Below are 114,848 nucleotides of genomic sequence, written 5' to 3' on the forward strand. Positions count from 1 at the left end.
GCACGAAGGCCCCGATCAGCCCGGGCGACAGGATGCCGGACAGCGATTCGATACGACCGATCTGGGTGCCTGCATTCACGAACACGATGGTGCCGGCCAGCATGCCGAGCTGGCTCACCCAGTAGAAGGTGCGTGCCGGCAGCGCGGTCAGTGCCATCGCCAGATTGACCGCGAAGAACGGGAACGCGGGCACCAGACGCAGCGTGAACAGATAGAAGGCACCGTCCTTCTCGACGCCGCGGTTGATCGACTCGAGCGCCGTGCCGAAGCGCGCCTGCACCCAGTCGCGCAACAGGAAGCGCGCGATCAGGAAGGCGAGCAGGGCGCCCAGACTGGATGCGAAGGACACGATGACCAGTGCCTTGGCGAAACCGAACAGGGCGCCGCCGGCCAGCGTCATGATCGCCGCACCTGGCAGCGACAGCGCCGTCACGACGACGTAGATCGCGAAGAACACCGCGGCCGCCCCCCAGGGCGCCGCATCGACCTGGTCGGTCAGCATGCGCTGCTGCGCCTTGAACCAGGCCAGATCGAAGAAGCGGCCGAGATCGAGGATGAAGAAGGCGGCGACCAGCGCCACGACCACCCCGAGCAGGGCGAGCTTGCGTGCGTTCATGGTGCCGCCTCTTCAGGTGTCCAGTCAGGGCCGTGATCAATGCGATCGCGGTAGTTCAGTGCGGCCGCCGAGCCGTCGGGCCACTGCGCGGTGAATTCGGCTCGCCAGGCCGCCGGATCGTAGTCGAGCGCGAGCGCATCGACATGCAGCGCGCCGACGCGCGTGCCGTACAGCACCGGATGCGGCGACGGCGTCAGTGCGATGCGGCTGATGACGCCGCACAGACGGCCGCGGAAATTGGGCATGCCTGCAGCGCCGTTGTTGATGACCGCATGACCGTCGAATCGCCTCAGCGCCGGCAGGCAGGTATGGCTGCTGGCGAACACGTCGCAGCGTGCGCGGGCAAACAGCTCCGCGTAGCGGGCGCCGTACGCCGGCTGTCGCAACGCTCGCGCGTCAAAGGACCAGCCAGCCAGCGAATCGGCGTCGCCATGGACCACGCCGACGCGGGCGTCGCCGATGCGTACGCCGCGCCAGAAATCGAGCGCCGCCAGTTCGCCGCGCCAGTGCGGGCCGTGACAGGCGGTGCGCGACAGCTGTGAGTGGATGAGGTTGGAGCGGTCGACCAGCGCCTGGGGCACGTCGTCCGGGTAGCTGCAGCCGCAACCGGCATCCCCGGATCCATCGGCCAGTTCGGCTTCGACGTTGCCGGCGATCACGTCATGCGCGAGCACACGCCGCTGCACGTCGCCAAAGCGGGCCGGGTCGATGTCGAACCAGTGGAAGTCACCGTTGAAGAGCAGGCGTGCGTCGCCGTACTCACCGTTGAACAGGTGCTCTACCGCATCAAGCGCCGGCCGGTTGCCGTACAGGCCGCCGACGACATACAGCGTATCCGTCACCAGGTCGGCGCGGGTGTCTGCCAGCGCGGCCGCACCGTAGCGGTAATGCAGCGGACAACTGCGGCCGGGGTCGGCGAGACCGTCGTCGGCCGTGCTGTCGACGAGATCGGAGTTCATCGCATCCGCCCTGCAATCAGCGGCGGCAGCAGATAGCCTGCGGTGCATAGCAGCAGTCCGTAAAGGTTCACGCCGAGCAGTTTGGCGTACTTGCCGGTGCCTATGGCCCAGCTTTCCGGAATCAGCCCGGCCGCCAGCAGCACACCCAGCGCGAGCCCGGTCCAGAACGCCAGATGGAAGGACCACATCGCGGCTCGCGTGCCCGGCTGCGTGAAGCCGGCGAGCAGGAAGATGGGCGCCAAGCCGATCACCATGGTGCCACTGATGGTCGTCGCCTTCAGGATATCGGTGCCGGCAATCATCGGCAGATTGCCGATGATCGAGAACAGCGCCATGGCGCCCATGCCGAGGGCGATGGCGCGCTTCGGCTCCGGGCGCCCGGCCAGTTGCGGCAGTTCCTGCGCCACATGCCGGGCCAGGGACGAGAAAGTCGAATCGAGCGTGGAACCTGCGGCGGCCACCATGACGATGGTCATCAGGAACAGCGCCGCCGGACCCATGCTTCGGGCGAGTGCTGCCGGCACGTTGTCGCCGCCGGCAAGACCTTCCAGCCGGGCATGCACACCAACCAGCGAAAACAGCAGGATGCACACGAAGCCAAGCGCGCCGGCCCAGACGAAGGCGCGCAGCATGCGCTTTTCTTCGGTGATGAAGCCGCGGTCGGTCAGCACCGGATCGTGGAAGGGGTAGGACAGCACCTGCAGTGCAGCGACCAGCAGCAGGTCGACACCGGCATCGAGCCGGAAATCGCCGGTGCTCGCGAGCGCCACCGGTCCGTGCGTCGGCAGTACCAGCAGCAGCACGACGGCGAAGAACAGCACGAACAGGCCGGTCTGCAGCACGTCGGTGTAGATCGACGAGCGCAGGCCACCTTTCAGGCTGTAGAACAACGTGGCGGCGGTGAACAGCAGCGCGGCACCGATGAATTCGGTCGAACCGGCCGGGCCGTAGTAGCCGCCGACGACCGCCGTATTGCTCCACACCTCGTTGAACAGGCGCACCAGGATAGCGATCGAGAAGGCCAGCGCCGCCAGCCTGCCGTGGCGGCCGGTCAGGAAGGACATCAGGCTGGTGGCGCCGTAGCGCCTGCGCAGTCTCAGGATGGCCCAGCCAGCCAGCGGAATCGACAACCAGTAGGTCGCATACGCCAGACCGCCGACGATGCCATAGGTCGCGCCAAGATTGGCCGCGTTGGTGATCGACTTGGCGAAGATCCACGAAATGAAGATGCTGGCGCCGAGCGCCCAGGTGCCGGCCGGGCGACCCGCTTCGTCGTGGCCGTCGAAGAAGCCGGCCCGCCCGACGGCACGCGGCGAAAGCGCATACATGCCGACGCCGTACAGCACCAGAAAGCCCCAGAAGGCGACACCGAACACCACCGGATCATTCATGCTGGACCCTTCAGACGAGCGCGCCGGCGCAGGACGAGCCCTGTCCCGCGGTGCAGCCGTAGCAGTGATCCATGACGACGATGGGCGTGCCTGACACGTCGCGGCCGATCAGTTCGGAGAGGTGCACACGCGGCCGGCCATCGATGCGCAGCGACAGACCCAGCATCTGGTTGAAGTCACAGTCGTAGACATGGCCTTCCCAATCGACGCTCAGCAGATTGCGGCACATCACGCTGTCCAGGTTATCGTCGCGGTGGGCGGTGCGCAGCGTCTGCATGTAGCTGTTGAACTGCCCCTTCGATACCAGCGTCGACCCGAAACGCTGGATCGGCATGTTGGCCAGTGTGTAAAGGCGGGTGAACACGATGCCGAATGCGCTGCCGAGGTGATCGCGATACGACTGCTCCAGTGCTGCCTGTGGCGGTGGCAGCGACGGCCCCTGCGGGTTGAACACCAGATTCAGTTCGAGCCCGGAACCGGGCTGTCCATAGCCGAGCGCGTTGAGTTGCTGCAGTGCAGCGATGCTGCGCGCGAACACGCCATCGCCGCGCTGGCGGTCGACGTTGTCCTCGAGATAGCAGGGCAGCGACGCGGTGACCTGCACCTGATGGTCGGCCAGAAACCGCGCCATGTCCTCGTAGCCGGGTTCGGACAGGATGGTCAGGTTGCAGCGGTCGATCACGGCGACGTCCAGCTTCCGCGCCTCGCCGACCAGCCAGCGGAAGTGCCGATTCATTTCCGGCGCGCCACCGGTCAGATCGATCAGGCGCACGTCGGAGGCGCGGATGAAGTCGAGTACGACCTGCAGAGTCGCCAGACTCATCTGTTCGGTGCGGCCGGGCCCCGCGTTGACATGGCAGTGCAGGCAGCTCTGGTTGCAGGTGTAGCCCAGATTCAGCTGCAGGATTTCTGTGTGGCGGCGGGCAAGCGGCGGGAAGTCGGTCGTTCGCAGGAGCGGAAGTGTGGCGTGCATGCGTGATTGAGCCCTGTGGCGATGCGATGGAGAATGTGAGTGGAAGACCGTTGTCGCCGCCGCAACCTTACTGCTTTGCGGGCCAGCAAGTATCCTGCGCGCTGCAGACCGTCAATGACCGGAGGAAACCGAAGATGTTCAAGGCCATATTGCTGGAGCAGGGCGCAGACGGCAAGACGATCGCCCGCCTGAGCGATGTCGAGGACGCGGCACTGCCCGAAGCCGATGTGCGCGTTGCCGTGCAGTGGTCCAGCCTCAATTACAAGGATGCGCTGGCGATCACCGGGCGCAGCCCCATCGTGCGCAAGTGGCCGATGGTGCCGGGCATCGATTTCGCAGGCGTGATCGAGCACAGCGACCATCCGTGCTGGAAGGTCGGCGACAAGGTCGTGCTGACCGGCTTCGGCGTGGGCGAGGGCCACTGGGGCGGTCTTGCACAACGTGCTTCGATCAAGGGTGACTGGCTGGTTGCGCTGCCGACCGGCTTCGATGCGAAGCATGCGATGGCCGTCGGCACCGCCGGCTTCACGGCCATGCTCTGCCTGCTGGCGCTGGAACGTCACGGCCTGAAGCCGGGCGACGGCGAAGTACTGGTGACCGGCGCCAGCGGCGGCGTGGGTTCGGTGGCCGTGGCACTGCTGGCCAGTCTGGGCTATCGCGTGGTGGCGAGCACCGGCCGTCTCGACGAAACCGACTACCTGAAGTCGCTCGGCGCCGAATCGGTCATCGATCGCGCGACGCTTTCGGCACCGGGCAAGCCGCTGGCGCGCGAGCGCTGGGCCGGTGTCGTGGACAGCGTCGGCTCGCACACACTGGCAAACGCCTGCGCCGCCACGCGCGAGAACGGCGCAGTCGCCGCCTGCGGGCTGGCCCAGGGCATGGATTTTCCGGCCACCGTCGCGCCGTTCATCCTGCGTGGCGTGACGCTGTACGGCATCAACAGCGTCACCGTGGCGCACGGACCGCGCGAACAAGCCTGGGCGCGCATCGTGCGCGACATGCCGATGGCCAAGCTCGACGCCATGACGCAGGTGGTAAGGCTCGATGAAGTGCTCGACGTCGCGCCTCGTTTCCTCGAAGGGAAAGTACGCGGTCGCCTGGTGGTCGATACGGCGGCAGCCTGAATCTGCATGCCGCGCAGCACGCAGCGGTTTTGACGGTCACCCCGTCCTTCGCTACACTGCGCGGCGATTTTCCGAAATAAGTTCAACCTTCAAAAAGAGATCATCGATGAGCGCCAGAACCGTTCTCGCTGTCGCAGCCCTCTGTGTCAGCCCGCTTGCCTTCGCCGTCGAAGGCAATGCAGAAGCCGCCAAGGACAAGGTCGCCATGTGCATCGGCTGCCACGGCATTCCGGGTTACCAGACCGTGTTTCCGAAAACCTACAAGGTGCCGCTGATCGGTGGCCAGTACCCCGAATACATCGTCGCCGCGCTGCAGGCCTACAAGAGCGGTGACCGCAATCACCCGTCGATGAAGGGCATTGCCGCCAGCCTGACCGAACAGGACATGGCCGACATCGCGGCGTACTACTCCGCGCAGAAATGAGGAAGGTCGTGATGATCAAGAAAACGATGGTGGTTGCAGCCGCTGTGCTGCTGGGCAGCAGCTTCGCGTTCGCAGGTGACGTGGCGCGCGGCAAGGAAAAATCGGCTGCATGCGCGGCCTGTCACGGTGCCGACGGCAACAGCCCGGCGCCGGCTTTCCCGCGCATCGGCGGGCAGCACGAGGACTATCTGTTGCAGTCGCTGCTGTCGTACAAGAGCGGTGCGCGCAAGAATGCCATCATGGCCGCCCAGGTCGGTGCGCTGAGCAAGCAGGACATGGCGGATCTGGCGGCGTACTTCGCATCGCAAGCCGGACCGCTGGTGTCGCGTCGCTGAACATCCGCTTCGGCAATGGAAAAAGCCGGCATTGCCGGCTTTTTTTGTGCGTCCCGAGGTCTGAAGCAGGCGCGCTCGTTCAGATCACCAGGCGGCCCCCCGCGCAATAACCAGCCTGTTCGATCCGGCTCAGGCTGGGTGCCAGATTCAACCCGGTATCGGCACGCAGACGCTGCGCCCGGGCGCGCAGCACGTCCATCGACAAGCCAGTTCCATGGTCGGTCGACGCGATGCAGATCGCGTTGCCCTCGTTGAGCGAGGGCAGTACCAGCGCGCGCCCATCGTAGGCATCCATCACCCGCTGTGCGCTGGCGCGAAAACCGCGCGTGCGACCGAACAGGTTCAGACAGACCCGTCCGCCGGGCGCGAGCCTGGCCCGACAGGCGCGATGGAAGGCTTCGGTATCCAGTGAGTTGGCCCGCGCACGGTGATCGTAGCCATCGACCAGGATCAGGTCCCATTGCTGCTCGCTGGCCGCGACGAATGTCGCGCCGTCGTCGATCACGATGCGCAGTCTTCCGTCTTCCGGCGGCAGGCGGAAGTAACTGGCGGCCGCCGCCGGCATGCGCGGATCGATCTCGACCACGGTCAAAGCCGACTGCGCGCAGTTTCGGTACAGGAATTTGGTGACCGATGCGGCACCCAGGCCGATGATCAGCACCTGCGCAGGCCAGCTCTCGTCTGCCGCCAGCAGCAGCGGCAACATCATTTCACGCGTGTATTCCAGTTCCAGCGCAAACGGGCGCGCGACGCGCATCGCACCCTGTATCCACTCCGAACCGAAGTGCAGGTAACGCACGCCGGCCCCCTCGGACACGTCGATCGAATGACGCGGCGCGCGCGGTACGGTGAGGTTCAATTGCGCTGATCGGGCAGCACGATGTTGACTTCAAGCACCTCGTAGTTGTCCTGCTTTTCGAGCTGTACCTTGATGTCTTCCGGATTAACGCGCACGTATTTCGAGATGACCGCCACCAGTTCCTGCTGCAGCGCCGGCAGGAAGTCGGCCGACGAATTCGCGCCGCGTTCGCGGGCAATGATCAGTTGCAGCCTTTCCTTCGCGATCGATGCAGTTTTCGGCTTCTGGCCGAAAATCAGTGACAGCAGCGACATGTCACTTCCCTCCGAACAGGCGCTTGAGCAGGCCGGGCTTTTCGTAATCGACGAAGCGCAGCGGGCGCTCTTCGCCGAGGAAACGGGCCACCACGTCGGCGTAGGCCTGCGCGACATCGCTGCCTTCCATGTGAATCGCCGGCGTACCCTGATTCGACGCCTGCAGCACGATTTCAGACTCCGGGATGACGCCCAGAACCGGAATGCGCAGGATTTCCTGCACGTCGCCGTAGCTGAGCATTTCGCCGTCGTTGGCGCGCTTGGGCGAATAGCGGGTGATGACCAGATGCTCCTTCACCGGCTCGCGGCTTTCCTTGGCACGACGCGATTTCGACTGCAGGATGCCGAGGATGCGGTCCGAGTCGCGCACCGAACTGACTTCCGGATTGGTGACGATGATGGCTTCATCGGCAAAGGTGAGTGCCATGACCGCGCCGTGTTCGATGCCTGCCGGCGAGTCGCACACGATGTAGTCGAAGCCCATGCCGACCAGATCGTTCAGGATCTTCTCGACGCCGTCCTCGGTCAGCGCATCCTTGTCGCGGGTCTGCGACGCCGGCAGCACGAACAGGTTGTCGCAATGCTTGTCCTTGATCAGCGCCTGCGTAAGGTTGGCTTCGCCGTGCAGCACATTCACGAAGTCATACACGACCCTCCGCTCGCAGCCCATGATCAGGTCGAGGTTGCGCAGGCCGACGTCGAAGTCGATGACGGCTGTCTTCTTGCCGCTCATGGCGAGGCCGGACGAAAAGGCGGCGCTGGTGGTGGTCTTGCCCACGCCGCCCTTGCCGGATGTGACGACTACGATACGGGTCACTCTTGTTCTCCCTCTGGTGTTTCAGGTGGTCGCCAGTGCAGCGACATCAAGTACCTGTTTATCTTCATGTTCCTGCAGCCGCACATGCGCCGGCTTGCGCAGCAGCTCGCTGTGCGCGGTATGTTCGAAGGTGCGGTAAACGCCGGCGATCGAGACCAGTTCGGCTTCGAAGCAGGTGGTGAAGATGCGCGCCTGCACGTCGCCCGACGCACCCGCCAGCGCACGCCCGCGCAGCGGCGCGTAGATATGGATGTTGCCGTCGGCGATCACCTCGGCGCCTGCGCTGACCATGGCCAGTACGATCAGGTCGCAGCCGCGGGCATACACGCGCTGACCGGAACGCAGCGGCTTGTCGATGATTTCGGCACGCCGGGCCGCTGCTGGCGGTGCGACCACCGGCTCGGGCGCCTCGGCGATGACGGTCTCGACTTCTAAGACCGGCTCGACGACCGGTTCGGACACGGGCGCCCGGTCGGGCTGCGCATCGCCGGCCACGACCGCAAAGCCCAGTGCGCGTGCGGCCTCGGCAGCAGCGTCATCGGCCCCCTGAACCGCGACGGCGGTCAGTGCGTGGCGGGCCAACGCGTTCCGGATGCCTGCCCAGTCGGGCGCAGCATCCGGCGGCAGCGCGCTTGCGTCGATGACCACGGGTTCGCCCGAGAAAAAACCCGGGGTTGCACCCAGCCGCGCGTCCAGCGCTGCCGCGACCGATGACGCATCTGCCGCGTGCAGCAGCGCACGCATGGCTTCGAGCGTGGCGCTTTTGAGTTCTACGGCCGGGGGAGCGGGCTTGCGCGCCATGAGGTGTCCGCGGGAAATTTCGAAAGTCTACATAGTGACCGGAGCACCGGCAACTGCCGGAGGGGGGCATGCGGCGGCTGCATCAATGCACGGCGGGCGGAGCTTCACCGAACAGCAGCTGGATGTCGAGCGCGCTGAAGCGGTAGTCGTGGTTGCACATGTCGTCGTGGATATGCACTTCTCCCTGTTCGCGCAGGATGGATTCGACCTCTTCGCGACCGAGCGACAGCACCAGCCGGCGCAACTTCTGTTCGTCGCGCGGGCAGTGATGGTGCGGAATCGCCGGTGCGAACAGGCGAATGCCGTCGCGCGCCGCCTCTTCGGCAAACAGGCGGCCGAGCAGTGCCTCGGGCGCCAGCGTCTTCAGTTCGTCCGACGTCACGGTCGCGGCGAGGTGGCACAGGCGGTTCCAGCCATCGGCATCCTTGCGGTCGGCATCCGGCAGCTTCTGCAGGAACAGGCCGGTCGCGCATTCGGCATCGGCGTGCAGCCACAGCGCCGCCGGTTGCTGCTCCGACAGCGCAAGGTAGTGCTCGAACACCGCCGCCACCGAGTCGCCTTCCAGCGGTACCAGGCTCTGATAGGGCGTTTCCGCCTCATCCGTCTGCAAGGTCATCACCAGATGTCCTTCACCGAGCAGTGTCGGGACCGGTGCATCGGCCAGGTCCGGCGGAGCACTGGCCATGCCGCGCAGGCGCAGCTGCTGGTCGCAATCCACGACCAGGGTCTCGACCGGGCCGCGGCCGCGTACCTGAACCGTCAGGCGGGCCGGCTGCTTGAGCTGTCCGCCGATCAGCAGCGTGACCACGGTGACCTCACCGAGCAGTCGTGTAGCGACGGCGCCATAGCCGCGTCCCTGCTGCATCGCCTGCCAGCCCTGGTCGAAGCGGACCAGCGCGCCACGAATGTCCAGCGCTTCGAACAGGAAGCGCTGCATGAAGTCGCGCTCACTCATCGGACTTGCGCTTGAGGATTTCGCTCCAGTGCGCCGGATCGAAGCCGATAAGCAAGTGTCCGCCATGCTCGATGATGGGCCGACGGATGGCTGACGGATGTTCTGTCAGCAGAGACTGCGCGCTCGCATCGTCCAGTTCGGCGGTCAGTTCGGGTGGCAGTTTGCGAAAGGTCGTGCCTTTCGTATTGACGATCGCCCGCCAGCCGGCACGTTCGATCCAGCCGGCAAGCCGGTCCGCCGGCACACCGTCCTTCTTGTAGTCGTGCAGATGGAATTCGAGCTGGTGTTCGTTCAGCCAGGCCATGGCGCGGGACATCGTGTCACAGCGCCGGATACCGAAAACGCGAAGCATGTGCGGAGTACGGAAAGGGAATCGCCGCCATTGTAAGTCGTGCCGACATGCTTCGGCGGTACTGGCGCTGCGCGGCTGCAATGGTTAATATTGGAAAAATCATCCTAAACAATAAATTGGCTCACAACGTTGATCGAAGTTTTCAGATCGTTCCGCGCTGCGAGCACCTTCGGGAGACGTGCATGATCGGTAAAACGCTGGGCGCAATTGCCCTGTCTGCCCTGTTTGGATTTTCGCTGTTCGGTACGATGGACGACGCCTACGCGGCGCGGACTGTGGCGAGCAGCCAGCAAGTCAAGAAAAAGATCCGCCCTGCGGTCAATGTTGCCGCAAAGAAGCGCATATCGGTGACGGCCACGTCGCCCCGACGCACTGTGGCAGTTGCCGCCGCTGCTCCGGTGTTCCGTCCGCCGAAGGCGCCGGCTCAGCGGCACTACGCGGTGGATGGCAGTACGTTTTACGCTGATGGCGTGCGTGTGAGGGCAGCAGGCCTTGAAGCGCTCGAAACCACGACCGCGTCGAGCATCGGCAAACAGAAATTGCAGCAACTGCTGGATTCGGGCCGGGTGAGCATCGAACCGCTCGATATGGACGACGGTGACGTGACGCTTGCGCGGGTAAAGATCGACGGCAAGGATCTGAGCGATCTGGCTGCGGTGCGCTAAATCCGCGACCCGGTCGCACGCGCGACCGGAACGGGAATCACCCCGCCGTGAGTGCGGGGTTTTTTTCGCCCGAGGGTGTCGCGCTGCTGCTGTCCGGCTTCTTCTTTTCGTTGGATGCCTTATCGGCGCTGGCCTTGTCGGTGTCTTCAGGCGAATCTGCGGGTGGCGTCCCGGAGTGTGCAGTTTCACTCACCATGCGGGTGCCTCGCGGCGGCAGGGTGGGCATCACGACTTCGAGCTTGTTTTCCGTCATGTAGTCGTTCATTTCGCGCCAACCGGCAAAGACGGCGGCCTTCGATGCCTTCGGATTGAGCCGGTAGCAGTCCTCCAACGCCCGGCCGGCATGACGACAGGCTCCGCCGACAGCCTTGCTGTCGAGCTCCTTTTTCATCGCTGCGCGATTCGGATCCGGAATGGGCAACTTGTCGCACGCCATGAGGGTGGCGGCGAGCGACACGAGCAGGATGGACTGGGCGACCTTCACCTTGACGTTTGTCCGGATGGATTGAACACATCCGGTTTACGGCAATTCCCGCCAGCGCTTGAGTCGGTTCGCCGGCCGGCGGCGCATTACTTGCCGCCGCGCGAATACTCGGCCAGCAGGGTCTCCTGCGCACAGTGGCGTGCAGCGCGAGACACCCGCCTGCGGTACCGGCCATCGGGCTCCATCTCCCACGACTGGCTGTTATCGAGCAGGTAAGGGCGCAATCCCTCCTTCATCACGCGCCGCTTGAGTTTCGGATCGAGTATCGGAAATGCCACCTCGATGCGGCGGAAGAAATTGCGTTCCATCCAGTCCGCGCTGGCCAGATAGAGCTTTTCCTCACCGTCGGCGTGGAAGTGATAGATGCGCGAATGTTCGAGGAAGCGGCCGACGATGGAGCGCACTGTGATCTTGTCGGACAGGCCCGGCACACCGGGGCGCAAGGCGCATACGCCGCGCACGATCAGATCGATGTCGACACCCGCCTGGCTGGCGTGGTAAAGCGCTTCGATCGTTTCGTCTTCGACCAGAGAATTCATCTTCGCGATGATGCGCGCCTTTCGGCCCGCGCGTGCGTTGTCCGCTTCGCGGTTGATCGCGGCGATGACATTGCTGTGCAGCGTGAACGGCGCCTGCCACAAGTGGGTCAGCGTGCCAGCGTGGCCGAGCCCGGTCAGCTGCTTGAACACCTCGTTCACGTCTTCGCCAATCAGCTCATCTGCCGTCATCAGACCAAAATCGGTGTAGAAGCGTGCCGTACTGGGGTGGTAATTGCCGGTTCCCAGATGAACGAAGCGCCGGAAGCTGCGCACACCGTCGATCTCCTCGCGCCGTACAACCATCAGCAGCTTGGCGTGCGTCTTGTAGCCGAACACGCCATACACCACGTGGGCGCCGGCATCTTCCAGCCGCGATGCCCAGTTAATGTTGGCTTCCTCGTCGAAACGCGCCATCAGCTCAACCACGACGGTCACTTCCTTGCCTTTGTGCGCCGCGCGCACCAGTGCCTCCATCAGCACCGAATCGATGCCGGTGCGATACACGGTCATCTTGATCGCGACCACTTCCGGGTCATCCACCGCCTGCTGCACCAGGTCGATCACCGGCGTGAAGGCCTCCCACGGGTGATGCAGCAGGATGTCCTGTCGGCGCAACATCGAGAAGATGTCATAGCGCTTCTCCATGGCACGCGGCAGCGTCGGCGTGAACGGCGGGTACTTCAGGTCCGGCCGGTCCACCCAGTTCGGTACCTGCATGAGCCGAACCAGATTGACGATGCCGGGCGCGCGGTAGAGGTCGTCGCGGGTCAGATTGAATTGCTGCAGAAGAAAGTCCGCCATGTGCTCGGAGCAGTTGTCGGCCACCTCAAGGCGCACCGCATCACCGTAGTGGCGCTGCGGCAGTTCGCCCTGCAGCGCCAGACGCAGGTTCTTCACTTCTTCCTCGTCGAGGAAGAGGTCGGAATTGCGGGTCACGCGGAACTGATAGCACCCGAGCACATTCATGCCTTCGAACAGATCGCCGACATTCATGTGCATCGCTGACGACAGGAATACGAAGCCGTGGTCGACGCCGGTCAGGTCCTTCGGCAGCTTGATGACGCGCGGCAGCGCGCGCGGCGCCTGCACGATGGCGAACCGCGAACTGCGGCCGAACGCGTCGCGGCCGTCCAGTTCCACTGCGAAGTTCAGGCTCTTGTTGAGCACGCGCGGGAACGGGTGTGAAGGGTCCAGCCCGATCGGGGTCAGCACCGGCATCAGTTCGCGCATGAAGAAGTCGCGTATCCATTTTTGCTGTTCTTCAGTCCAAGCGCCTCGGCGCAGGAAAACGATGCCTTCGGTTTCCAGCGCGGGCAGGATGACGTCGTTCAGCAGTGAGTACTGCTCGGCGATCAGCTGATGGCATTCGTTCGCGATCAGGCGCAAGGCCTCCTGCGCGGAACGCCCGTCCGACGTGACACTGCGCGCGCCAAGCTTGATCTGCTCGCGCAGGCCGCCGATCCGCACCTCGAAAAACTCATCCAGATTGCTCGATACGATGCACAGGAACTTCAGCCGTTCGAGCAACGGCACACGCTCGTCGGCAGCCTGCGCGAGCACGCGTCGGTTGAAGGCGATCAGCGACAGTTCGCGGTTGATGAAGTGGTCAGGCGCGAAACGTGGCACCAGAAGCGTTGGGTTCATGAGCAAAAGTCCGGATTCGACATCAGTAGGCAACTCGCTATTGTGTGACATGAAACATGTTCGATTATTACAGCCGTGTGACGCAAACGCGCTGAAGGCACGTGTGCACCCGGCTGTTAAACTCCGTCGCTGATCACTTTCAGTCACGGATGCATGAGCTACGAACTACTTGCTGCGGTTGACCTGGGCTCGAACAGCTTCCGTCTCCAGGTTGCCCGGGTTGTCGACGATCAGATCTACCCGCTGGACGGCCTGAAGGAAACTGTCCGGCTGGCTGCGGGACTTGGACAGGGCAAGTTGCTTGACGGCCCTTCGCAGCTTCGGGCCGTGGAAGCCCTGTCGCGATTCAATGAGCGTCTGCGCGGCTTCGCACCGGACCAGGTGCGCGCAGTGGCCACCAACACCCTGCGCGTGGCCAAGAATGCACCGCAACTTCTGCCACAGGCCGAGGCGGCGCTGGGTTTTCCGATCGAGGTGATCGCCGGGCGCGAAGAGGCCCGGCTGATCTATGTCGGCGTCGCGCATACGCTTCCCAACCCGTCGAGCCAGCAACTGGTGGTCGACATCGGCGGTGGCTCGACCGAATTCATCATCGGTCGCAGCTTCGAGCCGCTGGCGCTGGAATCGCTGTACATCGGCTGCGTGGCGTTCAGCTTGCGCTACTTTCCGGATGGCCGGATGGACAAGCGCTCGCTGCGCGAAGCCGAACTGGCGGCGCGGCGCGAGCTGGAAACCATCGAATACGGCTACCGCTCGCTTGGTTGGGACGAAGCCGTCGGGTCGAGCGGTACGGCAAGGGCGCTGCTCGACATCATGGAACTGAACGGCTGGTCGCAGGGTGCGCTGACCCGCGAGGCCATGGAAAAGCTGCGCGCGCTGCTGCTGCGCGTCGGCGACGTAAACCGGCTCGGCATCGCCGGCCTGCGTCCCGACCGCCTGCCGGTACTGGCGGGCGGATTCGCCATCATGTCGGCGGTGTTCGATGCGTTCGGGCTGGAACGCATGAATTTCTCGGAAGGGGCGCTGAGGCTGGGCGTGCTGTACGACCTCCTCGGCCGCTATCACCACCAGGATCTGCGCGATGCGACGGTACTGCAGTTCATGCGGCGCTATCAGGTCGACCAGAAGCAGGCCGAGCGCGTGCGAGGTACGGCGGAGCGACTTTTCCGCGCGCTCAATCCGGCGGCAACGGGTGAGCACCCCGATGATCACCCCGACCTGCAGATGCTGAGCTGGGCAGCCTCCCTGCATGAACTGGGTATCTCGGTCGCGCACGCCGGCTATCACAAGCACAGCGCCTACATCGTCGGCAACGCCGACATGCCGGGTTTTTCGCGCATGGACCAATCGCGTCTGGCGCGTATCGTGCTGGCGCATCGCGGCAAGCTTGAAAAGGTGAACTCGGCTTCCGCCGACGCGCGCGACTGGTCGCTGATCCTCTGCCTGCGTCTGGCGGTGCTGCTGCATCGCAGCCGCGAAGATTTCAACGAATTGCCGCTGACCATCGAGCGCACCGGCAGTGGCTATCAACTTGGCGCGCGGGCGGAATGGCTGTCGGCTTCGCCACTGACCAATGCCAGCCTGCATGACGAGCTGAGGCTGTGGAGCGTGATCGGAATCGAACTGAAGCTGCGCACTGCTCGCCTTGCAGCCGGCGTGACGCGCTGACATCTGCATGAGCGCGCCGACCGTATCGTTCGATCGGGAGGGCGCTGCGCCGGTCGCGTCGCTGCAGGGCGACTGGACGCTGCAAGAGCTGGAAGGCCGTATCGATGCATTGCGCGCTGCGCTCGACACGAGTGAGGCACGGGCAGCCGCACATTGGGATCTGACCGGTATCGCACGCATCGACAGCCTCGGCGCCTGCCTGCTCTGGCGCATCTGGGGCGACCGTCTGCCGTCAACGCTTGACGCCGGCGAGCACACGCTTGCGATGCTGGGATCCGCTTCGGTGCTCGGCGCGCGCAGCCGTGTGGCGCCACCGCGGGCGTCGCCGTTCGACTCCCTGGCTGCACTGGGCCTTGCCGGCCTGTCGTTCGCACGGCGGATCGGCGATCTGGTCGCACTGATCGGTCAGTTGCTGCTCGACCTGCTGCACATCGCGCGCCGGCCGCAGGAATCGCCGCTGCGCGAGATTTCCGCCAATCTTTACAAGACCGGCGTCAGTGCGCTGCCGATCACCGCGCTGGTCGGCTTCCTGATCGGCGTCGTGCTGTCATATCTGTCGGCGCTGCAACTGAAGACCTTCGGCGCAGACGTATTCATCATCAACATCCTGGGCATCGGCATCGTGCGCGAACTCGGGCCGGTGCTGGTCGCCGTGCTGGTGGCAGGACGTTCCGGCTCGGCGATGACGGCGCAGCTCGGCGTGATGCGGGTGACCGAAGAGATCGATGCGCTGGCGACAATGGGCGTGCCGCGCAGCCTGCGCCTTGTATTGCCCAAGGTGCTGGCGCTGGTGACGGCGCTGCCATTGCTGGTGCTCTGGACATCGTCGGCCGCTCTGTTCGGCGGCATGGTGGCCGCATCGATACAGCTCGACATGAGCTACGGCTTCTTTCTCGACACGCTGCCGCGCGTGGTGCCGATCGCCAATCTGTACATCGGGCTTGCGAAAGGCGTTGCATTCGGGCTGGTGATTGCGCTGGTGGCCTGCCATTTCGGGCTGTCGGTGAAACCCAACACCGAAAGCCTGTCGACGAACACGACCAAATCGGTGGTCAGCGCGATCACCTGCGTCATCCTGGTCGACGCGCTGTTTGCCATTGCCACGCGTCACATCGGGCTGCCCGGCGGATGAGCGCGCCGGTCATCGACATTCGCGGGCTGGTGACGCGCTTCGGCACGAACGTGGTGCATCAGGACATCGACCTGTCCGTCGCGGCTGGCGAAGTGGTGGCGCTGGTCGGCGGCTCGGGCAGCGGCAAGACGACCTTGCTGCGCCAGGTGATCGGCTTGCTGCAGCCTGACGCCGGGCAGATACGCGTCTTCGGCCAGCCGCTGTTCTCCGGCGACGCGCTGGCCGAGCGCCGGCTGCGCCAGCGCTTCGGCGTGCTGTTCCAGCAAGGTGCGCTGTTCTCGGCGCTCAATGTGTTCGAAAACATTGCCTTCCCGCTGCGCGAGCTGCGCTGGCTGGATCGCGCCACCATCCGCGATCTGGTCATGATGAAACTGGCCATGGTCGAACTCGAACCCCGGCATGCCTGGCTGATGCCGTCCGAACTGTCCGGCGGCATGATCAAGCGGGTGGCGCTGGCGCGGGCGCTGTCACTCGAACCCGAACTTCTGCTGCTCGACGAACCCACCGCCGGCCTCGATCCGGACCGCTCGGCCGCATTCGTCAGCCTGATCCGCACGCTGCGCGGGCAACTCGGCCTCACCGTCGTTCTGGTCACCCATGACATCGATACGCTGACAGCGCTGGCAACACAGGTCGCCGTGCTGGGCGAGCGACGTATACTGGCTTACGGCCCGCTTGATCACGTCATGAACGTCGACCATCCATTCATCCAGAACTTCTTCGCCTCCGGTCGCCTGCAGCGCACGCCGGACGCCACGGTGCGCTGAAGATGGAAAATCGCGCCCACGCCCTTGCCGCAGGGTTGTTCCTTCTGCTGATGAGCGCAGGCGTCGCGCTCGCAACCTGGTACCTGTCCAGCGACAGCGAGGTGGGGCGCGAATATCTGTTGGTGACGACGTCGAATGTCAGCGGACTCAGTCCGCAGGCGCAGGTCCGCTACCGCGGCATCCGGGTGGGCAAGGTGAAGGAGATTTCGATCAATCCCGACGTACCGCGTGAAATCCATGTCCGCATCGACATTCCGGAGCGTTTTCCAGTCACCGCTGCCACGCGCGCGCGCTTGTCCTATCTTGGCGTGACCGGACTCGCGCTGATCGATCTTGACGATGACGGCTCCGATCCGGCGCCCCTGCCGGCCAGCGAAACGGGCCCTGCGCGCATACCGCTCGGTGGATCGCAGTTCGACGCGCTCGGTTCGCAGGCAACGGACACCATGGCCGTTCTGCGGCAGGTGCTGCTGCGCGTGAATGTGCTGTTCGACGATGGCAACATCGAGCGGATTTCCAGCGTACTCGCCAATATGAAGTCTGCCACCGCGCATCTGGATGCGTCGCTGGCCGGGCTGCCAGTCGTGCTCGCCGAGGCCCGAAAGACTTTCGAACGTACGCAGGCCGTCCTGTCACCGCAGAATGTCGAACGCTTGAGCGCAATTCTGGCCAGCATCGAACAGACCAGCGGCGAAGGTCGCCGCGCCGCGGAAGATCTGCGTGCCCTGCTGGGTTCGATGAAACAGCTTGCGGATCGCGTCGATACGCTGGCCGCGGTCGCCGGACAGCAGGTCACCGACGACACCTTGCCCCGGCTGCAATCCTTGATCGACGAAGTGCAACGCAATTCGCGCCAGCTCAACCGGGTCCTGGGCGAGCTTGAATCATCGCCGCAGACGCTGCTGCTGGGGCGCGAAACGTCGCGTGCCGGACCGGGGGAACCCGGTTTCGCGCCAGCCACCGAAGGAGCGACTCGATGAAGGCTGGATCAAGGCGGTGGGTACGGACGGCCGTACTGTCGCTCATGCTGGCGGGTTGCGGACCGCTGGTCAGTCGTCCGCCGGCAGCGGCACTGCACGATCTGGGCGGCGCACGCGCCGCTTTGCAGCGTATCCCGGGGCTGCGCTCCATAGAGGTCCGGTCGGCGAGCTGGCTTGACGGCAGCGCGATGCACTATCGCCTCGCCTACGAAAGTGCAACGCGACGCGACGTCTATGCATTCAGCCGCTGGGCCGCGTCGCCGCCTGAAATGCTGACCGTCGCATTGCGCCAGATGCTGCAGACCGACGACGCCGGCACCAGCCCCGGTTGCCGGCTGCGGATCGACATCGATGAATTCATCCAGCATTACGTCCGGCCGGACAGTGTGCAAGCCTTGCTGTCCGGTCGAGCCGCATTGACCGACATGCGCGGCCAGCGAGTACTGGCCAGCATGCCGTTCGCGATCAGCGAACCGGCGATCGGTGCCGATGCGGCCGCCGGTGTGGCGGCATCGGCGCGTGCCGTTGATGCGCTGGGGGTCCGGATTGCGGAGTGGATCACATCCACGACGATGAACGGCACGCGCGATGGCTGCTGAGAAGCCGAAATCGTCGCCGTTGCCTGATGCCGGCCGCGGTCTGTTGCAGGCGGCACTCGATCAGGTGATCGATGCCGTTTGGTCGGGCGTGCAATGCGCGAGGGCGTCCATCATGCTGGCCGACGGCGAGGGTGAGCAGGCGCTGCTCGGGCTAGCGGCGTGGCGCGGCGAATTGGCCGACGACGCCGTGCAGGCAAGGGTCGGGGTCGGCATGTCGACCTCCGGCAGCGTGCTGCTGAGCGGTATCGCGCAACGTATCGATGACGTCGATGCCGCCGCGCCCGATGTCCGGGTGCGGGGCGAGGGCGGCAGTTTCATCTGCCAGCCGCTTTCGCTCGATGGCCGCGTGCTGGGCGTGATCAATGTGCGCCGACCACGTGGCGAAGCACCGTTCACCGTGATCGACCAGCAGTTGCTCGCAGCGCTGGCGCTGTACGCGGGCAAGGCGATCCAGGTCGCTCAGCTGGCTTACCTGTTGAATTCGGGTTTTGCGCAGCGCGCGCTGGAAAGCGATGGCAAGGTGCCGTTGCCTGCCATGGATGCCTTCACGCAAGGTGCGGCGCAGCCGGCCCAGATGGCCAAGCTGCTGGCCAAGTCCTTCTATCGGGAAATGAAGTCGGCCGGTTTCGGACCGAACCAGATCGTTGCTGCGGCCGGCGAAATCATCGACCAGCTGTCAGGCAGCCTGCGCAAGCACGGCAAGCGCATCGGCCGCGGCAAATCGTAGGCAGGCTGCGGCCGGGTGATCAGGCGATGGAAGCGGTATAGCGGGCGGCGTCCATCAGCACATCGAGTTCGCCGGCGTCATCCGGCTTGATGACGAACATCCAGGCCCCGTATGGATCCTTGTTGACCTGTTCGGGTGCATCCGCGACCGGCGGATTGACTGCGGTCACCGTGCCCGACACCGGTGCATGGATATCCGAAGCCGACTTGACCGATTCGATGACGGCCATCGAGTCGCTGCGCGCAACCTGCTGGCCGATCTCGGGCAATTGAAGGAAAACCACGTCGCCGAGCGCGTCCTGGGCGTGGTCCGTGATGCCGACCGTCACGCTGCCATCCTGTTCGATCCTGACCCATTCATGCGTGTCTGTGTAGCGAAGAGTGTCCGGGTGATTCATTGCAGTTCCAGGTTGAAATGACCAGTACGAATTGTAGCTGCGCCGGGCGGGAGACGATGGCCTGATAGAATCGGGCGGATATGAACGCTGACCTGCATTGCCACTCCTGCCACTCCGACGGCGTACTTGCGCCTTCGGCACTGGCCGCCCGCGCAGCGGCAAACGGCGTCGAGCTCTGGTCGCTGACCGATCACGACACGCTGAACGGGCTCGACGAAGCACGCAACGCTGCGATGCAGTGCGGCCTGTCCTTCATCGATGGCGTCGAAGTATCGGTGAGTTGGGGTGGCATCACGGTACATGTCGTCGGGCTGGGCATCGATCCTTCGAATACGGATCTGGCCGCCGGACTGACCCGGGTGCGCAGCGGGCGCGACGCGCGCGCCCTGCGCATTGCGGACGAACTGTCACTGCTGGGCGTGGTTGAGCCGTACGAAAATGCAATGCGCCACGCCGGCAATCCGACACTCGTCGGGCGCTCGCACTTTGCGCGCGTGCTGGTGGAGCAGGGTTATGCCGGTGATATCCATGCGGTGTTCCGCAACTTTCTGGTGCCCGGGCGGCCGGGCTATGTCGATCACCGGTGGACCACACTGTCGCAGGCATTGGCCTGGATACATGGCGCCGGCGGCGTCGCGGTCATTGCCCATCCGGGGCGTTACCGCATTTCGGGCGAACGGATCGAACAGCTGTTCGAAGAATTCCATACGCTTGGCGGCCGCGGCATCGAGGTGATATCCGGCTCGCACGGCGATGCTGAAGTGCGAACCTTTGCCCGCCTCGCACGCCGATTCGGCTTCTACGCATCGCGCGCTTCGGATTTTCACGCGCCGGACGAAAGCGCCGTGGATCTGGGGTGCAGCGCACCACTTCCTGATGATCTGAAGCCGATTTGGCTGGCACCGGAACTGAACGAACGCGTGATCTGCATGACCTGAGCCTGCGCATGGCGGCCCGAAACTGCCTGCGACAGGCGACGTGCCCGAAACGACTTGCACTGACGATCTGATACAGATTTTCCTCCCCGATTTTCCCTTCGATCCCAATTGGCCCAACTTTTCAATCTTCACCCCGACAATCCGCAACCCAGACTGATACGCCAGGCGGCCGACATCCTGCGATCCGGCGGGTTGGCGGCCATTCCGACCGACTGCGCCTATTCGCTGGTCGGCCACATGGGGGATGCGCAGGTGCTGGAACGCATCCGGCGCATCCGCGGCGTCGACGCACAGCATCACTTCACGTTGATGTGCCGCGACCTGTCGGAAATCGCCAGCCTTGCGCGAGTCGACAACACACAGTTCAGGCTGTTGAAGAGCGCCACGCCCGGCGCTTACACCTTCATCCTGGAAGCGACGCGCGAACTGCCCCGCCGCATGCTGCATCCGAAGCGCAAGACCATCGGGCTGCGCGTGCCCGACCATCCCGTCGTGTCCAGCCTGCTGGCCGAACTGGGCGAGCCGCTGCTCGGCTCGACGCTGCTGCTGCCCGGAGAAGAACTGCCGCTGACCGATGCAGACGACATCCGGGAGCGCCTGCAGCACGAACTGGATCTGGTGATCGAAGCCGGTTCGTGCGGCACCCGGCCGACTTCGGTGATCGATCTGTCGTCGGGCGAGCCGGTGCTGATACGCGCCGGCGCCGGTGACGTGTCGCGTTTCGGTCTCGAAGAATCGTGAGCGCAGCCTGCAGCAGGGAGCGCACATGGATGACATGATCGCGCGACTGGCCATCATCATCATCCCGGTGGTGCTGGCGATCACCCTGCATGAAGCCGCACACGGCTACGCCGCGCTGCTCAAGGGAGATCCGACTGCACATCTGGCCGGGCGCATCACGGCCAACCCGCTGAAGCACATCGATCCGGTCGGCACGGTACTGGTGCCGCTGATCATGTATTTCGGTGCCGCGATGCTCGGCCAGCCCGGCCTGCTGTTCGGCTGGGCCAAGCCGGTACCGGTCAACTTCTCCCTGTTACGCCGCCCCAAGCAAGACATGCTGTGGGTGGCCGCCGCCGGGCCAGGTGCCAATCTGGTCATGGCCGTCGCCTGGGGACTGGTCTACAAATTTGCATTGGACGCCTCTCCCCAGTATTTTGGCGAGCCGCTGACGCTCATGGCGGAGGCGGGCATCCTGATCAACCTGCTGCTGATGGTGCTCAACCTGCTGCCGGTTCCGCCGCTGGACGGCGGCCGCATCATGGTGAGTCTGCTGCCGCGCGGACCGTCGATGGCCTTTGCCCGGCTTGAGCCCTACGGCCTGTTCCTGCTGCTTGCACTTTTGCTGACCGGCGTGCTGGACAGTATCCTGCGCCCGCTGCTGACGCTGGCCAGACTGGCCTTGATTGCGCTGCTTTTCTGAACTGGATGATTCCACACCATGTACGCTGAACGTGTTCTTTCCGGCATGCGCCCGACCGGGCGCCTGCACCTCGGCCATTACCACGGGGTGCTGAAGAACTGGGTGCGTCTGCAACACGAGTACCCCTGTCTGTTCTTCGTCGCCGACTGGCACGCGCTGACCACCAACTATGAAGACACGCAGGTCATCGAACGCAGCGTGTGGGACATGCTGGTCGACTGGCTGGCGGCTGGCGTCGATCCGTCGCAGGCGACGCTGTTCATCCAGTCGAGGGTACCCGAGCATGCCGAACTGCACCTGCTGCTGTCGATGATGTGCCCGCTCGGCTGGCTGGAGCGCGTGCCGACCTACAAGGATCAGCAGGACAAGCTCTCCGACAGGGATCTGGCGACCTACGGCTTTCTCGGCTATCCGCTGCTGCAGTCGGCCGACATCCTGATCTACCGCGCCAATCTGGTGCCGGTGGGTGAGGATCAGGTGCCGCACGTCGAACTTACCCGTGAAGTCGCACGCCGCTTCAACCACCTGTACGGCCGCGAACCGGGGTTCGAGGAAAAGGCGCGCGAAGCGGTGAAGAAGCTTGGCGGCAAGCGCGGCAAGCTCTACGAGGAACTGCGCACGCTGTATCAGCAGGAAGGTCGCGACGAGGCACTGGAACAGGCGCATGCGCTGCTCGACGAGGCGCAGAGCCTGAGTCTGGGTGACCGCGAGCGGCTGTACGGCTACCTGGAAGGCGGCGGCAAGATGATTCTGGCCGAGCCCGGCGCGCTGCTGACTGAAGCGGCGCGCATGCCGGGACTGGATGGACAGAAGATGTCGAAGTCTTACAACAACACGCTGATGCTTCGCGAAGAGCCGGATCTGGTGACCAAGAAGATCCGCGGCATGAAGACCGACACGCAGCGCGTGCGGCGTACCGACCCCGGTGACCCGGATCGCTGCCCCGTCTGGCAGTTTCACGTCATCTATTCCGACGACAGCACGAAGCAGTGGGTGCAGGAGGGCTGTCGTTCGGCCGGCATCGGCTGCCTCGATTGCAAGCAGCCGGTGATCGATGCCGTGCTGAAGGAACAGGCGCCGATCCATGAACGTGCGCGGCAATACGAGGAAGACCCCATGCTGTTGCGCAACATCGTCGCCGACGGCTGCGAACGCGCGCGCAAGCTGGCGTCGGAAACGATGCGCGACGTGCGCGAAGCCATGGGTCTGAACTACGCCTGATGTCGGGCGACGCGCTCCTGATTGAAGCCGCTGTACCGACACCGGTGCGGTTGTATGGCGAGACGCTGGAAAAACTTCCGCTCGACCTGTACATTCCGCCCGACGCGCTCGAAGTGTTCCTGGATGCGTTCCAGGGCCCGCTCGATCTGCTGCTCTACCTGATCCGCAAGGCGAATGTCGACATCCTCGATATTCCGATGGCGCCGCTGACTGCGCAGTATCTGGTCTATGTCGAGGCCATGCGCGAGCACCGCCTTGAACTTGCAGCCGAATATCTGCTGATGGCCGCGATGCTCCTGGAGATCAAATCCCGGATGTTGCTGCCGCGTCCGCCGCGCGAATCGGCGGACGAAGGCGAGGATCCGCGTGCCGAACTCGTTCGGCGGCTGATCGAATACGAACAGATGAAGGCGGCATCGCTGGCGCTCGACGCCATTCCGCGCGCGCAGCGCGAACACGAATGGGTGGGCGTGCAGGTCGCCGAGCGAATTGCCGAGATTCAACCTGCGGTGAGCGCGGTGGATCTGCAGCTGGCGTGGCTGGCGCTGATGCGACACGCCGACGTTACCCGTCACCACAAGGTCAGTCGCGAGGCCCTGTCGGTGCGTGAATTCATGTCCGGCATCCTGCGACGCCTGACAGACGAAGGTTCGCTGCGCTTTGACCAGCTGTTCGAAGCCGGTGCGCCGGCAGCGCAGATGGTGGTGAATTTCCTCGCGGTACTTGAACTGGCCCGCGAGAACCTGATTGAACTGCTTCAGATTGAAGCTTTTGCGCCGATTTATGTCCGACACGCCACACCTGCTGTCGCCGAATCCGTCTGATATCAAGCGGATACTCGAAGCGGCGCTGCTCGCAGCGCAGGACGCACTTTCGATCGCCGAACTCAGACGGATGTTCGATGAGGAACTGGAAGCGTCGGTGCTCCGTCGACTGCTCGACGAATTGCGCGACGACTGGTCGGGGCGCGGTGTCGAACTGATACAGATCGCGTCCGGGTGGCGTTTTCGCACCCGTGCGGATCTGCAGCCGTATCTGGAAAAACTGAAGAACGAAAAGCCGCCACGCTACTCGCGTGCGGTTCTGGAAACGCTGGCGATCATTGCGTATCGCCAGCCGGTGACGCGCGGCGACATCGAAGACATCCGCGGGGTGTCGGTGTCGCCGGGCATCATCAAGGCGCTTGAAGGTCGCGGCTGGATCGACAGCGTAGGTTACCGGGAAGTCCCCGGGCGGCCGGCACTGTATGCCACGACTCGACGATTCCTCGACGATCTGGGGCTGCGCACGCTTGCCGAGCTGCCACCCCTGGCCGAACTACAGAAGGTGATGAATTTCGATGATGCAAGGTAAGCGTAGACCGGGCGGGCCCCAGGTCAATGGCAACGTGGCCAATTACAGATCGCAGGACAGCCGTCCCAAGAAGCGCGGTCCGGTCGTGTTTTCCGAGCCGCAGAAGCTGCACAAGATGCTTGCTGACATGGGACTCGGGTCGCGCCGCGAGCTCGAAGACTGGATCGTTGCCGGGCGCATCAGCGTGAACGCGCTGCCGGCGCACGTCGGCCAGCGTGTCGGGCCGGAAGACAAGGTTCGCGTCAATGGCAAGCTCATCCACATCCACTTCGCGCCGCGCGCACCGCGCGTTCTGATCTACCACAAGCCGGAAGGTGAAATCGTGTCGCGCGACGATCCGGAAGGACGGCCGTCGGTGTTCGACAAACTCCCGCGCGTCGGTGGCGGCCGCTGGATCGCTGTCGGACGGCTGGACTTCAATACTTCGGGGCTGCTTGTATTCACGACCAGTGGCGAGCTGGCCAACAAGATGATGCACCCGAGCTACGAGCTCGAACGCGAGTACGCCGTGCGCCTGATCGGCGAACTGACCGACGAACAGGCCACCCGCCTGACCGCCGGCATCGAGCTCGACGACGGCATTGCGAAGTTCAATGCACTGTCCGACGGTGGCGGCGAAGGATCCAATCACTGGTATCGCGTCACCATTTCGGAAGGTCGAAATCGCGAGGTCCGGCGCATGTTCGAGGCCGTCGGCCTGGCGGTGAGCCGCCTGATGCGCGTGCGCTATGGCCCGTTCGAATTGCCACGCCGCCTGCACCGTGGCGAAGCGGAAGAACTGAAGCCGGAAGACGTATCGCGCCTGCTGACCGCCGTACCGGCCGCAGGCAAGCCGCGTGCGAAATCTGCAGAGGCTGCTCCGGCATCCAAACCGGGGCAGGGCAACGGCCGCCGGCGCGGCCCGCGCAAGCCGCGCGAACCGGGCAACGGCGCACCGTCCGGTCAGGCGCCGGTCCAGGCACAGCGTGCCGACGGCGAAACGACGCCGCGCAAACGCGCACCGCGACGCCGGCGTCGTCCCTCGGCCGCCCCGGCCGGAGAATCCTGACTTTCAAAACATCCTTGTGCGCTGGCAATCTGGCCATTCATGTTGAAGTGGATTGTCGCGCTCTGATACACTAACGGACTTGTCGCGCTGGCGGTGCCGGCGTTTGTTTGATGGGCGGTCAGCCCATTTTTTATTTGTGCGTCCGGAATTGTGTTGCAAGGATGAATGTTGCAGAGCTCATCGAGCAGGCGGTAAGCGGGCTCGGATACGAACTGGTCGATGTTGAAACGTCCCCGCGCGGGCGCCTGCTGCGCATTTTCATCGATGCGGAGCAGGGCATCACTGTGGATGATTGCGTGACGGTGAGTAATCACCTTTCACGACTTTTCACCGTTGAAAACGTCGATTACGACCGGCTCGAAGTGTCGTCGCCGGGTCTCGACAGACCGCTCAAGAAAGCGGCCGACTTCATCCGTTTCACCGGGCAGGAAGCGCAGCTTCGGCTACGCATCCCGTTGAACAACCAGAGAAGTTTCAGCGGGCGCCTGGCAGGCGTCAGCGACGGCCGACTGACCATGGAAATCAAGGGTGTGGCACACGAGTTCGAGTTGTCGCAGATCGAGCGCGCCCGTCTGGTGCCGGACTTTGAACGCAAGCAGGAGTTGAAACGATGAGTCGCGAGATTCTGTTGCTGGTTGATGCGCTGGCGCGCGAAAAGAATGTCGCCCGCGAAGTGGTGTTTGGCGCACTTGAATCTGCACTGGCTTCGGCCACGAAGAAGCGTACCCATGACGACGCCGACGTGCGCGTGACCATCGACCGCGAAACCGGCGAGTACGAATCCTTCCGGCGCTGGCTGGTGGTACCTGACAGCGAATTCGAAAACGAAGAGGCGCAGATCGGTCTGACCGATGCGCAGGAACAGATTGCCGACGTTCAGCTCGATGAATACATCGAAGAAGCCCTCGAGCCGATCGATTTCGGTCGCATCGGCGCACAGGCAGCCAAGCAGGTCATCCTGCAGCGCATCCGCGATGCCGAGCGCGAACAGATCCTGAGCGATTTCCTCGAACGCAAGGACCATCTGGTCACCGGCACCATCAAGCGCATCGAACGCGGCAACGCCATCATCGAATGCGGTCGTCTGGAAGCTCTGCTGCCGCGGGAACACATCATTGCGCGGGAAAACCTGCGTGTCGGCGATCGCGTCAAGGCCATTCTGCTGCGTGTGGATCGCCAGGCGCGCGGCCCGCAGATCATCCTGTCGCGCACGGTGCCGGAATTCATCATGAAGCTGTTCGAGCTTGAAGTACCCGAGATCGAAGACGGCCTGATCGAAATCAAGGGCGCGGCACGCGACCCCGGCATTCGCGCGAAGATTGCGGTGAAATCAAACGACCCGCGCGTCGATCCGCAGGGCACCTGCATCGGCATGCGTGGGTCGCGCGTGCAGGCGGTGACCAATGAACTGGGCGGCGAGCGGGTGGATATCATTCTCTGGTCGCCCGATCCGGCCCAATTCGTCATCGGTGCGCTGGCGCCGGCCGAAGTTGCGAGTATCGTCGTCGACGAGGACGCCCACAGCATGGATGTCGTCGTCAGCGAGGACAATCTGGCGATCGCCATCGGGCGCAGCGGCCAGAACGTGCGCCTCGCATCCGAGCTGACAGGCTGGAAGATCAACCTGATGACCATCGAGCAGTCGGCCGCCAAGTCCGATGCCGAGAATGCGGCCATCCGGCTGCTGTTCATGGCGAAGCTCGATGTGGATGAAGAGGTGGCCGACATCCTGATCGAGGAAGGCTTCTCGACGCTGGAAGAAGTTGCCTATGTGCCGCTTGCCGAAGTGCTCGAAATCGAAGCTTTCGACGAAGATACGGTGAATGAACTGCGCAACCGCGCACGCAACGTGTTGCTGACCGAAGCCATCGTGGACGAGGAGCAGCTGGAGCAGGTCGATGACGATCTGCTCGGGCTGGACGGCATGGACAAGCCACTGGCTGCGCAGCTTGCGCGAGCCAATGTGCGATCGCGTGACGATCTCGCAGATCTGGCGGTCGATGAACTGGTTGAAATCGCCGGCATCGATTCCGCACGTGCGACATCGCTGATTACCACTGCGCGCGCGCACTGGTTTGAATAATCGAGGACAGGTATGGCGTTGATGAGTGTTTCCCAATTTGCGACCGAGCTGAAAATGCCGGCTGCCACGCTGCTTGAGCAGCTGAGGCATGCGGGTGTCGACAAGCAGAGCGAACGTGATTCGCTGACCGAGCAGGACAAGTCCCGTCTGCTCGACTACCTGCGTCGTCAGCACGGTGACACCGCGGGAAAGACGAAAATCACGCTGACCCGTCGCGAAACGACCGAAATCAAGGCGACCAATTCATCCGGACAGGCTCGAACCGTTCAGGTTGAAGTGCGCAAGAAGCGCGTGCTGGTCAAGCGGGATCCGGCGGAGCTTCTGGCTGAAGAGGCCGCACAAAAGGCGGTCGCCGAAGCGCCGGTGGTCGAAGAGCTGGTCGTGCCCGAGCCGGTCGCGATTCCCGAGCCGGTGGAAGTTCCTGTCGTGGTCCCGGTTGCAGAGCCGGAGCCGGAACCTGTTGCAGCGGTAATCGAAGAAGTCGCCGTCGAGCCGGTACCGGAAATCGCGGTGGAGGAGGCGGTTTCAGAGGTCGTTCCAGAGGCGCCCGTCCTGCGCGCACCGACTGCCCGCGAACGCGAAGCCAAGCGTCACTCGGAATTGCTGGCCATCCAGGAGCGCGAGCTCAAGGCCAAGAAGGAACGCGAAGTTCAGGTACGTCTCGACATCGAGGCGCGTCAGGTGCGTGCCCTGGAAGAAGAGGCCGCCAAGGAGAAGGCGGCGGCAGAGGCTGCAAAAGCGGCAACCGCTGCACCGAAGGCGACACCTGGAACCCTGCACAAGCCGGCCAAGGTCGAAGACAAGGGTGCCAAGGCCAAGCCGGCACCGGCCGCCAAGGCGAAGCCCGGCACGGCATGGAAGGACGACGCGGCGAAGCGCCGCCAGATCAAGACCCGCGGTGACGCTGGCACCGGCGGCTGGCGTGGCGGTCCCAAGGGACGCAACCATCGCGACCACGACCAGGGCGGCCAGCAGCAGGCACCGGTCGAGGCCGTGGTGCGTGAGGTGCTGGTGCCGGAAACGATTTCGGTGGCCGATCTGGCGCACAAGATGGCGATCAAGGCCACAGAACTGATCAAGGTGCTGATGAAGCTCGGTCAGATGGTCACGATCAATCAGGTGCTTGATCAGGAAACGGCCATGATTCTGGTCGAGGAAATGGGCCACATCGCCAAGCCGGCGAAGCTGGACGACCCGGAAGCCTTCCTCGGCGAAACCACGGAAGAACACAGGGACGTCGAGCTGCTGCCGCGCGCGCCGGTCGTGACCGTCATGGGTCACGTCGACCACGGCAAGACCTCGCTGCTCGACTACATCCGGCGTGCCCGGGTGGCCGCAGGCGAAGCGGGTGGCATCACGCAGCACATCGGCGCCTATCACGTCGATACGCCGCGCGGCATGATCACCTTCCTCGACACGCCGGGTCACGAGGCCTTCACGGCCATGCGTGCCCGCGGTGCCAAGGCAACCGACCTCGTGATTCTGGTGGTCGCTGCGGACGACGGCGTGATGCCGCAGACGCGCGAAGCCATCCACCACGCCAAGGCGGCCAATGTGCCGCTGATCGTGGCGATCAACAAGATCGACAAGCCGGGCGCCAGCCCGGATCGCGTCAAGCAGGAACTGGTGGCCGAAGGCGTCGTGCCGGAAGAATACGGTGGTGATTCGCCGTTCATTTCGGTATCCGCCAAGGTCGGTACCGGCATCGATGAATTGCTCGAGAATGTGCTGCTGCAGGCCGAAGTGCTTGAACTGACCGCCCCGCGCGACGCGCCGGCCCGCGGTCTGGTGATCGAAGCACGCCTTGACAAGGGCAAGGGCCCGGTGGCGTCCGTGCTGGTGCAGCAGGGCACGCTCAAGCGCGGAGACATCATTCTGTGCGGTCAGGTCTTCGGTCGCGTACGGGCCATGCTCGACGAAGCGGGCAAGTCGATCAGCGAAGCCGGCCCGTCCATACCGGTCGAGATTCAGGGCCTGTCCGACGTTCCTGCCGCGGGCGACGAAGCGCTCGTGCTGGGCGACGAACGCAAGGCGCGCGAAATCGCGCTGTTCCGTCAGGGCAAGTTCCGCGACGTGAAGCTGGCCAAGCAGCAGGCGGCGAAGCTGGAATCGATGTTCGAGCAGATGGGCGAGGGCGAGGTCAAGATCCTTCCGCTCATCATCAAGGCCGATGTGCAGGGTTCGCAGGAAGCGCTGGTGCAGTCGCTCACCAAGCTATCGACACCGGAAGTGCGGGTGCAGGTCATCCACGCAGCGGTCGGCGGCATTTCGGAAACCGACGTCAATCTGGCGCAGGCTTCGAAGGGCGTCATCATCGGCTTCAACGTGCGTGCCGACGTCGGCGCCCGCAAGCTGGCCGAAAACTTCGGTGTCGACATCCGCTACTACACGATCATCTACGAAGCTGTCGATGAAGTGAAGGCTGCGCTGTCCGGCATGCTGTCGCCGGAGAAGCGCGAGAACATCCTGGGTACCGTGGAAATCCGCCAGGTGTTCCGCGGCACCAAGATCGGCACCATTGCCGGCTGCATGGTCACCTCGGGTCTGGTCAAGCGTGGCGCCAGTGCGCGCCTGCTGCGCAACAACGTGGTCGTCTGGACCGGCGAACTCGAATCGCTCAAGCGTTTCAAGGACGACGTGAAGGAAGTGAAGGAAGGCTACGAGTGCGGCCTGTCGCTGCGCGGCTACAACGAAATCGAAGAACTCGACCAGCTCGAAGTGTTCGAGATCGAAGAGATTGCCCGCAAGCTGGCCTGATATCGGCCCGCCCACCAGATGAGCGAACGTTATTCACGCAGCGACAGGGTGTCGGAAGCGATCAGGCGCGAACTTGCGCAATTGATCGCGACCGAGTTGAAGGACCCGCGCGTCGGCATGATTTCGCTGACCGCGGTCGAGATCACGCCCGACTACGCGCACGCCAAGATTTTCTACACCACGATGGCGGAGGGTGAGGCGCTGGAGCACATCCAGGAAGGCCTGGTACGCGCCTCCGGTTTCCTGCGCCGCGAACTGGGCCGCCGGGTGCGCATCCACACGACGCCGGCGCTGCATTTCGTTCACGACGAGACACTTGCACGCGCCGATCACCTGTCGCGCCTGATCGACAAGGCGCTGCATTCCGGACCTTCCTCGAGCGGCGAAGACTGAGTTGCAACCCCGTTCGCGCTGGAAAGCGGTTCATGGCGTGCTGCTGCTCGACAAGCCCATCGGTCTGAGCTCCAACGACGCGCTTCAGAAAGCACGCCGTCTGTTCCAGGCCGCCCGCGCGGGTCACACCGGTACGCTCGATCCTCTTGCCAGCGGGCTGCTTCCCGTCTGTTTCGGTGATGCAACGCGCTTTGCCGGACTGATGCTGGATGCCGACAAGGAGTATCTCGCGCAGGTCAGGCTGGGCGTGCGCACCAGCACCGGCGACGCCGAGGGCGAAATCCTCGACACCCGTCCGGTCGACGTAAGTCTCGAACGCCTGCTGGGCGCACTGGCAGCCCACCGCGGCGACATCGCGCAGATTCCGCCGATGCACTCCGCACTCAAGCACCAGGGCAAGGCGCTGTACGAATACGCGCGTGCCGGCGAAACCATCGAGCGCGCAGTGCGCCACGTACGCATCCTCGACATCGAATTGCTCGACTGCGCACTGCCCGCATTTTCGATGCGGGTGCGCTGCAGCAAGGGCACCTACATCCGCACGCTGGCCGAAGACATCGGCGAAATGCTCGGCTGCGGTGCGCATCTGAGCGGATTGCGGCGCACGCTGACCGGTCCCTTGTCACTCGACACCGCACATACGCTCGAAGCGCTCGCCGCGCTCGACGAGGCGCAACGCATGAGTCTGCTGCTTCCGCCCGACTGTCTTTTGCAGGATCTGCCGGCCTGCCAGCTCGATGGCGAGTCGGCACGACGGCTGATCCAGGGGCAGATCGTGCCGCTTGAGGCCGTCGCGGACGGCGGGTCCATGGTCGACGGACAGGTCACCCGGGCCTATGACGGCACAGTGTTTCTCGGACTGGTCAGTGCATGTTCCGGTCGATTGCAGGTGAAACGCCTTTTGCCTCAGGAAAGTGGCCAAAAGGCTTGAGATTGCGCCGTTCTGGCGTATAATTTTGGGTTTTCCAGACGAGAGAGTTTAGATAGATGGCTATCGTTACCGCCGAAAAAGCCCGCATTGTGGCTGACTTCCAGCGCGTGGCCGGCGATACGGGGTCACCCGAAGTCCAGGTTGCCCTGCTGACCGCACGCATCAATGGCCTCACCGGCCATTTCAAGGAACACGTGAAAGACCACCACTCCCGCCGTGGTCTGCTCAAGATGGTAAGCCAGCGTCGCAAGCTGCTTGATTACCTCAAGCGCACCGATGCAGACAGCTATCGTGCGCTGATCGGACGTCTCGGGCTGCGCAAGTAATTGCTTCTGCAGACTACGGTCAAGCCTTCATCGGCCTGACACAACACACCGGCGTGAGTCCATGCGACTCCGCCGGTTTGTTTTTTGGCGGGCGCGCAAGTCCGCCGTGAATCGAAACGAAAGGAATCAACTTGCTTAACGCTACCCGCAAGGAATTCATGTTCGGCAACCAGAAGGTTGTGCTGGAGACCGGTGAGGTCGCCCGCCAGGCTGGTGGTGCCGTCATGGTGAGCATCGACGAAACCGTGGTGCTGGCCACCGTAGTGGCCTCGAAGACGGCCAAGCCGGGACAGGACTTCTTTCCGCTCACCGTCGATTACGCTGAAAAGTTCTACGCAGCCGGTCGCATCCCGGGTGGCTTCTTCAAACGCGAAGGTCGTCCGAGCGAGAAGGAAACACTGACGTCGCGCCTGATCGATCGCCCGATCCGTCCGCTGTTCCCGGAAGGTTTCTACAACGAAGTGCAGGTCATCGTGCAGGTGCTGTCGCTGAATCCGGAAGTCGATTCCGACATTCCCGCTCTCATCGGCACGTCGGCAGCACTGTCGATTTCCGGCATCCCGTTCAGCGGCCCGATCGGCGCCGCGCGCGTGGGTTACGCCAATGGTCAGTACATCCTGAATCCGACTGCCACCGAACTGAAGACCAGCGAGCTGAATCTGGTCGTCGCGGGCACCGAAGCGGCCGTTCTGATGGTGGAATCGGAAGCGATGCAGCTGTCGGAAGAAATCATGCTGGGCGCCGTCGTGTTCGGTCACGAACAGATGCAGGCCGCGATCAACGCGATCAACGAACTGGTCGAAGTCGCCGGCAAGCCGGAGTGGGAATGGCAGGCCCCGGCGCGCGACGAGGCGCTGTGGAACAGCATCGTCGGTCTGGCCGAAGCAAAGCTGCAGGAAGCCTACCGCATCACGCAGAAGCAGACGCGCAGCCAGCGCGTGAGCGAGCTCCGCAATGAAGTCGTTGCCGCACTGACCGCCGACGCGGCCAATGCGCCGGACGTCAACACCATCAAGAATTACTTCTTCGACATCGAAGCCCGCATCGTCCGCAGCCGCATCCTGAACGGCGAGCCGCGCATCGACGGTCGCGATACGCGCACCGTGCGTCCGATCCACATCCGCAACAGCGTGCTGCCGCGTACCCACGGTTCGGCGCTGTTCACCCGCGGCGAGACGCAGGCGCTGGTCATCGCCACGCTGGGCACCGGTCGTGACGAGCAGATCATCGATGCGCTGGGCGGCGAATATCGCGACCGCTTCATGCTCCATTACAACATGCCGCCGTTCGCCACCGGCGAAGCCGGCCGTTTCGGCACGCCGAAGCGTCGCGAAATCGGCCACGGCCGTCTGGCCAAGCGCGCGCTGCTCGCCGTGCTGCCGCCGGCCGATGAATTCAGCTACTCGATGCGTGTGGTGTCGGAAATCACCGAATCGAACGGTTCGTCGTCGATGGCCTCGGTATGCGGCGGCTCGCTCGCCCTGATGGACGCCGGCGTACCGCTGAAGGCGCACGTGGCCGGCATCGCCATGGGCCTGATCAAGGACGGCAATCGCTTCGCGGTGCTGACCGACATCCTCGGTGACGAAGATCATCTGGGTGACATGGACTTCAAGGTGGCGGGTACCGACAACGGCATCACTGCACTGCAGATGGACATCAAGATCCAGGGCATCACCAAGGAAATCATGCAGGTCGCGCTGGCGCAGGCGCACGAGGCGCGCAAGCACATCCTGGGCATCATGCAGGAATCGATGAGCGGCGCCCGTGAAGGCGTGTCGACCTACGCACCGCGCCTGCTGACGATGAAGATCAATCCGGAAAAGATCCGTGACGTGATCGGCAAGGGCGGCGCCGTCATCCGCGCGCTGACCGAAGAGACCGGCGCCACGATCGACATCGGCGACGACGGCACGATCACCATCGCATCGGTCAGCGCCGAAGCCGCCGAGAACGCCAAGCGCCGCATCGAGGCAATCACGGCGGAAGTCGAAGTGGGCAAGGTGTACGACGGCACGGTGCTGCGTCTGCTCGATTTCGGCGCCATCGTCAGCGTGCTGCCGGGCAAGGACGGTCTGCTGCACATTTCCCAGATCGCGAACGAGCGCATCGCCAACGTCGCCGACCACCTGAAGGAAGGCCAGCAGGTGAAGGTGAAGGTGCTGGAAACCGACGAGAAGGGTCGCATCCGCCTGTCGATGAAGGCGCTGCTCGCGGCGCCTGAAGCGGCCGACCCGCAGGAGTGATGACTGCGGGGCAGGGTGGATTTTCTTGATCCACCCGCCCTGCAGCCATTGACCGCGCGGCTTCGCGCCGGTAGTATCGCGCGCTCTCGGGGTGTAGCGCAGCCCGGTAGCGCGCTTGCTTTGGGAGCAAGATGTCGGGGGTTCGAATCCCTCCACCCCGACCAGAACATCGGTCCGCAACGCGGTAACTTAGTACCTGCCCGTAGCTCAACTGGATAGAGCAACGGCCTTCTAAGCCGTAGGTTGCGGGTTCGATTCCTGCCGGGCAGGCCAGTTGTACGTGTGGCCCGAGAGTTTCAAGCGCTGATCGCTCGATCAGCGTTCCAGTGGTGGCTGTAGCTCAGTTGGTAGAGTCCCGGATTGTGATTCCGGTTGTCGTGGGTTCGAGTCCCATCAGCCACCCCACTCCCCAAGTCGTTTTCCCCCGCAGTTTCCTTGTTTTGATTCCTGGTTGATCCGCGTTGTGCGGCGTCGCCGAATGCCGGGTAGCGGCAGTCCGGGTTCTCAAGCCATCAGTCCGATCAGCCGTTAATGCCTGATGTGCGAATGACGGTCGTCAGACCCAGCCATGTATTTTCGATTCATCGAGAGGAGGCGGGCGGTGCGGGGGCTAAACCGGATTTCGGGATTCACGCTTGTCGAACTGCTTGCAGTGGTCGCGATCATCGGGGCGCTTGTCGCGATCGCGCTTCCGAACTATGAAGCCTATGTCGAGCGCAGCAAGCAAACTGCTGCGATGGCCGACATGACCAACATCATGATGGCGATCGATCGTCATGTGATCAGGGCGAACGAATTTCCGGCCACGCTCGCCGAGGTGGGCTTCGGCGAGGCACTCGACCCCTGGGGCAACGCTTTCGAATACCTGCGCATCGCCGGCACGCCACGTCCGAATCGGGGCCAGCTGCGCAAGGACAAGAATCTGGTGCCGCTGAACAGCGACTACGACCTCTACAGCATGGGCAAGGATGGCCGAAGCCAGAAGCCGCTCACGGCTGCCACCTCGCGCGACGACATTGTCCGCGCCGGTAATGGCGCGTTTGTTGGCCTGGCCGTCGACCACTGAATGTCTGTCCGACTTCATCTGCGGAGCCGTTTCGGACGCCGCCTCTTCAGCCGGTTCCTGATCGCAGCCCTGCTGCCGATGGTGGTATTGGCGACTTTCGCCTACAGCGAAATGCGCGAGCAGTTGGTGGATCAGCTCCAGCACGCCCTGCGTGACGACAGCAAAAGCCTTGGCATGGAACTCATCAACGAGCTAAGCCTGCGCGTCGGCGTGCTCAAGGAGAGCGGTGCGCGCGAAATAGCGGGGGAGGCAACTGGATTCGTCTGGGTCAGGGACGAACGTGATCCGCAGGTGCCGGCGCTCGATGCCGACGAAGCGCGGGGGCTTGCCGCACACGGCGCAACCGTCCGCCTTTTCGGCGCGCATGCGCCTTTGCTTGTCGTCCGTCGGAGCATCGACAACCGCATCATTTACGGCCGCCTTGACCCGGCTGCCTTGTGGCAGAGACATTCGGTCGATACGCCCTACTGCATTCTCGACAAGCAGCAGCGTCCCATCCTGTGCACGCAGGGGCTGCAGCTCCCGGTGCTTGACCTGTCTTCGAGTGATCGGACACTGATCACCGCATCGTCCAACGGCGTGCCCCACCTCGCGGGTCACTGGAGCGCCCACCTGGAAGGTCTTTACGGGGCCGGCGTTTTTCACGTGGTAACGACTGTCCCCGCGCAGTCGCTGACCTTGCCGCTCGCCCACCTTCGTTACGGGTTCATCGCGATCTTCGCGCTCGCACTGGGCTTGGTCGTCGCGATGGCGGCGAGCCAGATCGGCCGGCAGACAGAGCCCCTTGATGCGCTGACACGGGGTGTCAAACGTCTTGCGCGCGGCGAAATGGATACCCGTGTCGACGTGCCGGGCGATGATGAATTCGCCCTGCTCGGCGCAACCTTCAATACGATGTCCGATCGCCTGAAGCGCAAGTTCGACATGCTTCGATTGCTTGCCGAGCTCGATCGCGCAGTACTCGGTTCGGGCGAGCCGGCACGGGTGACCGAAGCCATCCTTTCGGGCGTGCTCGACGCCATTCCCTGCGACGCTGCAGGCATCGCACTCATCGATGCGAACGGAACGGCCACCTATGCGCGTGCGCGTACCGGCGACGGACAGCTTTCTCCGCGCCTTGATGTGTCGGCCGATGTCCTGACGCAGATCTGCAGCCTCTGCGTCGACGAGTGGAATGATGTTCGGATCGACGTCGAGTCGCTGCTGAGCGGCCAGCCGCAACAGCCGGGCCGGGGTGCGCTGATGTTCCCGGTGCGCAGCCATGGGCGGCTCGACGGTCTGCTCGTGCTCGCGCTGCCGACCAATGGCTGGCAGGACAAGGAGGAGATCATCACCGCCGGACGCAATCTTGCCGATCGGATGTCGGTTGCGGGATCCAGCTTCGCGTGGGAGGAAAAGCTCTACCGTCAGTCACATTACGACGCCTTGACCGGCCTTCCGAATCGCACGCTGCTGCGCGATCGTGTGACGCAGGCGCTCACGCGAGCGGATCGGGAGAAGACGTCGGTCGCCGCCCTGTACATCGATTTTGACGACTTCAATTCCATCAACGAAGCGCTCGGCCAGACTGCGGGCGACATGTTCCTCATCGAGGCGTCGCGTCGCCTTGAATCCCTGATGCGACCGGAGGACACCGTTGCACGTCTCGCCGGGGATAAATTCGTGATGCTCGTAACGGGTATGGATGACGCGGAACGCATGCTTGTGCTGCATGGCATCGCTGAGCGTATCCACCCCTTGCTGGCGTCGCCGGTGCACCTCGACGGTCGGGATGTCATTTCGCAGGCAAGCATAGGCATCTCGCTCTACCCGGACAATTCGGACCACTTCGAATCGTTGATGAGTACTGCCGAAGTTGCGCTTCACGAAGCAAAGAAGTTCAGCCGTGGCGGCTTCAACTTCTATTCGCAATCGATGAATGCGGCGGTGAGCGAGCGCTTCGATCTCGCCCAGGCGCTGCGTCGGGGCGTTCAGAACGGAGAGCTTCTGCTGCACTTCCAGCCGAAGGTGAGCGCGCGCGATGGCGCCATCAGGGGCGCCGAAGCGCTGATCCGCTGGCAATCGCCATCGCGCGGGCTGGTGTCGCCGGGCGCGTTTCTTCCATTGATCGAGGATATCGGTCTGAATGGCTGGCTGACCGACTTCGTGCTCGACACGGCGTGCGCGCAGATGGCGGCGTGGGACAAGGCGGGGCTGCCCCCGATTCCGGTCTCCATCAACGTGAGCCCCGCCGATCTGGGGACTGCGGACTTTTTCGACAGGATTGTGGCGGCACTGCAACGGCACGGCCTTTCGTCCACCCGGCTCGAACTGGAGATTCTCGAAACATCGGAGGTCGGGGCAGGCGGCACGGTGCGCACGACCTTGCAGCGCCTGCGCGACGTCGGCGTGAAGATTGCGCTGGACGACTTCGGTACCGGTTATTCCTCGCTGGTTTATCTGACTGAAATGCCGGCCGACACCCTCAAACTCGATCGCGCCTTCATCCGCAACCTCGTCGGCGACCTGCGTCAACAGGCCATCGTCCGGCAGGTCATTTCGCTTGCCCGATCGCTTGGATTCAGCATCGTCGCCGAGGGCGTCGAAAAGGCCGACCAGCGAGACCTGCTGGTCGACATGGAGTGCGATCTGATACAGGGCTTCCTGTATTCCCGTCCGCTGCCGCCTGAGGAGTTCGCGGCAAAACTGCTCGGGAAGCTGCCCATCGCGGCGTAAACCCGCGCGCGTTGCGCATCAACGCGCGTCCGTGCCGCCCAGCGTCTCGATCAGCTGATCGATCAATCTGCCCAGTTCGCCCGTCATCAACGCGAAGTCGGTGTCGAAGCGCTCGGCTTCATCGCCGCTGCCATCTTCCTTTTCGGTCAGCACGTCTAGCGGCGCGATGCGCTTCAGGGTCAGGGTTTCGGTCAGCGTGAAGGACACCCGTTCGGCCCAGGTCATCGCCAGGCGCGTGCATTGCTTGCCGGCTTCGATGTGGCGGCGCAGGTCTTCGGCTTCCAATGCATGGCGGGTATAGCGCACCGTGGCCTTGGACTGGGTGCTGGACCGCAGTTCGGTGTCCTGATCGACGGTGAAGCCGGCGGGCGCCTCGTCGGACGCCAGCCACGAGGTCATCGCCGACACCGGTGACAGCGCAGTCTGCAGGGGCCGCGCGCCGAGATTTTCGATGCTTTCGTTCAGCAACTGCATCACTTCGTCGCTCTTTGCGCTGGCGGCGGCATCGACGACGATCATATTGCGCACCGGGTCGATCCACACCCGGGTGTCGCGCGCGATGGCGAACGCGCGCGGCAGCAGTTCATTGGTCACCGCATCCTTGATTTCCCGCATTTCTTTGCGGCCCGGCTTGTAACCCTGCTGCTCCTCGATCTCCTGCGCGCGTGCCTTGGCAAACTGATTGATGACCGACGCCGGCAGCAGCTTCTTTTCAACCCGCAGCGCAATCATCATCTGACCGGCCACGGCGTGCACCAGCGACTCGTCGTTGCGCGGCGACACCCAGCCCATGCGCTGCATTTCGATGCTGGTGCCGGGCTGGAAGGCCTGCGCAGCGAGCTTTTCAGCCAGCTGGTCGGGGGTGGCGGTGAACGGCGTGGAGAGGCGGTAGATCTGGAGGTTCTTGAACCACATGGCGTCGGCAAAAAGGGACGCAGTCTACACGAGCGACCCGCCAGGGCGCGCCTCGCCGGACAATCGGCTGCCACGCAACGACGGTATCGACGGCAGGGCGCCATTGCATGCAAACTAGCGCACTTTTCGCGCGGCCTCGTCGGCGCGCGCTGTACCGAACATCTCTGTTCCACCGACCTCAGCCCGCTGCGACATGAACAAACCCAGCAGTTACAACGCCGCCGAAATCCAGGTGCTCGAAGGCATCGCGCCGATCCAGAAGCGGCCGGACATGTACACGCGGACCGAAAGTCCGAACCACATCGTGCAGGAAATGATCGACAACGCCTGCGACGAGGCGCAGGGCGGTTTTGCCGACCGGCTGGGCGTGATCATGCATACCGACGGATCGGTGACGGTGGAGGACAACGGGCGCGGCATTCCGGTCGATATCCATCCGACCAAGGGCGTGCCGGCGATCGAAGTCATCTTCACCATTCCGCACTCGGGCGGCAAGTTCGAAGGCAAGGCCTACCGCATCGCAGGCGGCCTGCACGGCGTCGGCGTCACGGTCACCAACGCATTGTCGAAGCGGCTTGAGGCGACCGTGAAGCGCGCCGGCCGTGAGTACGCGATTGCCTTCGACCACGGTGTATCGCAGGGGCTGACCGAAGTCGGCAGCTGCCCGAAAGCGCACAACGGCACGCGGGTGCGTGCCTGGCCCGACCCACGCTACTTCGCCACGGCGAAGATCAAGCGCGCCGATGTCGAACATCTGCTGCGCGCACGCAGCGCCATGCTGCCCGGCGTGCGCATCGTGTTCCAGGACGAGGAAAGCGGCGACACGCGCGAGTGGCACTACGCGAACGGGCTGGAAGACTATCTGCGCGAACAGCTGTTCGAGGCGATCGGCGACACGGCACCCGGCGCACCGCGTCCGGAAGTGTTCGCCGGTGCGCGCAGCGCACTGCCGGGCTACGACGCGGGCGAGGGCGCCGAGTGGGCGATCGGCTTCGTCGAAGGCGCCTCGGTGCGCGAATCCTTCGTCAATCTGATTCCGACGCCGGGTGGCGGCATGCACGAATCCGGCATGCGCCAGGCGCTGTTCGAATCGGTGAAGGACTACGCGACGCACCATGGTCTGATGCCGGCCAAGCTGGCGCTGCAGTCGGAAGACGTGTCGCATCACGCCAGCTACGTGCTGAGCGCCCGGGTGCTGGAACCCCGCTTCCAGGGCCAGACCAAGGACAAGCTGAACAACCGCGAGGCCGTGAAGCTGGTGTATGAATCGATCAAGGATGCGCTCGACCGCTGGCTCAATGATCACGCGGCCGAAGCACAGCGCATCGCCGGGTTGGCCATCCGCAGCGCGCAGTCGCGCGCGCGCGCCGGCAAGGTGGTTGAAAAGCGTACCGGTTCCGGCGTCACCCTGCTGCCGGGCAAGCTGACAGACGCCACCGGCACGGTGCCGGAGCAGAACGAAATCTTCCTGGTCGAGGGCGATTCGGCCGGCGGCAGCGCAAAGCAGGCGCGCGACCGCACCTTTCAGGCGGTGCTGCCGCTGCGCGGCAAGGTGCTGAATACCTTCGAAATCGACGCGTCGGAAATTTTCGCCAACAACGAAGTGCACGACATCGCGGTGGCGCTGGGCATCGACGCGCACAAGCCGGACGCACCCGACACCGTGCTCGACGGTCTGCGCTACCACAAGGTGATCATCCTGTCGGACGCCGACGTCGATGGCGCGCACATCCAGACGCTGCAGCTCACGCTGTTCCTGCGCCACTTCCCGCGCCTCATTGCGCGCGGCCATGTGTTCATCGGCCAGCCACCGCTGTACTGCATCAAGATCGCCCCGACCAGGGCGCGCCCGGCACGCCGGCTGTACGCGCTCGACGAAGCGGAGCGCGACAGCATGCTGGACGGCCTGATCAATGACGGCATTGCCGAGAGCGCACTGACCGTCAGCCGCTTCAAGGGCCTGGGTGAGATGAATCCGGACGAGCTGAAGGAAACCGCGATGAACCCGGAAACGCGACGGCTGATCCGCATCACGCCGGGCGCCGACGCCGACGTGGTGATGAACACCTTCACCATGCTGATGGGCAAGAAGGAAGCCGAGCGTCGCCGCCGCTGGATGGAACAGGAAGGCGACAGCGTGGTGCCCGATGCGTAATCGAACCCCTGTAGGTTGGGGTGAGCGCAGCGATGCCCAACGTCACACGCCTCTTTCACGACGCGGCCGGCATATGGGCATGTTGGGCATCGCTGCGCTCACCCCAACCTGCGAAGTGCGTTACCCGTCACTGGAGTTCCTGAATTGAGCGACACCCTGTTCGAACCCGACATCGATGACGTGCCGATCGACGCGCATGCGTCGCAGGCCTATCTGACCTATGCCATGTCGGTCGTCACCTCGCGCGCGCTGCCGGGGCTGGAAGACGGCATGAAGCCGGTGCAGCGGCGCATCCTGTTCGCGATGGATGGCTTCGCGCGGCCCGATGCGGCGCACAAGAAGTCGGCGCGCGTGGTGGGCGACGTGATCGGCAAGTACCATCCGCACGGCGACTCGTCGGTGTACGAGGCCATGGTGCGTCTGGCGCAGCCCTTCACGCTGCGCTATCCGCTGATCGACGGTCAGGGCAACTTCGGTTCGATGGACGGCGACAACGCCGCCGCGATGCGTTACACCGAGTGCCGGCTGACCGCCTTTGCGCGCCACGTGCTGCTGTCGGAACTGAACGCGGGCGTCATCGACTTCCAGCCGAATTACGACGGCACGCAGCAGGAACCGGCGCTGCTTCCGGCGCGCCTGCCGGTGGTGCTGGCCAATGGGGCCTCCGGCATTGCGGTCGGCATGGCGTGCGAGATTCCGCCGCACAACCTGCGCGAAATCGGCGAAGCGACCTGCCGTCTGCTGGTCGACCCGCGCATGCCGGACGACGACCTCATCGACTGCTTTCAGGGGCCGGACTTTCCGAATGGCGCGACGCTCATTTCGTCGCGCGAGAGCATCGTCGCCGCCTACAAGGAAGGGCGCGGCTCGTTCCGCATGCGCGCCAATTACGAAGTCGAGGCGCTGGCGCGCGGCCAGTGGCAGATCGTCGTCACGGCACTGCCGCCCGGTGTCAGCACCGGCGCCATCCTGACCCGCATCGACGATCTCGCGAACCCCAGGCCCAAGGGCGACAAGAAGAAGATCAGCGACGACCAGGCGCGCACGAAAACACTGGCCACCTCGCTGATCGACTCGGTGCGCGACGAATCCGATGCGCGCCATCCGGTGCGACTGGTGATCGAACCGAAGTCGCGCGCGGTGAGCCAGGAGGATCTGCTGGCTTTCCTGTTCGCCTATACCGACCTCGAATGCAACACCAGTCTGAACCTGACGCTGCTGGACACGCGCCGCCGGCCCGGCCAGATCGGCCTGCCGGCGGTGCTGCGCCAATGGTGCGACTACCGGCTCGCCGCGGTGTCGCGCCGGCTGACCCAGCGCATCGCCGACATCGACGAGCGCATGCACATTCTCGATGGTCGGCTGGCCATCCTGCTCGACATCGACCGCGCGATCGCCATCATTCGTGCCGCCGACGATCCGAAGGCCGACCTGATGGCCGGTTTCGGCATCACCGAGCGGCAGGCCGAGGACGTGCTGGAAATCCGCCTGCGTCAGCTGGCGAAGCTTGAAGCGATCAAACTGCAGGCGGAGCGCGACGCGCTCGATGCCGAACGCACCGGCCTGCTGGGCATCCTGGGCAGCGACACGGCACTGCGCCGCTTCGTGCGCGACGAGGTGAAGGCCGATGTCGAACGCTTCGGCGACGAGCGGCGCACCCGGGTGAATGCCGATGTGCAGGCGACGCGCGCGCGCGAGGTGCCGCAGATCGACGAGGCGGTCACCGTCATCGTGTCGCGCGGCGGTTTCGGCCGCCTGCGTTCCGGTCACGACGTCGATGAGGCCGCGCTCACCTGGAAGGCCGGTGACGGTCCGCTGGCGGTGCTGAAGTGCCGCACCGTGTGGCCGGTCATCCTGCTTGACGCCGACGGCCGCAGCTACACGATCAAGCCGACCGACCTGCCCAGCGGCAAGGGCGACGGCGTGCCGGTGTCTTCGCTGGCCGATCTGGCCGGCAAGAAGCTGGTCGCGGTGCTGACCGGCGAGCCCGGCTGTCGCTACCTTGTCGCATCGGACGGCGGCTACGGATTCGTCTGCACCATCGAAGACATGGTGAGCCGCAACCGCGCCGGCAAGGCCTTCCTGAATACCGACGGCACGCTGGCATTGCCGCCGCTGCGGCTGCAGCCGGACGACGCCTGGGTCGTGGCGATGTCGGGCGATCGCCTGCTGGTGTTCCCGCTCGACGAAATGAAGACACTGTCCGGCGGCAAGGGCGTGAAGATCATGACGCTGCCCGAAGGCGAATCGCTGGCCATGCTGGATCTGTTCCGCGGCCGGCTCGTGCTGAATGTGCCTGGCTCGCGCGGGCGCCCGAAGGCGCTGACACTGGACGAAGCTGCGCTGATGGCGTGGCGCGGCGTGCGCGCCACCAAGGGGAAGAAGCTGGCCTGATCTCCGATCCGATCACCGGCCCGGCAGGCGCATCAGCGCCTCGCCGGTCCGGATTCGTCGGCCGATGACCGTCAGCGGGTGCAGCGCCATCGACGACGGCGCCAGCACGATGATGGTCGAACCGTGCTGGAACCAGCCCATTTCGTCACCCTTGCGCAGCGTGGCGTCGCAGTCAAGCCGGTGCGGGCCGCGATAGCCGGCGTGCAGCAGCAAGTCGAGGCAGTGCAGTCGCAGGCTGGCCACCAGGATGGCCGCGACCGGCACCAGCAGGACAGGCGTGCCATCGGCCAGCGCGGTGGTGATCGCCGCGCGCTCGTTGCGACAGTACAGCTTGTCCACCCGCGCGAGCGCCGGCGGATTGACGTTCCAGGTGTCGCCCGGAAAGTAGGTCACGTGCGTCACCCGGCAATCGTGCGGCGCATGGAAGCGGTGATACATTGATGCCGTGATGCGCACGGTGGCGTAGCAGCCGTCGCGAAACCGCGCCGCCAGCGCGGCGTCGCCCAGCAGCTCTTCCAGCGTGTAGTGCAGGCCCTTGGCCTGCAGCAGCGTCTCGCCATCGATCCGGCCGCAGGCCACGACGATGCCGTCGCACGGACTGACCAGCGTGAGCGGATCGGCATCGACCGGCCGCGCGCCGGCGCGCAACTCGCGCACGAAACAGTCATGCAGGCTGACAAAGCGCGTCTTTTTCGCTTCCGACAGATCGACGTCACCGAACAGCCGCCACAGCGCGATCGACATGTCGCGCACCAGGGGCTGCTCGATCCGGCTGAACCAGCCGGCGAAGCGGGTCAGGGCGGCGCGCGGCACGCGGTTGGTCAGCGCGAAGTTCAGCGCGTCACGCAGCCGCCGGCGGGCCGGCAGATTGGCGTCATTCATGTTGCCGTAACCTCGCGCTGATATTTCCGTGAGGCATGACTGAAGCCCTCCCTTTCTATGTCGCCGGCGCCGCTGCGCTGCTGGCGCTGCTGCCGCGCGTCAAGCGCCGGCTCGAACTGTCGCGCGCCAAGCACCGCTCGCTCGCCGGCCATTCCAAAATGTCGCGTCGGGTGGCCAGGCTGCTGCCTTTCTACGAATTCGACGCGGCTGACGTGTTCGCGGCAGACGACGCGCCGCCCGCTGTGGTCGAACAGCGCCGTCTCGCCTTCGAACGTCTTGCCGCGCTGTACCGCGAGCGCTACCCGAAGACGCGCGCGCTGACGGCAGAGGTGCAGCCCATGCTGTCCGACCTGCAATTCACCAGCGCCTACCGCGTGCCGTTCCAGTTCAGCCGCCATGTGCGCGAGCATCTGAAAGCCGGCAGCTTTGTCGCATCGTCGTCCGGCGTCACCGTGACCGACCTCGACGGCAACGTCGCCTACGACCTGACCGGCTCGTACGGCGTCAATGTGTTCGGCTACGACTTCTACAAGGGCTGCATGGCGCGCGGCAACGCACAGGTCGAAGCCCTCGGACCGGTGCTCGGCAGTTTTCACCCGCTGCTCGCCGACAACGTGAAACGGCTGTGCGCGATATCCGGGCTCGATGAAGTGTCGTTCCACATGTCCGGCACCGAAGCGGTCATGCAGGCGGTACGTCTGGCGCGCTATCACACGCGGCGCAGCCATCTGGTGCGCTTCTGCGGCGCCTACCACGGCTGGTGGGGCGACGTGCAGCCGGGCGTCGGCAATCCGGTCGCAGCCGAACACACCTACACGCTGAAGGACATGCACGCCGATACGCTGCATGTGCTGCGCACCCGGCGCGACATTGCCTGCGTGCTGGTGAATCCGCTGCAGGCCCTGCACCCGAACGCCGGTGCGCCCGGCGACTCGTCGCTGGTCGATGGCGGCCGGCGCGCTCATTTCGATCGCGCCGCCTACGCCGACTGGCTGCGCCAGCTGCGCGAGGTGTGCACGGCGCGCGGCATCGTGCTGATCTTCGACGAGGTATTCGTCGGCTTTCGGCTCGCGCCCGGCGGCGCACAGGAATATTTCGGCGTGCGCGCCGACATGGTCACCTACGGCAAGACACTGGGTGGTGGCTACCCGGTCGGGGTGGTGTGCGGCAAGGCGGCGCTGATGCGCCGCTACCGCGATGACCGGCCGGCCGACATCTGCTTCGCGCGCGGTACCTTCAATTCGCATCCGCACGTGATGGCTGCGATGAACGAGTTCCTGCGGGCGCTCGATGCGCCCGAAATCGCGGCGCTGTACGACGGCCTCGATGAGCGCTGGAACGCGCGCGCCGAAAAGCTGAACATGCTGCTGGCCGAAGCGGATCTGCCGGTGCGGGTGGTGAACCTGTCGTCGATCTGGACCGTGACCTATAGCGTGCCGTCGCGCTACAACTGGATGCTGCAGTACTACCTGCGTGCCGAAGGTCTGGCGCTGAGCTGGGTCGGCACCGGCCGGCTCATCTTCAGCCTGAATTACGGAGAGGCCGAATTCGATGCCGTCTGCGAACGCTTCGTCGCCGCCGCGCGGCGCATGCAGGCCGATGGCTGGTGGTGGGTGCCGGAAGGCGCGAGCAACAAGCAGGTCAAGCGCCGCATCCTGCGGGAAATGCTGGCGGAGCGGTTTGCGCAGCGCGGTTGAACGCATGGCTGAACAAGCCGGGGCGAGGGTGGAGCAGGGCGTCAGGCGAGCAGCGCTTGCCGCCCGGAGTCCCCGCTGATCATGCGGGGCTGAATTTGTGGGAGCGGCGTCCCCGCCGCGATCGATACGCTGCAAAGAAATTATCGAAGCACTGATCGCAGCGAGGGCGGCGCGGGGAGTTCGGCGAAAGACGCCTTCCTCACGCAAGGTCGGCTGCCCATACGTAGTCTGCATCGGTTCACTGAGCCGACAGCGGTTGCGCTCGCGGATGCGGTCTGACCTGATCCGCGGTGGGAGCGGCGTCCTCGCCGCGAAGGTCATGCTTCAGGCTTGAGCCGAATGCTGTGCGTGGCGCGGATCGATCAGCTCGCCACGCAGCAGATACAGCGGGGCGCGGTAGTACAGCTTCACGTCGTGGAAGGGGTCGGTGATGATCTTCGTCATCCACACCAGTCCGGTCTGTACATCGCGGATGAAGAACAGATGCACGGTGCGGAACAGCAGACCACCGACGCCCACCGCAAGCCAGATCAGCGACGTGTTGTGCACGAAGCCGCGCGCATCGGCATGCGGCTCGAGAAGACCGAACAGCGCCGGATCGACGTACAGCACGACCGGTGACAGCGCCCAGACGCCCATCAGCACGATCTTGCGTTGCAGGTTGTAGCCGACCTTGATGTCTTCCTTGAACTCGTGGGTCGCCTGGTTGACGTGGTCGTAACCCTTGGGCTCGAAGAAGAAGTGGCCGGACTGGCGTGACACCATGGCGACGCCCCAGCTGAGCAGCGCCGCGGCGGCCGGATCGACGAACAGCATTGCGTAGGCCGCGAGAAAACTGAGCGCGCTGATCAGGTGCAGGCTCTGGTTGATGCGGCTGTGGTGGTAGTAGCGGTGGTCATCCCAACGCTGGACATGCAGGGCCTTCAGAAATTCGTTCATGTAACGCCTCCGTAGTGTGTGCAGACTACGAAGGAGGCGTTACATGAAGAATGCAAATTTTCTACATCTTGGTGACAGTGTGTAGCGGTTCAGAAGGCTTCGTCCGGTCGCAGGTAGCGCCACTTGCCGACCGGCAGGTCGGCGAGCGGGATACGGCCGATGCGCACGCGCTTGAGTGCGACCACTTCGAGGCCGACCGCGTCGCACATGCGGCGGATCTGCCGCTTCTTGCCCTCACGCAGCACGAAACGCATCTGCTCCTCGTTCTGCCAGCTCACCTTGGCAGGTTTGAGCGGCTGGTCGTCCAGTTCTAGGCCGTGATTCAGCAACGCCAGCGATTCGGCCGGAAAGACTTCCGACAGCGGGCCGTTGCCGAACGACTTCGTCGCCCGCACGCGCACCAGGTATTCCTTTTCGATCGTCGAATCCTCGCCGATCAGTACGCGGGCGACGCGACCGTCCTGCGTCAGCACCAGCAGACCGTGCGAATCGATGTCCAGCCGGCCGGCCGGCGCCAGACCGCGCAAATGGTTGCGATTGAAGGTCTGCCCTGACTTGTCGCCCATCCACTGGTTTTCCGGCACGAAAAGCACACTGGCCGGCTCGTGGCCGTCTTCAGCCTGGCCGCTGACGAAACCGACCGGCTTGTGCATCAGCACGGTGACGCGCAGCGCCTGGTCGGCGCGCGCTTCCTTGTTCACCTCGACTTTCTGGTGCGACAGCACGCGCTGGCCGAGCACGGCGACTTCGCCATCGACCGTCACCCAGCCGCGCACGATCCAGTCATCCGCTTCCCGACGCGACGCCGCGCCCCGATCCGCCAGCCAGCGCGACACGCGGATGCCGTCCTTCGGGTGGTCGTCGCCTTCTTCGGCCGGCACGGCCTTCACGCGACCTTTCTTGTCCATGTCGCGCTCTTCCCACGGCTTGGCCGGACGCAGTGGCGCGGCGGCGGGCTTGGCGCTGCGCGCCCGCTCGCTGCCCTCGGCACGCGGCGGACGGCTGTCGCGTTCGGGGCGCGGTGTCCACGGGCGCTTCGGCGCGTCGTCGGCATTGGGGGGGCGGGCCGGGCGCTCGCCACGATCACTACGTGGCGGACGATCGGCGAAATTGCCGCGCGGCGCGCGCTCGCTGCCTTCGGCACGCGGCGGACGGCTGTCGCGCTCGGGACGCGGTGTCCACGGACGCTTCGGGGCGTCGTCGGCACCGGGCGCACGGGCAGGCCGCTCGCCGCGATCGGTGCGCGGCGGACGATCGGCGAAATTGCCGCGCGGCGCGCGTTCGCCGCCTTCGGCACGTGGCGGACGGCTGTCGCGTTCGGGGCGCGGTGTCCATGGGCGCTTCTGCGCGTCGTCGGCACCGGGCGCGCGGGCAGGGCGCTCGCCCCGATCGGTGCGTGGCGGACGATCGGCAAAGTTGCCGCGCGGCGCGCGTTCGCCACCTTCGGCACGCGGCGGACGGCTGTCGCGCTCGGGACGCGGCGTCCACGGGCGCTTCTGCGCGTCGTCGGCACCGGGCGCACGTGCAGGGCGCTCACCGCGATCGCTCCGTGGCGGACGATCGGCGAAGTTGCCGCGCGGCGCGCGTTCGCCACCTTCGGCACGCGGCGGACGGCTGTCGCGTTCGGGGCGCGGTGTCCATGGGCGCTTCGGCGCGTCGGCGGCACCGGGCGCGCGGGCAGGGCGCTCGCCACGTTCGGTGCGCGGCGGGCGATCGGAAAAATCCTTGCGGGGTGGCCGGTCACCCATGTCGCGGCGCGGCGCGCCGTCGCGGCCGCGCGGCGTCTTGGCGGCAGGCGCGACCTGGGTGGTATTGCGGCTCAATGTACGGGACTTGGCGGTGCTGTTGCGCACCGGCTTGCGGGCCGGATCGCGGTCCGAGGCAGTCGGGCTGTCGGATTTGCTCGGCAAACCGAGTTTCGGACGAGTGGTCATCGTGAAGTCAACAATCTGTGGACCGCACAGCATAGCGGGGACTTGAAATGTCGGGGGGAAGTCTCAACCTTCCGCGGTTGTCATTTCATCATACGGAGTCGCCATGTCGGAAACCGCCACCGCCGCCCAGACCATGAATTTCCAGGCCGAAGTGAAGCAGCTGCTTCATCTGATGATCCATTCGCTGTACAGCAACCGCGACATTTTCCTGCGCGAACTGGTCAGCAATGCGTCGGACGCCTGCGACAAGCTGCGTTTCGAAGCGATTGCGGATCCGGCCCTGCTCGAATCCGACTCCGACCTGAAGATCCGCGTCGCCTTCGACAAGGTCGCCCGCACCATTACGATCACCGACAACGGCATCGGCATGTCGCGCGACGAAGCGATTTCCCATCTCGGCACGATCGCCCGCAGCGGCACCAAGGAATTCTTTTCCAGCCTGACCGGCGACCAGAAGAAGGACGCCAACCTGATCGGCCAGTTCGGCGTCGGCTTCTACTCCGCCTTCATCGTCGCCGACACCGTCACGGTCACCACGCGCCGCGCCGGGCTGCCGACCACCGACGGCGTGCGCTGGTCGTGCTCGATGACCGGCGATACGGCGGGCGAATACACCGTCGAACAGATCGAGCGCGAGGCGCGCGGCACCGAAATCGTGCTGCACCTGCGCGAGGATCAGGACGAACTGCTGTCCGGCTTCAAGCTCCGCCACATCATCCGCGAATACTCCGACCACATCCTGCAGCCGGTCGTGATGAAGAAGGAAGAGTGGAAAGAGGGCGAGCAGATCACGACCGACGAGGACGAAACGGTCAATCAGGCCAATGCGCTGTGGACCCGCTCGAAGTCGGACATCACCGACGAGCAGTACGATGAGTTCTACAAGCACGTCAGCCACGACTTCCAGCCGCCGCTGGCCTGGTCGCACGCACGGGTCGAAGGACGGCACGAATACACCCAGCTGCTGTACATCCCGGCACGCGCGCCCTTCGACATGTGGGACCGCAAGACCAAGCACGGTCTGAAGCTCTACGTGCGCCGCGTGTTCATCATGGACGACGCCGACAAGCTGCTGCCGGGCTATCTGCGCTTCGTGCGTGGCGTGGTCGATTCGGCCGACCTGCCGCTGAACGTGTCGCGCGAAATCCTGCAGGAAGGGCGCGACATCGACACCATCCGCTCCGGCTGCACGAAGAAGATCCTGTCGGTGCTGGAAGACCTGGCCGAAAACGAAGATCCGGCGCAGAAGGAGAAATTCACCACCTTCTGGAAGGCCTTCGGCAATGTGTTCAAGGAAGGCGTGGGCGAAGACACGGCGAACCGCGAACGCGTCGCCAAGCTGCTGCGCTTTGCGTCAACACATCTCGATACCGACGAGCAGTCTGTGTCGCTGGCCGACTACCTATCGCGCATGAAGGACGGCCAGAGCAAGATCTACTACGTGACGGCCGAGTCGTTCAAGGCGGCAAAGAACAGCCCGCACCTGGAAGTGTTCCGCAAGAAGGGCATCGAAGTGCTGCTGATGCACGAGCACATCGACGAGTGGGTGGTCGGCAACATGACCGAGTTCGAAGGTCGTCCGATGGTGTCGGTCGCCAAGGGCGGGCTGGATCTGGGCGCGATGGAAGACGAAGCCGAGAAGCAGGCGCGCGAGCGCGACGAGGGCGAATTCAAGCCGCTGGTCGAGCGCCTGCAGGCGACGCTGGCCGAACAGGTGAAGGAGGTGCGCATCACGCACCGCCTGACCGATTCGCCGGCCTGCCTGGTGTCGGACGAATTCGAGATCGGCGGCAATCTGGCTCGCATCCTGAAGTCGGCCGGTCGCGATGCGCCGGCGTCCAAGCCGACGCTCGAAATCAATCCGCAGCACCCGGTGGTGCAGCGGCTGCGCAACGAAGACGCGCATTTCGACGACTGGGCGGCGGTGCTGTTCGATCAGGCCCTGCTGGCCGAAGGCGGCGCACTGGAAGATCCGGCCACGTTCGTGCGCCGCATGAACCAGCTGATGCTGGCGATGAGCGGCGAACGCGCACCGGGCTGACACGCGGTTCATCGCGACAACCGGCGATGTGAAATGGGCGCTCCAATGTTGAAGCGCCCTTTTTCTTCCCGCCGACATTCATCGCGGCAGGTCGGTGCGCGCCCGGCGTTCAGCTGCCGGCGCCCTCGCACAGGAACCGCTCGAATTCATCCGGCGCGAGCGGCGGCGCAAACAGATAACCCTGGTATCGCAGACAACCAAATTCACGCAGGCGGTCGCGCTGCGCAATTGTCTCCACCCCTTCGGCGATCACGTCGAGACCGAGGATGCGCCCCATAGTGACGATGGCCTGCACGATGGCCTCGTCGTCCGGATCGCTGGCGAGGTCGCGGACGAACACCTGATCGACCTTGATCTGGTCCAGCGGCAGGCGTTTGAGGCAGGACAGCGACGAAAACCCGGTTCCAAAGTCATCCAGCGACAGTGCAATGCCCTGTGCCTTGATCTGCTGCATGCGCCGGACGGTTTTGTCGATGTCCTCGATCACGAGACTTTCGGTCAATTCGAGCTTGAGCCGGGCGGGGTCGGCACCGGTCCGCGCGACAATGGCCGCCAGTTCATCGACGAAGTCGCTCTGGTGAAACTGGCGTGCGCTGACGTTCACTGCAACGATCAGATGCTGCGTGACCTTCGAAGCGGACCATTTTCGAATCTGTTGACATGCGGATTCAAGTACCCAGCGCCCGAGCGGCCTGATCAGATCCGTTCCCTCGGCCAGCGCAATGAAGTCGCCGGGCAATACCAGGCCGCGCGCCGGATGCAGCCAGCGCAAAAGCGCTTCGGCGCCGATTACACGTCCTGAATCGTCCAGTTGCGGTTGATAGAAAGCGCGCAGTTGTCCGTCGCTTACGGCATTGCGCAGATCCGCTTCCAGCGCGCTGCGTTCCTCAAGCGCAGTCTGCATGGCCGGGTCGAAGAAGCGCAACGTGTTGCGGCCCGCATTCTTGGCTTCATACATCGCAAGGTCAGCGTGCTTGAGCAGCGTGTCGACCGGCACGTCGTGGTTGCGGAACATCGAGACTCCGATGCTGCTTGTGCAATGGAAGTCGCAGCCATTAAGAGGGTAGGGCAGCGCGAGTGCCTCGCGTATCTTGTCGCCGACCAGCCTGGTCTGTGCAGCGGCCTCGTGCGCGTCCGCACTCAGGTTCAGCAACATCACCACGAATTCGTCGCCGCCAAGCCGTGCCACGGTATCGCCTTCGCGCACATGCATCTGGATGCGCTCTGCGGCCTGCAGCAGCAACTGGTCGCCCACGTCATGGCCGCGCGTGTCATTCAGTACCTTGAAATTGTCCAGGTCCAGAAAAAGTATGGCACCGAACGAATTGCTACGTGTGCTGCCCGCCATGGCCTGCGCGATGCGGTCGAGCAGCAGCCGCCGGTTAGGCAGATGCGTGAGTGCATCGTAGTAAGCGAGACGGTGAATTTCCGCTTCGGCCTCGAGGTGGCGGGTAATTTCCGAGAAGGCACCGACATAGTGAGTCGTGCGCCCGTCAGGGCCATTCACCTCCGAAATGGTGAGCCATTCGGCGAACAGTTCGCCGTTCTTGCGCCGGTTCCACAGCTTGCCCTGCCAGTAGCCGCTGTCTTTCAGCGCTTCCCACATCTGCCGATAGAAGTCGCCGTCCTGACGCCCCGAGTTGAGAAGATTCGGCGTCTGGCCGATCGCCTCTTCGGCGCTATAGCCGGTCAGTTTTGTGAACGCACGGTTGACCCGGATGATCACCCCGTTCGGATCGGTCACCATCATGCCTTCCTGCGATTCGAATGCGATCGCCGCAATGCGGCGTTCCTCGTCAGTGCGCTTGCGCCGCGCAGTGATGTCGCTGATTGCCACGCGAAGCGTATGAGTCAATGCATCGTCGCGGCTGCTGCGCAGACAATCGATGCTGGCGTCGAAGAAAGTGCCGTCGCTGCGCTGCAAGGTCAGTTCGCAGGTCGATCTGCCGTCCTGCCTGAGCGCCTGCATGAAGTGTCGATGCCAGAAATCACGGTCTTCGGGAACGATGAAGCGTGCGAAGCGCCGTTGCAGCAGCTTGCGGCGTTCTTCCCCAAGCAGGGTTGCGCCGGTCAGATTGATGGACGATATCTGGTCGTTGCAGGTCAGCGTGATGTAGCCGATCGGCGCCAGCTCGTAAAGATCGAGGTAGCGGTCGCGCGACTCCTACAGCGCGATATGGGCTTGGGCGAGGGCCTCGTTCTGCATTTCGAGCTCGATCTGATGCACCTGCAATTCGTGCAGCAATTCGTCTGCAGGACGCGGAGGCACGCGGCACGAACGAGCAAGGTTGAGCCTAGCTTCCGCGGCAGTTCGCAGCGCGGCCTTATCGTTGGCAGGATCTTTTCCTCTCATCGGCAACCGCCTCTTCGCGTTTCTGCGTGTGCGCGACTGCCTGAGCGCGCGTCGGCAGCAGACTCACCTACAACTTGGGTAGTATCACCTGCCGGCAGTGCCGCCGCCTTGCCGTAACGCAAAAAGTTTGGCGCAGCAGCGTCTTTCGGCACTGCTCAGTCGCTGACTGGCGATATGTCCGGTGAAGCCGTTTCCATCGCCAGCAATATGAGCGGCGTCTGCCCGCTTTCACCGACGATGCGACGGGCGTTGAGCAGCATCCGGCAGCGGCCTCTGGCAGGGGTTTCGAGGTCGATCACAAAGTCGTTCATGCTCTGGTCGCGCGGCAGCAGACTTTCCAGCAGTTCGCGCAGCGCGGGCACATTCCACTGACCTCTGCCGCGATCCTTGCCCAGTTCGTAGAGCGAGCGTCCCACGGTGTCATCGGGGGCGGTATCGAAGCGCTGATAGAAAGAGCGGCTTGCCGACACCACCCGCATGTCGGCGTCGAGCACGACCAGCGGTTCGCGTACCGTATCGACGATACTCTCGGCGAGTTGGCGGGCCTTGTGTTCGGCGGCTTCCGCCTCGATGCGCCGGCTGATATCGTTGAAGGTCAGCACTACGCCCTCGATCACGTTGTCCAGCGTTCGATAAGGCTGGATCCGGGCCAGATAGCTGGCGCCGGCAATCGTACGTACCTCGCGCTCGAACGGCACCAGCGTGTCGAGTACGTTCTGTGCTGCGGCGCCGAGGTCTTCTGTCAGATCCGATTTGATGTCCGTCAGCGAACGCCCGACATCCGTTGCAACCAGCCGGTAGATGCGTGCAGCCTCCCGCGTGTAGCGGCGAATCGCAAGGTGCTGGTCTAGAAAGACGGTGCCGACGTTGATGTTGTCGAGCAGATTCTTCATGTCGTCCTGCATGCTGGCCAGTTGTTCGATCTTGGCCTGCAGTTCGGTGTTGACCGAAATCAGCTCCTCGTTGACCGACTGCAGCTCTTCCTTCGATGTTTCGAGTTCTTCGTTGGTGGACTGCAGTTCTTCGTTGGTGGACTGCAGTTCTTCGTTTGCGGACTTAAGTTCTTCGTTCGACGCCTGCTGCTCCTCGATCGTCGCCTGCAGATTTTCCCGCGTGTAGGCGAGATCACGTTCCAGTTCGCCGATGCGCTGCAATTCCGGCGAGCCCTCCTTCTGCGGCTTTCTCCGGCGCGTGTGCAGCGCCGGTTCGATCACGTCCTCGAAGCTGACGAGCAGCAGGTTCTGGCCGCTCTCCGGGCCCTGCAGCGGGCGTACGCTGAGCTTCACCCTCTGCGCATCGCCGCCGTCGGCGCCGATCGCCACTTCGCGGCCCAGCGTTGCCTGACCCTGTGCAGCCCCTGTGTTCAGTGCAGTGCGCAGTTCTATCTGCAGCCCTTCCCGGGCCATATCGACCACGTTGAGCGATGCCTGGCCCGGCGCCGGTCGCAGATATCGGCCGGTTTCGCCATGCACGAACAGGATGTTGCCCTTGAGGTCGGTCACCACCGAGGCAGGTGCGTACGACTGCAGCAGCACGCGCCGCGTGAAGTCCGAAAAATTCGCTGCCTTGACCACCTTGGTCGCTTCGCCGGGTTCCTTGCCGCCGCCGCCGACCGCCGCCGCCGGGTGATCGCTCAGCATGAGCCGCGTCGGCAGTGCCGAATGCACCGCCCGATAGAATTTCCACTTGCGGTTGATGGCCGAGAAAAGCTCCGGGTGATTTCCGGTGCTCTCCGACGGCGACAGGAACAGTACGCCACCTGGCTTCAAAGCGTAATGGAAAGTGCTGATCAACCTATTCTGCAGTTCCGGCTCGAGATAGATCATCAGATTGCGGCAACTGAGCATGTCCAGCCGGGTGAAGGGTGGATCCTTGACTGCATTCTGCGTCGCGAACACGACCATGTCGCGGATCGCCTTCTTCACACGGAAACCGGCCTCTTCCTTGCCGAAGAAGCGGCGCAGGCGTTCAGGCGTGATGTCGGCTGCAACATTCGGCGGATACAGGCCGGCGCGGGCCACTGCAATCGCATCGTCGTCGAGGTCCGTGCCGTAGAGCTGGATCTTCAACTCCTGATGCGTGTCGTCCATGAATTCGCGCAGCACCATGGCGATTGAGTAGACCTCTTCGCCGGTGGAGCAGCCGGCCACCCAGATGCGGAATACGTAATCCTCCGGTTTTCCGGCGAACAGCAGCGGCAGGATGTCCTGCTTGAGAACATCGAATGCGTCGGGGTCGCGGAAGAAGCTGGTGACGTTGATCAGCAACTCCTTGAACAGCGCCTGCGTCTCTTCGGGATGCTCCTTCATGTAACGCGCGTAGAGCTCGATGTCGGCGAGGTCGTGCTGCGCCATGCGCCGCTCGATGCGGCGGCCTATCGTGCTCTTCTTGTAGAGCGAGAAGTCGTGCCCGGTGGCGGTGCGCAGCAGGCTCAGCAGACGATCGACGCCACCCTTGCGCAGCGGTTCTGCCTGAGGCTGACTGCTCCCGGAGCGCACTTCGGGATGTTCGAGCTGCTTCGGCAGCCTGGCGAGCAGCAGCGGGGGCATCCGTTCGGCCGGCAGCACATGCATCGCATAGCCGGACTGGATGGCGCTGCACGGCATGCCTTGGTACTTGGCGCTGGCCGGTTCCTGCACCAGCGTGATGCCACCAGCGCCAAGGATGGCACGCAGTCCCTGCGTACCGTCGGTGCCTGTGCCGGACAGGATGATGCCGACTGCGCGTTCGCCCTGATCTTCCGCAAGCGACCTGAAAAAGGCATCGATAGGCATGCGCTGCCCGCGCGGCGCATCCGGCAGCGACAGCAGCAGCGTGCCGTTGGCGATCGTCATGTCGCGGTTGGGCGGAACGATGTAGAGCGTGTCGGACAGGACGGCCGTGCCGTCCTGCGCTTCGACGACCCGGATGCCGGTGTAGCGCTGCAGAATTTCCGTCAGCATGCTGGCGTGGCTGGGGTCAAGGTGCGGCACCAGCACGAATGCAAGGCCGCTGGCCGCCGGGATGTTCCGGAAGAACGCTTCGTAGGCGTCGAGTCCGCCGGCGGAGCCCCCCAGCGCAACGATGTTGCGCGGTGACGGCACGGTGACGGCGATTGGATGATCAGGCGCCGATACGGTCTTGCGCGAGCGGCGGCGCGCCGCGTTGCTGCCCTTGTTGTCGTTCATCGTTGTCCCGTCACTGCGTTGCGGCGCCTCGGCACGCTCTCAGGGAGGGTAATGTAGCTGCGCCGGGGCCGTTTTGTTCGCCGCTCGTCGATGCGATTCCCCGATCGGCATGGACGTACGCCTTGCCGGTGCCGGCATCGCCTTCCGGGATAAGGGCGTGTCACTTGGGACAGGGAGAGCGCTGCGGAGCCGGCGGCGCACTGCTTCGGTCGGCAGGCTGTGGCGGCTGGAGGCCCCCAAGCGGTTGCAGGAGATCGATCCATCCGTCGTCGCCGACGTCGCGTTGCCACCCCGGCGCCGGCTGGTGGATGACTGTCAGAGATCAGGCGCCTGACCGTGCGTCAGATGCGGAACACCTGCACCGCCTCCTGCAGATTCTGCGCCGAACTGGCCAGTTCGGTGCCCTGACGGGCGGTTTCTTCGGCGACCTTTGCGTTCTGTTCGGACAGCGAAAACAGCAACTCGGTATTGCGCACGACTTCACCGACCGACGCGTTCTGTGCACCGAGGCTGTCGCTGATCGTCGCCGACTTGCCGGACAGCGCCTGTAGCCGCTGCAGGATGCCATCGAACTCGCTCACTGCAGCGGCGGTGTTCTGCGTCGCCACCGTCACTTCGTCATTCGACCCGCGCACCAGGGTGATGGTCTCTTCCGCGTCATCGCGGATGCGCACCACCAGTTCGCTGATGTCGTTCGACGAGGCCTGACTGCGCTGCGCCAGCTTGCGGACTTCGTCGGCCACCACCGCGAAGCCGCGCCCCTGTTCGCCGGCGCGTGCGGCTTCGATGGCTGCATTGAGTGCCAGCAGATTGGTTTGGTCGGACAGTTCCTTGATCAGTTCGTTGATGCGGTTGATGGCGCGTGAGTCATCGACCAGTCGTTCGATCACGGCGAGCGAATCGGCCATCTTGCCGGATGCCGCATGCACGCTGTCGAGCGCGCCTTCGAGCGTCCGCTTGCCGGCCTGAGATGCCGCCCCGGCCGCCTGCGACAGATCGCTGGCTTCGCGCGACAGCGACTCCACATCCTGGATCTTGCCACTCATCTGCTCGATGGCACTGCCCACCGCGCGGATCGAATCGAGCTGACGCGTAACCGTTTCACGTGCTTCACCCGACGCCTGCGACAGTTCCACTGCGGAGCCGGTGAGCGTGGTCGAAAGCGCCTGCAGGCGCTCGACCAGTTGCTTGACGGCCTTGCGCGCCGCGTTGTACTCGTAGCCCAGCCAGGCGAAGTCGTCCTTGCCGTCGAGACTGATGCGGTGATCGAGCCGCCCCTTGGCCAGCGCGTGCAGGCCGCCGACGATGATTTCCGCCCGCGCACCGTAGAAGCGGCCGATGAAGTGACCGGTCAGCGCACCGCCTGCCAGCAGCAGCAGCGACACGCCGATCTGCACCGGCCAGTTGCCACCCTCCGAAACCATGTTGAATGCGACGCAGCAGATCAGCGCAGACGACGCGCCGAACAGCGTGAACGCTTTTTTCACGCTCAAGTTCTTAAGCATGTCTCCCCCCTGCACGAAGACATGGCGAACGATGGCTCGCGCAACTGTCCCGAACTTCTGATTACGGATGCTCGGCAGGCAAGCTTGAGGTCAGCCAGTCGCTACCGCCGCTGCAACCCGGTGCAGACGAAAAAAATCCGCGGGCGGTCATGCCGCGCGCGGATAAGGGGGAATGACCGGCCGGAAGACTCAGTCGCTGCTGCTCATGAAGCCGAACAGTTGCAGCAGGGATGTGAAGAGATTGAAGATCGACACGAACAGGCCGGTCGTGGCCATGACGTAGTTCGTCTCGCCGCCGCGCACGATGCGCTGTGTTTCAAAGGCGATCATGCCGGCCATCAGCAGCACCACCGCTGCAGACACGGTGAGCGACAGCGCCGGCATCTGGAAGAAGATCGCGCCCAGCCCCGCCAGGATCGCCACCACCATGCCGATGAACAGGAAGCCACCCATGCCGCTCAGATCCCGTTTCGTGACACTGGCCCACGTCGACATAGCCAGGAATACGCCCGCCGTGGCACCCAGCGCCATCGTCACGATCTGGCCGCCGCCCGGCAGTGCGACGACCGACGACAGCAGCGGGCCGATGGTGTAGCCCATGAAACCGGTCAGTGCGAACGTCAGCATGACGCCGACGCCGCTGTCGCGGAAGCGGCTGACCGCGAACAGCAGGCCGAAATAACCCGCCAGCGTCAGCAGGATGCCGGGCGAGGGCCAGGCCATCGCCGCAGCCACACCGGCGATCAGCGCGCTGAAAGCCAGATTGAGGCCGAGCAGCATGTAGGTATTGCGCAGCACCTTGCGCGGCGCGTCGGCCAGTGTCGAGCCGACCTCTTCATAGGGCAGCGTCGTGATGTCGGCGCCGCGTTTCGATCGCAGTTCCATATGGATATCTCCTGTAGATTCAGATTGCTTCAAATTCGGGCTGAGGTGCCGCCATCGTGGTCGCCTGCCGGGCACGGCGCATGGTGCGCACCACGCGCTGGCTCGCCCTGGCGAGCGCGGTATCGATCGCCTTGCGCCAGTTGCGTCCGGTGGCGGACACGACGACGGGACGCGCGCCAGTCAGCCTCAGTTCCACCTGCACGTGCTTGTCTTCGCCACCTTTCGGCCCATTCAGATCGGACAGGCTGACCCGCGCCTTCGGGATCCGCCAGGCGAGACGCCGCAGCACCACGCGCAGCCGGTTTTCGGCCACGCTGCGCAGGGCACTTGCTTCGGCACTTCGTGATTCGACGATGACTTGCATGACAGTCCTCCTGTGGATGAACGAACGCTTACCTTACGCGCCGAAGAACTTCCTTCAAACATACCTTTGTAGTACTTTTACTTCGTCTTTCTGGAACTCTGGGGTGCTCGTGCTCAACTATCGTCATCTGTATTACTTCTGGGTCGCGACGAAGGAAGGCGGCATCGCACGCGCGGCCGAGCGACTCGACATGGCGGTACAGACCGTCAGCACGCAGATCCATACGCTGGAGGCGGCACTCGGCCATGCGCTGTTCAAGCCATCGGGCCGCAGCGTCGAGCTGACCGCCGCAGGCGTCGCGGCGCTGCGCTACGCCGAACAGATCTTCCAGCTGGGAGAGCAGTTGCCGCTGGCCGTGCGCGAGGCTGCGTCGTCACAAGGCGTGCGTCTGTCGGTCGGCATTTCCGACGGCCTGCCGAAGCCGGTTGCGCGCCACCTCCTGCTGCCTGCGACCGACACCGAAGGTCTTCATCTGCTGTGCAGCGAGGGCGAATTCGATGACCTGCTGGCCGATCTCGCACTGCACCGGCTGGACGTGGTGCTGGCCGACCGCCCGGCGCCGGTCAATCCGAATCTGAAGGTGTACAGCCATGCGCTCGGTGAAGCTGCGCTGATGTGGTACGCCTCACCCGCGCTGCGCGCCTTGTCCGATGCGGCGTTCCCGGCCTGTCTGGACCAGATGCCGCTGCTGCTGCCGAGCCGCCACGCCGCGGTGCGCGCCCGCATCGACGACTGGTTCGATCGCAAGTCGCTGCGCCCGCATGTGGCCGGCGAATTCGAGGACAGCGCGTTGCTGGCGACCTTTGGCGAAAGCGGTCTGGGTGCGTTTCCGGCGACCGAGTGGTCGCACGACGAGCTCACCGGCCAGCGCGGCCTGCAGCTGCTCGGTCGCTGCGACGAAGTGGTCGAGCACTTCTACGCGATTTCCGCCGAGCGCCGCGTGCAGCATCCGCTGGTGCAGAAGGTGCTCGGTCAGTAGCACGCCCGCTCGGCAGCCGGCGGCCATGCTGGGTGATGGGATGTGGGAGCGGCGGCCTGTGGGAGCGGCGGCCTCGCCGCGATCGTGCCGCGACCATCGCCGTGCAAAGTGCGTATCGCGGCGAGGCCGCCGCTCCCACAGGCCGCCGCTCCCGCAGGGGGCGCTCCCGCACCCCGGGCTCCCATCGGGGCCACCCCCACAAAAACGGCGCGAATCGTCCTGCTCGATTCCCGCCGTGCTCCGGCTCAGTGCTGCCGTCCGTCCGGCGCACTGGCCGGCTGCACGCCGACAATCCATCCCTCCACCGGATCGATCTGCAACGGCAACCCGTAGCCGGCATCGCGCCGTGTCCAGGCCCAGGCCGCTTCGACCAGGCAGAGCACGCAGTCGAGCAGGTCGCCGGTGCCGTCGGTGGCCATCGCATCGAGTAGCGTGACATCGTCACAACGCAAGGACACGCCGAGCGGATGGGCGCCGCGCTGCAACGCTTCGATGATGAGCATGCGGTTGGCCAGCCTCGCCTGCGTCTGACCGGTGGCCGATTCGCTCTTGTAAGACGCCGGCACGATGCTGCGCGCAAGCCAGCCCGGATAGGCCTCCAGCGCAACGCGCGAGCCATCGCCGCCATGCATGCCGGGCAGGTGCACGCCGGCATCGAGCAGACGGCGCGCACCTTCCTGAAACATCCAGCCGACCGGCGGATTGACGAATTTCATCGGGCTGTGCGAACCCGCCGGCCGGTCCGTCGCGCGATGGGTGTATTTCTGCCCGACCGGTCGCGGCGCCCGTTCCTCATCGGCCAAGGCCTTGAATTCATTCCGGGAAAGCAGGGAAACCGCACGCACCATGCCGGCCCAGTCGGTCGGCCAGCCGTGTTCAAGCACCGATTCACGCGGCAGGCCGAACGGAAAATCGAACGCGCCCAGCCACGGACCGGGCCGCATCAGGAAGGCCTCGAAGGCGCTCCATGCGGGTAAGCGTTCGATCGATTCGAGGATCAGGACGCCGTCGTCGGCGAGGTGCCCTCGGGCCACGGTGACCGGTTTGCGCGACGACGGGGAAGAGGTGAAATCGATGCCGTACAGGGTGCTCATGGCGCAAAGGTAGCCCATGACGCCGGCTCAGCCAACCCGGTGTCAGCCTGGCTTGACGATCTGCGCAGCCGTGGGTGACCCGATCAGCGCGCGCAGCGCATCGATCGTATCCGCCTCGGCAGCTCGCTTGTCCAGCCGCCGGCGCAGCATGCGCGGGAAGCGCACCGCGATGCCGGACTTGTGGCGGGGCGAGGGCTGTATGCCTTCAAAACCCAGTTCGAACACCAGTTCGGGCGTGACCGAGCAGACCGGGCCGAAGCGTTCGATCGTGTGGCTGCGGATGAAGGCGTCGACCTCGCGCATTTCGGTATCCGACAGACCGGAATAGGCCTTGGCGAACGGCACCAGGGTGCGCGTCCCGTCGGCGGCGACCGACCAGACGGCAAAGGTGTAGTCGCTGTACAGCCCGGCGCGTCGGCCGTGGCCGCGCTGGGCGTAGATCAGCACGGCGTCGATCGTGTAGGGATCGATCTTCCATTTCCACCATTGGCCGCGCGGGTCGAGCTTGGTGCGGCCGATGCCGTAGGGCGCGTCGGTACGCTTTAGCATCAGGCCCTCGACGCCGCGCTCGCGGGCGCGATCCCGCTCGGCGGCCAGCGCGGGCCAGTCACCGCGCAGCACCGGCGACAGGCGCAGCACCGGCGTTGCCAGCCCGGCCAGAAGCACGTCCAGTCGCGCGCGCCTTGCCGATTGCGGCTGGGCACGCAGGTCCGCGCCGACGTGTTCGATCAGGTCGTACGCCATGAACACCGCCGGCACGTCGTCGAGCAGGCGGCGCGTGAGCCGCTTGCGGGTGATGCGGGTCTGCAGCTGCGCGAACGGCAGCGGTGCGTCGCCACGCCAGGCGAGCACTTCGCCGTCGAGCACGCAGCCATCGGGCAAGGCGGCGGCCGCTTCCATCAGCTCGGGAAAGCGCTCGCTGATCAGTTCTTCGCCGCGCGACCACAGCGCGGCCTGGCCATCCCGGCGCACCAGCTGGGCGCGGATGCCGTCCCATTTCCACTCGGCGAGCCAGTCGGCGGCATCCCCGAGCGACTCGGCGGGAGCGGTCTGCAGCGGATGGGCGAGAAAGAAAGAGTAGGGCTGCATGCCGGTTTCGTCGTCGCCCGCGGCTGCCACCAGCGCGGCGAAGCGCGACGCGCCCATGCCGCTGCGCGCCGGCTCGGCCGCCAGATAGCCGATCAGGCGCTGCGCGACGAGTTCGGCCGGCACCTGCGCGAACGCGGCGAGCGCCCGCGTGACCAGCAGGCGCGACACGCCGACGCGCAGCGCGCCGGTGATGAGTTTGTTGAACAGGAAGCGCTCGCCGCTGCCCAGCACCTGCCAGGCGTCGATCAGCTGTCCGGGCTTTTCGTCCGGGGGTGAGGCACGCAGCGCGCCCAGCACGCCGACCCAGTGGTGCAGCGGCAGGTCGCTGACGACACGCGGCGGCGGCAGGATGAGCGCCAGCGTTTCCGCCAGATCGCCGACCGCCTCGTAGCATTCGTCGAACAGCCAGTCCGGCATGCCGGCTGCCCGCGCGCCGGTTTCTCGCAGCACGCGGGTGCCCACCGCCTGGCGCGGCTTGCCGCCTGCGAGAAAGTACACCGCCCACGCGGCGTCTTCCGCCGGCACCTGCGCGAAATAGTCCTGCATCGCCTGCACGCGATGGCGGGTCGAGGTATTGCTGTCGAGCGAGAGGTAAAGGGCGGCGAAACGCTGCATCGGGTCATCGTAACCGGGAGACGCCGGTTGGATGGCGCGCCGGTGAAGCGGTTCGGCCACTTCGACCCGCAGTGCCGCACCATCCCGCCGCTGCGCGCGCAGTTCGACCGCGAGGCCCTGCACGCCGCGCTCGCCGACGGGCACAGCGGGATCGTTGGGCATCGATGCGTTCACCCCAACCTGCGGGGCAGCAAGTCAATCGGGGTGGGCGCAGCAACAGTCGCTCAGTCAACGAAAAACGCCGGCCAGCGGCCGGCGTTTTTCTGCGTGCAGAAAGGTCAGGCGCGACGGCGGGCCATGAAGCTGATCAGACCGAGGCCCGCCAGCAACATGGCGTAGGTTTCAGGTTCCGGCACCGGTGCGGCGAACGAGGTCATGCCCGGGCTGGCGATTGCGCCGCTGAGCGACGCGTACGAACCTTCGACGTCGCCGACCGACGACAGCACCCACTGCGTCGCATCGTTGGCACCGAGCGCCGCTTCCGTGGTGGCACGGCCGCTGGCGTTCTGGGTACGCGGGCCGCCGATGGTTGCGTCGCCGTAGGCCAGCCGATCAACCAGCGAACCGGCACCATCGAACAGGTTCAGTTCATCGGCGCGGCCGATGTTGTTGGTGTAGCCACCGAGCACCTTCACGCTGTCGGCGAGGCTCCAGTCGAGACGGAAGGTCGCTGCTTCGGTTTCGGTGATGACGACCGATTCGCCTGCGCCGACCAGACCGAAGCCGCTGAGGTCGAATCCGCCGACCAGTCGGCTTTCGTCGTCATAACTCCAGCCGGTGAAATCGACCGCTGCATCGCCGAGGTTGGTGAATTCGATGAATTCACCGCTGCCGCCCGAGTACATCCATTCGGTGATGCGGACATCGGCCTGGGCCTGCGATGCAAATCCTGCGACGAGCAGTGCGGCGAGAAGCTTGTTCATGGTGTGACCTCCTTGTTGGATTGAGCGGATCAGGACAGACGGCGGCGAGCGGTGGCGCCGATCAGGCCGAGACCGGCCAGCAGGAGCGCCCAGCTTTCGGGTTCGGGAACAGGGGCAGTCGGTGCCAGCACATACAGGCGCGGCGTTTCGCCGACGATGTAGATGACGCCGTTGCTGTCGATGGTGACGCCTTCGGCGTCTTCGGCGATGGCGGAGAAGTCGAACTGGCTCAGTACCTCGCCGCTGCGCGTGACTTCCATCAGGCGAGGCGTTTCCTGGCTGTAGATGAGCAAGTTGTCCTGGTCGGCAGTGCCGCGCAGAGACATGACGGTGGTCAGCGTCTGCACGTCGGACAGGTCGAGCGTATCGAACAGGCGTGCGAACTGATTGGCCGGCGGCACCAGTTCGGTAATCGTGGCGCTGCCTGTCGTGAAGTCGAGAGCCGCGTCATACACCGCCTGCGGCGTCTTTTCCTTCACGATGATGAAGCGGCCGCTCAGTGGGTCGTATGACAGGCCTTCCAGCCCCACATTGCCGACCGTCGGACCGACCGACACCGCAGGCGTCGCGTTGCGACCGATCGCACCACCCGCCGTGTAGCTGAAGCGATAGACGTCCTGAAGCCGTTCCTCGACGAGAACGAACTGCCCGTTGCCGACATAGCTCAGCCCCTCGGTGTCGTCGAAGCCGAACAGGTTCATCGAGCTGATCTGCTGACCCTGCTTGTTCACCTCGACGACATAGTCGCCTTCGTCGCCGAGCACGAACAGCGTATCGGTGTCCCAGTTCCAGGTGACCGCCGACGCTTCGGACGCCTGAACCGAGGGCAGGTCGTAGGTGGCGACCAGACGGTAGTCGTCCAGATCAAGCTGATTGATGGCGGCAGATGCGGAGCCCGAAGCAATCAGGGCGAGAGCGGCCGCGAGGTGTTTGCGGAACATGGAATGACACCGGGACGCATGGAAGAGCCCGGACGGTGACGCAGGTACATTGCCGGTTGATGAAAGCAGATAGTCCCTTCGGACCATCGGCAACCCGAGATGCCGGCGGGGGTGTCGGCACCTTCAACGGGCGTCAGGCGTCTGACCGGGAATCAATCGGGGGCGGATCCTGGTCGTCGGCTTCCTGGCCGAAGGCGGTTGCGAACGCGCCTGCTTCGATGCCCTGCTCGGTCAGCCAGCGCACCAGCGGCTCGACATGGCCGTGGGTGACGATGACGCGCGAGGCATCGGTGGCGCCGATGGCACCCAGCAGGCCCGGCCAGTCGGCATGGTCCGACATCACCAGACCGCGATCGACACCGCGCCGCCGGCGCGCGCCGCGCACCTGCATCCAGCCTGACGCAAAGCAGTCGGCGTAGTCGCCGAAGCGCTTCATCCACGGGGTGGACTGCGCCGACGGCGGTGCGATCACCAGAGCACGGCGAAGCGCCGCAGCGTCCAGGCCGTCCGACACCATGGCGGTCGCGGGCAGGGCGACGCCGCTGTCGCGGTAGGCGCGGTTCAGCGCCTCGGCCGCGCCGTGGCACACGATGGGGCCGATGGACGGATCGAGCCCGGCCAGGATGCGCTGCGACTTTCCGAACGCGTAGGCGAACACCACGCTGGCGCGCCCGGCGTCGGCGTTGCCGCGCCACCACTGGTTCAGTTCGGCGAACAGCGCGTCCTGTGCCGGCCAGCGGTAGATCGGCAGACCGAAGGTCGATTCGGTGATGAAGGCATGCGCCCGCACCGGATCGAACACCGTGCAGGTCGCGTCCGGCTCGAGCTTGTAGTCACCCGAGGCGACCCACACCTCGCCCGCCACCTCGACCCTGACCTGCGCCGAACCGAGCACATGTCCGGCCGGGTGCAAGGACACCGCCGCGTCCCCAATATATATGCGCTCGCCGTACCTCAGCGTCTGCAGCGTGATGTCGCCCAGACGCGCGCGCAGCACCCGCTCGCCTTCGGCACTCGCGAGATAGCGGCGATGACCGGTGCGGGCATGATCGGCGTGGGCGTGGGTGATGATGGCGCGATCGACCGGTCGCCAGGGATCGATGAAGAAGTCGCCTGCCGGACAGTAAAGCCCTTCCGGGCGCAGAATGATGAGGTCTTGGCGCATGGTGGCGATGGTATCGTTCGTTTCATGAGCGTGATGCCCGATCACAAGTTCCTGCGCGAACACAGCCGGCTGCTGGCCGAAAGCTTCGAGCGCCTGACCGGCCAGCGGCTGCCGTCGGATGCGCTCACGCTTTACAACGCGCACTTCGCCCTGGTGTCGCACGGCACCCAGCCGGATCCCGTATTCAATTACGCCAACCTGTTCGCCCAGCGACTGTTCGGCTACGCGTGGGACGAATTCGTCACCCTGCCGTCGCGCCTTTCGGCGCGCGAGCCGGAACGCGACGAGCGTGCCCGTCTGCTCGAAATGGTGACCCAGCAGGGCTACATCAGCGACTACTGCGGCGTGCGGGTGCGCCGCGACGGTACGCTGTTCCGCATCAGTCACGCCACCGTGTGGAAGGTGCTCGATGCCGACGGCCAGTTCTGCGGGCAGGCGGCCATGTTTTCCGAAGTCGAGGAATTGCAGTGAGGACATTGCAGTGAGCCGCGCCGACAGCAGCCTGCATCCGCTGGTCGAGGCACTGGGCGAGCGGCATGCGCGCTGGACGTCGATCCGGCGCGACCTGCATGCCCACCCGGAACTGGCCTACGAGGAAACGCGCACCGCCGCCATCGTGGCGCGCACGCTGCGCGCGTCCGGCATCGAAGTGCATGAGGGCATCGGCCGCACCGGTGTGGTCGGCGTGCTGCGCGCCGGCCACGGCAAGGCGGCGATCGGCCTGCGCGCCGACATGGATGCGCTGCCGATGACCGAACAGAACACCTTCGCCCATCGCTCGGCCCATACCGGACGCATGCACGGTTGCGGCCACGACGGCCATACCGCGATGCTGCTGGCGGCGGCCGAATATCTGGCGGCGACCCGCTGTTTCGACGGCACGGTGAATTTCATCTTCCAGCCGGCCGAGGAGGGCAGGGGCGGCGCGGCTGCGATGATCTCCGACGGCCTGTTCGAGCGCTTTCCGATGCAATCGGTGTTCGGCCTGCACAACTGGCCCGGCCTGCCGGTCGGCGAAATGGCGGTGCATGACGGACCGGCCATGGCCAGCAGCGACGAGATCGAAATCGTCATCGAAGGTCGTGGCGCGCACGCCGCGATGCCGCATCTGGGCGCCGACCCGGTGCTGGCCGGCGCGGCCATCGTGCAGGCGCTGCAGTCCATCGTGTCGCGCAATGTGTCGCCGGTCGACTGCGGCGTGGTCAGCATCACGCAGTTCCATGCCGGCGAGGCCTACAACGTCATTCCGCAGTCGGCCACGCTGCGCGGCACGGCGCGCGCGTTTTCGCCCGAGGTGCGCGACCAGCTCGAAGCGGGCATCCGGCGTGTCGCGGAAGGTGTGGCGGCGGCGCACGGGGTGACGGTCGCGGTCAGCTACCGGCGCGGCTATCCGCCGACGGTGAACACCTCGGCCGAGGCCGCATTCTGTGCGTCCGTGGGGCGTGAGCTGCTGGGCGACGCCAGCGTGCGCACTGACTACCCGCCCAGCATGGGCGCGGAGGATTTTGCCTACATGCTCGAATGCAAGCCCGGTTGCTACATCTGGCTCGGCAATGGCGGCGGGCCGGATACCGGCTCGCGCCCGGGCCATGAAGAAGGCGGCGGCTGCATGCTGCACAACCCGCGCTACGACTTCAACGATGCGGTCATTCCGCTCGGCGTGGCGTACTGGACGCGGCTGGTCGAGCGCTTCCTGCAGGCGGAGTGAGGCCGTCCGGGCGCGGCGTCAGCCGTGCGCCGGCGCGCCCAGCAGCACCAGTTCGGCTTCCTCGTGCGGCTCGTACAGCCGCGAGCGGGTCAGGAAGCGGATGCCTTCCGGTGATTCGATCGAAAAGCCGGCGCCCCGCCCTGGCACCGCATCGATGATCAGATGGGTGTGCTGCCAGTACTCGAACTGGGATTCGCTCATCCAGAACGGCATGCCGCCGATCTCACCCAGTTGCACATCGGAACTGCCGAGCATGAATTCGCCCTGCGGGTAGCACATCGGCGCGCTGCCGTCGCAGCAGCCACCCGACTGATGGAACATCAGCGGGCCGTGCTTGCGCGCCAGCCGCTCTATCCAGTCCAGCGCCAGCGGTGTTGCGGATACGCGGGTCACCATGGTGTTGCCTCGCAAGGCATGAAGTTGAATCGAGATAACCAATGCAACTCAATGATTAATTGTTTATTTGCTTGAATACAACAATCCTGGATGGACGAAGAGGCGAACGATCTGCACCGTCCGCCCCTTCACCGATCCGGCTCACCCTGCCGCGGCGATCCGGACCGAGTTGCCACCTCGCAGGATCAGAAGAATCCGAGCGCCTTCGTCGAGTAGCTCACCAGCAGGTTCTTCGTCTGCTGGTAATGGTCCAGCATCATCTTGTGGTTTTCGCGGCCGATGCCCGACTGCTTGTAGCCACCGAACGCAGCATGCGCCGGATACAGGTGATAGCAGTTGGTCCATACGCGGCCGGCCTGGATGGCGCGGCCCATGCGGTAGGTGCGATGCACCGAACGCGACCACAGGCCGGCACCCAGACCGTACAGCGTGTCGTTGGCGATGGCCAGCGCGTCGGCTTCGTCCTTGAAGGTGGTCAGCGCCAGCACCGGCCCGAAGATTTCTTCCTGGAACACGCGCATCTTGTTGTGCCCCTTCAGCACGGTCGGCTGGATGTAGTAGCCGCCCGCTTCCTCTTCCTTGCGCACGCTGCCGCCGGTCAGCACCTCCGCGCCTTCCTTGCGGCCGATGTCGATGTAGGACAGGATCTTTTCGTGCTGGTCGGAACTGGCCTGGGCGCCGATCATGGTGTCGGTGTCCAGCGGATGACCGCCGCGCACCTTGTTCACGCGGGCAATGGCGCGCTCGATGAACTTGTCAGCAATGTTTTCCTGGACCAGCGCACGGCTCGGGCAGGTGCACACTTCACCCTGGTTCAGCGAGAACATCGCGAAGCCTTCGAGGCATTTGTCGAAGTAGTCGTCGTCGGCGTCCATCACGTCGTCGAAGAACACGTTCGGCGACTTGCCGCCCAGCTCCACGGTCGAGGGGATTATGTTCTGGGAAGCATATTGCATGATCAGTCGGCCGGTCGTAGTTTCGCCGGTGAAGGCGATCTTCGCGATGCGCTTGTTGGTGGCCAGCGGCTTGCCGGCTTCGATACCGAAACCGTTGACGATGTTCAGGATGCCGGGTGGCAGCAGGTCCTGGATCAGTTCGATCAGGACGAGCAGGCTGACCGGGGTCTGTTCCGCCGGCTTCATCACGATGCAGTTGCCCGCAGCCAGTGCCGGAGCGATTTTCCACGCAGCCATCAGGATCGGGAAGTTCCACGGAATGATCTGGCCGACGACGCCCAGCGGTTCATGGAAATGGTAGGCAACGGTGGTTTCGTCGATTTCGGACAGGGCACCTTCCTGCGCCCGGATGCAGCTGGCGAAGTAGCGGAAGTGGTCGATCGCGAGCGGGATGTCGGCCGCCAGGGTTTCTCGCACCGGTTTGCCGTTTTCCCAGGTTTCGGCGACGGCCAGCAGCTCGAGATTGGCTTCGAGGCGGTCGGCGATCCGGAACAGCACGGCGGCGCGTTGCGCCGGCGACGTGCGGGCCCAGCCTTCGCGTGCCTTGTGGGCGGCGTCCAGCGCCAGTTCGATATCGGCGGCCTGCGAACGGGCAACCTGGCAGAACACCTTGCCGGTGACCGGTGTCGTATTGTCGAAGTACTGTCCTTCAACCGGCGGTACCCACTCGCCGCCGATGAAATTGTCGTAGCGGGCCTTGAAAGTGAGTTTGGAACCGGGTTGACCGGGGTCGGCGTAGCGCATGATCTGTCTCCTCGAATGATCGGTTGCCCTGCGGCCGACGTCGAATGCGCGGCACAAGAACACAGGGTCAACCTGCACGCTAGTCCGTGCGGGGTAGGTATCCGGTAGGTGGAGGAGGCATATGAACAATACGGCAGGCCGGCTGGCGGATCGCCGGCGGCGCATCGAATCGCTGCGGCGCGGTGAGCGCAGCACCGGCGAACACATCGTCGTGGTGGGCATGGACATTGCCGGCTCATGGCAACGTTCGCGCGAAGCCGTGTCCGAGACCTGCTCGGCGGCACCGCTCGACGACACCGCACCGGACTGGACCGGTTCCGCCTACGGTCAGGCGCTGGTCGCCTGCGTCGACGAGCTGGAAACAGTGGCGATCGAAAGCGGCATGGTGGCGGCGGTCAGCGACGCCGATGGCCGTCTGCTGTGGACCGGCTGCAGCCGCAGCATGCGCACCCGCGCCGAGCGCGTGCATTTCGTGCCCGGCGGTCGTTGGGACGAACGTTCCGTCGGCACCAATGCGCTGGCCCTGGCGCTGCGTCATCGCCGTCCGGCCAGCGTGTTTTCGGCTGAACATTTCATTCCCGCGGTGCAGGACTGGGTGTGCTACGCCGCCCCGGTGCGCGACACGATAAGCGGCGAGGTGATGGGCGTGGTCGACCTGTCGACCACCTGGAACCGCCATTCGCCGCTGGCGCTGCATGCGGTCGAGCGTTTCGCAGAGCGCGTTTCGCAGGCCCTGCAGGGGGTCAGCCAGGCGCCGGTGCTGCGCCTGCGCATGCTCGGCACGCCACAGGCCTCGATACACGGCAAAGTGCTGCCGCTGTCGCCGCGACAGATGGAAATCCTCTGCCTGCTGGCACTGCATCCGGAAGGGATGGATCTGGAACGGCTGCACGCGGCCATCTACGGCGACCGCACGGTCGGTGTGGCCACGCTGAAGACCGAAGTGTCGCAACTGCGCGAACGGCTCGGTGGCGCCATCGGCTCTCGCCCCTATCGACTGCTGGTGAACTGGCAGGCCGACTTCATGGATCTGGAACAGGCGCTGAATGCCGGTCGCGTCGAGGCGGCGCTGGCCGGTTACCGCGGCGACTTTCTGCCACGCACCGAAAGCCCGCTGCTGCGCACCTGGCGCGACTGCCTCGAGTCACGACTGTCTGATGCCATCTTCCGCATCGACGACCCCGACCTGCTGCTGACCCATCTCGGTCAGTCACCCGAAGCGGTCGACGCGGTGGAGCGGCTGGTCGACCTGTTGCCGGGCGACCACCCGGTGCGCGCGCGGCTGCTGCAGACCCGCGACAGCCAGCGCTGACGGACGGGGCATCAAGGGCCGAACAGCAGTCGTTCGGCCGCCGGCACGTCGTATTCGACGCCTGCCTCATCCAGCGAATAACCGCTCATGTCCTGCGCCCGCGCCTGCCAGTCCGGCTGGCGCAGCAGGCTGCCCAGCACATCGAGCGTGCGGCGCGAGGCCGGGCTGTCGCGCAGCGCCAGAAAGTACATTTCCTCGAACAGCGGCTGGAATTCGAGGCCCAGCCGTCGCGCGAGGGCCTCCAGGCCCAGGCCCGCATCGGCCTCGTCACTGGCGATCAGCGCCGCCACCGCGGCATGGGTGTGCTCTTCATCGCCCTCGTTCAGCGCGCGGGTATCGAGCCCGGCCTGACGCGCCAGCTGGTCGAACGCGAGCCGCGTGCCGGCGCCGGGCTGACGATGCACAAAGCGCAGGTCGGCACGCGACAGATCGCTCAGCCCGCGCACCCCCCGTGGATTGCCGCGGGCGAGGATCAAACCTTGCGTGCGGCGCGCGAAGCCGAGCAGACGCAGCCGCGGCAAGCCGTGCTGCGCGAGGTAGAGCGTCCAGATGTCGCGACCGAGTTCGCCGATCGGACAATGAAAGCCGGCGATGTCGCAGCGGCGTGCCGCCAGCGCAAGCAGCGATTCCAGGCTGCCGTGTGTGCTCAAGCTTGCGCTGCCGCCGTCGTGGCGCAGTTGGCGGATCAGGTCGTTCAGCAGCGGATCATGGCTGGCGGCGATGCGCAGTGCGCATGCCACACCACCGGATGACTGCAGCGGCAGTTCGCGCATCGGCTGGCTGGCCGTGTGCAACGCGGCGGCGAGCGACTGCCGGGCATCGCGGTCGACGGCCAGCAACCGGCGGGCAAAGTCGTCCAGCGTCGAGCCACTTGCGCGCGCGGTCGAAATCAGCGTCTGGCCGAAGTAGCCCTGCCAGGCGTTGATCAGCCCCCAGGCGTTGCGATACGAAAACCCGATGTGGCGCGCCGCGCCGGCGATCGACCCGGTCGTTTCGATCGCAGCGAGCAGCAACAGCAGCCGGCCGATGCCCGCCGGTGCGTCGGGCCCGAAATCCCACTCGATCCCGAGCCGTGGTGTGGTTACGGCATTTTCAGACATATAGGAAACCTTGTCGTAGAGCGCTAGCTTTCGAGATCTTATGTGTTTCAGAATGCAGATAATGAGTTTTCAGGGGCGGCGCACCAAACTGCCGCAGACCTTGCCCGGTGCCCGCCGGGCATGAGCACACTCAGCGAAAGCTTCCTGACAGCGGGCGGGCTGGTGCTCGCCGGTGATCCACAACTGCTGAACATCGTGTCGCTCAGCCTGCAGGTCAGCCTGACGGCCGTGTTTCTCGCGTCCTGCATCGGCCTGCCGATCGGCGCTGCGGTGGCGGTCGGGCGCTTTCCCGGTCGCAAGCCGCTGACCGTCATCCTGAACGGCCTGATGGGGTTGCCGCCGGTGGTGATCGGGCTGCTGGTCTACCTGCTGCTGTCGCGCGCCGGCCCGCTCGGTTCATTCGGGCTGCTGTTCACGCCGACCGCGATGGTGATCGCGCAGGTGGTGCTGATCACGCCCATCGTCGCCGCATTGTCACGCCAGATCGTCGCCGACGCATGGCGCGACTACGAAGAACAGCTGCGTTCGCTCGGTGCCTCGACGCCACGTGCCGCCTTCACCCTGCTGGTCGATACCCGCTTCTCGCTCAGCACGGCGGTGCTGGCCGGACTCGGCCGGGCGGTGGCGGAGGTCGGTGCGGTGATGATCGTCGGCGGCAACATCGACGGCGTCACCCGCGTCATGACCACCAGCATCGCGCTCGAAACCAGCAAGGGCGACCTGCCGCTGGCGCTGGCGCTCGGTTTCATCCTGATTGCCATCGTGCTGCTGCTCAATGCGCTGGCGCACGCGGTGCGCGAATGGGCGGTGCGTCGTTATGGCTGACGCGCTGCTCACGCTCGACGCACTGCGCTACGACGCCGGCGACCGCACGCTCATCCGCGACGTGTCGCTGCGACTCGAAGCAGGGCGACGCACGCTCATCCTCGGTCCCAACGGCGCCGGCAAAAGCGTGCTGATGCGTCTGATGCACGGGCTGATCGAACCGAGCGCCGGCCGCATCCTGTGGAACGGAGGCAGTGGCCGCCCGGCGCAGGCCATGGTGTTCCAGCGGCCGGTCATGCTGCGGCGCAGTGTCCTCGACAACGTCATCTATGCGCTCGATCTGGCCGGCGTGCCGGCAGCTGCGCGCCGCGCGCGCGCGCTCGACGTGCTCGAACGCGTCGGTCTGACCGCGCTGGCCGACCGGCCGGCGCGCGTGCTGTCCGGCGGCGAGCAGCAGCGCGCAGCGCTGGCCAGGGCCTGGGCGCTGCGCCCGCGCGTGCTGTTCCTCGACGAGCCGACCGCCAGTCTCGACCCGGGTGCAGCGGCCGAAGTCGAGCGGCTGATCCGCGTCATCGCCGACGAAGGCTGCAGCATCGTCATGGTCACCCATCACCTCGGTCAGGCACGTCGCCTCGCCGACGACATCGTGTTCGTCGACGCCGGGCGCATCACCGAACACACGCCAGTCGCGGAATTCTTTGCGTCACCACGCTCGGCCGAAGCCGGGCTGTACCTCAGAGGAGAGCTTTCATGGACCTGATCCGCCGTTCCTTCATCGCCTCCGCGGTGGCTGCCGCCCTCGCGATGGGTAGCCCGTTCGCCGGCGCAGCAGACCGCTTCATCACCGTGTCGTCGACCACCTCGACCGAACAGTCCGGCCTGTTCAAGCATCTGCTCCCGGCGTTCCAGGCGAAGACCGGCATCGAGGTGCGCGTGGTCGCGCTGGGCACCGGCCAGGCGCTGGACATGGCACGCCGCGGCGACGCCGACGTCGTGTTCGTGCATGACAAGGTGGCGGAGGAGAAATTCATCGCCGAGGGCTTCGGCGTGAAGCGCCAGGAGGTCATGTACAACGATTTCATCCTGATCGGACCGAAATCGGACCCGGCCAAGGTTGGTGGCGGCAAGGACATCACCGAAGCACTGAAGACGATACAGGCGGCGCAGGCGCCGTTCGTATCGCGCGGCGACAAGAGTGGCACGCATGCCGCCGAGTTGCGGCTGTGGAAGGCGGCTGGCGTCGACCTCGACGCGGCGAAGGGCGCCTGGTACCGGGACACCGGCTCCGGCATGGGCCCGGCGCTCAACACCGCGGCATCGATGAACGCCTACATCCTGGCAGACCGCGGCACCTGGCTGTCGTTCAAGAACCGCGCTGACCTGACCGTGTCGGTCGAGGGCGACAAGCGCCTGTTCAACCAGTACGGCGTGATCCTGGTCAATCCGGACAAGCACCCGCACGTGAAGAAGGCCGACGGTCAGGCCTTCATCGAATGGGTGGTGTCGGCCGACGGCCAGGCCGCCATCGCCGACTACAAGATCGACGGCCAGCAGCTGTTCTTCCCGAACGCGGTGAAGTAGGGCGCTGCCGATCCGGGACGGGGGTGTTGGGCATCGCTGCGCTCACCCCAACCTACGATGGGGGCGGGGTGAAGGAGTGGATGTTGGGCATCGCTGCGCTCACCCCAACCTACGGTCGTTGCCGGGGCGGGCGTTTCGATCGCCTGACATCGTTTCGCTCAGCCCGACCTGCGGCGGGTAGCGGGAGCGAGGTGCTGGCGGGGTCGTAGGTTGGGGTGAGCGCAGCGATGCCCAACAAATCACACGACCCGGTCGCTCCCAACGTCGCGAAGGTCCCGCATCCAGCCCAGACCGGCCGTCGTGTTGCCGGCCGGCAGGTATTCAGCGCTGACCCAGCCGGTGTAGCCGATGCGATCGAGCCAGTCGAACAGGAAGGGGTAATTGATCTCGCCGCTGCCCGGTTCGTGGCGGCCGGGGTTGTCGGCGATCTGCACGTGGCCGATGCGCGCGAGCTCGCGTTGCAGCGTGCGGGCGAGGTCGCCTTCCATGATCTGCATGTGATAGACGTCGTACTGCAGCTTCACGTTCGGCTCGCCGACCCGTTCGATCAGCGCCAGCGTTTCGGCCGATTGGTTCAGCAGGAAGCCCGGCATGTCGCGGGTATTGATCGGTTCGATCATCAGTTCGATGCCCTCGCGCGACAGCGCGCGCGCAGCAAAGCGCACGTTGCGTTCCATCACGGCCAGCAGCGCCGCGCGGTCCGCGTCGTCCGGCGCCAGACCGGCCAGGCAATTGATGCGCCGGCAACCCAGCACGCGCGCGTAGTCGAGTGCCTGCCAGACGCCCGCTTCGAATTCATCCACCCGGTCCGGAAGGCACGCGATGCCGCGCTCGCCGGCAGCCCAGTTGCCGGGGGGCAGATTGAACAGGACCTGTTCGAGCTGGTGGGCCTGCAGTTCGCCGGCCAGTGCCCCGGCCGGCACACCGTACGGAAAATGGCATTCGACACCAGTGAAGCCGGCGCCCGCGGCGGCGGCGTAGCGCGCGACGAAGGGCTGCTCCGTGAACAACAGTGACAGGTTGGCGCAGAAGCGGGGCATGTGACGTCATTTCAGGCGAAGGCACGATTCTAATTGGCGGCGGACATGCGTTGTCCGGTCGCGCGGAGTATCGTCTGCGGCTTCGCGTATTTTCGCCCGGCCCCGTTCATGCCCGCACACACCACTCACGGCGACGATCCGCATGCCCTCGCGGAATGCATCGCCACGCATGATTTCTGCTTCCTGCCGGCCGACCACACGAAAAACGGTCTGGCCAGCCTCGAAGCGGGCTGGAACAGCGACTGGGACCGTTTTGCCGCCAGCTGGGGCTCGCTGGAGCGCGATACCTACATGGCGGACGGCGGCCGCTACCGCCGCCGGCGTTATGCGGTGCTGAGCGCGCCGGCCGACCGCCTAGACGCGGTGCTCGAGCCACATCAGCCGCATTACCAGAGCCTCGACTACAACAACCTGAATGGTGGCGTCGCACGGCATTTCGCACCGATCGCGCCCGAGGTGATGCAGGGGGCGACCATGCAGACCGCGATCCGGCTGGGTCTGGGCGTATTCCAGCGCCTGCATCCGAGCGCAGCGGCGCACATCGAGGTGCACCAGTTCCGCATCGAGGCGCTGCCCGACGGGGCCGGCAAGCCGACACCGGAAGGCGTACATCGCGACGGCGTCGATTTCGTGCTGGTGATGATGGTGCGGCGTGAGAACGTCGAAAGCGGCACCACCGAAATCTTCTCGCCCGAAGGCGATCCGCTGGACAGCTTCACGCTGACCGCGCCGTGCGACGCGGCGCTGGTGAATGATCAGCGCGCGCTGCACGGTGTCACGCCCATCCATCCGCTGGACCCGTCGAAACCGGCCTGGCGGGATGTGCTGGTGGTGACCTACCGGCGCGCGACGCGCTGAGCGCGTGTCGGCGAAGTTTGCCGACTGGCAATACCAGACATCGAAGTCATCGGCCGGCATGGGTCGGCCGACGTGACAGCCCTGCGCCTCGTCACAGCCAAGGCGGATCAGGGTCTGGCAGGTGTGCTTGGTCCCGACGCCCTCGGCAACTCCCTTCAGGCCGAAGGGTTGCGCCAACTCGATCGTTGAACGCACGATCAGATGGTGGAGGGCGTCCGTCCGGTCAGTTCATCCTTACGGCACGGACTGCGCTGGATTGAAGAACGGTCGTCATTTTCCCGCACTGCAGCGCAGCAATCGCCTTTGCCGGCAAGCGGGTCGCCGAAGCCGCAAGTAAGAAAGCGGCTCGCATTCAGGTCGTGTAGGTACCGGACGCGTGTCGACCTCGGTCCACTGATCGCGGCGACCCATCGGAAACGACTGAAAGGAAGCGCATGAAGCGCGCTCGCAGGATCTGGCTCGAAGCATTGCTGGTGAACAGCTTTCCGGCAGCGCTGTGCGCGGCAACGTCTGCGCACGCTGAGTGGCCCTCCGAAGGGCTGTCCGGCTTCGGGATGCCCTACGACGCCTTTGACACGATGCCCGCCCGCGAGTTGAACGTAACGGGCGGCGTCATCCGGCTGGCCATTGCGAGCGATCTGCCGGCAACGCAGCGTGCCGTGATCGAGGGCTGGGTGAGGCACAGCGCCCGCGCGATCGCCGATTTCTACGGACGCTTCCCCGTGCCGCACACCCGGTTGCTGTTCATTTCTGCCGACGGCAACCGGATCAACGGCACCACCTGGAGCTACAGTGGCCCGGCCATTCGCATCCCGATCGGCCGCTCGATCACGCCGGCGACGATGCTGGACAGCTGGGTGCTGATGCATGAAATGGCACATCTGGCGTTGCCTTCGCTGGCCGACGATCAGGTATGGCTGGAAGAGGGGGCCGCCACCTATGTCGAGTCAGTCGCACGGGTACGCATCGGGCAATCGACGCCGGCAAGCATCTGGGCCGGCTTCGTTCGCGGCATGCCGCACGGCCTGCCGCAAGCGGGAGATGAGGGGCTGGACCGCACGCACACCTGGGGTCGGACCTATTGGGGCGGCGCGCTGTTCTGTCTGCTGGCCGACATCGCCATCCGCGAAACCACCGGCAATCGCCACGGCCTGCAGCATGCACTGCGCGGCGTGCTTGCTGCGGGGGGGTCGATCGAACAGCGCTGGCCGGTCGAACGGGTGCTGTCTGTCGCCGACGCTGCCACCGGGACCGCCGAATTGGCCACGCTTTATGCGCAGATGAAGGACGTGCCGGTACAGGTCGATCTACCCGCACTGTGGGCAACGCTGGGGGTGAAGTCGGTCGGCGGAACAGTCCGGCTGGATGATGGTGCACCTCTGGCGCATATCCGACGGGCCATCACGGCGGCGTGAGTGGCACCAAGTTTCAAGCGAAGCACGTGCCATCTCGCGTGCAGTCACCTCGGGAATCAGCGGTCGAGCGCTTCCTGGAGCAGGGCATGGAACCGCTTTTCGTCTGGCGCGGTGTCGAGGCACTCTATGGATCGGTCGAATCGGCTCCAGGCGGGCGCACTGCGGGTCCATACGTTGATCTGCGGCCAGAAGATATCCGGGTCATCCAGGCTGCCGGCCCACAGACCCTGCAGGTCGGGCACCAGATCGGCGAGGATGAACAGGTTCGAGCCACAGTCGCCACACAGACCGCGACTGACCAGGCGTCCGCTTTCTGCGTGCAGCGAGGCATAGCGCGCGGCAGGACCCGTTATCGTGAGCGCAGTTTTCGGGACATACATGACCGGACAGTAGGCCGCGCCACTTGCACGCTGACAATCACGACAGTGACAGTTCCAGGAAAACAGCGGTCTGGCGGCACATTCGTATCGGATGGCGCCGCACGAGCAGCCGCCGGCAAACGGTGTAATCACGTCATCTCCTTTTCTTGTTGTCGGGCCCCCGGATGTCGGGCCTGCCAAGGTGTGTTTGCCGAATGCCTTGGCACTGGGTCGGTGCGCGACGCAGTGCAGTCCTGGCGTCTGAACGGCCATGCGCTGTAAACACACTCCAGAAACAAGATAGGCGACGGCGCGCCTGCTTTCCAGAATCGTCGAGGCGCTGCCTCAGGCCGCGGGTGAAACGAAGGCCTGCCTTACAACTTCTGAAAACAGTAATTTTCAGAACATCAGGATTCGGAACGTGGGTGCCTGCAGAACCCTTTCAGCCCGTTCAGCTTCGCTTGCCAGAGGTTTCCGCACCGTCGTCGAAGACTGCCGGACGCCCGGCCTTCGATTGCACCTTCAGGTGCAGCGCAGCCTTGGCCATCAGATTGGCCGATACCGGCGCGGTGATGAACAGGAACAGCGTGATCAGCAATTCCGGCACGCCGAAACGGCCGCTGGCCCAGCTGTAGACCATCGCGGCGATCAGCACACCGCCAACGCCCAGCGTCGTGGCTTTGGTCGGTGCGTGCAGACGCATGAAGAAATCACCGAAGCGCGCGAGGCCGATGCCGCCGACCAGCGTGAACAGCGCACCGATGATGAGCATCAGCGATATCAGCGCGTCGACCAGTGGATGCAAAGTATCCATATATGTATCCCTTACTCGATCACGTCGCCGCGTGTGAGGTAACGCGCCAGCGCCACCGTCGACACGAATCCCAGCATGGCGACGATCAGCGCCGCCTCGAACAGCAGTTCGGTCTGCTGGCGGATGCCCAGCAGCACGACCAGTGCCACCACATTGATGTAGAGCGTATCGAGCGCCAGCAGGCGGTCGGTCACTTCCGGACCACGGAACAGGCGGAATGCGCACAGCAGCATGGCCAGTGCGACGGCGGCGACGGCGATGTCGAGAGCCAGCGGCATCATTCGAAAATCTCCCGCAGCGGTCGTTCGTAACGGTTCTTGATATCCTGCGCCATCGCGGCCGGGTCACTGCAGTCGAGCGCATGCACCAGGATTTCGTGGCGGTCCTCGTCAATCACGCAGGACACCGTACCCGGTGTGGTCGTGATGACGGTCGCCAGCAAGGCGATGCCATTCGGGTGCCGGATGTCGAGTGGCACCGGTACCCAGGCGGGCTGTGGTTCGCGCGCCGGATTGAGCACGATTTTCGCGACCGTGATGTTGGACACCACGATGTCCCACAGCACGATGCCGGTGAAGCGCACGACGGTCGCCCACGACGAAACCTTCACCTGCGGCCCGAGAAAACCCGCCAGTGCGCGCGGCAGCAGCAGCGCGAGCACGGTGGCGGTGATCAGCTGCGGCACGGCGAACGACTGCTGCAGCAGCAGCCAGCTGGCGGCGATGATGGCCGACATGAAAGGGTGCGCCAGCCAGCGCTTCGGGTGGGATGTTCCGGTCGCCATCACGGCTCTCCTTCCGCGCCCTGCCCGGCCGGTACGCCTGCCGCCGGTCGCGGGAAAACATAGGGCCGCGTGGTGTCGACGCCCTCGCCGCCCAGCACGCCGAGCGCGTAGGCGCGATGGTCGGTCAGCTGTGCAGCCGCGGCATCGGTGTAGCGCTTCAGCGGATCGGCCAGCACGGTCATCGCAACGCCGCCAATCAGCAGTGCGATCGTAGCGAGCACAAGCTTGCTGCTCGCACCCGCCGAGGTCCCGGTGCCGGCCAGTTCAGGGCGTGTGCTCCAGAACAGCAGACTGCCGGCGCGCGCCAGCCCGACCAGCGTCAGGAAACCGACCGACAGTACGACGATCCAGATCCACACCTGCGCATCGTGACCACTGGACGCCTGCAGCACCATCAGCTTGCCGATGAAGCCGGGCAGCGGCGGCAGGCCGGCGGCCGAGGCGGCGGCCAGCAGCAGCATCAGACCAAGCAGCACCGGTTGCGCCACCGGTGCGCCGGGCTCGAGCCGGCTGTCGGCGTCGCCGCGTTGCGAAGCGACCAGTTCGACCAGCAGGAACAGTGCGGCGATGACCAGCGTGCTGTGCGCCATGTAATACAGCGCGGCGGACCAGGCCGCCGTGCTGAACAGGCCGAGCGACGCCAGTATCGTGCCGACCGACGCGATCGTGAGATAGGCGACCAGACGCGGCAGGGTCTGCGCGGCCAGCGCGCCGAATACAGCCAGCGTGCTGGTGCCCAGGGCCAGCGGCAGCAACCAGGGTTCGACCACCAGCGCCGAGGCGCCACCGTCTGCACCGAAGATGACGCCGTGCACGCGCACGATGCTGTACACGCCGACCTTGGTCATCAGCGCGAACAGTGCCGCCACCGGCGCGCTGGCTGCGGCATAGGTCGCCGGCAGCCAAAGGTAGAGCGGCAACATGGCTGCCTTGACGCCGAACACGACCAGCAGGATGAGTGCAGCGGCTTTCAGTACCAGCGTCTCGTCGCCGGTGACCAGCGGCACGCGCTGCGCCAGATCGGCCATGTTCAGCGTGCCGGTGACCGCATAGATCAGCGCCACGCCGATCAGGAACAGCGCCGACGCGGCGAGATTGATCGCCACGTAGTGCACGCCGACACGGAAGCGCTCCCTGCCCTGGCCATGCACCAGCAACACGTAGGAGGCGATCAGCAGCACTTCGAAAAACACGAACAGGTTGAACAGGTCACCGGTGACGAAGGCGCCGCACAGACCCATCAACTGGAACTGGATCAGCGCATGGAAGTGCCGGCCGTGACTGTCCCAGCCGCCGCTCGCGTACAGCAGCACCGGCAGCGCGACCGCCTGGGTGAGCACCAGCATCAGGGCCGACAGCCGGTCGACCACCAGCACGATGCCGAACGGCGCCGGCCAGTCGCCCACGCGATACACGCGCAACTCGCCGCCATGCGCGTCGAGTGCAAGCTTGAGCGCCAGCAGCAGGCCGAGGGTGACCGAGGCCAGGGCGATGCGCCGCGCCAGCACCAGGCGTTCGCGGCTGTCGCCGATCAGCACCAGCAGCATCGCGGTGAAGGCGGGCAGCAGCACGGTGAGCACCGGCAGATGCGGCGAAATCAGGCTGGCAAGGCTCATGCGCCGGGCTCCTTGCCATCGACCTGATCGGTACCCGACTCATGATGGCTGCGCAGCGCCAGTTCGATGACGAAGCCGGTGGTGGCGAACCCGATGACGATGGCGGTCAGCACCAGCGCCTGCGGCAGCGGATCCGCGATCACCTCGCCGTTGCCGATGATGGGTGGCGCACTGGTCCACAGGCGGCCCATCGCGAAGATGAACACATTCACCGCATAGCCGATCAGCGTCAGGCCGAGCACGACCGGAAAGCTGCGGCCGCGCAGCATCAGGAACACGCCGCAGGCGGTGACCCAGCCGATGCCGCTGGCGACCAGGAATTCCATGCTCACATTCATCCGTGATTCTCCTTGCTGGCGGCGCCGAGCACCGACAGCATCAGCAGCGTTGCGCCAACCACGGTGATGTACACCCCGAGGTCGAATACCGCGGCGCTGGCCAGTGGCAGTTCGCCCAGCACTGCAACCGTCGGGTGTCCGTGTGCGCTGGTCAGGAAAGGTTTGCCGAACACGAAGGCGGCGACACCGGTCAGCCCGGCGATCGCGAGGCCGCTGCCGATCCAGCGGCTGAAACGCCGCCCGGCCGCGCCATGCAGCACCGATTCGGCACGCGCCTGACCGAGCGCCATGAACTGCAGCACCAATGCCACGGCGGTGACCAGCCCGGCGATGAAACCGCCGCCCGGCAGGTTGTGCCCGCGCCAGAATATGTAGGCCGACACGACCAGCGCCAGCGGCAGCACGATGCGCGCCGCCACGCGCAGCAACAGCGGCTGCTGTTCGAAGGTCCATGCACGCCCGGCCGTATCGACGGTCGGCCGCTTCACGCGCAGGCCGTCGAGCAGCGCCAGCGCACCCAGCGCGGCAATGCCAAGCACGGTGATTTCGCCGAAGGTGTCGTAGCCGCGGAAGTCGACCAGGATGACGTTCACCGCATTGGTGCCGCCGCCGCCGGGCAAGGTGTTGTCGAGGAAGAACCAGGAGATCGAAGCGTGGTCGCGCGTCAGCATCAGCCAGGCCAGCGCCGCCACGCCGCCCCCGGCTGCCAGCGCCAGCGCGGCGTCACGGCCATAGCGCAGCGACGTCGATTCGCGCGGCGAGGTCTGCGGCAGCAGCGCAAGTCCCATCAGCAGCAGCACCGTGGACACCACTTCGACCGACAACTGGGTCAGCGCCAGATCGGGCGCCGACAGTGCGACGAAGGTGAGCGCGGTCACCATGCCGACGACGCCGGTCAGCACGACCGCCTGAAAGCGTGCGTGGTGCGTCCACACCAGTGCCGCGCCCGCCGCGAGCAGAAGTGCCCACACGACGATGGCCAGCGGCGGTGCGTCGAGCAGCGTGCGGCTGCCGGCTTCCGGCAGTCTGTCTGCGGCGCTGAAAGGCGCCATGGCCAGTACCAGCACCAGCAGCACCATCAGCGCGAGCGAGCGCTGGAGTGAGCCGTTCTCGATGCGGTCGGTCAGCCGGCCGGAAAAGGCGAACAGGCTGTCCGTCAGGCAGGTGAAGCTGGCCTTGCCGGACCAGCGCTGCGGCGTGTAGCCGGGCAGACCGAACGATTTCTGCAGCGTGAAATACAGCGCCAGTCCGCCCGCCACGGCGATGGCGCTCATCAGCAGCGGCAGGTTGAAGCCATGCCAGATCGCCAGGTGATACTCGGGCGGCGCAGTACCGAGCAATGCGCTGGCGGCGACCTGCACCAGAGGGCCGTAGGTCACGGCCGGCAACACACCGACGACGACGCACAGCACGGCCAGCAGCGCGACCGGCGCCAGCATGCCGATCGGCGGGTCATGCGGGTGCGCGTCCGGCGGCAGATCCTTCGGCGCGCCATTGAAGAAGGTGGCGTGCACCAGCCGCACCGAGTAGGCCATCGAAAAGATGCCGGCAAGCGTGGCGATGACCGGTACGGCCACGCCCCACGGTAGCGTCGACTCGGCTGCTTCGTGGAAGAACATTTCCTTCGACAGGAAACCGTTGAACAGCGGAATGCCGGCCATCGCCGCAGCAGCGGTCATTGCGAACGTGGCCGTCCAGGGCATCAGCCGGTACAGCCCGCCGAGACGACGCAGGTCGCGCGTACCGGTTTCATGGTCGATGATGCCGGCGCTCATGAACAGCGCCGCCTTGAAGGTGGCGTGATTCAGGATGTGGAACACGGCGGCCACCGCCGACAGCGGCGAACCCAGCCCGATCAGGAAGGTGATGAAGCCGAGGTGGCTGACCGTCGAGTAGGCGAGCAGCGCCTTCATGTCGTGCTTGAAGATTGCCACCCACGCCGCGAAGGCAACGGTTGCAAGCCCGAAACTGGCCACCACGCCCTCGAACAGGTCGGTGCCGCCAAGCGCCGGATAGAGCCGCGCGAGCAGGAACACGCCGGCCTTCACCATGGTGGCCGAATGCAGGTAGGCCGATACAGGCGTCGGGGCCGCCATCGCTTCCGGCAGCCAGAAGTGGAAGGGCACCTGCGCGCTCTTGGTGAAGCAGCCGACCAGTATCAACCCGAGCAGCAGCGGGTACAGCGGGTCGGCCTTGATGATGTCGCCGCGCGTCAGCAATTCGCTCAGTTCATAGGTGCCGGCAACCTGGCCGAGCAGCACGAAACCCGCCAGCATGACCAGACCGCCGCCGCCGGTGACTGCCAGCGCCATGCGCGCACCGGCCCTCGCTTCTTCCTTGTGCCCCCAGTAGCCGACCAGCAGGAAGGACGACACACTGGTGAGCTCCCAGAACACCACCAGCAGCATGATGTTGTCCGACATGACCACGCCGAGCATGGCTGCCATGAACAGCATCAGCAGCGTGTAGAACTTGCCGGCCGGGTCGGATGCCGCCAGATAGAAATGGGCGTAGATGACGATCAGCAGACCGATGCCGGTAATCAGCAGCGCAAACAGCAGGGCGAGGCCGTCGAGCCGCCACCCGATGGACAAGCCGAGCGACGGCACCCAGTCGGTGTGCGCGATCAGCGTCTGGCCGGCAAGTATCTGCGGCGCGAGCGACAGCAACAAGGCCAGCGCGGCGACTGTGACGCCGCCGGCCGCCAGGGCGGTCAGCGTGCGGCGGGCGGGCGAATTGTCGCGGCCCAGGCCGAAACACAGCAGGGTGCCTGCCAGCAGGGGCAGCAGCACTATCGTGGCAAGTGGATTCATGGGCGCTGCGAAGTCGGGCTACGTCTGTCCGGCCGAAGAATAACCTTGTTTGATCCGAGTGCTCCGATGGGCGGAGCGCTCGACAGGCTCGAGTCATTGTCGAATCGGGATGATCGTATCCCTGACTGACGCGAACCTGACCCGTGCAATCGCCGGTTGGTTCCGCAGGCCGGTTACCATCCGGCTGCCCTGCCCTGCAACGTTGTCCGCCCGATTCCGCCATGAGTGACGAAAGCGCACTGCCCGAACTGCCGGTTCCGATCCGTCCGCTGGACGAAGTCACCGTGCCCGCCGCGCTTGACGGTCACGACGGCATCAACCGCGCCGATGTGGCGCGGCTGCAGATCAGTGCCTCGAACGACGTCGACGCCATCCGCTGCTTCCTGACCGAGTACGAACAGTCGCCCGGCACGCACCGTATCTACCAGCGCGAGTGCGAGCGGCTGCTGCTGTGGTCGCTGATCGAATGCGGCAAACCGTTGTCCAGCCTGAACCGGCAGGACTTCGAGGGCTATCTGCACTTTCTGGCCGATCCGCAGCCGGCGAAGCTGTGGTGCGCACCCAAGGTGCCGCGCGTGAAGCCCGCGTGGCGCCCCTTCGTCGGTCCGCTGTCGGATTCGGCGGTGCTCACGTCGATCGCGGCGATCAACTCGCTGATGGCCTATCTGGTCGACGCCGGCTATCTGTCCGGCAATCCGCTGGGCCTGATCCGGCAGCGCCGGCGCAAGCTGAACATGACGGCGACCGGACCTGCCCAGGTCATCGCGCAGACCGAGGAAATGCAGAAGATCGAGCGCTTTCTCGACGCCGAAATGTGGCACGCGGTCACCCGCGCCATCGAGGCCCTGCCGCGCGAGACGGAGGGCGAACGCGACGAATACGAGCGCGCGCGCTTCATCGCTGCCCTGCTCTACATGCTGGCACCGCGTGCCGGAGAGCTGGAATCGCATCGCATGAACAGCTTTCGCGAGGAGCGCGGCCGCTGGTGGTGGCATGTCGTCGGCAAGGGCGGCAAGCAGGCCAGGGTGCCGGTGGCCGACGACATGGTGCATGCGCTGGTGCGCTACCGGAAGCATCTGGGGCTCAGCGCGATGCCGAAACGCACCGACCTCACGCCCTTGCTGGTGTCGATCAAGGACCGCAGCCCGATCACCGCACGCCGGTTGAACCAGATCCTGAAGAAGCTGTTCAACGCCGCCGCCGACCTGCTGCCCGAGGTCTCGGAACACAAGCGCGAAAAGCTGCGCGCCGCCTCGGCGCACTGGGGACGCCACACCGGCATCACGGCCAAGCTCGACAGCGGCATGAACGAGCGCTTCGTGCAGAAGGACGCCCGTCATACCGACGCGCGCACGACGCAGCGCTACATCCACGAAGAGGAAGAACGCTGGCATGACGAGGCGCAGAAACAGCAGTTGCCCTGGGCAAACCTGTCAGATGAGGAGACGCTGAAGAAGCCCTGATGCATGGGCAGCGAAAAAATTCTCCGGGTGAAGTAAGCATCGCGATGCCACCCGGGTCTAGTGGCGGGAGAGCGCAATGCGCGGGCCATCGGCCGGCGGGTGTTGTTCTCGCACAGACCCACACGGGCACACGCCCACATACACGCCCATTACCCAGGAGAATATGATGTCGACAATGAATTTCGGTGCTTCGATTGCTGCCGCTGCCGCTGCGCTCGCCCTGTCCGGTTCGGTTTTTGCCGCGGATGCCCCGGCAGGTTCGAAGGGCATGGCCATCGGTGCCAGCGACAAGGTGCATTGCTATGGCCTGCATGCCTGCAAGGGCAACAGCGACTGCGCCACCGCAGAGCACAGCTGCAAGGGACAGAATGCCTGCAAGGGCCACGGCTTCAAGGGTGTTCCGGCCAAGGACTGCCTGACCCAGGGCGGCACCATCGGCGATCTGGTCGCCAAGTAAGCCGACGCCTCAGCCTTTGCACCCCGCCGTTCGCGAAACGTTCACATGCCCGCCAAAGGCATGTCGCCCGGTCGCGAACGGTTTTCCATTTTCCGCGATGACGCCGGTGGACAGGACTGCCCCCATGACTACCTTGACCCGTGAATCACCCGGATTCGGGCTGGGATTGCGCCCTGCCCACTACGCCGCGCTGCTCGAACAGCGGGCGCCGCTCGACTGGCTGGAAATCATCTCGGAAAACTTCATGGTCGACGGCGGCAAGCCGATGGCGATGCTGGACCGGCTGCGCGCCGATTACCCGATGGCCATGCACGGCGTGGCGCTGTCGATCGGCTCCGACGAACCGGTTGATCGCCACTACCTCACCCGACTGAAGGCGCTGGCCGATCGCATCGATCCGCTGTGGATTTCCGATCACATCTGCTGGACCGGCATCAACGGCCGCAACTCGCATGACCTGCTGCCGCTGCCGTACACCGAAGCATCCGCCCGCCTGCTGGTGAGCAAGATCGGTCAGGTACAGCACGAACTGGGGCGCCGGCTGGTGCTCGAGAATGTGTCGAGCTATCTGGGCTACGGCATGTCGGATGCGACCGAGTGGGATTTCATCCGCGCGGTGGCCGACGAGGCGGATTGCCTGCTGCTGCTTGACGTCAATAACATCTATGTCAGCAGCGTCAATCACGGCTTCGACGCGCTCGACTTCCTGCACGCCATGCCGTCGAACCGCATCCAGCAGATTCATCTGGCCGGTCATTCGACGCATGACGACCATCTGGTCGATACGCACGACCATCCGGTGTGCGAAGAAGTGTGGGCGCTCTATGACATCGCCTGCGGCATGTTCGGCAACGTGGCGACCATGATCGAGCGCGACGACCACATTCCGGAACTGCCCGAACTGCTGCGCGAACTCGACCGCGCCCGCCGCATCGCGATCCGCGCCGAGCACAGCGCACCGTTCGAAAGGGCAGTGGCATGAGCGCGCTCGCCAGCCTGCAGACGCAGTTCATCGATTACCTGCACGACAGGCCGAACGACTTTCTGGATGCGCTGGCCGACGCCGGCGGTCTGGGTAAGGCCGACCGCGCGCACATCTATTTCAATGCTTACCGGCTCCGCCTGCTCGACACGCTGAAGGACAGCTTCGACAAGACCTGGGCGTGGCTGGGCGACGATCGCTTCGAATCCACGGCGCTGGCCTGGATCGCCGACCACCCGCCACGCCACTTCAGCCTGCGGCCCTTCGGCGACAGCTTCGCCGACTGGCTGGGTGCGGTGTGGCCGGACGACCCGGAAGTGTCGGAACTGGCCCGGCTCGACTGGGCGATGCGGCAGGCCTTCGACGGAACCGACGCCGAACCGGTCACCGGCGCAACGCTGGCCGGCTTCGACGACGACGACTGGGCGCAGGTGGTGTTCCGCCTGCACCCGACCGCGCAATGGCTGGGCGTCACGCGCAACACGCTGGATCTGTGGCATGCGATGGACCGCGGCGATGCCCCGCCACCGGTCGAAGTACTGGAACGGCCGGGCCATCTGCTGGTATGGCGCAAGGGCTTCCAGCCGCACTTCCGTTCGATCGGCGACGATGAAGCAGCCATGCTGCAGGCGATGGCGTCGGGCACGCCCTTTGCCGCCGCCTGCGAATCCGTAGGCGCTGAAGATGCCCGCACCCTGATCGGCGGCTGGCTGGCGCGCTGGCTCGACGACGAATTGCTCGTCATCAGCCCGAACATGCCCTGACGGTCGGCGCGGGATACCCTGCGGGCGGCCGTCAGATCACGCCCTGCGCCAGCATGGCGTCGGCCACCTTGACGAAGCCGGCGATGTTGGCACCATCGACATAACTCAGGCGGCCATCCGGTCGCTTGCCGTACTGCAGGCAGGCGGCGTGTATGCCCTGCATGATGTGCAGCAACCGGGCATCGACTTCGTCTCGCGTCCACGACATCCGGATCGCGTTCTGGCTCATTTCCAGACCCGAGGTAGAGACACCGCCGGCGTTCGATGCCTTGCCCGGCGCATACAGCACGCCGGCCGACTCGAAGGCGCGCACCGCTTCCAGCGTCGACGGCATGTTGGCGCCTTCGGCCACGCACTTCACGCCATTGGCGATCAGCGTGCGGGCGTCGCGCTCGTCCAGTTCGTTCTGCGTCGCACACGGCAAGGCCAGTCCGACCGGAACCTGCCAGGGGCGCACACCCGCTTCGAAATGCGCGCCGACCTGCTTCGCGTAATCGCTGATGCGTCCATAGGCGCGGTTCTTCACGTCCATCAGGATGGCCAGCTTCTCCGGCGTGAAGCCGTCCTCATCGATCACCGTGCCGGCGGAATCCGACGCCGTCACGACGCGCGCGCCGAAGGCCATCGCCTTTTCGATTGCGTACTGCGCGACGTTCCCCGATCCGGACACCGCGACGCGCATGCCGTCCATCGACTGGCCTGCATGGCACAGCATTTCCTCGGCGAAATACACCGTGCCGTAACCGGTCGCCTCCGGCCGGATCAGCGAACCGCCGAAACTGAGGCCCTTGCCGGTGAATACGCAGTCGGCGCGGTTGCTGAGCTTCTTCATCATGCCGGCCATGAAGCCGACTTCGCGGCCACCGACGCCGATGTCGCCCGCCGGTACGTCGGTGTCGGAACCGATGTGACGGAACAGTTCCGACACGAAAGCCTGGCAGAAGCGCATCACCTCACCCGGGCTGCATCCTTTCGGATCGAAGTCCGAACCGCCCTTGCCGCCGCCCATCGGCAGCGTGGTCAGCGCGTTCTTGAAGGTCTGCTCGAAGGCCAGGAACTTCAGGATCGACAGATTCACCGACGGATGGAAGCGGATGCCGCCCTTGTACGGACCGATGGCCGAACTGTGCTGGATGCGGTAGCCGCGATTCACCTGCACATCGCCCTTATCGTCCACCCAGGACACGCGGAACATCAGGACGCGCTCGGGTTCGACCAGCCGGTCGAGCAGCGCGTGTTCGGCGTAACGCGGATGCGTTTCGATGTAAGGCCACAGGCTTTCCATCACTTCCGTCACCGCCTGCAGATATTCCGGCTGCCCAGGGTTGCGGCTGTCGACGTGCGCGATGAAAGTTCCGAAATTGCTGTGTTTCACTCGTTTCTCCAGGAAGAGGCCGGACATCCGATGCACCAAGGGCGCGCATTCTGAGGTAAATCAGGATATTCCGCACTTCTTTGGTGCGAAATCACCTGGCATCGTCTGCGTTGACCTTGCCACGGCCGGCTGATCTTTTCGCACTGCAGCAGTGCATGCAATGGCGTGTCCTCCACAAAACAGCTTTCCTGCACATGATCGGTGCAATCCTTCAGTCATGAACGCCTTACTCTGGTGCGTTCTTTGCTTTTCGCACCGCCACGGTGAATCGTGGAGGAATCATGGAAAGTTTCAAGACATCGACCGATGTGCTGTTCGTACTGCTCGGCGCCATCATGGTGCTGGCGATGCATGCCGGTTTTGCCTTTCTCGAAGTCGGGACGGTCAGACGCAAGAATCAGGTCAATGCCCTGGTCAAGATTCTGGTCGATTTCTGCGTATCGACCCTGCTTTACTTCTTCGTCGGCTACGGCATCGCCTACGGCGTCAGCTTCTTCGGCAGCGCGACCGCCCTGACCCAGTCGAGCGGCTACGACCTGGTGAAGTTCTTCTTCCTGCTGACCTTTGCGGCCGCCATTCCGGCGATCGTGTCCGGCGGCATCGCCGAGCGCGCGCGCTTCTGGCCCCAGGTGGCGGCCACGGCGATGATCGTCGGCCTGCTCTACCCGTTCTTCGAAGGCATGGTGTGGAACGGCAACTTCGGTTTCCAGTCGTGGATGGAGGCGCAATTCGGCCATCCGTTCCATGATTTCGCGGGTTCCATCGTGGTGCACGCGGTCGGCGGCTGGATCGCGCTGGCCGCAGTGCTGCTGCTCGGCGCCCGGCGGGGGCGCTATTCGCGCGACGGCGGCATTTCGGCGCATCCGCCCTCGAGCATTCCCTTCCTGGCGCTCGGCGCCTGGATACTGACCGTGGGCTGGTTCGGCTTCAACGTGATGAGCGCCCAGAAGCTCGAAGGCGTGAACGGGCTGGTGGCGGTCAATTCCCTGATGGCCATGGTCGGCGGCACGCTGGCCGCACTGATCGCGGGCCGCAATGACCCCGGCTTCACGCACAACGGACCGCTGGCCGGACTGGTGGCCGTCTGTGCCGGATCGGACCTGATGCATCCGCTCGGTGCGCTGGTGACCGGCGCGGTCGCCGGCGGCCTGTTCGTGTGGATGTTCACGCTGACCCAGAATCGCTGGAAGATCGACGACGTGCTCGGCGTGTGGCCGCTGCACGGCCTGTGCGGCACCTGGGGCGGCATCGCAGCAGGCATCTTCGGCACGCAGGCGCTGGGCGGTCTGGGTAATGTGAGCGTCATGTCGCAACTGGTGGGGAGCATCGCCGGCGTCCTGATCGCGCTGATCGGCGGCTTCATCATCTACGGTCTGCTGAAGACGCTCGTCGGTATCCGGCTCGATCCGGAACAGGAGCACGAAGGCGCCGACCTCGCCATTCACCGCATCAGCGCGTCGCCGGAGAGGGAAACGCTGTGGTGATGCGAAGGCCCCTGTAGGCGGGCGGTGACAGCCGGAGGCCCGGGTCGGCGACAGCATGAGCAGGCGGGAGAGCGCACAATCGTGAGGTCTTCCACGGAGCTTTCCCATGCACAGCATTTCCCGCCCTCCTTTTTCCCTGGCGCGACGGACCAACGGTCTGCTGGCCGGGCTGCTTGCGGCACTGACCACCCTGCCCGTCCAGGCCGATCTGCTGCTGGCCACGCGCCAGACGCAGATCGAGCCGGGCCTGCCGCTGACGCTGACGGTGATCTCCACAGCCGGCGAAACGCTGCCTGACGATCTGAAGGCACGCGTCATCGTCGGCGTACGGGCGGCCGACGTCGCGCTGCGCGCCAGTGCCCCGGCGGAGGCCGGCCGGCGCGAGTACGCAGCCGTGTTTCCGACCGATCTCGAAGGTACCGGCCGCATCGAACTGACCAGCGCGGCGTCCAGCGTGCTGCTGGTGCAATTGAAGCCGGCGCCACTGGCAGCCGGCGCCGTGGCCGTCACGACGCCGGACGCAGTGAGGGCCGCGAACGGAGATGCCGCCACCGGCGAGCCGGTCGGCGTCGTGAACCTCGGCCGCAACCGGCTGGGTCTGTCCACACACGAGCCGGTCTATTTCGTGGCCGGTTCGCGCGGTGACACGACGGCGCGCTTTCAGCTGTCATTCAAGTTCCGGCTGTTCGACCCGGACGGCTGGGCGACCGAAATTCCGGTCGGCGAACTGCTGACCGGCCTGCATTTCGGCTATACGCAAACGTCGATCTGGGACTGGAGCAGCGATTCCAAGCCATTCCGCGACACGGTCTACAAGCCGAGCTTCTTCTACGAATTCGGCCCGTACAGGCAGATCGGCTCGCGCCACACCTTCACCGCACAGGCCGGTTACGAACATCAGTCCAACGGTCGCGACGCCGACGAATCCCGCTCGATCGACACCTTGTTCGTCAAGCCGTCATGGCGCTGGGATCTTGACCACAACACCCATGTCGGCGCCTCGCTGAAGGTCTTCGACTACACCGACCGCGACCCGACCAATCGCGACATTTCGCGCTATCGCGGCTATGCGCTGCTCGGCGTCGAGGTGGGCAACGACGACGGCTGGCTGCTCAAGGCAGAAAGCTATCCGGGCAGCCAGGGTTCAATGCAGGTCGACCTGTCATACCGGCTCAAGCGCCTGCTGATCGCGGATGCGGGCGCCGGCGGCTTCCTGCACTTCCAGTACTTCAATGGCTATGGCGAAAGCCTGGTCGACTACAACCGCAGCGGCCCAGCCCAGTTCCGGGTCGGCTTTTCGATCGTTCGGTAAGCGTGTCCTGCGGCGGGCGGGCGCGGCCGATCTCTGCGGCGCACGTCAGGCGTGCGGCACGCCATCGCTGCCGCGGAACACCGGCTCGGCCAGCAGATGCACGGTGAAACAGCTGCCTTCGCCCGGCGTGCTGCTCACCGTGATGCTGCCGCCGTAGCGCTCGACCAGACCGAGTGACACGGACAGACCGAGACCGGTGCCTTCGGCGCGCTTGGTCGTGAAGAACGGATCGAACACGCGACCCAGGTTCTCCGCCGCAATGCCATGGCCGGTGTCGCGGACCAGGATGTCGGCACCAGGCCCCTCTTCGGCGGGTTCGTCCCGGTCGCGGCTGGCAAGGGTCAGCGTGCCGCCACCGGGCATGGCGTGCAGCGCGTTGACCATCAGGTTGACCAGCACCTGCTGCAGCTCGTCGCGGTTGATGCGCACGCGCGTCCCTGCCTGCAGATCGAACACGATGTCGACCGCCGGTGCCGGCACCTGATGCAGCACCAGCGGCAGCGTGTCGCGCAGCAGAGCCGACACGTCCACCTCGTCGATGTAGCCGGCGAATTCACCTGGCCGCGCGTACTGCAGCAGTTTCGTGACGATCAGCCGGATGCGGTTGATCTGTTCGTCGAGCAGGCGGATTTCGGTCGCGACGCCGCTTGCAGCATCGCCCAGCAGATCGCGCATCAGGTCCAGATTGCCCTGCATGACGGCGATCGGATTGTTGATCTCGTGCGCGACGCCGGCCGTCAGCTGACCGATCGCCGCCAGTTTTTCCGAACGGACCAGCTGGCGCTGGGTTTCGCGCAGCTCCGCCGTGCGCTCGACCACCTTGTGGTCAAGTTCAGCGTTGAGCTGCTTCAGTTCCGCCTCGCGCGCCGCCACGGTGTCGAGCAGTGTGTCGAGGTGGGCCGCCAGTCGGGCCACTTCCTCACCGCCCGACACCGCGCCGGTGCGCGCCGCAGCGTCGCCCTGTTCGACCGCGCTGATCGTGGCATCCATGCGCTCGATCGGCCGGAAGATGCTGCGCGCGCCGCGCAGCGACAGCACGACTCCGGTGGCCATGATGAGCGCGAACAGCGCGATCAATGCCGCGAGGATGTTCTGCTTCACGTCGCGGAACGGTGCTTCGAGAAATCCGACGTACAGCATGCCGACGCGTCGTCCCTCGCCGTCGACCACCGGCTCGTAGCCGGACACATACCAGTCGTTCACGACGAAGGCGCGGTCCAGCCAGCGCTCGCCGTTGTCGAGCACGCGGTGGCGCACCGCCGCCGACACGCGCGTACCGAGCGCGCGGTCACCGCCGAACATGCGCACATTGGTGGCGATACGCACGTCGTCGAGAAACAGCGTGGCGGTGCCGCGCGACCCGAGCGGCAGCGCGCCGTCGTTGTAGACCAGATCGTTGATCGTATCGACGAAGTCTAGGTTGCGGTTCAGCAGCTGGCCACCCTCGAGCACCGCGATCTGCCGCCCCTGGGCGTCGACCACCGGACTGGCGACGTGGATCATCATGCCGCGCTCTTCTTCGGTGCGCGGATCAGGGCGTGCGTTCTCGGTGGGTACGATGGCCAGGCGGGCCCGCTCGCGCAGCGGTGGGCCGATCTGTTCGAGTTCGGGCGCACCGAAGATGGACAGGGCCACCTGCGCCTCACCGGCCAGCGCCGCAGCGACCACCGGCCAGTGGCTGCGCGGCGTGTCGCCGGGGTACCGAAGATGCGGACCGGCTTCATCGGTGGAACTGGCAATGACGCGGCCGGTTTCGTCGAGCAGATGCAGGTAGTCGAAGCGACGCGACGTGGCCTGCTGCGCCAGCATGGCGCCGAGCGTCGCATCGTCGCCCATGGCGCTGCGCAGGCGGCCCGATCCGGCCAGTCCGGCCACCGCAAGCTTCTGCGCTTCGAGCACCCGGTCCAGGTACTGACGGGCGATGGTCAGCTCGGCATTGACCTTGTACACGAGCAACCGGTCGTACGCCGAATTGCCCCAGTACACGACCAGACCGATCAGCAGCGGCAGCATCAGCAAGGGTGGCGCGAGCACCAGCAGCAGCAGGCGCGCGCGGACCGAACCCCCTCGCAGAGATGAAAGCAATCGCATCGCGCGAGGCGCCGTCAGGTCGGCGATGCTTCGAGCACGGTCAGCAGCGCCGAGGTATCGCGCGTCGCGCCGCCCTGCCCCATCAGCGCATTGAGCTGCTGCCATACCGCGGCTGACAGGGGCATCGCGAGGCCGAGCGAGGCCGCCTCGCCGAGCACGATGCCCATGTCCTTGTGGTGCAGGCGAGCCTGAACGCCGGCCGAGAAATCGCGCGCAGCCATCTTTCCACCAAACAGGTCGAGTGCCCTGGAGGCGGCCGAGCCGTGCATCACCGCCTCGCGCACGGTGCCGAAATCGACGCCATTGGCGCGGGCCAGCCGCGCCGCCTCGGCCGCCGCCTCGATGAAGGCGCACAGCAGAAGCTGGTTGCACGCCTTGGCGACCTGGCCGGCACCGTTCGACCCGACATGCACCAGCGTACGGCCGACCGACGACAGCAGCGGCCGCATGCGCTCGAACACTGCCGCATCGCCGCCCGCCATGATGGACAGGCTGGCGTCGATTGCGCCCCGTTCGCCGCCGGACACCGGCGCATCGAGCATGTCGATGCCGCGTCGGGCAAGCGCATCGGCGATGTCGCGCGCAGTGGAGGGAGGAATCGTGCTGTGGTCGATGAAGACGCAGCCGGGCGACGCGCCTTCGATCACGCCGTCGGCGCCGAGCGCGACCTGACGCACGTCCGGTCCCGCCGTCACCACGCACAGCACGGCATCGGCGCCGCGCGCGCAGTCCGCGGGCGACGCGGCCGCACGGGCACCGAGTGCGACGAGCGGCGCCATCGACTCGGCGCGCCGCGCCCACACGGCTACGTCATGGCCGGCGCGCAGCAGATTGGCGGCCATTGCGCGCCCCATCACGCCGAGGCCGATGAAGCCGGCCTTCATCCTTCGATGCCGCCCAGACCCTCCAGCACCTTGAGCACGGCGATCGAATCTTCCTCGCCCAGCCCCTGGCCGACCATGGCATTGAGCATCTGCGCCGCGGCGGCGGCGGCGGGCAGCGCCAAACCCATCTGGTGCGCCTCGTTCATCACGATGCGCAGATCCTTCTGGTGCATCCAGGACTTGAAGCCCGGCTTGAAATTGCGGTCCAGCATGCGCTGGCCGTGGTTCTCCAGGATGCGGCTGTAGGCGAAGCCGCCGAGCAGCGCTTCGCGCACGCGTGCCGCGTCGACGCCGCTCTTCTCGGCGAAGGCAAAGGCTTCGGCCAGCGCCAGCACGCCGACGCCGGTGAGGATCTGGTTGCAGGCCTTGGCCACCTGTCCGGCACCGCTGTCGCCGACAAGGGTCACGTTCTTGCCCATCAGCTGGAACAGCGGCAGCACGCGGTCGAAGGCGGGCTGCGGTCCGCCGGCCATGATGGTGAGCGCCGCGTTGATGGCACCCACTTCGCCACCCGACACCGGCGCATCGATCATCGCCACGCCCTTGGCCGCCAGCCGCGCGGCGATCGAACGCGCGGCGTCGGGCGCGATGGTGCTCATGTCGACGAAGATCAGATCGGCGCGTCCGGCTGCGCCCTCGGCAACACCCTGCGGGCCGAGCGCGACCGCTTCGACGTCAGGTGCGTCGGCGACCATGGAAAACACGACGTCGGCCTCGCGCGCCACATCGGCGATCGACGTGTGCAGCGTGGCACCGCTGTCGCGGAACGGCGCCAGCGACTCCGGCCGACGTGCCCACAGGTGCAGGCTGTGGCCGCCCGCGGCAAGGTGCCCGGCCATCGGCCGCCCCATCAGTCCCAGTCCGATGAAACCAATCTTCATGCTGTTCTCCTCGATGCGTTGTGCGCGCCTGTACCGGCGCTGCATGGACTTCCGACTATAACGCAGCAGGCCGCGCCGCCCGCGCTGGCATAATCCGGCCCATGGACTACACGAAGCAGATCAAGGAAATCGGCCGCGGTGCCAAGGGCGCGCGCGCGCTGTCGCGCGACGATGCACAGGCCCTGTTCGGCGACATGCTCGACGGTCGCGTACCGCCGCTGCAACTTGGCGCCATTGTGCTGGCGATGCGCATCAAGAGCGAATCACTGGATGAACTGCTGGGTTTCAAGGCGGCACTCGACGCGCGCCTGACCCGCGTCGAGGCACCGCCCGGCCCGCGCACCGTGGTGCTGCCGACCTACAACGGCGCGCGCCGCCGCCCCAACCTGATGCCGCTGCTCGCCATGATGCTGGCGCGCGAAGGGGTGCCGGTTCTGATCCACGGCCACTTCGACTTCGACAGCCGGGCCGATCCGTTCGCGCTGCTGGCCGCGCTCGATCTGCCGCTTGCCGACAGCGCCGCACACGCCGGCGAACTGCTCGCGAACCGGCGCATTGCCTGCATCCAGGTCGCGAAACTCAGTCCGGGGCTGGATGCGCTGCTGTCGTTGCGGCCGCAGTTGGGCGTGCGCAACTCGGCGCATTCGATCACGAAGATGATCGATCCGCTGCCCGGGCGCAGCGTACGCGTCGTGCCGGTAACCCATCCGGAGTATCTGGACAAGATGACGCAATTCCTGCGTCTGGATGGCGGCCATTCGATGCTGCTGCGCGGTACCGAGGGCGAGGCCTATGCCAATCCGGCGCGCCGGCCGTCGATGATCGGCTTCTTCGACGGCACTGAAAGGCTGTTGTGCGAGGCAGAGGACGGCGCCTCGGCGCTGACCCAGCCGGAAGCCGGTATCGATGCAGCCGCCAATGCGGCGCTGATCGGCGAGCTGCTGGCCGGGCGGCTGCCGCTGCCGGCGCCGCTGCAGGCGCAGTTCGACGCCTGCCGGGAACTTGCGGGGTGTTGACGCAAAGGCGGGGTCCGCGTTTTCAATGCAGACCCCGATATGGCATTGATGGGCCCTAGTTCAGCTTGAACTGCCGGCTCGCGCCGACCAGCGATTCGGCCGTGTCGCCGAGCCGTGCGGCGGTGGTGCGATCTTCCTCGGCGATCACCGCGGTGTCGTGCGCCAGCCCGGTGACCTGTTCGATCCCCTGCGCAATGCCGGTTGCCGCCAGCGTCTGCTCGCGCATCGAATCCGACATGCCGACGATGATGTTCATCATGGCGCCGATCTCGGCGGACACGGCGGCGATGGAATCGCTGACCGATGCCACCTGATCGACCCCGCGCTGCGCTGTCGCCACCGTGTTGGCCACACTTTCGAGCGCGCGGTCCTTGCTGGTCTGCATCGCGTCGACCGTGCGGGCGATGTCTTCGGTCGCCAGGCGGGTGCGTTCGGCCAGCTTGCGCACCTCGTCCGCAACCACCGCAAAGCCGCGTCCCTGCTCGCCTGCCCGGGCAGCTTCGATGGCGGCGTTCAACGCAAGAAGGTTGGTCTGGTCGGCGATTTCCTTGATCAGCGCGACGATGGACTTGACGCTGTCGAACTGCGAGCCGATCAGCTCCATGCTGCTTTCCACCTCGTGGATCGCCTCGCCGGTCTGCCGGATGTCGCCGGCCAGCCCCTGCATGACGGCCACCCCGTTGTCGGCCGATTGGCCGCTGCGCTGCACCCGCGCACTGGCTTCATCCGCTTCGCCGGAAATGTGCTGGATCGACGTGGTCATCTGATGAACCGCGGCAGCCATGCGCTCGCTCGCTTCGCATTGTTCTCCGGTCGAGCGCGTGATGCGTTCCGAATTGACGCGCAGCGTATCCGCCACGGTACGCGCGCTGACCGACTCGGTGACGATCAGACTGACCGTCTGCGCCAGCTTAAGCCGCATCGATTCCATCCTGCCCAGCAGCGGCATGCCCGGGTGCTGCGGCACATCGGACACCAGATCGCCGGCACCGATGCGTTCCGCGATGTCACCGATCAAGGCGGCCTGCAGGGCATCGCGCTTCAGGCCGATCGCCATGTAGCACAGCAGCCCGGCCTCGGCCACGACGAACGCTGCATGCACGAACACCATCGACAGATTCGCGCCACCGGCGAACACGAACACGCCGACATCGGCTGCCTGCATGAAATTGAACGCCAGGTGATGCACGGCAATCACGCCGGCGGCCATCACGATCGGACGCCAGTCGCGGTAGTAGAGCAGGAAGGCGAGCATGACGAAAATGGCGAAGTGCGCTTCGATCAGGCCGCCGGTCAGCTGGATCAACAGCGCAGCCAGCACCATGAAGGCGCTGGCACAGGCCAGTCGGGTCACCAATGCCCCCGGTGCCAGGCGATGGATCAGCAGCGGCACGACCGCCGCCGGCAAGCCGACCATCAGCGAAACAAGCAGGTCGCCGTACGCCACACCGACCGTAATGCAAACGATTGACAGCAGTGATGCGCTGATCAGCATCACGCGATCGGCAGCCGAATGGGCCGATTGGAGAACGTGTTCGTTCATGGCGAAACCTTGTTGGTGACAGTCGGGGTGCGCGGGCTCGAACAGAGTTCCGCAGGCTTGTCCAGCATGTGTGCGGCCAATGCAAAGCCGCTGGCCATCAGCCAGCCGGTCAGCAGAAGCCAGGCCAGTCGATCTGCGGAACGGCTGTGCGGCCGGGCGGGACATGACATCGATGGGTAAGTCATGAAGTCCTTAACGGCAAAGGGGGCTCATTTCTTGAAAGGCAAGGGCATCGCACCACAAGAGTGCATCGTTGCGCGACAGCCGCCACTGCGGTGCGCAATCAATGCGTATCGCGGGTGAGCGCCAAAGCACGTCGCGCCGGGTGACGGCCACCGGAAAGCCTTGATGGCCGGGCGTTTCCGCCGGACCGGCGCGGCATGCCGGCAAGCCGCGATCACGATGGCAAAGGATTTGCTTAACGTCCTTCGGTCTCGTTGCATCCACGCGTGGTGGAACGTGACCGACGTTCTGTTCATGTCCCGATCATTCCTGCCGACACGGTGGCGCATCGCGCACCCGACCGGAGGAATAAAAGGCCAGGCAACCACGACGCAACGACGCGTCCTGCCTCGCCCGATTCGCGACCGCTGAACCGGGCCAACCACTCAGAGCGGTTTCCGACCGCCCCCACATCGCGTCGAGCATTGCGTCTCGACAGCATCAACGTCGCATCGGGCTCAGGCGTCCGATGCGGCCCGGCAGCAAGCGGCTTCCTCGTCCAGCGGCGGACTGGAACCGGCATATACCCATTCGACCGGCACGTGCCGGTCACGATCGTTAGAAACTGACAGCCATCGGCGCTGACGCCGATGTGTGCATCCGCTCGCGTGCGGGGTTCTCGACCCGACCGCCGGGCGACGCCGCTGCCGGATCGTCGGCCGCGCGATTCGCGGTCAGCACTCGCAGGAAGCAGACCATGGAAAAGAAACGTCTTGTGATGGTGGGCAACGGGATGGCGGGCTGTCGCACGCTGGAAGAGCTGATCAAGATCGCGCCGGGGATGTACGACATCACCGTGTTCGGCGCCGAGCCGCATCCCAACTACAACCGCATCCTGCTGTCGCCGGTATTGGCTGGCGAAATGACGGTGCAGGACATCATCCTGAACGACTGGGACTGGTACCGCGACAACGGCATCACGCTGCACGCGGGCAAGAAGGTGGTGAAGATCGACCGCATCGCGCGCAAGGTGGTTGCCGAAGACGGCACCGAAGCCGAATACGACCGCCTGCTGCTGGCAACCGGTTCAAATCCCTTCATCCTGCCGGTATCGGGCAAGGACCTGCCGGGCGTGATCGCCTATCGCGACATCGCCGACACGGACGCGATGATCGAGGCGGCTGCGAACCACCGCCACGCGGTCGTGATCGGTGCCGGCCTGCTCGGCCTGGAGGCGGCGAACGGCCTTGCGCTGCGCGGCATGCACGTCACCGTGGTGCATCTGGGCGCATGGATCATGGAACGCCAACTCGACCGGCCGTCGGCCGACATGCTGCAGGCCTCGCTGGAAAAGAAGGGGCTGGCCTTCCTGCTCGAGAAGCAGACCGAGTCGCTGATCGCCGGACCGGATGGCCGCGTGTCGGCCGTACGCTTCAAGAGTGGCGAGACGATACCGGCCGATCTGGTCGTGATGGCCGCCGGCATCCGTCCGAACACCACGCTGGCCGAATCGGCCGGCATCCACTGCAACCGCGGCATCGTCGCCAACGACACGATGCAGACCTACGACCCGAAGATCTACGCGGTCGGCGAATGCGTCAGCCACCGCGGCATCGCCTACGGCCTGGTCGCGCCGCTGTTCGAACAGGCCAAGGTGTGCGCCAATCACCTCGCGCATTACGGCATCGGCACCTACAAGGGTTCGGTCACCTCGACCAAGCTGAAGGTGACCGGTATCGACGTGTTTTCCGCCGGCAACTTCACCGGCGGACCGGGCTGCGATGACATCGTGCTGCACGACCCTTCGGGCGGCGTGTACAAAAGGCTCGTGCTGGAAGGCGAACGTCTGGTCGGCGCCTGCCTGTATGGCGACACGGCGGATGGCGCCTGGTACTTCCAGCTGATCAAGGACGGTCAGGACATCCACGCGGTGCGCGACCACCTGATGTTCGGCCAGAACCATCTGGGCGACGTCGGCCACAAGGGTCAGACGCAGGCCGCCTCGATGCCGGACACGGCCGAAGTTTGCGGCTGCAATGGCGTGTGCAAGGGCACCATCGTCAAGGCGATCAAGGAAAAGGGCCTGTTTTCGCTGGACGACGTGCGCAAGCACACCAAGGCGTCCAGTTCCTGCGGTTCGTGCACCGGCCTGGTCGAACAGATCCTCGCCTCGTGCATCGGCGGCGCCTACACGCCTGCCAGCTCCACTTCGAAGGCGATGTGCGGCTGCACCGACATGAACCACGGCGACGTGCGCGCGGCGATCCGCGACCGCCATTACATCGACATCCCGACCGTGATGCGCGAACTGCAGTGGAAGACGCCGAACGGCTGTGCGTCCTGCCGTCCGGCACTCAATTACTACGTGCAGTCGAGCTGGCCGCACGAGGCGAAGGACGATCCGCAGAGCCGCTACATCAACGAACGGGCGCACGCCAACATCCAGAAGGACGGTACCTATTCGGTGGTGCCGCGCATGTGGGGCGGCCTGACCACGCCGAACGAGTTGCGCGCCATCGCCGATGCGGCCGAGAAGTATCAGGTGCCGACGGTGAAAGTGACCGGCGGCCAGCGCATCGACCTGCTGGGCGTGAAGAAGGACGACCTGCCCGCCATGTGGGCCGACCTCGCGCAGGCCGGCATGGTGTCCGGTCACGCCTACGGCAAGAGCCTGCGCACCGTGAAGACCTGCGTCGGCGCCGAGCACTGCCGCTTCGGCACCCAGCTGTCGATGGGTCTGGGCGTCAAGCTGGAAAAGATGCTGTTCGGCATGTACAGCCCGCATAAGGTGAAGCTCGCCGTGTCCGGCTGCCCGCGCAATTGCGCCGAAGCCGGCATCAAGGACGTCGGTGTCATCGGTGTGGAATCCGGCTATGAAATCTATGTCGCCGGCAATGGCGGCATCAAGACCGAGGTCGCGCAGTTCTTCTGCAAGGTGACCAGCGACGACGAGGTGATGGAGTACTCCGGCGCCTTCCTGCAGCTCTATCGCGAAGAAGGCTGGTACCTCGAACGCACGGTGCACTACATCGACCGGGTCGGCCTCGACTACGTGAAGGGCAAGGTGGTCGACGACGCCGAGAACCGCCGGGCGCTTTACGAACGCCTGCTGTTCGCGCTGCAGGACTACAAGGACCCCTGGCTGGAACGCGCGCAGGCCGACGCGAAGTCCGAACTGGGCCGCGAGTTCCGCACCATCGCCATCCGCCAGGCCATGAAGGCCTGAAAAGCAGATGCAAGGTTCAAGGTACAAGGTGCAAGGAAGACCGCACCGCCCCTGAACCTTGCACCTTGAACCTTGAACCTGAGACTCACGAAATGACGACTTCCGACTGGGCGCTGGTCTGCGCGCTCGAAGACATTCCACATCTGGGCTCGCGCGTCGTGCGCAGCGACACCGGCGACATCGCCATCTTCCGCAATGACAACGAAGTTTTCGCGGTGCACGACAAGTGCCCGCACAAGGGCGGCCCGCTGTCGCAGGGCATCGTCCACGGCAATACGGTCACCTGCCCGCTGCACAGCTGGAAGATCCAGCTCGATTCAGGCGACGCCATCGCACCGGACGTCGGCTGCACGCGCAGCTTCGAAGTAAAGGTCGAACAGGGACAGGTGCTGCTGAAGACCTGACAACCCTTACGCCCTTAGGTTGGGGTAAGCGCAGCGATGCCCAACATGCCCACGGCACTCGCTGCGATGCAACTCGAACGCTTGTTGGGCATCGCTGCGCTCACCCCAACCTACAAATCATTACCGAAACGCCGCCTGGGGATGCTCGACGGCTCACCCATTTGATTCACAGCAAGCCCGAAGAACGGCTGTCCGCAACGATGCGCACAGGCCGGATCGATAACGGGGAGGTCATCCACCGATGGACAGGAAAGCATTTCTCAAGGCCGGCCACACGCCCACGCTGTTTGCCGCCTTTCTCTATTTCGATCTCGCCTTCATGGTGTGGGTGCTGCTCGGCCCGCTCGGCGTGCAGATCGCCCAGGACCTTCATCTGACGCACGCGCAGAAGGGCTTCATGGTGGCGGTTCCGGTGCTGGCCGGCGCGCTGCTGCGCATGCTGATGGGCGTATTGGTCGACCACCTGCAGCCGAAGAAGGCCGGCGCCATCGGCCAGGTCATCGTCATCGCAGCGATGTTCGTCGCCTGGCAGTTCGGCATCCACAGCTATGAACAGGCGCTGCTGCTCGGCTGCTTCCTCGGCTTCGCCGGCGCAGCCTTCGCGGTGGCACTGCCGCTGGCGTCGCGCTGGTATCCGCCGGAACACCAGGGCACGGCACTGGGCATCGCCGGCGCCGGCAACTCCGGCACCGCACTGGCTGCGCTGTTTGCACCGGGGCTGGCAGCGGCTTTCGGCTGGGTGAATGTGTTCGGTCTGGCGTTGATCCCGCTGGTCGCGGTCTTCATCCTCTATCTCATGGTGGCGAAGGATGCGCCGGAATGCCCGCCACCCAAGACGATGGCCGAGTACCTGAAGGTGCTGCAAGACCGCGACGCCTGGTGGTTCATGTTCTTCTACAGCGTCACCTTCGGCGGCTTCGTCGGGCTGGCTTCGTCGCTCACCATTTACTTCAACACCCAGTACGGGCTGGACGCGCAGATGGCCGGTTACTTCACCGCCGCCTGCGTGTTCGCCGGCTCGCTGGTGCGGCCGATCGGCGGCAACCTCGCCGACCGCATCGGCGGCATCCGTACGCTGACCGTCATGTATGTCGTCGCCGCAGCGTTCCTGTTCGGTGCGAGCTTCGGACTGCCGCAGGCCTGGATGGCGGTGGTCGTGTTCGTCGGCGCCATGCTGGCGCTGGGCATGGGCAATGGCGCGGTGTTCCAGCTGGTGCCCCAGCGCTTCCGACGCGAGATCGGCGTCATGACCGGCCTGGTCGGCATGGCCGGCGGCATCGGCGGCTTCTATCTCGCGTCGTCGCTCGGCTATTCCCGCGAAGCGACCGGCAGCTACCAGACCGGCTTTATCATCTTCGGGCTGCTTGCCGTGCTTGCGCTGATCGGGCTGACGCGGGTGAAGACGCGCTGGCGTACCACCTGGGGGGCGGCACACCTCACCTCTGCGCGCATCTGACGCAGGGCTCCCGGTCATGACATTGAAAGTGTCCATCGGCCAGTGCTCGATCGCCGGGCCGCGACCGCGCAACGAGGATTTCGCGGGCGCTGTGACGCCCGCGGGCGAAACGCTGGACGCCCGGGGCGTGCTGCTCGCCGTGGCCGACGGCGTCGGCGGGCATGCCAAGGGGCGCGAGGCGGCCGAATTCACGGTCCGCGGTCTGCTCAACGACTATTACGCCACCCCCGACACCTGGAGCATCGCGCAGTCGATCGACCGCGTGCTCGGTGCACTCAATCGCTGGCTGATCGCGCACGCCGCGCGCACGCGCGAAGCCGCCGGCATGGCGACCACGCTGTCGGCGCTGGTGCTGCGCGGCACGCGCTGGCATCTGGCCCACATCGGCGATTCGCGCATCTATCTGTACCGCGCCGCGGCGCTGACACGCCTGACCGAAGACCACACCTGGGCGCACCCCGAACTGTCGAACGTCCTGCATCGCGCGGTGGGGCTGGACGCCCGCCTTGCGGTCGACCACGCCGAGGGCGAACTCGAAGTGGGCGACTGCTTCGTGCTGCTGAGCGACGGTGTCTGGAACACGCTGCACGATGAAGGTATCGCCGGCGTGCTGGCGCGCGATGGCGAACCGGAGTCGCTGGCCTCGGCGCTGGTACTGCAGGCCGAAGCGCGTGGCGCCAACGACAACTGCACCGCGCTGGTGGTGCGCGTCGACGCGCTGGCCCGGGCGGCACTGCGCGACCGCCTTGCGCAGGCTGCGCAACTGGACCTGCCGCCGCGGCTGCATCCGGGCGATGTCGTCGACGGACTGAAGATCGAAGCGGTGCTGCACGAATCGCGTGTCACGCTGCTTTATCGCGTGCGCGACATCGCCAGCGCTGAAGTCAGGGTGCTCAAGACCCTGCGTGCGGACGCGGCCGATCCGGATGCCATCGCCGCGCTGGTGCACGAGGAATGGCTGGCGCGCCGGGTCGTGTCGCCACTGTTTCCGCAGGTGTCGAACCATGCCGGGCGAAGCAGCCTGTACTACCTGATGAGCTGGCACGAGGGCGCGACGCTGCGTGTCCGGCTTGATGCGGGCCACCACTTCGGCGTCGAGCAGATTGTCCGGCTGGGCTGCACCGTCCTGCGCGCGCTCGGCACCCTGCACCGGCTCGGCATCGTGCATCGCGACATCAAGCCGGACAACCTGCATCTGGACGCCCAGGGCGCATTGCGCGTACTCGACCTCGGTGTCGCGGCGTCCGATGGCGAGGCGTTCGGAGAGATCAACAACCCGGGTACGCCGAGCTACATGGCGCCGGAACTGTTCGCCGGCTCGGTCGCCAGCGAGTCGAGCGATCTGTTCGCGCTTGGCGTGACGCTGTACGAGTTGCTGACCCGGCGTTATCCGTACGGCGAGGTCGAACCCTTCCAGCGACCGCGCTTCGGCGATCCGCTGCCGCCCACGCGGTTTCGCCCGGACACGCCGGAATGGCTGGAAGCGGCGCTGCTCAAGGCTGTTGCGCGCACACCCGATGCGCGCTTTGAAACCGCCGAGGAATTCCTGCTGGCGCTGGAGCGCGGCGCACACCGTCCGCTTGCGCTGCCTCGGCGCACGCCGCTGATCGAACGCGCATCGACGCGCCTGCTGCGCCTTCTGCTCACCGGCTCAACACTCTTGAATCTGCTGCTGCTGTGGGCGCTGCTCGCATGAATGCCGCGCACCGGGCGCACCAGTGGCATGCATGCACCGTTCATTGCGCCCCGCGAAGGAGCGCGCGCCCACGCCATCGCCGCAAAAGCGCCCGCACAGGCGCGCAAACAAGCCTTCAATAACGTGGCATACGCCTTGCTAAACGTCTGGCGGAGACAACAATGACCGATAAGCGACACGAAACCCGTTCGACCTGCTGCTACTGCGGTGTCGGGTGCGGCGTGATCATCGAACACGACGGCAGCCGTATCAGCGGTGTGCGCGGCGACCCCGAGCATCCGGCGAATTTCGGCCGGCTCTGTACCAAGGGCGCCACGCTGCACCTCAGCGCGCGTCCGGAAACGCGCGCCCTGTATCCGGAACTGCGCCTGGGCCGCGATGCGCCGCGCACGCGCGTGGGCTGGGACACTGCGCTCGACCATGCCGCCGACCGGTTTGCGTCCATCATCGATGCGCATGGCCCGGACGCCGTCGCCTTCTACATTTCCGGCCAGCTGCTGACCGAGGATTACTACGCCTTCAACAAGCTGGCAAAGGGACTGATCGGCACCAACAATGTCGACACCAACTCCCGCCTGTGCATGAGTTCGGCCGTATCGGCCTACAAGATGACGCTGGGCGCCGACGCCCCGCCCTGCGCCTATGAAGACATCGACCACACCGACTGCCTGCTGATCGCCGGCGGCAATCCGGCCTACGCCCACCCCATCGTCTATCGCCGCATCGAGGACGCGCGGCGCGCCAATCCGGCGCTGAAGCTGATCGTCATCGATCCGCGCCGCACCGACACCGCGTCCGACGCCGACCTGCATCTGCCGCTGCTGCCCGGCACCGATGTCTGGCTGTTCAACGCCATGCTGCACGTGCTGCTGTGGGAAGGACACGCCGACGACGCCTTCATTCGCGCACACACCGAAGGCTTCGACGCACTGCGCAGGCACGTGCGCGACGTGACGCCGGCGGTTGCCGCGCAAATATGCGGCCTGCGCGCCGAAGACATCGTCACCGCCGCGCAGTGGTTCGGTTCGGCGAAGGCGGCGATGTCGATGTGGTGTCAGGGCCTGAACCAGTCGCATCACGGCACGCACAACGGCACCGCGCTCATCGCGCTGCATCTGGCCACCGGCCAGATCGGCCGCCCGGGGGCCGGTCCGTTCTCGCTGACCGGTCAGCCCAATGCGATGGGCGGGCGAGAAGTCGGCGGCATGGCCAACCTGCTGTCCGGCCACCGTGACCTCGCCAACCCGGCACACCGGGCCGAAGTCGCGCGCCTCTGGGGCATCGACGACGTACCGGCGCAACCCGGCCTGACCGCGGTCGATCTGTTCGAGGGCGTGCGCAGCGGCCAGGTGAAGGCGATCTGGATCGCCTGCACCAATCCGGCACACTCGATGCCCGATCAGGCGCTGATCACCGAGGCGCTGCAGACGGCTGAATTCGTCGTCGTGCAGGACGCCTGCCGCAGCACCGAAACCGCCGCCTTCGCCGATCTGCTGCTGCCGGCGACCACCTGGGGCGAAAAGGAAGGCACGGTCACCAACTCGGAGCGCCGCATCACGCATGTGAAGGCCGCGCTGCCGGCACCCGGCGAAGCGCGCGCCGACTGGCGCATCGCCTGCGATTTCGCGCACGTGCTCGCACCCCGGCTCGGGCGCGATGCGATGAGCCTGTTCCCCTATGACAGCGTGGAACAACTGTTCAACGAGCACACCGAAACCACCCGCGGCCGCGACCTCGACATCACCGGTCTGAGCTACGCCCTGCTCGACCGGCTCGGACCGCAGCAGTGGCCCTTTCCCGCCGGCGCCGATGCCGGCCGGGCACGCCTCTACATTGAGCGCACGTTCGCGACAGCGGACGGCCGCGCACGCTTTGTCGTGCCGGTCACCACCACCACTGCGGAAAAGATCGACGCCCGCTTTCCGCTGCACCTGAATACCGGCCGCCTGCGCGACCAATGGCACTGCATGAGCCGCACCGGTCAGGTGGCGCAGCTGTACAGCCATGTCGACGAGCCGCGCGTCGAGGTGCACGCCGACGATCTGGCGCGCCGCGGTCTGGCCGACGGCGACCTGGTCCGCATCCGCAGCCGACGTGGCGACATCGTGCTGCGCGCCCACGCCAGCGCCGCCCAGCGACCCGGCAGCGCCTTCGTCGCGATGCACTGGGGGCGCAACACGCTTTCGAACAGCGGCGCCAATGCACTGACCGCAGGTCGGACCGACCCTTACTCGAAACAGCCCGAACTCAAGCACGCGGCCGTGCAGATCGCCCGCGCCGACCTGCCGCATCAGGCGCTGCTGCTGCGCACCGAAGCCAGCGACGAGGCCGCCGTCAGTGCGGCGCTACTGCGCTCGGAAGCGCTGGCTCCGGTGCTGGCCCGCTTTGCCTACGCCGCGCTGTCGCTGGCCGGCCGGGAGCGTCCGGTGCTGGTGCTGCGCATCGCGCACGACGCACCGATTCCGGACGACTGGCTGGCCGACATAGACCGCATCTGCGCGCTCGATGGCCCGGCCTGCCTGGTCTATCGCGACGCGCGGCGCGACATCACGAAGCGCGCGCTGATCGAGGACGGGCTGCTGACCGGCATCCGGCTGACCGGCGAAACCGCTGCCGCCAGCTGGCTGCGCGACGTGATGACCGGTCGCCAGCCGACGACCGACCTGCGGCGCTGGTTGTTCGCGCCGCTGGTCACGCCGCCGGTGGCCACCGCCACACGCGGGCGCATCGTGTGCAACTGCCTCGATGTGGCCGAGCCCGACATTGCGCTCGCCATCGATGCCGGAGCGGATCTGCTGTCGCTGCAGCAGTCACTGCTCTGCGGCACCTCATGCGGGTCCTGCGTACCCGAGCTGAAACGCATGCTGGAAGCACGACGGCAGGCGGCATAACAATATTTCGAGGAGACGAACATGAGCATGGAGCGATCGCTGCGATGTTGAGCCAACAGACCCTGACAGACATGCTGTCCGCGCTCGGACGCGGCGGCGAAGACGGCCGGGATCTGGCGGAAGAAGAGGCCTACGGCCTGTTCGCCGACATGCTCGACGGCCGCATTCCGGCGCTCGAGCTCGGTGCCGTGCTGGCCAGCCTGCGCTGGAAGAACGAATCGGCCGACGAACTGGCCGGCTTCGCGCGCGCACTCAACGAGCGCGTTCCGGTCATCGAACTGCCGCAGCATCGGCCTCGCATGGTGGTCATTCCGAGCTATTCGCGCGCCGGCCGGGCGCCCAATCTGATGCCTCTGCTCGCGCTGATGCTGGCGCGTCTCGAAGTGCCCGTGATGGTGCATGGACTCGTGGGGCACGGTGCGCGGGCGGGCAGCATCGACGTTTTCGAACGACTTGGCCATGGACCCTGCAGCAGTCTGGCCGACGCTCAGACGACGCTGAATTCAGGGCGCTGCGCGGTGGTACCGACCGAAATGCTCAGCCCCTCGCTCGACAGCCTGATCCGCTTGCGGGATCGCATGGGGAACCGGAACACGGCACACGTCGTGGCCAAACTGCTCGATCCGGCGCCGCTGCGCAGCCTGCGCGTCATCTGCGTGGCCGACCCCCAGCTGTTGTCGCGACTGCATGACATGTTCCTGCGCGCACCGGAGCGTGCGCTGCTGATGCGCGCCCCTGACGACGATTCATTCGCCGACCCCATGCGCCGACCGCGCATACAGATGTTCGAACACCAGACCGCCCGCACGCTGTTCGAAGCAGAAATCGGTACCCCGCAGCTGGTCAATCCGCTGCCTCCCGCGGAAGACATCGACGCGACCAGCGAATGCATACGTGAAATGCTGGAAGGCCACCGGGCCATCCCGCAACCGCTGCTCAACCAGGTGGCGGCCTGCCTGTTCGGCAGCGGTTCGGCGCGCGACCTGACGCATGCCAAGGCCACCGTTTCGCTCGGGTTGGCGCACGCAACACCGCACTCTGCCCACTGACGCTCACCGCCGGGATCGGTGCTGCGCGGCGTCAAGCGCCGTTGGCGGCCATCCAGGCAAGGCAGCGCTGCCAGCCGTCCCTGGCGTCGGCTTCTCGATAGCTCGGCCGGAAATCGGCGTGAAAGCCGTGCGGTGCCTCCGGATACAGCACGATATCCGAGCGTCGCGCAGCATCGGCGGGCGACTTCGTCAGCGCATCGCGCATGGCATCGACGTCGCTGTTCGGGATCCCCTGATCCTTGCCGCCGTACAGGCCGAGCACCGGCGCCTTGAGCGCGTCGGCCAGATCGATCGGGTGGTTCGGCGTGAGTTCACCCGGCAGGCCGTCAAGCTTGCCGTACCACGCCACACCGGCGCGCAGCGCGGGTTGATGCGCGGCATACAGCCATGTGATGCGGCCGCCCCAGCAGAAGCCGGTCGCCGCCAGACGTGCCGCATCGCCGCCGGACTGTGCGGCCCAGGCGACGCAGCTGTCGAGATCGCTCATCACCTGCGCGTCGCCGACGCGCGACACGATGCGTTCGAGTATTTCAGGCACGCTGCTGATCTTCGACGGATCGCCCTGGCGAAAGTACAACTCGGGCGCAATTGCAAAGTAACCGGCCCGGGCAAAACGACGGCAGACATCACGGATGTGTTCGTGAACGCCGAAGATCTCCTGCACCACCAGCACTACCGGCGGCTTCGCCGTGGCGGCCGGACGGGCAAAATACACCGGCAGCTTCTGAGCATCGGCCGTACCGACCTCGGCCATGCCGGTGTCCAGACCTGTCGCGGGCGTCGTGATGATCTGCTGCGCCATCACCGGCTGCGCAGCCAGTGCGAAACCGGCCACCGTTGCGGTACGCAGGAAGTCGCGTCGTTCCGGATCGCCCGGCAGGCCGCTTTCAGGTTTTGCTGCGCTCGAATCCACGGCCAGCCCTCCTCAGCGATTGATGAAGCCGGGCTCGCGTGCCGGCACCGAGTCGGAGAACTCGTTCAGCTGACGCGCCAGATCCATCTTGCCGGCGGTCGCCACCTGCGGCACGTAATTGCGGAACAGTTCGCTGATCGCCGCCCGCTCGCCGCCCTGGAACTGGCTGGCCACCGGGTACAGACGCTCGATCATGTCGATGCCTTCGGACCACTTGTTCTGCGCGGCACAGGCGATCGACAGTTCGGCGAGGCGACGGGCCAGCGGCAGATCCGGGGCGCTGCCGGCGCGCTTTTCCTCGATGGTCAGCGATTCGCGCAACAGCTCCTCCGCACCTTCCCAGTTGCCGAGCATGCGCTTCAGTTGTGCGTAGTTGTACAGGCGCTGCGACTTGGCATCCGGGGTGATCGCGTTCACATCCGGGTGCATCAGTGCCTTGTAGCAGAGCTCATCGGCCAGACCGATGTTGTTGTCGGCCCACGCCGCCCGGCATTCGCGGAAAAAACGGTCGGACTGGTTGTCCTGCGCGGCCGAACCCGCGCTCGCGCCAAGCAGGCAGAACGTCGCGGCAAGTGCCGTCAGCAGATGTTGGTGGCGGGTCATGGTCAGATCTCCTCGTGATGGGTACTGCGTTTTTTTCTGGCCTCAGGCGAGGCGTCTTCGGTATATCCACTGCGTGTCCGACGACGCCTCGCCGTCGAATGCGTAGCCGTCGACGGCAAAGTTTCGCAACGCCTCGACGTCATCGATGCGATGGTCGGCGGCATAGCGTGCCATCAGGCCACGCGCGCGTTTGGCAAAAAAGCTGATCACCTTGTAGGTGCCGCCCTTCCAGTCCTGGAACACCGGCTGGATGACTTCTGCCTTCAGCGTCTTGCGCTTCACGGCCTTGAAGTACTCGTCGCTGGCGAGGTTGACCAGTACCGGCCGCGAATCGTTCTCCAGCACGGTGTTCAATGCCTGCGCCGGCAGATCGCCCCAGAACGCATAAAGATCCCTGCCCGACGGATTGACCAGTCTGGTGCTCATTTCCAGCCGATACGGCAGCATCAGGTCGAGCGGACGCAGCACCCCGTAAAGCCCGGACAGGATGCGCACATGCTGCTGCAGCCAGTCCAGTCCGGCACGGTCGAGCGAACGGGCATCGAGTCCGTCGTAGACATCGCCGTTGAACGCCAACGCGGCCGGACGCGCGCGCGGAGCGTCGTAGTCCGGCGTCCAGTCGGCGTAGCGCGCGGCATTCAGCGCGGCCAGCGGATCGGAAATGCTCATCAGCGATGCGATGTCAGCCGGACTTCTGCGCTTCAGGATATCCACCAGCACGGCCGAGCGCTCCAGAAAATCGGGCCGCGTCGCGCGGGCGGCGGGCAAGGGAGATTCGTAGTCGAGCGATTTGGCGGGAGACAGGACGATTATCATGGGCGTAACGCGAACAGGATTGACCCCGTGATGGTAGCGTGCGCCATCGAACCCGTGCGCTGCTTGCCTGTCCCAGAGCTGGATGAAACGAATGGAGAAGAATGTGCAGCAAGTGCTGCAGGACTGCGGCGCACACGCAGCGGCCCGTCTGCGACGGTCCGCGAAACGTCTGACGCCCAACGAAAACGGAGGTGCCGCAGTGCGGACACCTCCGTTGTTCCGGCCGGGCAAGCATGCACTTCCCGGGTCATGCCGGACAGTTCATCCGGGGCTGCGGATTCGCCGCGGCCCCGGGAAAGGAAACCGGTTACTTCTTGTTGATCGACTTCTTCAACGCAGCGCCTGCGGTGAATTTCGCAGTCTTGGCAGCAGGAATCTTGATCGTGGCGCCGGTGCGCGGATTGCGGCCGGTACGGGCAGCACGCTTGCCGGTGGCAAAGGTACCGAAACCGACCAGGGTCACTTTTCCACCCTTCTTCAGTTCGGTCGTGACGGATTCGAGAAAACCGTCGAGCAGACGACCTGCTGCGGCTTTGGAAACGTCAGCTTTCTTGGCGAGTGCTTCGATCAGTTCTGCTTTGTTCATCTAAGTCTCCTTCTTCGTTATGCGCAAATGCGCGCGGGAAAACCTGCAGCGATGATAGTGAGGCGCAGCGCGCTCCACAAGCGGCTTTGCAGACTTTCTTCATGAATTTGCGCGCCCTCTAGCCACTTTTTCGCTGCCAAGCCAGTTCCATGCCCGATTTGGCATCCACACACCGATCCGGTTGGACACCCAGGTGCCCGAGGGGCATAATCCGCGACCATGAAATTTCTGTTCGATCTGCTGCCGGTCCTGCTGTTCTTTGCAGCCTACAAATTCGCCAACGCTTCGCCCGAGGCGTCCCATTCGCTGGTGACGCAGGTGCTGGGCAACGGTATTGCCGTCACCCAGGGGCCGATACTGATCGCCACCGCCGTCGCGATCATTGCGACGATAGGGCAGGTTCTGTGGCTGATGGCGCGCGGGCGCAAGGTCGAAATCATGCTGTGGGTCAGCCTGGGCATCATCGTCGTGTTCGGCGGTGCGACGCTGCTGTTTCATGACGCGACCTTCATCAAATGGAAACCGACCGTGTTGTACTGGTTGTTCGCAGGCACGCTTGCCGGTGCTGCTCTGTTCCTGAAACGCAACCTGATCCGCAGTCTGATGCAGGCCCAGATCGAACTGCCCGAAGCCGTGTGGACGCGGCTCAATCTGTCGTGGATCGGCTTCTTCGCAGTCATGGGCATACTGAATCTTTATGTTGCCTTCAGTTTCAGCGAAGAAACCTGGGTGGATTTCAAGCTGTACGGTGGCATGGGTCTCATGTTCCTTTTCGTGCTTGCGCAGGGGGCGATGCTGTCGCGTCACGTTGACGAGAAGAACTCCTGAATTCGGCCGACTCGACGTTTCTGATCCAGCCCCGCCTTTTCCTTTCCCCGACATTGCCGAGACCACAGAGGTGACGATGCTTTATGTTCTGATGGGTGAAGACGCGCCGGGCAGCCTGCCGAAGCGGCTCGCTGCGCGGCCTGACCACCTGCATCGCCTGCAGTTGCTGCAGGACGAAGGACGTTTGCTGCTGGCCGGTCCGATGCCGGCGATCGACGCGATCGACCCGGGCGAAGCCGGGTTCAGCGGCAGCCTGATCATCGCCGAATTCGATTCGCTCGACGACGCGCGCGACTGGGCTGATGAAGACCCCTACACTGTTCAGGGCGTGTTCGAGCGCGTCACGATCAAACCCTTCCGCAAGGTCTTTCCGTCGTGAATCAAGCCTTGACCATCGAATCCGCCATCCGCGAGCGGCTTGCCGCGCTTGAACCGGTGGCGCTCGATCTGGTCGACGAATCGCATCTGCACGCCGGACACGCCGGTGCGCGATCCGGCGGACGGCACTACCGGCTGTCCATCGAATCCGCCCGCTTCACGGGGCGACGGCTGATGGAACGCCACCGCCTCATCTACGCTGCACTGGGCGACCTGATGCAGCACGACATCCACGCCCTGTCGATCACGGCGCGCGCCCCCGGCGACGCGGATCCGGTTTGATCGACCACTTGTCCATTTGCAGTACCTGGCATTCACCCAGAAAGGTAACCCGATGAAACACACGTTCTCGATTCTGTCCCTTGCCGTCATGACTGCCTTCGCCATACCTGCGATGGCGCAGCAGAAGGCAAAGGAAAAGCCGGCAGCCGCTTCGGCCGAGGGCGTGCTCGCCACGGTCAACGGCAAGACCATCCCGCAGGGCCGCGCCGACATCATGGTGCGTAATCAGATCGCCCAGGGCCAGCAGGACGGCGAGCAGCTGCGCAACGCCGTGCGCGAAGAGCTGATCCGCCGCGAAGTGCTGACGCAGGCCGCCGCGACCAAGGGGCTGGACAAGAACGCCGCCCTGATGCACCAGGCGGATCTGGCCCGCCAGGCCGTGCTGATCCAGGCTTACCTGCAGGAATACGTTCGCGCCAACCCGGTCAGCGAAGCGACCGTAAAGGCCGAGTACGACAAGGTGAAAGCCGGTCTGGGCGACAAGGAATACAAGGCGCGCCACATCCTGGTGAAGACCGAGGACAAGGCGAAGGAAATCATCGGCAAGCTGCAGGTCGGCGAGAAGTTCGAAGATCTGGCCAAGGACTCGGAAGATCCGGGCTCGAAGGACCGCGGTGGCGACCTTGGCTGGAGTGCACCGGCACAATACGTGAAGCCGTTCTCCGATGCGCTGACCAAGCTCGAAAAGGGCAAGTTCACGCCGCAGCC

General features: G+C 65.1%; 103 protein-coding genes, 3 tRNA genes and 2 pseudogenes (2 of these 108 only partly in view). 59 read left to right on the forward strand and 49 right to left on the reverse strand.

The genetic code is table 11. From position 1 onward, the window contains the following. The 4 genes in view from NMQ16_RS00560 to arsS are tightly spaced (at most 10 nt apart) and all read right to left on the reverse strand, a layout consistent with a single transcriptional unit that may run on beyond the window. A protein-coding gene (locus NMQ16_RS00560) for an FAD-dependent oxidoreductase (protein ID WP_257078512.1) crosses the window boundary here: on the reverse strand, positions 1-616 show its start. The gene continues 1,535 nt to the left of window position 1, outside the view; only the first 616 of its 2,151 coding nucleotides appear in the window; it begins with the start codon at positions 614-616; the stop codon falls past the left edge of the window. Then, positions 613-1,575 carry a metallophosphoesterase gene (locus tag NMQ16_RS00565; protein WP_257078513.1) on the reverse strand — a complete coding sequence of 321 codons (963 nt, stop codon included), beginning with the start codon at positions 1,573-1,575 and terminating at the stop codon, positions 613-615. The genes NMQ16_RS00560 and NMQ16_RS00565 overlap by 4 nt, the downstream gene beginning before the upstream one ends. Next, positions 1,572-2,966, reverse strand: a complete 1,395-nt coding sequence (locus NMQ16_RS00570) for a sodium:solute symporter (RefSeq protein ID WP_257078514.1) — start codon at positions 2,964-2,966, stop codon at positions 1,572-1,574. Before NMQ16_RS00570 ends, NMQ16_RS00565 begins: the two co-directional genes overlap by 4 nt. 10 nt (positions 2,967-2,976) lie before the next feature. Beyond that, complete coding sequence (gene arsS / locus NMQ16_RS00575; RefSeq protein ID WP_257078515.1) at positions 2,977-3,939, reverse strand: arsenosugar biosynthesis radical SAM (seleno)protein ArsS; 963 nt, start codon at positions 3,937-3,939, stop codon at positions 2,977-2,979. Between the two features lie 134 nt (positions 3,940-4,073). On the opposite strand from arsS, the gene NMQ16_RS00580 reads away from it, so the two are divergent. From NMQ16_RS00580 to NMQ16_RS00590, 3 genes are all read left to right on the forward strand, one after another. Then, positions 4,074-5,063, forward strand: coding sequence for an MDR family oxidoreductase (locus tag NMQ16_RS00580; protein ID WP_257078516.1), 990 nt, complete (start codon positions 4,074-4,076; stop codon positions 5,061-5,063). A 106-nt stretch (positions 5,064-5,169) separates the two neighbouring features. Then, a complete protein-coding gene (locus NMQ16_RS00585) occupies positions 5,170-5,487 on the forward strand; it encodes a c-type cytochrome (RefSeq protein WP_257078517.1) in 318 nt (105 codons plus the stop codon). Between the two features lie 11 nt (positions 5,488-5,498). Further along, positions 5,499-5,822, forward strand: coding sequence for a cytochrome c (locus tag NMQ16_RS00590; RefSeq protein WP_257078518.1), 324 nt, complete (start codon positions 5,499-5,501; stop codon positions 5,820-5,822). A 79-nt stretch (positions 5,823-5,901) separates the two neighbouring features. Here NMQ16_RS00590 and NMQ16_RS00595 read toward each other — a convergent pair whose 3' ends face one another. From NMQ16_RS00595 to NMQ16_RS00620, 6 genes are all read right to left on the reverse strand, one after another. Beyond that, positions 5,902-6,681 carry a fused MFS/spermidine synthase gene (locus tag NMQ16_RS00595; RefSeq protein WP_257078519.1) on the reverse strand — a complete coding sequence of 260 codons (780 nt, stop codon included), beginning with the start codon at positions 6,679-6,681 and terminating at the stop codon, positions 5,902-5,904. Continuing rightward, positions 6,678-6,935 carry a cell division topological specificity factor MinE gene (gene minE, locus NMQ16_RS00600; RefSeq protein WP_069040319.1) on the reverse strand — a complete coding sequence of 86 codons (258 nt, stop codon included), beginning with the start codon at positions 6,933-6,935 and terminating at the stop codon, positions 6,678-6,680. The genes NMQ16_RS00595 and minE overlap by 4 nt, the downstream gene beginning before the upstream one ends. Before the next feature lies 1 nt (position 6,936). After that, on the reverse strand, positions 6,937-7,752 hold the full coding sequence (gene minD / locus NMQ16_RS00605) for a septum site-determining protein MinD (protein ID WP_257078520.1): 816 nt from the start codon (positions 7,750-7,752) through the stop codon (positions 6,937-6,939). 21 nt (positions 7,753-7,773) lie between these two features. After that, complete coding sequence (gene minC / locus NMQ16_RS00610; RefSeq protein WP_257078521.1) at positions 7,774-8,553, reverse strand: septum site-determining protein MinC; 780 nt, start codon at positions 8,551-8,553, stop codon at positions 7,774-7,776. Positions 8,554-8,635: 82 nt separating this feature from the next. Beyond that, positions 8,636-9,508 (reverse strand): Hsp33 family molecular chaperone HslO, encoded by an 873-nt coding sequence (locus NMQ16_RS00615; protein ID WP_257078522.1) that lies wholly within the window; start codon positions 9,506-9,508, stop codon positions 8,636-8,638. Continuing rightward, positions 9,501-9,860 (reverse strand): Spx/MgsR family RNA polymerase-binding regulatory protein, encoded by a 360-nt coding sequence (locus tag NMQ16_RS00620; protein ID WP_257078523.1) that lies wholly within the window; start codon positions 9,858-9,860, stop codon positions 9,501-9,503. Before NMQ16_RS00620 ends, NMQ16_RS00615 begins: the two co-directional genes overlap by 8 nt. A gap of 80 nt (positions 9,861-9,940) precedes the next feature. Between NMQ16_RS00620 and NMQ16_RS00625 the strand changes: the two genes are divergently transcribed. Continuing rightward, positions 9,941-10,525, forward strand: coding sequence for a hypothetical protein (locus NMQ16_RS00625; protein ID WP_257078524.1), 585 nt, complete (start codon positions 9,941-9,943; stop codon positions 10,523-10,525). A 37-nt stretch (positions 10,526-10,562) separates the two neighbouring features. Here NMQ16_RS00625 and NMQ16_RS00630 read toward each other — a convergent pair whose 3' ends face one another. Then, entirely contained in the window at positions 10,563-11,009 is a 447-nt protein-coding gene (locus tag NMQ16_RS00630) for a hypothetical protein (protein ID WP_257078525.1), read from the reverse strand. Positions 11,010-11,095: 86 nt separating this feature from the next. Next, positions 11,096-13,192 carry a polyphosphate kinase 1 gene (gene ppk1, locus NMQ16_RS00635; protein WP_257078526.1) on the reverse strand — a complete coding sequence of 699 codons (2,097 nt, stop codon included), beginning with the start codon at positions 13,190-13,192 and terminating at the stop codon, positions 11,096-11,098. Between the two features lie 153 nt (positions 13,193-13,345). Between ppk1 and ppx the strand changes: the two genes are divergently transcribed. From ppx to NMQ16_RS00665, 6 genes are read left to right on the forward strand one after another with little or no spacing between them, the layout of a single operon-like run. After that, entirely contained in the window at positions 13,346-14,860 is a 1,515-nt protein-coding gene (gene ppx / locus NMQ16_RS00640) for an exopolyphosphatase (RefSeq protein ID WP_257078527.1), read from the forward strand. Between the two features lie 7 nt (positions 14,861-14,867). After that, positions 14,868-15,992 carry an ABC transporter permease gene (locus NMQ16_RS00645; RefSeq protein ID WP_257078528.1) on the forward strand — a complete coding sequence of 375 codons (1,125 nt, stop codon included), beginning with the start codon at positions 14,868-14,870 and terminating at the stop codon, positions 15,990-15,992. After that, complete coding sequence (locus NMQ16_RS00650) at positions 15,989-16,759, forward strand: ABC transporter ATP-binding protein (RefSeq protein ID WP_257078529.1); 771 nt, start codon at positions 15,989-15,991, stop codon at positions 16,757-16,759. Before NMQ16_RS00645 ends, NMQ16_RS00650 begins: the two co-directional genes overlap by 4 nt. 2 nt (positions 16,760-16,761) lie before the next feature. After that, a complete protein-coding gene (locus NMQ16_RS00655; protein WP_257078530.1) occupies positions 16,762-17,739 on the forward strand; it encodes an MlaD family protein in 978 nt (325 codons plus the stop codon). Next, positions 17,736-18,338: a PqiC family protein gene (locus NMQ16_RS00660; RefSeq protein WP_257078531.1), complete on the forward strand. Its 603-nt coding sequence runs from the start codon at positions 17,736-17,738 to the stop codon at positions 18,336-18,338. The genes NMQ16_RS00655 and NMQ16_RS00660 overlap by 4 nt, the downstream gene beginning before the upstream one ends. Continuing rightward, positions 18,328-19,065 (forward strand): GAF domain-containing protein, encoded by a 738-nt coding sequence (locus NMQ16_RS00665; RefSeq protein ID WP_257078532.1) that lies wholly within the window; start codon positions 18,328-18,330, stop codon positions 19,063-19,065. The genes NMQ16_RS00660 and NMQ16_RS00665 overlap by 11 nt, the downstream gene beginning before the upstream one ends. A 19-nt stretch (positions 19,066-19,084) precedes the next feature. Here NMQ16_RS00665 and gcvH read toward each other — a convergent pair whose 3' ends face one another. Further along, positions 19,085-19,462 (reverse strand): glycine cleavage system protein GcvH, encoded by a 378-nt coding sequence (gene gcvH, locus NMQ16_RS00670; RefSeq protein WP_069040308.1) that lies wholly within the window; start codon positions 19,460-19,462, stop codon positions 19,085-19,087. An 80-nt stretch (positions 19,463-19,542) separates the two neighbouring features. Between gcvH and NMQ16_RS00675 the strand changes: the two genes are divergently transcribed. From NMQ16_RS00675 to NMQ16_RS00765, 19 genes are all read left to right on the forward strand, one after another. After that, positions 19,543-20,400 carry a 3',5'-nucleoside bisphosphate phosphatase gene (locus NMQ16_RS00675; RefSeq protein WP_257078533.1) on the forward strand — a complete coding sequence of 286 codons (858 nt, stop codon included), beginning with the start codon at positions 19,543-19,545 and terminating at the stop codon, positions 20,398-20,400. A 108-nt stretch (positions 20,401-20,508) separates the two neighbouring features. Further along, the gene (locus tag NMQ16_RS00680) at positions 20,509-21,141 is read left to right on the forward strand and encodes an L-threonylcarbamoyladenylate synthase (RefSeq protein WP_257078534.1); all 633 of its coding nucleotides are present in this window, start codon (positions 20,509-20,511) and stop codon (positions 21,139-21,141) included. A gap of 25 nt (positions 21,142-21,166) precedes the next feature. Further along, on the forward strand, positions 21,167-21,823 hold the full coding sequence (locus NMQ16_RS00685) for a site-2 protease family protein (RefSeq protein ID WP_257078535.1): 657 nt from the start codon (positions 21,167-21,169) through the stop codon (positions 21,821-21,823). An 18-nt stretch (positions 21,824-21,841) separates the two neighbouring features. Continuing rightward, on the forward strand, positions 21,842-23,044 hold the full coding sequence (locus NMQ16_RS00690) for a tryptophan--tRNA ligase (RefSeq protein ID WP_257078536.1): 1,203 nt from the start codon (positions 21,842-21,844) through the stop codon (positions 23,042-23,044). Beyond that, positions 23,044-23,868: a ScpA family protein gene (locus tag NMQ16_RS00695; RefSeq protein ID WP_257078537.1), complete on the forward strand. Its 825-nt coding sequence runs from the start codon at positions 23,044-23,046 to the stop codon at positions 23,866-23,868. The genes NMQ16_RS00690 and NMQ16_RS00695 overlap by 1 nt, the downstream gene beginning before the upstream one ends. Continuing rightward, positions 23,828-24,397, forward strand: a complete 570-nt coding sequence (gene scpB / locus NMQ16_RS00700; RefSeq protein WP_257078538.1) for an SMC-Scp complex subunit ScpB — start codon at positions 23,828-23,830, stop codon at positions 24,395-24,397. The genes NMQ16_RS00695 and scpB overlap by 41 nt, the downstream gene beginning before the upstream one ends. A 34-nt stretch (positions 24,398-24,431) precedes the next feature. Then, positions 24,432-25,445, forward strand: coding sequence for a 23S rRNA pseudouridine(2605) synthase RluB (rluB, locus tag NMQ16_RS00705; protein ID WP_373566738.1), 1,014 nt, complete (start codon positions 24,432-24,434; stop codon positions 25,443-25,445). A 161-nt stretch (positions 25,446-25,606) separates the two neighbouring features. Beyond that, positions 25,607-26,059: a ribosome maturation factor RimP gene (rimP, locus tag NMQ16_RS00710; protein WP_257078908.1), complete on the forward strand. Its 453-nt coding sequence runs from the start codon at positions 25,607-25,609 to the stop codon at positions 26,057-26,059. Then, positions 26,056-27,528, forward strand: a complete 1,473-nt coding sequence (nusA, locus tag NMQ16_RS00715; protein ID WP_257078540.1) for a transcription termination factor NusA — start codon at positions 26,056-26,058, stop codon at positions 27,526-27,528. The genes rimP and nusA overlap by 4 nt, the downstream gene beginning before the upstream one ends. A gap of 21 nt (positions 27,529-27,549) precedes the next feature. Continuing rightward, positions 27,550-30,285, forward strand: a complete 2,736-nt coding sequence (gene infB / locus NMQ16_RS00720; RefSeq protein ID WP_257078542.1) for a translation initiation factor IF-2 — start codon at positions 27,550-27,552, stop codon at positions 30,283-30,285. Between the two features lie 18 nt (positions 30,286-30,303). Then, positions 30,304-30,678: a 30S ribosome-binding factor RbfA gene (gene rbfA / locus NMQ16_RS00725; RefSeq protein WP_257078543.1), complete on the forward strand. Its 375-nt coding sequence runs from the start codon at positions 30,304-30,306 to the stop codon at positions 30,676-30,678. Between the two features lies 1 nt (position 30,679). Further along, a complete protein-coding gene (gene truB / locus NMQ16_RS00730) occupies positions 30,680-31,609 on the forward strand; it encodes a tRNA pseudouridine(55) synthase TruB (protein ID WP_257078544.1) in 930 nt (309 codons plus the stop codon). Between the two features lie 56 nt (positions 31,610-31,665). Continuing rightward, positions 31,666-31,935: a 30S ribosomal protein S15 gene (rpsO, locus tag NMQ16_RS00735; RefSeq protein WP_069040295.1), complete on the forward strand. Its 270-nt coding sequence runs from the start codon at positions 31,666-31,668 to the stop codon at positions 31,933-31,935. 158 nt (positions 31,936-32,093) lie between these two features. Then, positions 32,094-34,181: a polyribonucleotide nucleotidyltransferase gene (pnp, locus tag NMQ16_RS00740; protein WP_257078909.1), complete on the forward strand. Its 2,088-nt coding sequence runs from the start codon at positions 32,094-32,096 to the stop codon at positions 34,179-34,181. 87 nt (positions 34,182-34,268) lie between these two features. After that, positions 34,269-34,345 (forward strand) — tRNA-Pro (locus NMQ16_RS00745). A gap of 32 nt (positions 34,346-34,377) precedes the next feature. Further along, positions 34,378-34,454: transfer RNA gene (locus NMQ16_RS00750), tRNA-Arg, on the forward strand. A 56-nt stretch (positions 34,455-34,510) separates the two neighbouring features. Continuing rightward, positions 34,511-34,586, forward strand: a tRNA-His gene (locus NMQ16_RS00755). 196 nt (positions 34,587-34,782) lie between these two features. Further along, positions 34,783-35,247: a prepilin-type N-terminal cleavage/methylation domain-containing protein gene (locus NMQ16_RS00760; RefSeq protein WP_257078545.1), complete on the forward strand. Its 465-nt coding sequence runs from the start codon at positions 34,783-34,785 to the stop codon at positions 35,245-35,247. Then, positions 35,248-37,962: a bifunctional diguanylate cyclase/phosphodiesterase gene (locus NMQ16_RS00765; RefSeq protein ID WP_257078547.1), complete on the forward strand. Its 2,715-nt coding sequence runs from the start codon at positions 35,248-35,250 to the stop codon at positions 37,960-37,962. An 18-nt stretch (positions 37,963-37,980) separates the two neighbouring features. On the opposite strand, the gene NMQ16_RS00770 is transcribed toward NMQ16_RS00765, so the two are convergent. After that, positions 37,981-38,877 carry a recombination-associated protein RdgC gene (locus NMQ16_RS00770; protein WP_257078548.1) on the reverse strand — a complete coding sequence of 299 codons (897 nt, stop codon included), beginning with the start codon at positions 38,875-38,877 and terminating at the stop codon, positions 37,981-37,983. 193 nt (positions 38,878-39,070) lie between these two features. Here NMQ16_RS00770 and NMQ16_RS00775 point away from each other — a divergent pair, with 193 nt between their 5' ends. Beyond that, on the forward strand, positions 39,071-41,032 hold the full coding sequence (locus NMQ16_RS00775) for a DNA topoisomerase IV subunit B (RefSeq protein ID WP_257078549.1): 1,962 nt from the start codon (positions 39,071-39,073) through the stop codon (positions 41,030-41,032). 144 nt (positions 41,033-41,176) lie between these two features. Further along, positions 41,177-43,426 (forward strand): DNA topoisomerase IV subunit A, encoded by a 2,250-nt coding sequence (gene parC / locus NMQ16_RS00780; protein WP_257078550.1) that lies wholly within the window; start codon positions 41,177-41,179, stop codon positions 43,424-43,426. Positions 43,427-43,438: 12 nt separating this feature from the next. On the opposite strand, the gene asd is transcribed toward parC, so the two are convergent. Beyond that, the gene (gene asd, locus NMQ16_RS00785) at positions 43,439-44,308 is read right to left on the reverse strand and encodes an archaetidylserine decarboxylase (protein WP_257078551.1); all 870 of its coding nucleotides are present in this window, start codon (positions 44,306-44,308) and stop codon (positions 43,439-43,441) included. Positions 44,309-44,343: 35 nt separating this feature from the next. On the opposite strand from asd, the gene NMQ16_RS00790 reads away from it, so the two are divergent. Beyond that, entirely contained in the window at positions 44,344-46,005 is a 1,662-nt protein-coding gene (locus NMQ16_RS00790; protein ID WP_257078552.1) for an aminotransferase class III-fold pyridoxal phosphate-dependent enzyme, read from the forward strand. 324 nt (positions 46,006-46,329) lie between these two features. On the opposite strand, the gene NMQ16_RS00795 is transcribed toward NMQ16_RS00790, so the two are convergent. Then, positions 46,330-46,944, reverse strand: a complete 615-nt coding sequence (locus tag NMQ16_RS00795; RefSeq protein WP_257078553.1) for a hypothetical protein — start codon at positions 46,942-46,944, stop codon at positions 46,330-46,332. Positions 46,945-47,033: 89 nt separating this feature from the next. Then, positions 47,034-48,878 (reverse strand): pseudouridine synthase, encoded by a 1,845-nt coding sequence (locus NMQ16_RS00800; RefSeq protein WP_257078554.1) that lies wholly within the window; start codon positions 48,876-48,878, stop codon positions 47,034-47,036. A gap of 103 nt (positions 48,879-48,981) precedes the next feature. On the opposite strand from NMQ16_RS00800, the gene htpG reads away from it, so the two are divergent. Next, positions 48,982-50,919: a molecular chaperone HtpG gene (gene htpG, locus NMQ16_RS00805; RefSeq protein WP_257078555.1), complete on the forward strand. Its 1,938-nt coding sequence runs from the start codon at positions 48,982-48,984 to the stop codon at positions 50,917-50,919. A gap of 109 nt (positions 50,920-51,028) precedes the next feature. On the opposite strand, the gene NMQ16_RS00810 is transcribed toward htpG, so the two are convergent. The 6 genes and pseudogenes from NMQ16_RS00810 to NMQ16_RS00835 all read right to left on the reverse strand — a co-directional run bounded on the left by NMQ16_RS00810 (position 51,029) and on the right by NMQ16_RS00835 (position 59,193). Beyond that, positions 51,029-51,823: a bifunctional diguanylate cyclase/phosphodiesterase gene (locus NMQ16_RS00810; protein WP_257078910.1), complete on the reverse strand. Its 795-nt coding sequence runs from the start codon at positions 51,821-51,823 to the stop codon at positions 51,029-51,031. 24 nt (positions 51,824-51,847) lie between these two features. Next, positions 51,848-53,071: pseudogene (locus NMQ16_RS00815) on the reverse strand (diguanylate cyclase domain-containing protein); the annotation flags it as partial. Between the two features lie 356 nt (positions 53,072-53,427). Then, the gene (locus NMQ16_RS00820; RefSeq protein WP_257078556.1) at positions 53,428-56,439 is read right to left on the reverse strand and encodes a chemotaxis protein CheB; all 3,012 of its coding nucleotides are present in this window, start codon (positions 56,437-56,439) and stop codon (positions 53,428-53,430) included. A 341-nt stretch (positions 56,440-56,780) separates the two neighbouring features. Then, complete coding sequence (locus tag NMQ16_RS00825; RefSeq protein ID WP_257078557.1) at positions 56,781-57,926, reverse strand: methyl-accepting chemotaxis protein; 1,146 nt, start codon at positions 57,924-57,926, stop codon at positions 56,781-56,783. 207 nt (positions 57,927-58,133) lie between these two features. After that, positions 58,134-58,829 (reverse strand): Bax inhibitor-1/YccA family protein, encoded by a 696-nt coding sequence (locus NMQ16_RS00830; RefSeq protein ID WP_257078558.1) that lies wholly within the window; start codon positions 58,827-58,829, stop codon positions 58,134-58,136. Positions 58,830-58,848: 19 nt separating this feature from the next. Next, the gene (locus NMQ16_RS00835; RefSeq protein WP_257078559.1) at positions 58,849-59,193 is read right to left on the reverse strand and encodes an HPF/RaiA family ribosome-associated protein; all 345 of its coding nucleotides are present in this window, start codon (positions 59,191-59,193) and stop codon (positions 58,849-58,851) included. A gap of 103 nt (positions 59,194-59,296) precedes the next feature. Here NMQ16_RS00835 and NMQ16_RS00840 point away from each other — a divergent pair, with 103 nt between their 5' ends. Next, positions 59,297-60,172, forward strand: a complete 876-nt coding sequence (locus NMQ16_RS00840; protein ID WP_257078560.1) for a LysR family transcriptional regulator — start codon at positions 59,297-59,299, stop codon at positions 60,170-60,172. Positions 60,173-60,417: 245 nt separating this feature from the next. On the opposite strand, the gene NMQ16_RS00845 is transcribed toward NMQ16_RS00840, so the two are convergent. The 5 genes from NMQ16_RS00845 to NMQ16_RS00865 form a co-directional block, all read right to left on the reverse strand. Beyond that, positions 60,418-61,266 (reverse strand): DUF429 domain-containing protein, encoded by an 849-nt coding sequence (locus NMQ16_RS00845; protein WP_257078561.1) that lies wholly within the window; start codon positions 61,264-61,266, stop codon positions 60,418-60,420. A 42-nt stretch (positions 61,267-61,308) separates the two neighbouring features. Continuing rightward, entirely contained in the window at positions 61,309-63,132 is a 1,824-nt protein-coding gene (locus NMQ16_RS00850) for an ATP-dependent DNA ligase (RefSeq protein ID WP_373566739.1), read from the reverse strand. A gap of 116 nt (positions 63,133-63,248) precedes the next feature. Then, entirely contained in the window at positions 63,249-63,893 is a 645-nt protein-coding gene (locus NMQ16_RS00855; RefSeq protein WP_257078562.1) for an FxDxF family PEP-CTERM protein, read from the reverse strand. A 29-nt stretch (positions 63,894-63,922) separates the two neighbouring features. Then, a complete protein-coding gene (locus tag NMQ16_RS00860; protein ID WP_257078563.1) occupies positions 63,923-64,834 on the reverse strand; it encodes an SdiA-regulated domain-containing protein in 912 nt (303 codons plus the stop codon). 133 nt (positions 64,835-64,967) lie between these two features. Then, entirely contained in the window at positions 64,968-65,999 is a 1,032-nt protein-coding gene (locus NMQ16_RS00865; RefSeq protein ID WP_257078564.1) for a ligase-associated DNA damage response exonuclease, read from the reverse strand. 24 nt (positions 66,000-66,023) lie between these two features. Between NMQ16_RS00865 and NMQ16_RS00870 the strand changes: the two genes are divergently transcribed. Together NMQ16_RS00870 and NMQ16_RS00875 are read left to right on the forward strand one after the other, a co-directional pair. Next, positions 66,024-66,470, forward strand: a complete 447-nt coding sequence (locus tag NMQ16_RS00870) for an MEKHLA domain-containing protein (RefSeq protein ID WP_257078566.1) — start codon at positions 66,024-66,026, stop codon at positions 66,468-66,470. A 10-nt stretch (positions 66,471-66,480) separates the two neighbouring features. Further along, positions 66,481-67,707: a M20 aminoacylase family protein gene (locus tag NMQ16_RS00875; protein WP_257078567.1), complete on the forward strand. Its 1,227-nt coding sequence runs from the start codon at positions 66,481-66,483 to the stop codon at positions 67,705-67,707. A gap of 18 nt (positions 67,708-67,725) precedes the next feature. Here the strand turns inward: NMQ16_RS00875 and NMQ16_RS00880 are convergent, their stop codons facing one another. Both NMQ16_RS00880 and NMQ16_RS00885 read right to left on the reverse strand, forming a co-directional pair. Further along, positions 67,726-68,103 (reverse strand): DUF779 domain-containing protein, encoded by a 378-nt coding sequence (locus tag NMQ16_RS00880; RefSeq protein ID WP_257078569.1) that lies wholly within the window; start codon positions 68,101-68,103, stop codon positions 67,726-67,728. Between the two features lie 185 nt (positions 68,104-68,288). Further along, positions 68,289-69,803: an aldehyde dehydrogenase family protein gene (locus NMQ16_RS00885; protein ID WP_257078571.1), complete on the reverse strand. Its 1,515-nt coding sequence runs from the start codon at positions 69,801-69,803 to the stop codon at positions 68,289-68,291. A gap of 121 nt (positions 69,804-69,924) precedes the next feature. Here NMQ16_RS00885 and NMQ16_RS00890 point away from each other — a divergent pair, with 121 nt between their 5' ends. Further along, positions 69,925-71,115 (forward strand): helix-turn-helix domain-containing protein, encoded by a 1,191-nt coding sequence (locus NMQ16_RS00890; RefSeq protein ID WP_257078572.1) that lies wholly within the window; start codon positions 69,925-69,927, stop codon positions 71,113-71,115. An 11-nt stretch (positions 71,116-71,126) separates the two neighbouring features. On the opposite strand, the gene NMQ16_RS00895 is transcribed toward NMQ16_RS00890, so the two are convergent. Continuing rightward, complete coding sequence (locus NMQ16_RS00895; protein WP_257078573.1) at positions 71,127-72,215, reverse strand: helix-turn-helix transcriptional regulator; 1,089 nt, start codon at positions 72,213-72,215, stop codon at positions 71,127-71,129. 120 nt (positions 72,216-72,335) lie between these two features. On the opposite strand from NMQ16_RS00895, the gene NMQ16_RS00900 reads away from it, so the two are divergent. From NMQ16_RS00900 to NMQ16_RS00910, 3 genes are read left to right on the forward strand one after another with little or no spacing between them, the layout of a single operon-like run. Continuing rightward, entirely contained in the window at positions 72,336-73,040 is a 705-nt protein-coding gene (locus NMQ16_RS00900; RefSeq protein ID WP_257078574.1) for an ABC transporter permease, read from the forward strand. After that, positions 73,033-73,740: an ATP-binding cassette domain-containing protein gene (locus tag NMQ16_RS00905; protein WP_257078575.1), complete on the forward strand. Its 708-nt coding sequence runs from the start codon at positions 73,033-73,035 to the stop codon at positions 73,738-73,740. Before NMQ16_RS00900 ends, NMQ16_RS00905 begins: the two co-directional genes overlap by 8 nt. Next, positions 73,731-74,561, forward strand: coding sequence for a substrate-binding domain-containing protein (locus NMQ16_RS00910; protein WP_257078576.1), 831 nt, complete (start codon positions 73,731-73,733; stop codon positions 74,559-74,561). Before NMQ16_RS00905 ends, NMQ16_RS00910 begins: the two co-directional genes overlap by 10 nt. A gap of 239 nt (positions 74,562-74,800) precedes the next feature. Here NMQ16_RS00910 and hyi read toward each other — a convergent pair whose 3' ends face one another. After that, positions 74,801-75,601, reverse strand: a complete 801-nt coding sequence (gene hyi, locus NMQ16_RS00915) for a hydroxypyruvate isomerase (protein ID WP_257078577.1) — start codon at positions 75,599-75,601, stop codon at positions 74,801-74,803. A gap of 108 nt (positions 75,602-75,709) precedes the next feature. On the opposite strand from hyi, the gene NMQ16_RS00920 reads away from it, so the two are divergent. After that, positions 75,710-76,459, forward strand: a complete 750-nt coding sequence (locus NMQ16_RS00920) for a 2OG-Fe dioxygenase family protein (RefSeq protein ID WP_257078578.1) — start codon at positions 75,710-75,712, stop codon at positions 76,457-76,459. Between the two features lie 72 nt (positions 76,460-76,531). Here the strand turns inward: NMQ16_RS00920 and NMQ16_RS19310 are convergent. After that, positions 76,532-76,660, reverse strand: a pseudogene (locus NMQ16_RS19310) (EAL domain-containing protein); the annotation flags it as partial. 233 nt (positions 76,661-76,893) lie between these two features. Here NMQ16_RS19310 and NMQ16_RS00925 point away from each other — a divergent pair. Next, on the forward strand, positions 76,894-77,874 hold the full coding sequence (locus NMQ16_RS00925; protein WP_257078579.1) for a hypothetical protein: 981 nt from the start codon (positions 76,894-76,896) through the stop codon (positions 77,872-77,874). A gap of 56 nt (positions 77,875-77,930) precedes the next feature. Here the strand turns inward: NMQ16_RS00925 and NMQ16_RS00930 are convergent, their stop codons facing one another. The 7 genes from NMQ16_RS00930 to NMQ16_RS00960 all read right to left on the reverse strand — a co-directional run bounded on the left by NMQ16_RS00930 (position 77,931) and on the right by NMQ16_RS00960 (position 84,598). Continuing rightward, entirely contained in the window at positions 77,931-78,386 is a 456-nt protein-coding gene (locus NMQ16_RS00930) for a GFA family protein (RefSeq protein ID WP_257078580.1), read from the reverse strand. Positions 78,387-78,684: 298 nt separating this feature from the next. Continuing rightward, on the reverse strand, positions 78,685-79,047 hold the full coding sequence (locus NMQ16_RS00935; protein WP_257078581.1) for a Na+/H+ antiporter subunit G: 363 nt from the start codon (positions 79,045-79,047) through the stop codon (positions 78,685-78,687). An 11-nt stretch (positions 79,048-79,058) separates the two neighbouring features. After that, positions 79,059-79,328, reverse strand: coding sequence for a K+/H+ antiporter subunit F (locus tag NMQ16_RS00940; protein ID WP_257078582.1), 270 nt, complete (start codon positions 79,326-79,328; stop codon positions 79,059-79,061). Beyond that, positions 79,325-79,831, reverse strand: coding sequence for a Na+/H+ antiporter subunit E (locus NMQ16_RS00945; protein WP_257078583.1), 507 nt, complete (start codon positions 79,829-79,831; stop codon positions 79,325-79,327). Before NMQ16_RS00945 ends, NMQ16_RS00940 begins: the two co-directional genes overlap by 4 nt. Next, entirely contained in the window at positions 79,831-81,447 is a 1,617-nt protein-coding gene (locus tag NMQ16_RS00950) for a monovalent cation/H+ antiporter subunit D (protein WP_257078584.1), read from the reverse strand. Before NMQ16_RS00950 ends, NMQ16_RS00945 begins: the two co-directional genes overlap by 1 nt. After that, on the reverse strand, positions 81,444-81,785 hold the full coding sequence (locus tag NMQ16_RS00955; RefSeq protein WP_257078585.1) for a Na+/H+ antiporter subunit C: 342 nt from the start codon (positions 81,783-81,785) through the stop codon (positions 81,444-81,446). The genes NMQ16_RS00950 and NMQ16_RS00955 overlap by 4 nt, the downstream gene beginning before the upstream one ends. Continuing rightward, entirely contained in the window at positions 81,782-84,598 is a 2,817-nt protein-coding gene (locus NMQ16_RS00960) for a monovalent cation/H+ antiporter subunit A (RefSeq protein WP_257078586.1), read from the reverse strand. The genes NMQ16_RS00955 and NMQ16_RS00960 overlap by 4 nt, the downstream gene beginning before the upstream one ends. A 221-nt stretch (positions 84,599-84,819) precedes the next feature. Between NMQ16_RS00960 and NMQ16_RS00965 the strand changes: the two genes are divergently transcribed. The 4 genes from NMQ16_RS00965 (at position 84,820) to NMQ16_RS00980 (ending at position 88,264) form a co-directional block, all read left to right on the forward strand. Continuing rightward, the gene (locus NMQ16_RS00965; RefSeq protein ID WP_257078587.1) at positions 84,820-86,061 is read left to right on the forward strand and encodes a site-specific integrase; all 1,242 of its coding nucleotides are present in this window, start codon (positions 84,820-84,822) and stop codon (positions 86,059-86,061) included. Positions 86,062-86,227: 166 nt separating this feature from the next. Continuing rightward, a complete protein-coding gene (locus NMQ16_RS00970; RefSeq protein ID WP_257078588.1) occupies positions 86,228-86,518 on the forward strand; it encodes a hypothetical protein in 291 nt (96 codons plus the stop codon). 124 nt (positions 86,519-86,642) lie between these two features. Next, positions 86,643-87,500: a DUF692 domain-containing protein gene (locus NMQ16_RS00975; RefSeq protein WP_257078589.1), complete on the forward strand. Its 858-nt coding sequence runs from the start codon at positions 86,643-86,645 to the stop codon at positions 87,498-87,500. Further along, a complete protein-coding gene (locus NMQ16_RS00980) occupies positions 87,497-88,264 on the forward strand; it encodes a DNA-binding domain-containing protein (protein WP_257078590.1) in 768 nt (255 codons plus the stop codon). Before NMQ16_RS00975 ends, NMQ16_RS00980 begins: the two co-directional genes overlap by 4 nt. A gap of 31 nt (positions 88,265-88,295) precedes the next feature. On the opposite strand, the gene gdhA is transcribed toward NMQ16_RS00980, so the two are convergent. After that, positions 88,296-89,639: an NADP-specific glutamate dehydrogenase gene (gene gdhA, locus NMQ16_RS00985; RefSeq protein WP_257078591.1), complete on the reverse strand. Its 1,344-nt coding sequence runs from the start codon at positions 89,637-89,639 to the stop codon at positions 88,296-88,298. 281 nt (positions 89,640-89,920) lie between these two features. Here gdhA and NMQ16_RS00990 point away from each other — a divergent pair, with 281 nt between their 5' ends. Together NMQ16_RS00990 and NMQ16_RS00995 are read left to right on the forward strand one after the other, a co-directional pair. Further along, positions 89,921-91,123 carry an ammonium transporter gene (locus tag NMQ16_RS00990; RefSeq protein ID WP_257078592.1) on the forward strand — a complete coding sequence of 401 codons (1,203 nt, stop codon included), beginning with the start codon at positions 89,921-89,923 and terminating at the stop codon, positions 91,121-91,123. Positions 91,124-91,229: 106 nt separating this feature from the next. Continuing rightward, positions 91,230-92,435 (forward strand): phospholipase A, encoded by a 1,206-nt coding sequence (locus tag NMQ16_RS00995; RefSeq protein ID WP_257078594.1) that lies wholly within the window; start codon positions 91,230-91,232, stop codon positions 92,433-92,435. 45 nt (positions 92,436-92,480) lie between these two features. Here NMQ16_RS00995 and NMQ16_RS01000 read toward each other — a convergent pair whose 3' ends face one another. The 3 genes from NMQ16_RS01000 to NMQ16_RS01010 are packed head-to-tail and all read right to left on the reverse strand — an operon-like array spanning position 92,481 to position 96,360. Continuing rightward, a complete protein-coding gene (locus NMQ16_RS01000) occupies positions 92,481-94,526 on the reverse strand; it encodes a HAMP domain-containing sensor histidine kinase (protein WP_257078595.1) in 2,046 nt (681 codons plus the stop codon). A 14-nt stretch (positions 94,527-94,540) separates the two neighbouring features. Then, the gene (locus NMQ16_RS01005) at positions 94,541-95,410 is read right to left on the reverse strand and encodes an NAD(P)-dependent oxidoreductase (RefSeq protein ID WP_257078597.1); all 870 of its coding nucleotides are present in this window, start codon (positions 95,408-95,410) and stop codon (positions 94,541-94,543) included. Then, positions 95,407-96,360 carry an NAD(P)-dependent oxidoreductase gene (locus NMQ16_RS01010; RefSeq protein WP_373566740.1) on the reverse strand — a complete coding sequence of 318 codons (954 nt, stop codon included), beginning with the start codon at positions 96,358-96,360 and terminating at the stop codon, positions 95,407-95,409. Before NMQ16_RS01010 ends, NMQ16_RS01005 begins: the two co-directional genes overlap by 4 nt. A 32-nt stretch (positions 96,361-96,392) precedes the next feature. Between NMQ16_RS01010 and ybiB (NMQ16_RS01015) the strand changes: the two genes are divergently transcribed. Next, positions 96,393-97,307, forward strand: coding sequence for a DNA-binding protein YbiB (gene ybiB, locus NMQ16_RS01015; protein WP_257078599.1), 915 nt, complete (start codon positions 96,393-96,395; stop codon positions 97,305-97,307). A gap of 55 nt (positions 97,308-97,362) precedes the next feature. Here ybiB (NMQ16_RS01015) and NMQ16_RS01020 read toward each other — a convergent pair whose 3' ends face one another. After that, the gene (locus tag NMQ16_RS01020) at positions 97,363-98,850 is read right to left on the reverse strand and encodes a methyl-accepting chemotaxis protein (protein ID WP_257078600.1); all 1,488 of its coding nucleotides are present in this window, start codon (positions 98,848-98,850) and stop codon (positions 97,363-97,365) included. 919 nt (positions 98,851-99,769) lie between these two features. Here NMQ16_RS01020 and nirB point away from each other — a divergent pair. The 6 genes from nirB (at position 99,770) to ybiB (NMQ16_RS01050) (ending at position 109,734) form a co-directional block, all read left to right on the forward strand. Then, complete coding sequence (gene nirB, locus NMQ16_RS01025; protein WP_257078601.1) at positions 99,770-102,238, forward strand: nitrite reductase large subunit NirB; 2,469 nt, start codon at positions 99,770-99,772, stop codon at positions 102,236-102,238. A 92-nt stretch (positions 102,239-102,330) separates the two neighbouring features. Further along, complete coding sequence (gene nirD / locus NMQ16_RS01030; protein WP_257078602.1) at positions 102,331-102,642, forward strand: nitrite reductase small subunit NirD; 312 nt, start codon at positions 102,331-102,333, stop codon at positions 102,640-102,642. Positions 102,643-102,883: 241 nt separating this feature from the next. Further along, on the forward strand, positions 102,884-104,098 hold the full coding sequence (locus tag NMQ16_RS01035) for a NarK/NasA family nitrate transporter (RefSeq protein ID WP_257078603.1): 1,215 nt from the start codon (positions 102,884-102,886) through the stop codon (positions 104,096-104,098). Positions 104,099-104,114: 16 nt separating this feature from the next. After that, a complete protein-coding gene (locus NMQ16_RS01040) occupies positions 104,115-105,794 on the forward strand; it encodes a bifunctional protein-serine/threonine kinase/phosphatase (protein ID WP_257078604.1) in 1,680 nt (559 codons plus the stop codon). 161 nt (positions 105,795-105,955) lie between these two features. After that, on the forward strand, positions 105,956-108,685 hold the full coding sequence (locus tag NMQ16_RS01045; RefSeq protein ID WP_257078605.1) for a nitrate reductase: 2,730 nt from the start codon (positions 105,956-105,958) through the stop codon (positions 108,683-108,685). A 44-nt stretch (positions 108,686-108,729) separates the two neighbouring features. Then, positions 108,730-109,734 carry a DNA-binding protein YbiB gene (gene ybiB, locus NMQ16_RS01050; protein ID WP_257078606.1) on the forward strand — a complete coding sequence of 335 codons (1,005 nt, stop codon included), beginning with the start codon at positions 108,730-108,732 and terminating at the stop codon, positions 109,732-109,734. A gap of 31 nt (positions 109,735-109,765) precedes the next feature. Here the strand turns inward: ybiB (NMQ16_RS01050) and NMQ16_RS01055 are convergent, their stop codons facing one another. The 4 genes from NMQ16_RS01055 to NMQ16_RS01070 all read right to left on the reverse strand — a co-directional run bounded on the left by NMQ16_RS01055 (position 109,766) and on the right by NMQ16_RS01070 (position 112,652). Beyond that, complete coding sequence (locus NMQ16_RS01055) at positions 109,766-110,647, reverse strand: dienelactone hydrolase family protein (protein WP_257078607.1); 882 nt, start codon at positions 110,645-110,647, stop codon at positions 109,766-109,768. Positions 110,648-110,659: 12 nt separating this feature from the next. Further along, the gene (locus tag NMQ16_RS01060; protein WP_257078609.1) at positions 110,660-111,250 is read right to left on the reverse strand and encodes a hypothetical protein; all 591 of its coding nucleotides are present in this window, start codon (positions 111,248-111,250) and stop codon (positions 110,660-110,662) included. Positions 111,251-111,292: 42 nt separating this feature from the next. Beyond that, positions 111,293-112,066 carry a peroxide stress protein YaaA gene (yaaA, locus tag NMQ16_RS01065; protein ID WP_257078610.1) on the reverse strand — a complete coding sequence of 258 codons (774 nt, stop codon included), beginning with the start codon at positions 112,064-112,066 and terminating at the stop codon, positions 111,293-111,295. 307 nt (positions 112,067-112,373) lie between these two features. Then, positions 112,374-112,652: an HU family DNA-binding protein gene (locus NMQ16_RS01070; RefSeq protein WP_069040239.1), complete on the reverse strand. Its 279-nt coding sequence runs from the start codon at positions 112,650-112,652 to the stop codon at positions 112,374-112,376. Positions 112,653-112,871: 219 nt separating this feature from the next. Between NMQ16_RS01070 and NMQ16_RS01075 the strand changes: the two genes are divergently transcribed. From NMQ16_RS01075 to NMQ16_RS01090, 4 genes are all read left to right on the forward strand, one after another. Beyond that, positions 112,872-113,480: a septation protein A gene (locus NMQ16_RS01075; protein WP_257078612.1), complete on the forward strand. Its 609-nt coding sequence runs from the start codon at positions 112,872-112,874 to the stop codon at positions 113,478-113,480. A gap of 76 nt (positions 113,481-113,556) precedes the next feature. Then, positions 113,557-113,859 (forward strand): YciI family protein, encoded by a 303-nt coding sequence (locus tag NMQ16_RS01080; RefSeq protein ID WP_257078613.1) that lies wholly within the window; start codon positions 113,557-113,559, stop codon positions 113,857-113,859. After that, complete coding sequence (locus tag NMQ16_RS01085) at positions 113,856-114,140, forward strand: BolA family protein (protein WP_257078614.1); 285 nt, start codon at positions 113,856-113,858, stop codon at positions 114,138-114,140. Before NMQ16_RS01080 ends, NMQ16_RS01085 begins: the two co-directional genes overlap by 4 nt. A gap of 52 nt (positions 114,141-114,192) precedes the next feature. Beyond that, a protein-coding gene (locus NMQ16_RS01090; protein WP_257078615.1) for a peptidylprolyl isomerase crosses the window boundary here: on the forward strand, positions 114,193-114,848 show its 5' portion. It continues 163 nt past the right edge of the window; the window shows 656 of its 819 coding nt (coding positions 1-656); the start codon lies at positions 114,193-114,195; its stop codon lies beyond the right edge, outside the window.

Origin of the sequence: Methyloversatilis sp. XJ19-49 (assembly GCF_024580145.1) — a bacterium.
GTDB lineage: Bacteria > Pseudomonadota > Gammaproteobacteria > Burkholderiales > Rhodocyclaceae > Methyloversatilis.

Coding starts and splice junctions, on each gene's coding strand:
- NMQ16_RS00660 (WP_257078531.1), top strand. CDS start 17,736: ATGAAGGCTGGATCAAGGCGGTGGGTACGGACGGCCGTACTGTCGCTC.
- NMQ16_RS00995 (WP_257078594.1), top strand. CDS start 91,230: ATGCACAGCATTTCCCGCCCTCCTTTTTCCCTGGCGCGACGGACCAAC.
- yaaA (WP_257078610.1), bottom strand. CDS start 112,066: ATGATAATCGTCCTGTCTCCCGCCAAATCGCTCGACTACGAATCTCCC.
- pnp (WP_257078909.1), top strand. CDS start 32,094: ATGTTCGGCAACCAGAAGGTTGTGCTGGAGACCGGTGAGGTCGCCCGC.
- NMQ16_RS00895 (WP_257078573.1), bottom strand. CDS start 72,215: ATGTCTGAAAATGCCGTAACCACACCACGGCTCGGGATCGAGTGGGAT.
- NMQ16_RS00975 (WP_257078589.1), top strand. CDS start 86,643: ATGACTACCTTGACCCGTGAATCACCCGGATTCGGGCTGGGATTGCGC.
- minE (WP_069040319.1), bottom strand. CDS start 6,935: ATGTCGCTGCTGTCACTGATTTTCGGCCAGAAGCCGAAAACTGCATCG.
- NMQ16_RS01080 (WP_257078613.1), top strand. CDS start 113,557: ATGCTTTATGTTCTGATGGGTGAAGACGCGCCGGGCAGCCTGCCGAAG.
- NMQ16_RS00770 (WP_257078548.1), bottom strand. CDS start 38,877: ATGTGGTTCAAGAACCTCCAGATCTACCGCCTCTCCACGCCGTTCACC.
- NMQ16_RS00965 (WP_257078587.1), top strand. CDS start 84,820: ATGAGTGACGAAAGCGCACTGCCCGAACTGCCGGTTCCGATCCGTCCG.
- NMQ16_RS00955 (WP_257078585.1), bottom strand. CDS start 81,785: ATGAATGTGAGCATGGAATTCCTGGTCGCCAGCGGCATCGGCTGGGTC.
- NMQ16_RS00615 (WP_257078522.1), bottom strand. CDS start 9,508: ATGAGTGAGCGCGACTTCATGCAGCGCTTCCTGTTCGAAGCGCTGGAC.
- NMQ16_RS00855 (WP_257078562.1), bottom strand. CDS start 63,893: ATGAACAAGCTTCTCGCCGCACTGCTCGTCGCAGGATTTGCATCGCAG.
- asd (WP_257078551.1), bottom strand. CDS start 44,308: ATGAATGACGCCAATCTGCCGGCCCGCCGGCGGCTGCGTGACGCGCTG.
- NMQ16_RS00935 (WP_257078581.1), bottom strand. CDS start 79,047: ATGGATACTTTGCATCCACTGGTCGACGCGCTGATATCGCTGATGCTC.
- NMQ16_RS00950 (WP_257078584.1), bottom strand. CDS start 81,447: ATGAGCCTTGCCAGCCTGATTTCGCCGCATCTGCCGGTGCTCACCGTG.
- NMQ16_RS01035 (WP_257078603.1), top strand. CDS start 102,884: ATGGACAGGAAAGCATTTCTCAAGGCCGGCCACACGCCCACGCTGTTT.
- NMQ16_RS01000 (WP_257078595.1), bottom strand. CDS start 94,526: ATGCGATTGCTTTCATCTCTGCGAGGGGGTTCGGTCCGCGCGCGCCTG.
- NMQ16_RS00845 (WP_257078561.1), bottom strand. CDS start 61,266: ATGAGCACCCTGTACGGCATCGATTTCACCTCTTCCCCGTCGTCGCGC.
- NMQ16_RS00765 (WP_257078547.1), top strand. CDS start 35,248: ATGTCTGTCCGACTTCATCTGCGGAGCCGTTTCGGACGCCGCCTCTTC.
- NMQ16_RS00690 (WP_257078536.1), top strand. CDS start 21,842: ATGTACGCTGAACGTGTTCTTTCCGGCATGCGCCCGACCGGGCGCCTG.
- NMQ16_RS00565 (WP_257078513.1), bottom strand. CDS start 1,575: ATGAACTCCGATCTCGTCGACAGCACGGCCGACGACGGTCTCGCCGAC.
- NMQ16_RS00685 (WP_257078535.1), top strand. CDS start 21,167: ATGGATGACATGATCGCGCGACTGGCCATCATCATCATCCCGGTGGTG.
- NMQ16_RS00980 (WP_257078590.1), top strand. CDS start 87,497: ATGAGCGCGCTCGCCAGCCTGCAGACGCAGTTCATCGATTACCTGCAC.
- NMQ16_RS00920 (WP_257078578.1), top strand. CDS start 75,710: ATGCCCGCACACACCACTCACGGCGACGATCCGCATGCCCTCGCGGAA.
- NMQ16_RS00810 (WP_257078910.1), bottom strand. CDS start 51,823: ATGCAGACTGCGCTTGAGGAACGCAGCGCGCTGGAAGCGGATCTGCGC.
- NMQ16_RS00790 (WP_257078552.1), top strand. CDS start 44,344: ATGACTGAAGCCCTCCCTTTCTATGTCGCCGGCGCCGCTGCGCTGCTG.
- NMQ16_RS00925 (WP_257078579.1), top strand. CDS start 76,894: ATGAAGCGCGCTCGCAGGATCTGGCTCGAAGCATTGCTGGTGAACAGC.
- NMQ16_RS01020 (WP_257078600.1), bottom strand. CDS start 98,850: ATGAACGAACACGTTCTCCAATCGGCCCATTCGGCTGCCGATCGCGTG.
- arsS (WP_257078515.1), bottom strand. CDS start 3,939: ATGCACGCCACACTTCCGCTCCTGCGAACGACCGACTTCCCGCCGCTT.
- NMQ16_RS00905 (WP_257078575.1), top strand. CDS start 73,033: ATGGCTGACGCGCTGCTCACGCTCGACGCACTGCGCTACGACGCCGGC.
- NMQ16_RS00990 (WP_257078592.1), top strand. CDS start 89,921: ATGGAAAGTTTCAAGACATCGACCGATGTGCTGTTCGTACTGCTCGGC.
- NMQ16_RS00970 (WP_257078588.1), top strand. CDS start 86,228: ATGTCGACAATGAATTTCGGTGCTTCGATTGCTGCCGCTGCCGCTGCG.
- NMQ16_RS01040 (WP_257078604.1), top strand. CDS start 104,115: ATGACATTGAAAGTGTCCATCGGCCAGTGCTCGATCGCCGGGCCGCGA.
- NMQ16_RS00945 (WP_257078583.1), bottom strand. CDS start 79,831: ATGGCGACCGGAACATCCCACCCGAAGCGCTGGCTGGCGCACCCTTTC.
- NMQ16_RS01045 (WP_257078605.1), top strand. CDS start 105,956: ATGACCGATAAGCGACACGAAACCCGTTCGACCTGCTGCTACTGCGGT.
- NMQ16_RS00650 (WP_257078529.1), top strand. CDS start 15,989: ATGAGCGCGCCGGTCATCGACATTCGCGGGCTGGTGACGCGCTTCGGC.
- ybiB (WP_257078599.1), top strand. CDS start 96,393: ATGGACTACACGAAGCAGATCAAGGAAATCGGCCGCGGTGCCAAGGGC.
- NMQ16_RS00665 (WP_257078532.1), top strand. CDS start 18,328: ATGGCTGCTGAGAAGCCGAAATCGTCGCCGTTGCCTGATGCCGGCCGC.
- NMQ16_RS00880 (WP_257078569.1), bottom strand. CDS start 68,103: ATGGTGACCCGCGTATCCGCAACACCGCTGGCGCTGGACTGGATAGAG.
- NMQ16_RS00645 (WP_257078528.1), top strand. CDS start 14,868: ATGAGCGCGCCGACCGTATCGTTCGATCGGGAGGGCGCTGCGCCGGTC.
- NMQ16_RS00675 (WP_257078533.1), top strand. CDS start 19,543: ATGAACGCTGACCTGCATTGCCACTCCTGCCACTCCGACGGCGTACTT.
- rpsO (WP_069040295.1), top strand. CDS start 31,666: ATGGCTATCGTTACCGCCGAAAAAGCCCGCATTGTGGCTGACTTCCAG.
- rimP (WP_257078908.1), top strand. CDS start 25,607: ATGAATGTTGCAGAGCTCATCGAGCAGGCGGTAAGCGGGCTCGGATAC.
- NMQ16_RS01060 (WP_257078609.1), bottom strand. CDS start 111,250: ATGACCCGCCACCAACATCTGCTGACGGCACTTGCCGCGACGTTCTGC.
- NMQ16_RS01075 (WP_257078612.1), top strand. CDS start 112,872: ATGAAATTTCTGTTCGATCTGCTGCCGGTCCTGCTGTTCTTTGCAGCC.
- NMQ16_RS00870 (WP_257078566.1), top strand. CDS start 66,024: ATGAGCGTGATGCCCGATCACAAGTTCCTGCGCGAACACAGCCGGCTG.
- NMQ16_RS00590 (WP_257078518.1), top strand. CDS start 5,499: ATGATCAAGAAAACGATGGTGGTTGCAGCCGCTGTGCTGCTGGGCAGC.
- NMQ16_RS00800 (WP_257078554.1), bottom strand. CDS start 48,878: ATGACCACTCGTCCGAAACTCGGTTTGCCGAGCAAATCCGACAGCCCG.
- scpB (WP_257078538.1), top strand. CDS start 23,828: ATGTCCGACACGCCACACCTGCTGTCGCCGAATCCGTCTGATATCAAG.
- ppx (WP_257078527.1), top strand. CDS start 13,346: ATGAGCTACGAACTACTTGCTGCGGTTGACCTGGGCTCGAACAGCTTC.
- minC (WP_257078521.1), bottom strand. CDS start 8,553: ATGGCGCGCAAGCCCGCTCCCCCGGCCGTAGAACTCAAAAGCGCCACG.
- NMQ16_RS00885 (WP_257078571.1), bottom strand. CDS start 69,803: ATGCGCTACGCCGACCCCGGTCAACCCGGTTCCAAACTCACTTTCAAG.
- NMQ16_RS00655 (WP_257078530.1), top strand. CDS start 16,762: ATGGAAAATCGCGCCCACGCCCTTGCCGCAGGGTTGTTCCTTCTGCTG.
- NMQ16_RS00910 (WP_257078576.1), top strand. CDS start 73,731: ATGGACCTGATCCGCCGTTCCTTCATCGCCTCCGCGGTGGCTGCCGCC.
- NMQ16_RS00860 (WP_257078563.1), bottom strand. CDS start 64,834: ATGTTCCGCAAACACCTCGCGGCCGCTCTCGCCCTGATTGCTTCGGGC.
- ybiB (WP_257078606.1), top strand. CDS start 108,730: ATGTTGAGCCAACAGACCCTGACAGACATGCTGTCCGCGCTCGGACGC.
- NMQ16_RS00850 (WP_373566739.1), bottom strand. CDS start 63,132: ATGCCCAACGATCCCGCTGTGCCCGTCGGCGAGCGCGGCGTGCAGGGC.
- NMQ16_RS00865 (WP_257078564.1), bottom strand. CDS start 65,999: ATGCGCCAAGACCTCATCATTCTGCGCCCGGAAGGGCTTTACTGTCCG.
- NMQ16_RS00585 (WP_257078517.1), top strand. CDS start 5,170: ATGAGCGCCAGAACCGTTCTCGCTGTCGCAGCCCTCTGTGTCAGCCCG.
- NMQ16_RS00900 (WP_257078574.1), top strand. CDS start 72,336: ATGAGCACACTCAGCGAAAGCTTCCTGACAGCGGGCGGGCTGGTGCTC.
- htpG (WP_257078555.1), top strand. CDS start 48,982: ATGTCGGAAACCGCCACCGCCGCCCAGACCATGAATTTCCAGGCCGAA.
- nirB (WP_257078601.1), top strand. CDS start 99,770: ATGGAAAAGAAACGTCTTGTGATGGTGGGCAACGGGATGGCGGGCTGT.
- nirD (WP_257078602.1), top strand. CDS start 102,331: ATGACGACTTCCGACTGGGCGCTGGTCTGCGCGCTCGAAGACATTCCA.
- NMQ16_RS00570 (WP_257078514.1), bottom strand. CDS start 2,966: ATGAATGATCCGGTGGTGTTCGGTGTCGCCTTCTGGGGCTTTCTGGTG.
- rbfA (WP_257078543.1), top strand. CDS start 30,304: ATGAGCGAACGTTATTCACGCAGCGACAGGGTGTCGGAAGCGATCAGG.
- NMQ16_RS00940 (WP_257078582.1), bottom strand. CDS start 79,328: ATGATGCCGCTGGCTCTCGACATCGCCGTCGCCGCCGTCGCACTGGCC.
- ppk1 (WP_257078526.1), bottom strand. CDS start 13,192: ATGAACCCAACGCTTCTGGTGCCACGTTTCGCGCCTGACCACTTCATC.
- nusA (WP_257078540.1), top strand. CDS start 26,056: ATGAGTCGCGAGATTCTGTTGCTGGTTGATGCGCTGGCGCGCGAAAAG.
- NMQ16_RS00835 (WP_257078559.1), bottom strand. CDS start 59,193: ATGCAAGTCATCGTCGAATCACGAAGTGCCGAAGCAAGTGCCCTGCGC.
- NMQ16_RS00890 (WP_257078572.1), top strand. CDS start 69,925: ATGAACAATACGGCAGGCCGGCTGGCGGATCGCCGGCGGCGCATCGAA.
- NMQ16_RS00775 (WP_257078549.1), top strand. CDS start 39,071: ATGAACAAACCCAGCAGTTACAACGCCGCCGAAATCCAGGTGCTCGAA.
- infB (WP_257078542.1), top strand. CDS start 27,550: ATGAGTGTTTCCCAATTTGCGACCGAGCTGAAAATGCCGGCTGCCACG.
- NMQ16_RS00625 (WP_257078524.1), top strand. CDS start 9,941: ATGGTTAATATTGGAAAAATCATCCTAAACAATAAATTGGCTCACAAC.
- NMQ16_RS00695 (WP_257078537.1), top strand. CDS start 23,044: ATGTCGGGCGACGCGCTCCTGATTGAAGCCGCTGTACCGACACCGGTG.
- hyi (WP_257078577.1), bottom strand. CDS start 75,601: ATGCCCCGCTTCTGCGCCAACCTGTCACTGTTGTTCACGGAGCAGCCC.
- NMQ16_RS01005 (WP_257078597.1), bottom strand. CDS start 95,410: ATGAAGGCCGGCTTCATCGGCCTCGGCGTGATGGGGCGCGCAATGGCC.
- gcvH (WP_069040308.1), bottom strand. CDS start 19,462: ATGAATCACCCGGACACTCTTCGCTACACAGACACGCATGAATGGGTC.
- NMQ16_RS00960 (WP_257078586.1), bottom strand. CDS start 84,598: ATGAATCCACTTGCCACGATAGTGCTGCTGCCCCTGCTGGCAGGCACC.
- NMQ16_RS00795 (WP_257078553.1), bottom strand. CDS start 46,944: ATGAACGAATTTCTGAAGGCCCTGCATGTCCAGCGTTGGGATGACCAC.
- NMQ16_RS00830 (WP_257078558.1), bottom strand. CDS start 58,829: ATGGAACTGCGATCGAAACGCGGCGCCGACATCACGACGCTGCCCTAT.
- NMQ16_RS00620 (WP_257078523.1), bottom strand. CDS start 9,860: ATGCTTCGCGTTTTCGGTATCCGGCGCTGTGACACGATGTCCCGCGCC.
- NMQ16_RS01070 (WP_069040239.1), bottom strand. CDS start 112,652: ATGAACAAAGCAGAACTGATCGAAGCACTCGCCAAGAAAGCTGACGTT.
- NMQ16_RS00580 (WP_257078516.1), top strand. CDS start 4,074: ATGTTCAAGGCCATATTGCTGGAGCAGGGCGCAGACGGCAAGACGATC.
- NMQ16_RS00820 (WP_257078556.1), bottom strand. CDS start 56,439: ATGAACGACAACAAGGGCAGCAACGCGGCGCGCCGCCGCTCGCGCAAG.